Here is a 109,196-nt window from a genome sequence, read left to right on the forward strand (position 1 = left end):
AGGTCTGCAAACTCAACCTTAACCAAGAACCACGATGGCCTTCCTCTTACGCCTGACGGCGCTTCGGCTAGACCTCAGTTACACCACTTCCCGGGACACGATCCTTATACTTGCAGCGATATTCAAACCGACAGCAACATTTACAGCAGCCACTACGTAAGTTGCGACACCGATAGCGACTACAGCAATTGCAGCACCCGCCACGAACAAAAACGGTTGCGCACCCTCAATTTCCGCCTCTGGGTATCCTTTCTTACCTACCCTATTCTCTCTCTCCTGAATAGAATTTCCCTCAACGCCCTGATCACCTACAAGCAACCTCAACCTCTCCAAATAACTTGAGTAGTCTTCTTCAAGAGACGAAACAGAAAGCGATCGCACGACAAAATCTCTAAGCGCCTCACCATCTGCGTCCATCAAACGATCTACACGTTGACGCAAAGTAGGTGTTGCCATAAAAACACCCAACTCTTTCAATCTACCAAGATAAGCTGCGTAGTCTCCATCTATAGCAGCCTTGCGAATTGTCGGATCATGGCTGGCCAACAACAGCTTTTCCTCCATAGAACGAGGCTCTATAGTGCCCTCCGCAACCCCCATCTTCGCTAGGAATGACTCCCTATCAGCGTAAAATTCACCAGCAAGAGACAGATCACTACTCACGGCGGACCAAACTCTAGAAAAGTCCACAACATCTTCCCAAACCTCAACCGGAATATCCCCTTTCGACATCAACAGTCTTAATTTATTATCAGAAGCTGTATCCTTAGCAATTATCGAACCAGGCGCTCCGAACAGCCGCTCATTTGAACTTGCCACCGGAAGTGCTGAAGCCACCCCACCAAGTACAGCAGCCTTGAAAATATCTCTTCGACGCATTTTCCTTTCCCCCTAGACATTGACCATGATGGACGCTTGCGAAAAGAATTGGCGAAGGACACGCCCCATATGAGAGCTATGCTGCTCGACTATTCTTTCTCGAAGTAATCTACTTTGATGTAGAAGCGCACATGCCTGACACGGGTGAACTATTTTTCCTAGATCATCCTTATACTCGCCCCATGCCAAATTTTTAATGATCTGATATGGACCATCTACTTTCAGCCAAATCTTCAAGAAATCTTGCGCCTGAGAAATGTACTTTTCCCGAAGGGAATCTCCAGAAGCCCAGTTAATTTTCATTTCAGGGATATGTTCAAAGGTCAGACCGCAGCAACCAGAAATCTCTCGATGTGGAGTAAGGACGCAATTTTCGACAACTTGATCACACCCTTGGCAAAGCATGGACTCTCTATTACCAATCGCTGTCCGCTCGGCACTGCCCTTATGAAACGGCATCCAGCTATTTACTTGAGTGGTGAGCAAACCAGCTTTCTCCAAACTGGCCAATTCAACATCCTTCCTGACCTGGTCAATTATCCCACTATCAACCTTGTCTTGCTCTATGGTAACAACAGTAAATATCCCATGCGTTGCAGCAGCTTTTGCAGCATTTAATGCAACATCTATCGGAACCCATTCAGCATGATCAGATCCAGTACTTACATTTAGCTCATCAAGGCCACACTCGACTAGTTTAGAAGCCATTCTATTTGCAATACTGGTTGTCTTTGCCCAGAATCCGTTAGTCACACAGCGAGTAGCCAGATTATATTTCTTTGCATACCTGATCGATGCCAACAGATCATCGCCCAATAGGAAACACTCACCACCACTAAACACCACCAACCTAAGACCTGGAAATGCCTCTACAGAGCCATCGATAAACCCAACAATATCCTCAAATGACAATCTCGCAGTTAATTTAGGACTACACTCAAAGCAGCATTCTTTGCATGCAGCATTGCATTTATAAGTTGTGATAACCGTCAGGGTGTGCGGAAATTTTTCCCAATATCCTTCTGGCACCCAGGGAGTATTCATAAGCATTCCTCGTCAGAATCAAGAACGCTTATCGTTATCAACCAAACAGCGAATTCTTTCCACTCACAACATCAGCCACCTGAAGAACAAAGGAACCAAATAAGAACGAGTCTCCCCCACAATAAAACCCATTAATTTACAACCACCTATAAAAATCGTAGGAAAACTCCTACAGAGCAATCTACAGAATCACCTACCAAACCCTACCAACCAGCGCCACAACTAACTAATTTCCTACAATATAGGTATTCATCTCTTAATCATTAAAAAGAAAAATCCAAACATTTCTTAACCACAAGACAAGGTCAGTTATTAGGATTTGGGAATTTGGAGCTGCTGCTAACCCTGGATGAAACCACCTCAAAATGGATCACCTGCAGAGTTTCTATGCGTGCGGGAAGAAGAACGAATTGCGCCCATACCAAGTGTTGATGCAGTGATTGAACAAGGAAATCGACGTGACTCCCCCTTGTGATGCGCTAGCTCGCAATAGTCCTAGCGATATCTTCACTACGGCGCTGACTGCAGAAGGGGACAGAAACATTTTCCCAGCCTAGATTTGGCTGATCTCCGTGGAATCTGGCGGTGGAACTGAGCCTCGCAAATCTCCACCCCACGCAAGCTGCAAGTCGCTGTGGATAACGCTTTGTTGTTATCTACTTATCCACCAACTGCCCATCCCCAGCACCGCTACTCCCCACGGCCAATCAGCCAGTTCCGACAAACCATCAGCATTGCCCCTCCCCCGCCCCATCCATAGGCTCTGTCCCGACGCGTGAGAAAGGCCCATCAAGCTGTGGAGCAAAGAACCGTAGGATGGGTAGAGCTTGCGAAACCCATCGCATCGAGGTTGATGGGTATCGCAAGCTCGCGGAACGCCGCCCGACCATCCTACGAACCGGACTCTGGCGTTCGCAGTTCGGGGTGGCGGGCTGAATAATGGCCTTTTACCATACTCGCCATAGCCAGAAGTCAGGGATCAGCACATGGATGCGCGCGTAGAACTACCGCAGGAGCAGGAGCAGGAGCAGGAGCAGGAGCAGGAGCAGGAGCAGGAGCAGGATATTTTTGACATCTATGTCGCCAGAACCAGCGACTACGCGACACGCTACTTTCCACAACTGATCAAGTGGCTTCCCCCCTTCGTAGGCTTCTCAATCTTTCTCGCGTACTTCTTCACCAACCACTTCTACCCCAGCTTCGACCTTTTCCAGTTCTCGTCACTACTGATGTCGGCAGCCCTGATCGGCTTTGGCTTCGTTGGGCTGTTTGCTGCGGGTGTTGCAGCACCGGGCCTGCTGACAGTGCACCTGTTCGTTAACCACAAATTGATCCGGAGCAATCTGCGCCGCGTGGGCAACACCGAGGAGGAAAAGACACGCAATGCCTACTGGTTGATCGCACTGTGCTTTCTCCTCCCCCATGCCATCAATTCCCTTGTTTCCTCCAGCACTTTGCTGAGCTTAGGTTCGTCTTTCCGTAGTGCATACCTCATCCTTCCCGCATTCATAGCTCTGGCCTTCGGGATTGCAGTTCAGGTGAAATTCAAACTGCCGAAGTGGAGTTTTCTTCGCTACCTGTACTCGACCTACCTCGCCCTCCTTATCGTCAATCTGGTAACCCTCAGCGCCCTTCCCCAATCCGGTTCGGCGTTTGGCAGTCTGCTCACTGGCAAGCTTCAAACCATTGGTTTCGTTCTCGTGCCCTTCATTCTCAGCATCATCATTGCCTGTTATTGCATGGCAGCATTTGGTGGCATTAATCACGTGCTTTGTGTCTCCATTCCACTGGCACTGGCGATCGCCTTGTACAACGGCGTGCTTACCACCATGCCGGACCGGATCATGAAGGGCCTGGGTCTCGGTAACTACGAGGCGAGTGAAATCACCCTGGACAGCGGTTACTGCGAGAGGAATCCGCCTAAAACCCTGTCACTGGATCAGCAGTGCTCGCTTAGAGATGTCCAGGTGATTTGGTCGCTCGGCGAAACCCTAGTGCTACGTCTGCATGGTGAGATGGAGGCACAAATCCCCTCCCGCTACGTGAAAGCAATTCTGCGCAGGAAGAACTGAACGATCAGGAGGATCACCAACAAACTGCACATCACCGTACTCGCCAGCACAACACTGGGCTTCGCCCTTGGTCTGCTTCCCGGCTTGGGCAGCATCGATCTTCTGGCCCACCTGACACTGTCAGGTATGGGACTCGCCAGAAAGGCTAGAAAAGCAGCCGCCCTGGGGTTCAAAAAGTATAAATGGCTAGCTCTGGCAGGTTGCTGCCGACCACCAGCGACCGCTCCAGATCGACTTCTGCCGGTCACGACGGGCAGAGATCGGCCAGGAGCGGACTGATGCTACAGGTCATGCTGGGAGGGGTTGATGCCGGTCTTCACCAGAGTTAGCCTCAGCCAAGTCAACAATATGAGAACAACTCTTCATGGAAGTCATTCTGAGAAATCCAATCCCGGGCGATATTGGCTGGCTGATATCAACACATGGAAGACTATATGCAGAGCAATTTGAATTCGACTCAAACTTTGAAAAGGATATCGCCAAAAAAGTCATTGCATTTCTGGAAACTCAAAACCCGCTCAACATGCTATGGGTTGCCACTATAGATAATGAAGCCATTGGCTCCATAGCAGTATCATTAAAGACTGATCAAACCGCTTTTATAAATTTCTTGCTAGTCAAAACCGAATACCGCGGTTGCGGAGTTGCCAAAAAACTAATGAATAAGGTTATCTCACATTGCAAAGACCACGACATAGGCTTGTTGTGCCTTGAAACATACAGCTGCTTAAAATCTGCTCGAGAATTGTACAAAAAATACGATTTTACACTGTCAACCAAGAACGTAGATGTTAAAAAATATAGTCAATCCTTTGACCAAGAGTTTTGGGAAAAAAGATTATAAAAATTAATCACAACCAAGCACTGCAGCGGACTCGCTGAAGTTCTCCGCTAAACTTTTAACCAAAAACTGGACAGACTTATTTCGTCACTCTAGTCCCATCTCACATGCCACGCATCTCCATGCGCGCATGGTAAAGCTAGCGAATAAAATAAATCCACCCCCGTTTTCCCAAGGATCAATATATCAATATCATTATAAATATCTACAGGATTAGCGAATGAGCACTCGTATCGAAATGATGGCAAACCCTGGAGAAGTTGAGCGCTCGGCTATCCTCCGGCCCTTGCGAGCCCATAATTTTTCTCGAGCGGGTGATCCAAAACCAGAGACAATCGCTCTACTGGTCCGCGATGAGCAGACCAATGAAATCATTGGCGGCCTTTACGGTGAGATATTCTATCGTTGGTTATTCATCGAGTTGCTCGCCATACCTGAACAAACTAGGGGACAAGGCATAGGCTCACGCCTGATGGACATGGCGGAAGACATTGCACGTGAAAAAGGCTGCGTCGGAATCTGGCTAGATACCTTTGATTTCCAAGCACCTGCATTTTACCAAAGACATGGTTTTACCGAGTTCGGTTGTCTCGATAATTTCCCTTTGGATCATAAGCGCTTCTTTTTCCAGAAACGATTGATCTAACGTGCCGCTTTAAAGAATCTTACAGATTCGTAGGATGGGTAGAGGAACGAAACCCATCGCATCGAGGTTGATGGGTTTCGCAAGCTCTACCCATCCTACGGGCTGAAAGCAATCTTGCCGTATGGACGATGAAGAGCCCGTAGCCCAATGAATGCAATTCGGGGAACGCTTGCTAGCGCCATCCCGAATTTCATCGGGGCCACGTTTGATTTCCGCAAGGCTGTATCGATCAGGCTCACTCGCGACGGTCCTGTCGATCGAAATCCAGCCCCGGACCTAGTAAGGAACTGGCTGCCCACTATCGGCAGCGGCAGTTCTCCGCATGTATCGCAGGATGGCCGCCACCCGCTCATCCTTCGCCAGCTCCTGCCAATGCCCTGCCGCAATCAGCCGTCCGCCGTCCACCACCCATACCCGGTCAAAGCGATCCAGGCTCTTCAGGTCATGGGTGACGCAAACCAGAGACTGTCCTGCGAAGCTTCGCAACAGCAGGTCCCACACCTGCTCCGCAGTGGAGGAGTCGAGTGAAGCGGTTGGCTCGTCGAACAGGTTGAATGCGCCTGGTCTCATGAGCACTCGCAAAAGCGACAAACGCTTCACTTCTCCACCGGACAGGTTCGTCCCCTGGTTCTCCACTTCGAAACTGTCCATTTCCGCCGCGAGCTTGGGCAGACCGAGCGAATCCAGATGTTCGCAGAGCTTCTGGCGGTCGTATGGCTGGCCGAAAAGGACGGCCTCAGCGATAGGCCCACTGAGCAGGCTGGGCGACTGCGGGCAATAGCGAAGCTGGCTGAACTGCGCTGCTCCTCCGACATTTCCCAACGAAGAATCCCCAAGCTGCAGGTTGCTTCGTGACTCGACGAGAACGCCAGCCAAGGCTTCGAGCAGGGTTGTCTTGCCCGCCCCGCTACTTCCGATAATCGCCACGCTCTCCCCTCTCCTCAGGGAAAGGGCGTTGGGCAGCTCCAGCAGCTCAGCTTCCGGTCGCTGGATTCGGACCGGCCCGAGCGTCAGCCTGTTCGGCACTGCGGGATTGTCTGCGCCAGCCGAGTCGCCGGCTTTGAAATCCGGCAGGTCCAGTACCTGTTGAAACCGCTTCTGGTCTGATGCGAACTGGTCGGTGAATCGGTGAGTTTCAGCTACTGAAGCAACGCTATTGAAGAAGGCGGTGGCGATTGTGAACATCGCGACCATTTCCCCCACCGTCATGAAGGGCTGGGCCGAGAGCTGGTCCATGAAGACGAACAGCAGGATGCCCGCCGTCGACAGGCAGATAAACAGGGCCTTGGCGGAACCCAATATCGAGGCCGAGTAGCCGATCCGGATGGCTGCTGCCGCGTAGCCACGATAAGCACCATCCAATGACGCCAGCGCTGAATCTGGAGTCCCTTCGCACTTGATCGCCTTCGCAGCTCCGAAGGTCTGGGCGAAACTCGATGCAACCTCATCCTCCTGATCGTTCAGCGCATCGATATGGCTGCGCCGCCAGTGAATGATTCTGTGATTCAGGTACAGGTACCCAGCCGCCGCCAGCAGCACTGTGAAAAATACCCCCGGACTGCCATAGAACAGGAGGACACCGCCGACGATCAGCGTCTCCACCACAAGAGGCACACCGGACAACAGCATGAAGTTCAGAAGCCGTTCGTAGGCATTCACGCCTCGATCGACGGTATTGATAAGGCCGCCGATCCGCATGGAGGAGAAGACTTCGAACTCCTTCCCCATCACGCAGCGCACCCACTGCAAGGAGCTTTCGCACACGCACTCCTGCACGAGTCTCGAGAGATAAAGCGATTGGATGGGGTTAATGACGACCTGCATGACGCCTGCAACGCAGAAAACCAGGACCAGCAAGGAAATCTCTTGCGAGGCGATCCCCTGCTCCGAAGTCAGGCCATCGACTATATGGCCGAGCAGCAACGGCGCAGCTATCAGGGTCAACTTGCTGAGGGAGACAAAAGCCAATACCTGGGCGATTCGCCAAGGCCGGGAAAGAATCGCATGGGTAATACGCGGGTCAAGCGACAACATCCTGTTGCTCCGTGCTCAATAGAGGGTGTTTAGAAAGCCCTTTCTGGAGCAACCCTCTTTCCACGTGGAATCAAGTCTGACAGCCCCTGGAATGCAGGCTTGGCAGAAGAGGGCAAAGTGAAGCCCGTTGTTCGGCCCACACCTCATCGTCAAGCAAGCCTTAGTCCTTAGCTCGGCGCAGCCTGGAAGCGCCTTGCGTGCCTGCCAGCCTGCGAGGGCTTCAAACTCGACAGCCCATTGCTACGAACGGACGCCGCCAAGCCAGTCCGGCGAATCCACCAATCTCCCGTAAATCAACGGCCAGATGGTTTCCGCAGCAGCACGGGAAAACATCCTGAAATGCCCGATCTCGCTCATTCCGGTTTCCTCCGGAGAGATGCTCAGCAAGGACGAATGGGCAGCCTGGCTGTAGTAATCGGCCACTTCGGCAACTGTGTTCAGCGGAGCCATGGCGTCGTCGCTGAATGACAGGGCGGTAAGCGAGCCCCGGAACTGCCGATACCCTTCCCGATCCAGTTTCAAGTCCCCCTGGAGATACCCCGGTGTCTTCACCCATCGCCGCCAGCGCCTGATCACCTTTTGCGGGATGTTCTCGCCGGCGCCGATTTTCCGTGCGGGGAAATAGCCATAGGCGGGAACGAGCAGCGGGATCATCACGTAGACATAGATGCCGAGAAGCGCCCGGATGCGCGGGCCGAAGCCCCCCAGGTAGCCGCTCTGCGCCGATACCAGAACGATGCGGTCAACCACGGCGATGGCGGGAGAGGCGCCCAGGGTCGCGCCGCCGAAGCTGTGTCCGATGCAACACAGGGGGAGCTCTGGGTAGCCCTTGCGCAGCCACAGGAGAATTGTGCTCAGATCCCGCCCGAGCCAAGTGTCCATGTCGATCCGTTTCATTTCTGCGCGGGAAACCGCGTTGATCCCCAGCCCCCGATGGTCGAAGGTCACAACGCAACACCCTCGGCCGGCGAGCCAATGGGCGAATGCCTGGTAGAAGGAGGCGTTGATCCCCAGGCCACCGCATATCAGCACCACTTGCCTGACCGGCTGATGGAGCGGTCGGAACTGGCGAATGAAGAAAGTGCCATCACCGTAGAGATCGATGGTGTCGGTGCGCATTCGGTTGCCCTCTGCTGGCGATCCAGCCCCTTGAGCCGATGCAGGCCGGACCTGATGAAGAAAGCTGGAAGCCTCATCACTTCCAGCCGTTCCCGCACTCCGTAAGTCCGATTGCGGAGGAGTCGGAGGCGGGAATCGAGCATAGGTCGCGCAAGCCGGCTCATCGGGCCGGTCATTGAGATTCAGAACATGCCTACACCGATGGCGTACCAACGCCTGTACGAAGCGCTGCCGCAAGTGGGGAAAGAACACCCATGCAATCCGTAGGTTGATGCGGGCCACGCTGGTCCGAGCGAAGCGAGGCCCAACGACGCGCCCGGGTCACAGCCCGCATCGTTGGGTTTCGTACCTCTATCCAACCCGACTCTGTAACGACCCTCTCCCGCTGGAAAGGTACCTGGAAGGCAGCCGCACCAGCGGCTGCACGGTGGAGGAACCTATGCCCGGTTCAGGGTGAGGGTGTCAGCACCGCAACCGCCAGCTCGTCCAGATCGACGGAGGCGCGATTGAGATAAAACTCGGCACCACCGCTGCCAGCGTTACCACCGCTCGCCACCTGCTGCAGTTGCGGACGTACGAACAGATAGCTGGCCTTGACCTTCGACAACACCTCGGCATGCTCGACATGGCGCGCCAGTAACGTCTCGAAACGCTGCTCTATCGCCTGGTCGAGCTCATTTGCCTGATCTGGCGTCAGCGTCAGGCCGCCCTTCCGCGGCAGCGGGTAGAGGCGAACCTGGTAGTCCAGCAGCAGCGTGGCCAGGGCCTGGCTTTGCGCCCATAGGTCGGTGGCTACCGGATCGGGCCCCGCACTGGCATAAGCAGTGGAGGCCGCCTGCTGCAGCTGTTGCTGATGGCCGAGCATTTGCTGGATCAGCTCCGGGTAACGCTCGCGCTCGGCCGGAGACAGTCGATCGAGGGTTTCGAAAGCTTCCTTCATGGCACGCAGCGGCTGCACCAGCGCCGCGGGCTGCCCCAGCTGTACCATGTAGGTTTCCATTATGTTGAGGTGCTCGAAGGTAGCGTTCAAGCCACGCGGGTCGGGTGTGCGTTCGGCCGGATTGAAATAGACCATCGCGCTGGCACACATCAATTGGCTGCGACTGCGGATTTCACTCAACTTCCCGGCGCTTCGTCCATCCCCCCAGACCAGCGGGCAAATCAGGCACAACAGGAACAGCAGCGACTTCTTTTGCATGATCCATTTCCTCAATTCTTGTTGTTATGTCGGGTTACAGCGCAAAACCATGCAGCCCATCCGGACGGCTCCCCAAGCGTCCAGCCTCGGGCGCAACGAGGTTCATCGTGGCTCGCCAAGCCTGTAATAACGGGGCATCAAGGCTCCTGCACAGGTGAAAAGCTGGTCGGCTAGCTGGCGGATAGTAGTCGGAACCCAAACGGGGGACATACTCCAAAAGGGGGGACAGTTTGATTTTTGTTACGCCAATCTCACCTCACACGTCACGCATCTCCATGCGCCATGCGCGCAGATAAAGCCAGAGCCCAAGCGCAGCATCCAGAGCAGAGAACCAGGCTCGCCTCATGCCTCCCGCACCAACCATCCGACCACCCTCCGCGCCACCGGCGTGACCAGCAGTACCGCCGGGAAGGCGAAGAGCCAGGCCATGAGCCAGGCGCCACACCAGAGGCTGGGAAAGTCCCGCGCCAGCCCTGCGGCGCGGTAGGTGGAGATGCCGGAAACCAGCAGGGACATGAGGCCCGAGAGGATCAGGCTGAACAGCAGCGTGCCGTAGCGTTGGGGAATCATGCAGGCACCTCGATGCTCAGGCTGCGCCTGCGAGCCGGTGCAGGGTCTCGGAGAAGTGTCGGCCGAACATCCGCGCGGTCTTCACGTCGCCTGGTGCGAAGGCGTCGGCCGGGGCGGTGTGGCTGGACTGGGCCACCAGGCCCGACCAGGAGCCCAGTCGGTTGGCGGCTTCCTCGTAGGGCACGCCGGCGTGCTGCTCGGGCAGGATGGGGTTACCCACCCAGAGCATTCCGTGCTGCATGCAGAAGACGAAGAGCGACATGAGCGTCGACTGCTTGTCCCCTGCCGGCAACGACGACACGGTGAAGCCAGCCGCGAGCCGCCCCTTGAGCTGCTGGCTGCGCCACAGCCGCCCGGTGGCATCCATGAAGGTCTTGAAGGCGCCGGAAACGCCACCGAAGTAGGTCGGCGAGCCGAGGATATAGCCGTGGTAGTGCAGGAGTTGGTCCGGCGCCTTGTCGAGGTCTTCGGCCCTGAGCAGGTGAACTTCGGTGTTGGCCACGGCCTGGGCGCCTTCGCAGATCTGCCGGGCGATATGTTCGGTGTGCCCGTGGGCGCTGTGGTAGATGACAGCAAGCTTTTTCATGGCGATGGGTCCCTGTGGTTGGGGGATGTTGTTCGAGCGGGCGGCGGACTTATTGCGCAACCCAGTCGACCAGGGCGGCGGCCAGGAACAGGCCAAGGCCGAAGACGCCGTGGTTGGCCAGGCTGCGCAGGCAGTTCTTCAGGGGCGCGAGCGTCCGGGAGGCGAAGAATCCCGCGCCCATGGCCGGTTGCATCACCAGCAGCGGTGCGGCGACCGTCCCGACCCCCACCAGCACGGCGGGCAGCAGCGTCGGGCTGGCCGTCCAGCCCGTGCCTAAGAGCCCCACCAGCAAGGCCGCGAAGCCGACGCCGACGGCATAGTGGCTGAGCCAGCCCAGCGCCAGTTCTCCGGGGATGGGTTCCGCCTGGCCGATGGCGGCGTGGGTAATGCGGCCGCGAAACAGGTGCCCGATCCAGCGCCCGATGAAGGCGAAGTTGAGTGTCTGCACGCCCATTCGCTTGAGGAGGACGAGCCAGATATCCATCACGGCGGTGGCGCCGATGCCGATGAAGGTGACCTTGATGATGTCGTGCAAAAGAGTCATGTGAGCCCCTTGGTCGTTGACGGTGGGAGGTGTGGGACTCACTCTAGAAGTTGAAGTCAACTTCAAGTCAAGGGGCTGGAAATGGACATTGCAGAGGTCGCCAGACGCTCGGGCGTACCCGCTTCGACGCTGCGTTTCTACGAAAAGAAGGGGCTGATCCGCTCCCTCAGCCAGCAAGGCACCAGGCGCTGGTTCGCGCCGGGCATCCTGGATCAGTTGGCGCTGATTTCCCTGGGCCAGGCGGCCGGGCTGTCACTGGATGAGATTCGCTCGATGTTCTCGCCCGATGGCGAGCCGAACATCGACCGCCAGTTGCTGCTGGCCAAGGCCGATGAGATCGACGCCCTGGCCAAACGCCTCAAGGCCATGAGCCACGGGTTGCGGCATGCGGCGGCCTGCCCTGCCCCGAGTCATGGGGAGTGCCCGACCTTCAAGCGGCTGCTGAAGGCGGCCTCATCAGGTGCCATCGAGCGGCGCTGGAACAAGGCAGCGCCCAAGCGTCCGGCCAGATAATCCCGCAACCGAACGCCCTCGACCTGCAAGACTGCCCATTACCCCTTGGGTAGCTGCGGCATTGCCCGATGAGCGAAGGCGAGGGTTAGTCCGTGTGGACGAGGTGGAGCATTTCCGGCTGCTTGTACCTTGGGCGCTCGAATGCAAGCCGCGCCCGCATGACAAAACCAACAAGGACCACATGCATGACAGTCGACTTCTCCGCCTCACGTCCCTGCCGTATCCACCAGGTTCCCCAATGGGATCACGAGACCGATGTCCTCGTCGTCGGATTTGGTGCCGCTGGTGCAAGCGCCGCCATCGAGGCCGCCGGCGCCGGAGCGGCCGTGACGCTGCTGGAGGCCACTTCCGGAAATGGTGGTACCAGCGCCATGTCGGGGGGCGAGATCTACCTGGGGGGCAGTGGCGGCACGCCTGCCCAGCGCGAGGCTGGCTTCAGCGACGACACCGAGGATCTGTTTCGCTACCTGATGATGGCTGGCGGTGCCGACGCGGACGAGGCGAAGGTGCGCCTCTACGCGGAAAGCAGCCTTGCCCACTATGAATGGCTGGTAGCACAGGGCGTCAGGTACAAGAACACCTACCTGCCGGAAAAAATGATGGAGCCGGTGACGGATGACTGCTTGATCTGGTCCGGTAGCGAAGAGGCCTGGCCGTTCGTGGAACAGGCCAAGCCCTGCCCTCGCGGGCACACCCCGCAGTGGGTCGGCTGGGGCGGCGGGCGCATGCTCATGGATGCCCTGGCCGCTCGCGTCGAAGCGCTCGGCGTGGATGTGCGGTACGACAGCCGAGTGCTCGCACTGATTGCCGATGACGCCAACACCGTGCATGGCGTGGTCGCCCGCAGCGATGGCCAGATCCGTTTCATACGCGCCCGCAACGGCGTCGTCCTGTGTGCCGGCGGCTTTGCGATGAACCGCGACATGGTCAGGCGCTACGCGCCGCATCTGCTGCGCTCCGACGACCCCATCGGCACACCTGGCGACGACGGGACGGGCATCCTCCTGGGCAGGAGCGTGGGGGGCGCCGCCATCCATATGAACGAGGCCTTCGTCAGCCTGCCCTTCTACGCGCCGGAGTCGCTGGTGAAGGGGATCTTCGTCAATGAACGCGGCCAGCGCTTCATCAACGAGGACTGCTACCACGGGCGCATCGGCCATCACATCATGCAGCAGTCCGGTGACCGCATTTACCTGCTGGCTGACAACGCGATTTTCGAACGACCGGCGGAATTCACCCGCATCGATATCGCCGCCGTGGGCGAAACCTGGGAAGAGGTCGAGCGGGAACTCGGGCTGCCGGAAGGCGCCCTGACCGACACCGTGGAAATGTATAACCGCCATGCCGCCGACGGCCGCGACCCCCTGTTCCATAAAGCCGGGAAATGGCTCAAGCCGCTCAATGAGCCGCCCTTCGTCGCGCTGGATTGCCGCATCGGCTATGCGTTCTATCCCCATTTCACCCTCGGTGGGCTGGATACCCTGCCGACGGGCCAGGTCGTCACGGAGAAGCGCGAGCCGATCGCTGGCCTGTATGCGGCCGGACGTACCTCCTGCGGCTTGCCGCGCTGGAGTGGCGGCTACAGCTCGGGCCTGTCGCTGGCCGATGCCACTTTCTTCGGCCGCCAGGCGGGGTTGAACGCAGCCACGGCGGCATACGAGGCAAGTCTATAGAGCCGGCCTGCCGCCACCAGGGCTTGCTCCATTGCCGCGACGAGCACCCGGGTGTGAAGTCATCCGGCTGCCCTCACGGTGCTGAAGCGGTTCCAGCGCTCCAGGCCGCCATGGGCCATCAACACCCGCTCCAGCAGATCGCCGTTCTGTTCGCTCATGGCCCTGGTCCTCGTCGATGGTGAGCCGACCCGCCGGCTCGCACTTCTGGAAAGCCAAGCCCACAGCTATCCGCCGCGCCAGCGCTCAAGACATGTCGGTGGCTTTAGACGATCTGCATCGAACTCTGTACGTTCGGAACCCAAGAGAGCCAGGCCAGCGACGACACTATCTCCACGCCCGATGCATACCGCATGGGACTACAGGAGATGACTCATCAACGGCTCGAATGTCATCGGAAACTAATGGCCCCTGGTGCAAGGGGGCCTTGAATAACCACTCGGTTGTTTTCACCCAGGCTAAAAACCATCGTCTTGTGGCTACTGAATAAAGTTCGCCAGGACGACCCTTAGCCCAACTACGGGAAGCCAGATCAATGAACATCTTGAACATCACCAGCCACGGCAACGACACGCTTTCACACAACCTGTCGCTCGGCGCCATAACCACGGCGATCGGGACCTACGGCGCCTACTTTGCCCTCGCGGTCATCTACTTCTGGTTCGGCGGCATGAAGTTCACGAGCTATGAAGCGCAGGGACTGGTTCCGCTGGTGAGCAACAGCCCCTTGTTGGGATGGCTTTATGGAATCTTCAGTGTAGAGACCTTCTCCAACCTGCTCGGAGTCCTGGAAGTATCCATCGGTGTGCTAATTGCAGGCCGCCTGCTGTCGCCAAAGCTTTCATTGATTGGTGGCGTTCTTTCTGCCGGGCTGTTCTTCACCACCTTGAGCTTTATGTTCTCGACACCCGGGGTGATCGAGCCCAGCCTCGGCTTCCCGGGCATCAGCGTCGCTCCGGGCCAGTTTCTGCTCAAGGACCTGGGACTGCTTGCCGCCTCCATATTCGTGGCAGGCCATTCGCTGACCAGCATGGAAGCACCTTGAGCTGACAACTTCCCCGGGATAGGGCCTGAAGCATGCCGATGCTTCAGGCCTATTGCCCATCAGCTGGCCAGGGACTTCATCCAGTCCCGCGGGCTGCAGCCCGTCTTGCGGCGAAACGCTCGGGCAAGCGCTGAGGGGCTTTCATAACCGACCTCTTCAGCGATCAGCGTAATCGGCCGCCCTTCACGCAGGCGCTTCTGCGCCAGGCTGATCCGCCAACTCAACAGATACTCCGCCGGCGTCTGTCCTATGACGGACCGGAAATGCGCGGCATAGGCCGCACGCGACATGTTCGACTCACTCGCCAGTTCCGCGACTGACCAGGCACGCTGCGGTGCGTTGTGCATCTGCACCAGCGAACGGGCCAACCGTGGATCGGCCAGCCCGGCCATCATTCCGGTACTCAACCCCTGGTGGTCGAGGAGATGCCGGAACAGCAGGATGATGAGCAGTTCGAATAGACGATCGAGCACTGCTTCCCTGCCGCAATGGCCGCCTGCCGCCTCACTGAACAACCAGTTGAGTGTGTCGGCCAGTTGGGGCAGTTCATCGAGGGGCAGCACCAGAAGATCGGGTAACGAGGCGGACAAGGGGTTACCGGCGCCGCCATCGAAGGTCATCGACGCGCACAGCAGTTGAGCCCCCTCGGGCTCGACCGGGACCATTTCGTACCGGATCGGGCGGGGCATGAAGATCAGGCTGGGCCGGGTAAGCAGCAGGTCGGAGCCCCGGGGGCCCTGCAAGGTGAGATTGCCCGCCTGCAGCAGGTGGATATGACCGCGCTGGTCAGCACCATCGTAGGAGGCCACGCCGCACAGCTTGCCGCTGTGAAACAGGTTGGCGCGGACACCGAACTGCGACAACAGGGTAGACAGACGGTCCATGTTGGCGGCTCATGACAGGACAACGGCAAACTACTGCAACATACTCCATCGCCAGCGACTCAGCAGCCAAAGGCTGACGCACGTCGCTGATCCTGAAGGCGCATGAAGAACGCTCCCGGCTCTCCGCAAAAGAGGCTGTCCCTTTTTCCAGGCTGTTTGCACCACGCCTTCCCGATCAACCACCCAACGCGATGATCGCGAACATCAGCGCCGTACCGACCACCGCTATTGCCGCTCCGCCGCCCCAGGGATTGCCGCCCGCATGGCGAGCCAGAATCCAGCCGGAGGCAAACAGCATTACCAACGCCACAAGGTTGGAGGTGCGAATCGCCAGCCCGGTCTTGTCGGTCAGCAGAAACGGAATAACGAGGGGAAAGGTCGCCAGTACGACCAACAAGAAAATGCCGAACGCGCCCTTGAAGTCGTCAATACCGAGCCGTGCGGGAACGGGCGAACCGGAGTGCTCCAGCATGCGACGGCGCAGCATCTCCAGTCCATCGCTGCCGGCCGCCGCCGCAATGCGCGGTGGCAGTGCATCGGCGATCAACGCCTGACCTTCTTCTGGAGTTGTACCGTTGCGCAACCGGATCAACAGGTTTCGGTTACGGGCCCGACCCGTCCAGGTTTGCAGCAGATACATCACCGCATCGGCCAGGCCCCAGGCCAGATTGCAACCAAAGGCGGCGATCAACATGGTGCGAGCTTCCTCCCGACCGGCCGTGGCCACGCTCAGCGATCCCACGAAGGTCAACGCCATCAGCAACCCGAACATCACCTCGCTTACTCGGTCGACGGGGTCGAGTATTCTCCGCCGCTTTTCCTCACCCGGTAGGTGCATCACGCCTTACCCCTGTGTTTATTCGTCCTTCAGCCTCTTATCGAAGTGGTAAGCATCGGCCTCCACCTTCACACCGTGTCTGCGAACGATGAAGCAGCCTCCCGGATAACCAAGGTGAGCGGAATGACCGCCCACCATGGCGTACCTCCGAGTCAGAGGCTGAGGAAACCGCTGTACAGGCCATAGCCGGCGATCAGCGCACCGATCAGCACCACGGCGAAGATCACCTTCTCCACGGCGGTGAACACCGGTTGGCCGAGTTCACGCTTGGCCTTGGCGAACAGGATCGCACCCGGCGCATAGAGCAACGCCGACAGCAGCAGGTACTGCACGCCCGCCGCGTACACCAGCCAGATGGCATAGAGCACGGCGATCAGCGCGATCACCAGGTCCTTGGTGCGTTCGCCCGGCGCCTGCTCGTAGGTCTCTTGGCGCCAGGCCAGCAACAAGGCGTAGGCTGCGGACCAGAAGTACGGTACCAGGATCATGGAGGTCGCCAGGTACAGCAGGCTGAGGTAGGTGGAGCTGTTGAACAGGGTGATGATCAGGAACAGCTGGATCAGCCCATTGGACAGCCAGAGCGCATTGACCGGCACCTGGTTGGCGTTCTCCTTGCGCAGGAACTCCGGCATGGTGTGGTCGCGAGCACTGGCGAAGAGGATTTCCGCACACAGCAAGGTCCACGACAGCAGCGCACCGGCCAGCGAGATGATCAGCCCGACGCTGATGAGCACCGCGCCCCAGCTGCCGACCACGCTTTCTAGCACTCCGGCCATGGAGGGGTTCTTCAGACCGGACAGCGCGGCCTGGGCCATGATCCCCTGGGACAGTACGTTGACCAGCACCAGCAGCAGCAACACGCCGATGAAGCCGACCACCGTGGCCTTGCCGACATCGCTGCGCTTCTCGGCGCGGGCGGAGAAGATGCTCGCGCCTTCGATACCGATGAACACCCAGACGGTGACCAGCATCATGTTGCGCACCTGGTTCATCACCGTGCCCAGGTCGCTGTTGCCGGCACCCCAGAAATCGGAGGTGAACACATCCATCTTGAAGGCCACGGCGGCAATGACGATGAACAGCGCCAGCGGCACCATCTTGGCGATGGTGGTCAGGGTGTTGATGAAGGCGGCTTCCTTGATACCGCGCAGCACCAGGAAATGCAGGAACCACAACAGCACCGAGGCACAGATGATCGCCGGCAGCGTGTTACCTTCGCCGAACATGGGGAAGAAGAAGCCCAGGGTGCTGAACAGCAGCACCATATAGCTGACGTTGCCGATCCAGGCGCTGATCCAGTAGCCCCAGGCCGAGGAGAAACCCATGTAGTCGCCGAACCCGGCCTTGGCGTAGGCGTACACCCCGCCATCGAGCTTGGGTTTGCGATTGGCGAGGGTCTGGAACACGAACGCGAGCATCAGCATGCCGATGCCGGTGATCAGCCAGCCGACCAGGGTGGCGCCGGCGCTGGCGCTCGCGGCGACGTTCTGCGGCAGGGAAAAGATCCCCCCGCCGACCATAGACCCAACCACGAGGGCGATCAGCGCCCCCAGTTTCAACTTGTCGGTAGTTCCCGCGACCTGGGTCTCCTTGCCAGGTTCAGCCTGTTTGCCTACATGCAAATTGCTGGTTGAATCGACCATGTATCGCTCCTTGCCGAAACGGCATCGCTAAAGTAGATGGCCGGCCAACAAAGAATGGTCGCAAACACATAGCATGACCTTTCGAGTGGCCCACGCCACCGAACCGACTGCTTGTATCGCTGCTGGGAGTTGGTTCGATGCAACTCATGCCCCGCAGCCGGGCACTGCGATTCGGATCGCCAGGAACCGCGCAACATGCCGGCCCGGTGTCTTACCGTCTCCTCCACAAGAGGGCGGGAAGCGCTCACGCGTTTCTCCAGTTTGGCGGCGAAAGTCTCGGCCAAAGCCAGATCTGAAAAACTGAACGTCATGCCGCACGCATGCACCAGCCGGATGGCCTTGTCCTGTTCGGTCACCAGGCTCACCTGGCTCTCCCGATTCCCGGACAAGCATGTTCGAAACGACCTCAGTGTAGCCAACTATCCGGATGCAGCAGGACACATTGCGCATGTCCGCACGAACCGGCTTTCGCCCACACTCCAGACAGCAGCGGTCGATGCGCAGACGTGAATCGACATTCCCCCGCCCCCGCTTAGACGAGGTTCGGATAACGGGCCATCCTTGCTGGATTCCGACCTCCCGAGGAGCGCACCAGATGCTCAACTGGATGCTGGTCTTCGTTCCCATTGCGATCGTCCTGGAACTCTTTGCGCAGGAGTATCACCTGCTTGTCTTCCTGGCGGCGGCCCTGGCCATCATTCCGCTGGCGGGATGGCTGGGCCGGGCCACCGAGCAACTGGCAGAGCGCTCTGGCGAGGGTGTGGGCGGGCTGCTCAATGCCACCTTTGGCAATGCCACCGAACTGATCATCGCCCTCAGTGCATTGCGTGCCGGCTTGCACGATGTGGTGAAAGCCTCCATTGCAGGGTCCATCGTGGGAAACATTCTGCTGGTGATGGGGGCGGCCATGCTGGCGGGCGGGCTGCGTCACAAGGAGCAGCAGTACAACACCTCCGCCGCACGTTCGCAGGCCACGCTACTGACCCTGGCCACCATTGCCCTGATCCTGCCCGCCGCCTACAACGCTGTCGTGGCATCCCGCGTCCCACACGGGCTCCTGTCCCTCAGCCTGTATATCTCCCTGGTCCTGCTGCTGGTCTACGGTCTGTTCCTCGTGTACTCACTGATCACCCACAAGAGCCTGTTCGCGGGTACACCCGAGCTCCAGCACACCTCGGATCAAGGCGCCCTCTGGCCAATGGGAAAGGCGCTTCTGGTACTTGCATTGGCCACCCTGCTGATTGCCTGGATCAGCGAGATCCTGGTCGCGTCCATCGAGCCAAGCGCGCGACAACTCGGGCTCAGTAACCTGTTCGTCGGCGTCTTCGTCGTGGCCATTCTCGGTAACGCGGCCGAGCATGCGTCCGCAGTTTCCGCAGCGATGAAGAACCGCATGGACCTGTCACTTTCCATTGCCATCGGCTCCAGCGTCCAGGTGGCGCTTTTCGTTGCCCCGGTCCTCGTCCTCGCCAGCCATTTCATCGGAGCCGCCCCGATGGACCTGGCCTTCTCCGGCGGCCTGGTCCTGACCGTTCTGCTGGCGGTCCTGATCACCGGCCAGGTGGCGGGTGACGGCCGCTCGGACTGGCTCAAGGGCGTGCAACTGCTCGCCGTATACCTGATTCTGGGCCTGGCCTACTTTTTCACCCCTGACGCATCGGTCTCCTGAGTCATGCCAGGACAGGGGGCACCAGCCTGGAGAACAAGGAAACGGCCCTGACCGTGAAAGACATGACGAATCCGTCTCGGTAGGGTGCGCCGCGCGCACCAGCGGCTGGACACGGCGCGGGGGCTGATCCAGCAGTCTCTGCCCATGGCGCACCCTGCAGCGGACCTGCTGCGGGGCTCCTGCCTCGGTGGAGTACCGGTGCCATGATGCGTTGCAGGTGAATGTCGAAGTACCCGAACAGGACATCCTCGGGAACGTCATTGCCCCAGCGATTGCCCCACCCCTCGGGGAGCTGCTAAAAGCGATTCATGCCATTTGAAAGATGAATAGCGCGATGGACCAGAGTGACAAATCGAATAGCCGACTGTTCGACCTCGACCTGCTGAGAGCCATAGTCACGGTGGCCGACTGCGGCAGCTTCACCACCGCCGCGACGCGCCTGCATTCGACCCAATCCACCATCAGCCAGAAGATCCGCCGCCTGGAAGAGATGGCCGGGCATCGCCTGCTGGAGCGTGGCAACCGCGATGTGCTGCCCACCGACGCCGGCGAGACGCTGTTGGGCTATGCACGGCGCCTGCTGGCCCTGAACGATGAGATGGCCGAGGCGCTCTCCGGCGCCACCGTGGCGCTGACGGTGCGCATCGGCGTGCCGGACGACTTCGCCAGTGGCCGCACCACCGAGCAGTTGGCCGCCTTCAACCGGCGTTACCCGCAAGTGAAGCTGGAAGTCACCAGCGGCCTCAGCCGCGACCTCAGCGCCAGCTACGACCGCGGCGAACTCGACCTGGTGCTGCTCAAGCAACGCCAGAACAGCCGCGAGGCGGTGGCCTGCTGGCCGGAGAAGACGCGCTGGGTGGACAGCGCCAAGAACCCCTGCATCGACCTCGACCCGCTGCCCATCGTCACCTTCCCCCCGCGCGGGGTGTACCGTGACGAGATGATCAACGCCCTGGAGTCCATCGGTCGACGCTGGCACATCAGCTTCACCAGCTCGAGCCTGACCGGCATCCAGTCGGCCATTGCCGACGGCATGGGCATCGGCCTGCTGCCACTGCGCGCGGTGACGGCGGAGCACGCGGTCGTGTCGAAAAAAACCGGTCTACCCTCGGTGGATGTCTTCGAAGTGGCGTTGCTGCACCGCCCGGCGGCGGACCCGATGGTCAAGGCGCTCGCCCAGGTACTGTCGCGGGTGTTGGCCCAGGATACGCGCGGCTGATTCACATTTGAAAAATGAATACGGCAGATTTCAACATTTAATTTGTGCATGCAGTCGCTGCTGGATATCGTGGCTGTCAGCGACGGTTAGCGCCCCGCCCCTGGCGCGCCGATCTGCACGGTTTGTTCGCCTCGGCGCCACGCGTGCCAGGCAGCAAAACAACAATGAGGAAATGCCCCATGTCCAAATCCAGCTATTACGCGCCGCACGGCGGGCACCCGGCACAGACCGAGCTGCTCACCGACCGCGCGATGTTCACCGAAGCCTATGCCGTGATCCCCAAGGGCGTGATGCGTGACATCGTCACCAGCCACCTGCCCTTCTGGGACAACATGCGCATGTGGGTCATCGCCCGCCCGCTGTCCGGCTTCGCCGAGACCTTCTCCCAGTACATCGTCGAGCTCGCCCCCAATGGCGGCAGCGACAAGCCGGAACAGGACCCCAACGCCGAAGCGGTGCTGTTCGTGGTGGAAGGTGAACTGAGCCTGACCCTGCAAGGCCAGGTACACAGCCTCCAGCCCGGCGGCTATGCCTTCATCCCGCCGGGTGCCGACTGGAAGGTGCGCAACACCTCCGGCCAGCACGCGCGCTTCCACTGGATCCGCAAGCACTACCAGAAGGTGGATGGCGTGCCGCTGCCGGAAGCCTTCGTCACCAACGAGCAGGACATCGAACCACTGGTGATGCCGGACACCGAAGGCCGCTGGAGCACCACCCGCTTCGTCGACATGAGCGACATGCGTCATGACATGCACGTCAACATCGTCAACTTCGAGCCGGGCGGCGTGATCCCCTTCGCCGAAACCCATGTGATGGAACACGGCCTCTACGTGCTGGAAGGCAAGGCGGTGTATCGCCTCAACCAGGACTGGGTCGAGGTGGAAGCCGGCGACTTCATGTGGCTGCGCGCTTTCTGCCCGCAGGCCTGCTACTCCGGTGGCCCTGGCCGCTTCCGTTACCTGCTGTACAAGGATGTGAACCGCCACATGCGTCTGACGCTGAACCAGCCGCACTGATCCACCTCGACGGGAGCCCAAGGGCTCCCGTCGTCGTTTCCGCCTTTGACGCTCAGGCTTCTCGCAGGCTGGTGCCGAGTGCGAAGCCCAGCGATACCTTGCGCTGTCGGGCCTCGCTGCGCTCGGCACCAACCTACTCGCAATTTCAGCCGTAGGGTGGATGACGCTCTTTTCATCCACCAGCGCTGCCCAACCGGACCTCGAATGGTGGACCGATGAAGCGTGGTCCACCCTACGGTTGCGTCTTCGAGCGGGCAGCCTGCGTGGCGCAAGCATTCAAGCGGCGCTGGTGACTCGACCGCCCCTAGAACAGGTGGCTGATCACCAGGCCGCCGCCGGAATCCGGGCTGGCATCGGAATAGCCCTTGAGTGCATACAGCTGGACTTTCCAGACCGGGCTGAGCTTCTGGTTCAGGAACAGGGTGAACTCCCGGATCCCATCGCCATCGGAGGTCACTTTTTCTCGCCAGTCATAGGCCGCCCCCACGGAGGTCCGGGGCGCGACTCGGGTAACCAGGCCGAGGGAGGCAAAGATCGGATCGTGGAAGTCGGAGTCCGAAGGGTCGCCGAACTTCTTCCAGCCCAGCGTGGCGAATCCGCTGATCACGCCAAAGGCCTTGGTGAGGTCTATCTGGCCGGAGAAGTCGGTCTTGCCGGTTCCGAGGCAGTTGTCTTCATCGGCGGTCGGCAATTTGACCTTGCCGATCAGGTCGACGAACAACCCATCGCCTCGACTGCCATCCAGCAGCGCATAGTCCGCGCTGGCCACGGTGTCGCCCAGGCCCTTCTCGACGCTGCCGCAGTCTCCCGGCAAGGGTTCGCCATCCGGCCCCACTGAAGGATTGGTGATGCGCAGGTAAGGGATGGTCAACTTGTAGATCATGGGGCCGGTTTCATACTTCGCGATCACCGGGACATACCAGGTCTCGCTGGTCGTCGGCGTGCCGTATCTCCCCCGCGAGTAGTCGAGCCCCGTGGAAACCGTGAACTGCTCGGCAAGCGCCGGAATGGCCAGGGACACCAGCAGGGCCGGCAAGATCACGCGAGCGGAGCTCATGTTCACCTCGTAGCGATCCGGACATCGAAGTTCATGCCTGGCCCTGGCAGAACCTCGCCGGAGGCCGCTTACCCCCGGTTCGCCGGGCAGGCATGCAGGGGGAGCCCCCCTGCCCTGCTTAGCTTAGCCGGCTAGCGGATTTCCGCGCCCGGCGGCGATCGATTCGCCCCCTCAATGCGGCCCCGAATGGTCTTCTGGTCTGTCGACCCGCTCTACGTCTTCGACCTTTTCGGGGCGCTCGATGCGCTCGGGCTTGTCCACCCGCTCAATGCGTTCGACCCGTTCAACCCGTTCCGGCTTGTCGGCCTTGTCCGGCCGTTCGATTCGCTCGATCCGTTCGATCCGCTCCACCCGGACGCCATTTTCGAAAACCTCGATTCGCTCCCGGGTTTCTACGCGTCCATCGGATTCGCGTGTCTCGATGCGCTCGCGACGCTCCAGGTCACCGGAGGCGGACTCCACGGTTCGCTCGATTCTCTCCCGCGTCTCGCCATCGTCACTGCGTCGCTCGATGGACTCGGTTTCGTCCCGTCCGGAACCTTCGTGGTCGTTCTCGTGTTCTTGCTCCTGCAGCTCCGTTTCGCTCCCGGATGAGTCGACATGGCCGGAACCCTGCCGGATGGAGGTTGCAGGTTGCTCCCGGAAGAACTCGACTCGCGTCGCCCTGATCGCCCGGCCCTTGTCGAATACCCCGCTGACCCGGATACGTTGGCCAACCGCAACGTCGGCAGGTTTTCCACCGGCGAATGAGGTACCGCTATCCAGATGGGCAGTGAAGCCACCGAACTCGATCCGGTCGCCCTTCTGGGCGCGGACCAGGCCTTCGACCAGGGCGTTGCGTACCCGCCCGGCGAAGGGGAGCCCCGGATCGGGACGGGACTGGACCACATCCAGCTGCCTGCCGTTCCAGGTCCCGCGCACCAGCACCTCGCCACTGGGCGCCAGGGGCCTGCTCAGGGTCAATCCCTGCAGATTGCCGGCCCGCTCGATGGCACCGATGGCACTGGCCTGGGCCATGTCCGGCGCCCGATCGATGCGGCTGGCGACCACTTCGCCCCGGGCATTACGCAGTCCGCTGACCCGCACCGGCTCGCCAATGCGCAGCCCCGCGGCCACGCGAGCATCCGGCGCCAGGTGAACCGGCTGGCCCATCACCCGCAGGGTGGTGCGGCCCGCTGCCACTTCGGTGACCGGCCCTTCATAGGCATGGAGGATGGCGATGCTCCGTGCTTCCAGCCCCCGACGCGAGGGGCCGGCCTCCACCGCAACGACCTGGCCTATGGCCAGGCGCGTGCTGCTGGCAGGGACACCGTTCTCAGTGAGCGCAACCTTGCTGCCGTAGTGCACTTCCACGCCGTTGACACAGATCGAACCAAAGCCGGTGATAGTCCCGACTATGCCCGTACCGCCGATGCCACCTTCGTCATCAGCCGGTGCGCCGGTACCGCCTATACCGCCGGTGGCAACCGCCCCCGTCCCCCCGATGCCGCCCGGCTCGAGGCAGACGGGCGCCGCCTTCAGCGAGGGCGAAGCCAGCAGGAGCGGGCCGCAAATGAAGGCGAAGGCGCACAGGAGACGAGAGGCAGTGTTCATGGCGAACGGGCCGTTGTCGGAGAGGGTTCAACTGGCGGAGTGGGTTCGGTGTAGAAATAGACGCCGATGGTGATGCGCTGCCTGGAGTCGGGAGGCGGGACGTCCCGCTCTTCCAGCTGGGCGGCCAGTTGGTTGAGCCCGAGCAGTACCTGCATGCCCTCCACGCTAACCGCTTGGCGAAGCTGCTCGACAGCGGCCGGAGACAGGCTGTCGTAGTGGACGCTGCGCTCGAACAGGGGCTCGCCGCCTTCGGTCAGGTTGTGGACGGCGGCACAGGCATGATCGTGGAGGTTGTGCCGGAAGTAGGCGGTCTTCTCGTCGAATCCCCGTTGCGGAATGAATGCCATCGTCTCCAGATGGACGCAGTCCTGGTCGTCAATCCGTACCACCCCCAGGCGCAGCCACTCGTCCAGCACGACACGGGCCCGGATGTCCTTGCTGACCGTCGCCACCAAGCCGTCGAAGGAGCACTCGCCGCCATTGCTGGCCAGGCGCGCCAGGGGCAGCGGCTGGCCGGGCTTGGCACAGAATGGCGTGTTGTTCAGCCAGACACTGACCAGGTGCGCGCCGAAGGAAACGGCCTGGGGCAAACCGGTATCAGCGTCCGCTTCCCTGGCCCGCAGGCGCTTCACGTCCTTGCGATGTACGCCCGTGAGCAGGCTGATCCTGCTGTCGCTCGGTGGCTTGTCGTCAAGGCGGAATTCGCGTTCGGCGACATCCACGAAAACTTCCTTGAGCAGGTCGGCAAAGCAGGTGTAGGTGACGCCCTTTCTGAGCATGAGCCTCACCAGGGGGCGCATGACATGCAGCAGCGCCGGCAGTAAGGAGGGAGGCAAAGTGGGCAATTGCATTCGAGGCATTCCTCAACAACGGTGGCAAGCGGGAAAACACGCCTGAGCGGCCAGTCCATCCCTTCGCCTGAGATTCTCGATAATTCCACCTCCATCACCTGGCGCATCCTACCCGTCCACCCGGCCGTTCCTGCCCCGCAAGACCCGGAGTGACTCCGGGCCTTGCGTACGGTCGGACCGACCATTCAGACGCCGGAGCGGTCGTCGCCTACGTCGTGGTCGGCACCATCGTCGGCGCCATGGCCGACACCATGGGGCCCGCCGACGTCATGGTCGGCGCCATCGTCCGCGCCATGGCCGACACCGTGCGGTCCACCGACGTCATGGTCGGCGCCATCATCCGCACCATGGCCGACACCGTGCGGCCCGCCTCCCTCGTGGTCGGCATCGTTGTCATGGCCACGGCCGCTACTCGCGCTGCCGGGACCACTGTTGCCACCGTGACCGCCACCGTCGCCGCTGTGACCGGACCCGCCATGGCCACCGCCGTCGCCGCCGTGACCACCACCATGACCACTTCCGCCACCACCATGGCCACTTCCGCCACCGCCATGACCGCCGCCACCACTGCCACCGTGACCGCCTCCGCCACCACTTCCGCCACCGCCGCCGCTACCACCGCCGCCACCCCCACCACCGCCGCTTCCACCCTCCTTGGCGTACGCACTGGAGAAGCTACCGAGGTAATCGGGTACCAGGACCGTCGATGCAGACAGGACTCCGCCAATGGCCAGAGCCAGCAAACATTTCTTTAGCAGCATGATGAGCCTCCGCTTGGAGTGGCATAGTCATTTCCGTATCCAGCGCAATAACCACCGAACCCCAGCCGCCCATCGGGGCGGCCCGCCAACCAGCGCGGCCATCAAACTGCAACGACTGTGCAACTGCCCTCGGCACGATCCTTCTGAGCCAGCCAGCTTATTGTGGGAATTTTTCCCACAAAATGAGGTTAGTGCCGCCAATCGGAGTGTCAACGACCGAATATCAGGAATCAGCCCGGTAGGGTGCGCCGTGCGCACCAGGGGTTGAGCGAGGCGCAGTGGCTGCCCCCGGAATCGGTGCGCATGGCGCACCCTACGGTGGGGCAAGTGCCGGAATTGCGCTCCGGCAGATGAAGACACATCAATGGGAATCGCAGGCTCATCCTACGGAGGCGGCCGGGACGCTCACGGCGTCCCGAACAGCGCCGTCCAGTAGATGCCTGCATCGCTCTTGGGGTCCACGGCGTAGGCTGCACCCAGCTCGCGGAACTGCGGATTCATCAGGTTGGCGCAGTGGCCGGGGCTGGCCAGCCAGCCTTCCACCACCTTGCTTGCGCTATCCAGGCCGGCGGCGATGTTCTCGCCGACCAGTTGGGCGGAGTAGCCGGCCAGTTCCACACGGTCGCCGGGGGTGCGGCCGTCGCGGTCCTTGTGGTCGAAGAAGTTCTGGTTGGCCATGGCACGGGTGTGGCTCTGGGCGGCATCGGCCAGGGTGGCGTTCCAGGTCAGCGGCGCGGCGGCGGCGAAGGATTGGCTGCCGCACTGGCGAGCCCGGGTGCGGGCGGTATTGATCTGCGCCAGCAGCTTCTGCCCTTCCGCCTGCCAGTCGCCCAGGCCGCCGGCCAGCAGCGGGCGCGCCAGCACGATGCGCCAGTCCACGCCTTCGCGGCTCACACCGATATCGACGAACTGCGGGTCCAGCACCACCTGGCAGAAGCTCTCCTGTAGCGCCTTCATGGCTGCCTGCGCATCGCGCGGGCCGGACAGGTTGATGGCCTGGACGTTGACCAGCGGATAGGCCGTGCGCGTCAGTGCCGCCTGCAAGTCGCCGATGCCACCTGCCGGCAGGATCAGGCGCGGGTCCGGCTTGAGCGGCGGCAGCTCGGTCGAGGCCTGCCCCGCGCAGGGTTGTGCCTGGCTGCGGTAGGCGTTGATCGACTCGAGCAGCTGCGTCTCTTCGTTGGCCACCACTGTGCTGGCCAGCGCCAACCCCAGGGATATCCCGGCCAGACGCATGACGAAAGACGTGACGTCCATGGAAATCTCCTTCTCCAGATTGCGCCCATGATGCGCGATTCCGCCCCATTCTGCGCAATGGCCGTGACACGCGCAGTTCAGGCAGGGACGTTCGCGGACGCCGCTCCTCAGCAGAACCGCTCCACGGCTGCGGCCAGATCGGCCGCCACCCAGGCCGCCGGTGCCTGCGCCTCGTCCCCCGCGCGGTACTTGCCCGTGCGCACCAGGCAGGCCTTGAGGCCCGCGCAGAGGGCGCCCTGGATGTCCGCGACCACGTCGTCGCCGATCATCAGCGTTGCATCGGCTCGAGCGCCCAGGTCATCGAGGGCGCTGGCGAAGAAGTCGGCGGACGGTTTGCCGAGCACCAGCGCCGTGGTGCCCGCCGCGTACTCGAGGGCGCGCACGAAGGGGCCGGCATCCAGATGCAGGGCGCCCTGGCCGCGGAAGTAGCGGTTGTCGCCCATGCAGATCAGCGGCGCGCCTTCGATCAGCAACTGGAAGGCGCGGTCGAGGTGGGCATAGTCGAAGCGCATTTCCGCATCGCCGAGGACCACCGCGTCGGGCTCCGGCTGATGGAGCAGATCGGCGAACTCTTCTTCCAGGCCCGGATGGATCAGGCAGTAGGGTTTCAGCCCCCTGGCCCGTACATGGCGCAGCACGGCCTGGGGCGCGGTGAAGATCTGCTCCGCCGGCACGGCGAAGCCCATGGCCGTCAGCTGCCGGTGGATCGCCGCCCTGCCCTGGCGCGAGGTATTGGTGATCAGCCGCAGCGGGCAGCCCCTGTCCTGCAACGCGCGCACCGCCTGCAACGCACCCGCCACGGGCTGGTCGTCCACATACAGCACGCCACTGATGTCGAGCAGCACCGCCTGCAGCCTGGCCATGGTCGTCCTTCGGTTAACGATGCGGGCTAGAAGCCCCGGGCGAGGACGATGTCGAACACGCCACGGCGCAGCTCGCCGTCCTGCTCCAGGGCAATGGCGCTGGACGGCTTCTGGCTCGCCCAGGGGTCCTTGGCGATGAAGGGGTCGCCCTTGAAGTAGAGCTGCATCGTCAGCGGCACGTGCAGCGAATCAATGACCCGGAAATGGATATGCGCCGGCCGCATCAACCCCGCGTACTTCTCCAGCCCCGGCAGATTCGGCGGCACGGGGTAGCGACCCGGCATCACGGTCTCGATCCGGTATTTGCCCTGTTGGTCGGTGTAGAGCATGCCGCGCAAATGGAAGTTGCCGCTGTCGGTGAAGTTGCCGGGCTTCTCGGTGTCGTAAAGGCCGGTGCTGTTGGCCTGCCAGACTTCCACCAGGGCGCCGGGAACGGGGGTCCGGCAGTCCGAGCTGAACACGGTTCCGCTCACCACCAGGCGCTCGCCGGGCTCTTCGGGCCCCGCCAGCCGCGCCTGGAACGGCGCGCCGAAACGATAGTAGGGACCGAGGATGTCCCCCTCGGTGGGCCGGCAGCCTTGGCGGGCGGCGAAGACCGGCCCCGCCAGCAGCCCGCCGCCCAGCATGAGTGCGCTGCCGCACAGGAAGTGGCGCCGCGAGAAGCCTTGACCGGCCGCCGGGATTCGCTGCTTCTCCATCTTTGCCTCCTGCCGGGTGTTCGACCCGGTCGCAGAGCTGACGACACGCCTGGTTTCTGGCCATCGAGAAATCAGTTTAGGCAGCGGTCCCAGCGCCAGCCAGGAGGCCGCCACCTCAATACCCGGTCAGCTCCAGGTACCCCACCCCGCTGTGGCTGCCGCTGAAGCGGATGGGCCCTTCCCAGTACGGGAAACGGGTGTCCATCCAGGCGTTTTCCTGTAGCGGAGCGCTGGTGATGTCCAAGCCCTGGCCGGGGATGCGCAGGGACCAGCGGGTCGGCAGTTGGCGGCCGGCGACCCGGCTTTGCCGCAAGGGGGTCATGAGGATCTCCTGGCTGCCCAGGGTACGGGCGCGGCCGTCGGCGCCGATCCAGGTGCCGGCGCGGTAGTGCTGGCCATCAGCGTGGCGCAGCTGGAACAGCATGAGCTTTTCGCCGCTGTCCAGGTGCAGGGAGAACCAGTCCCAGCCCTGCTGGTCGGGCGCCAGGGGCTGGCTGCTCCATTCCCGGTCCAGCCAGGCTTGCCCCCTGACCTGATGGGTCTCGCCCTCCAGGCTGATCGTGCCCCGGGCCTGGAGGAAGGGCTGGCTGTAGTAGTAGGAGGCCTGCCCCTGGCCGGATTTGCGACTGAAGCCCTGGTCGCCGTGCAGCACCAGGGGGCCGCTGCCGACCAGTTGCAGGCGATAGCCGAAGCCGGCGCCGTCGGCCCGCAGTTCCAGCTCACCCAGGCCATCGGCTGCCGGCGCCCGGCTGCTGAAGCTCCACTCATCGATCCAGGCCCTGAAGGGCGAAGCCTCGACGCCAGCCTGGCCGACGCCGCCGCGGGCGAAACGCTCCGCCGAACGGTGGCCGCGGGGGCCGGTCAGTGCGGCATGGCCCATCCACAGGTTCTGGTTGCGCCAGCCCGCCTCCGTGGAGCCGGGCTGCAGGGCACTGCGGAACAGCGTCCACTGCAGGCCCCAGGCACGGCCCTGCTCGTCTTCCAGGTTGGCCGTCACGTACCACCATTCGATGCGGTAATCCGGGTGCGCACCGTGATCGGCCGGAAAGTTCAAGGCCCTGCCCGGGGTCACCCGTGCGAAGTGTTCCGAGGCGCTGCCGAGCCCGGCGAAACCTTCCGCCGCGGGCGGTTCGGCATCGCAGCCGATGAGCAAGAGGGCCGCGAGCACTGTCGCGCGCGAACTAGGGCTCATGGGTGAAAGTCCTCAGCAACTCGGCCGGGCTGGCGCGGCCGAGTTTCCACCATGGCCAGGCAGCGGCCAGCAGGGTGGCGAGCAGGGCCATGGCGGACAGGTGCAACAGTTGCCAGGGAAACACCTGCAGCGGCAGGCGCCAGCCGAATGCCCGCACGTTGATCACCGCCACCAGGCACCAGGCCAGCAGCAGCCCCAGGGGAACCGCCAGCAGCAGGGTGAGCAGGGCCAGAAACAGGGTCTGGCCGAGGCTGAGCATCGCCAGTTGCCGCCGCCCCACCCCCAGGGCCCAGAGGGGCGCCAACTGGACGAGGCGCGTCTGGCCGAGGGTCAGCAGGCTGATGAACAGCGCCACGCCGGCGACCCCCAGGGTCAGGCCGTTGAGGGCGTCGGTCGCGCTGAAGGTGCGCTCGAACACCCGCGTCGACCAGGCCTTGAGTTCGCTCTGGTCGATGAGCCGGCCACTGTCCAGGGCGAAGGTCGTCTGCAAGGCCCGCATCAGTGCGGGCACCTCGGCCTCCGGCAGATGCAGGCTGTAGCTGCGCGGCGCGAGCCCCGGCCAGTGCTGCCGCAGGGCCTCGGCATTGACCAGCAGGTGACCCTTGGGATTGCCGTAGTCGGCATAGAGGCCGACGACCTCCAGCGTCCACGTCCCCTGTGGGGTGGGCAGCGCAAGCTGCTCCCCCAGCCCCAGGTCCAGGCGGCGTGCCAGTTGCTCGCTGAGCATCACGGCCGGTTGCCGGGCCAGGCGATCCCAGGCATCGGGGCTGGCTTCGAGCAGCGGCCAGTGGGCGCGGTAGGCCGGGTGATCGAGTACGCCGCCGAGCTGCGCCGGCCAGCCCTGCAGGCGCAACTCGACCCGCCAGCTCGGCAGTACGGCGCGGATCTGCGGCTGGCGGCCCAGCCAGGCACCGATCTCTGCCGCCTGCTGCGGGTCCCGCGGGGTCAGGTAGAGCTCGGCGGCCAGGCGCTGGTCGAGCCAGTCGGCAAAGGTCTTGCGAAAACCTTCGGTCATGCTGCCGACGCCGATATTCGCCGCCAGCGCCAGCAGCAGGGCCATCAACGCCAGCGCCAGCGCGGGCAGTTGCTGCCGGCTGTCGGCGATGAACCAGTGCGCCAGCGGCCCGCGACAATGGGGCAACAGCCACTCCAGCAGCAGGTGCAGGCACAGCGGCAGGCACAGGGCGGCGCCCAGCAGCAAGGCGGCGAGCAGGACGAAGCCGGCGACCAGGCTGTCGCCGACTCCCAGGGCGATCAGCGCCAGCGCGCCGAGCACGCCGGCCAGCAGGGCCTGGCGGCGTAACCAGTTGGCCTGGGTGCGGTGCCAGGCCTCCGGTTGGGCCAGGGCCAGCAGCGGCAGCCGCGCGGCCCGGGCCAGGCTGCCGGCACCGGCGAGCAAGGCGCCCAACAGGCTGATGGCCAGGCCGCCCAGCCACCACCAGGGGCCGAGGCTGAGCTGGCCGGCCACCTCGGCGCCATACAGGCCGCGCAGGCTGGCCACCACGTCGGGCAGCAGCAGGCTGGCCAGCCCGTAGCCGCTGAGCACGCCGGCGAAGCCGCCGAGCAGGGCCAGGCCCCCCAGTTCCAGGGCCAGGGCGGCGACCAGCAGGCGCAGGCTCACCCCGCAGGCACGCAGGGTGCGCAACAGGGCGCGGCGCTGCTCCAGGGCCAGGCCGATGGCGGCATGCACGATGAAGAGTCCGACCACGAAGGCCAGCAGGCCGAGGGCGCTGAGGTTGAGGTGGAAGCTCTCGGTGAGCCGCGCCAGGTCGGCGGCCTCGCTGCGCCGATCGAGCACCAGTTGGTCGGCCAGGTGCGCCGGCAGAGGCGGTTCGCCACGGGCGAAGGCGGCGGGCAAGAGCAAGCCGGAGAGTTTTTCCGGGGCGCCGAGCAGCCGCTGGGCAACGCCGATATCCACCAGCAGCACGCCGGGCGCCACCTGCGGGCGCACCTCCAGCGGCGGCAAGGCCTGCCCGGATTCGCCGAGCGGCCGCGCACCGGCCACCAGGCCCAGGTCCGCCAGGGTGTCGGCTGCTACCCAGGTACGCCCGGGCTGGCCGAGAAAGGCCGGCAGGTCCAGGGCGTCGAGCCTCTGCCCGGCCAGTGCGGTGCCGGCCGGCAGGGTCAGGGGCTCGATGCCGATCAGTTGCAGGCGTTGCTCGCCCCGCCCTTGCAGGCGCAGCCGGCCCTGCAGGATCGGCGATACCGGCCAGCCCAACCGCCGCAGGTCGACGAAGGCCTGCTGCGGGAACAGCCCGCCATTGCGCGCAACGAGCAGGAACCGCTCCTGGCCGAACAGCTCGCCGACCCGCGCATAGCTTTCCCGCGCCTGGCTGTTCAGCGCCTGCACGGCGGTCCACAGGCTGGTGGCCAGCCACAGGCCGGCCAGCACGCTGAAGAACTGCACCGGATGCCGACGCCAGTGGCTGAGCAGGCCGTGCAGCGTCCAGCGGAAAACCTGCATGTCAGACCTCGACCCGCTCCAGCAGGCGGCCGCCGTGCAAGGTCAGGCGCCGTTCCAGGCGCGCGGCCATGCGCGGGCTGTGGGTGACCATCAGCAGGCTGGTGCCGCTGCCGTCGAGCAGCTCCAGCAGCAGCCCCAGCACCTCCTCGCTGGTGGCCTCATCCAGGCTGCCGGTGGGTTCGTCGGCCAGCAGCAGGGGCGGCCGGGCCGCCAGGGCACGGCCCAGGGCCACCCGCTGCTGCTGGCCGCAGGAAAGTTGTTCGGGATAGCGCTGGAGCAGCTCGCCAAGGCCGAGCCGGCGCACCAGCTCGGACTGCCAGCGCGGGTCGTGACGACCGGCCAGGCGCGCCTGGAACGCCAGGTTATCCGCAACGCGCAGGCTGGGGATCAGGTTGAACTGCTGGAACACCAGGCCGATGCCCGTGCGCCGCCAGGCCGCCAGCTGGCGCTCGTCAAGCCCGGCGAGGGACAGGCCGCCGATCGAGATGCTGCCGGCATCGAAACGATCGAGCCCGGCCACCAGGTGCAGCAAGGTACTCTTGCCGCTGCCGGACTCGCCCATCAGCGCCAGGCTCCGGCCTTCGTCCAGTTCCAGGTCGAGCCCGCGGAGCACCTCCAGCGGTCCCTGGGGCGTCGGGTAGCTCTTGCACAGACCCTGGATCTTCAGCATCGGCGTACGGCCTTCGAGGCGGTGACTGCGATGATTGTGGCAATGGCCCCGCTGTCGGTCGGGACGCCTCACCCGGCCGGGGTTGTCCTTCCAGATTAGAACCTGTCCCGGACTCGCCGGGTGCCAGCCGGAGGACGCGGGCGGGTGAGCGGCAATTCATCCGGCGGTTTTCCAGAGCACCGGGGCATTACCCACTATTCTTTTATGGCGTTCCCGGATACGGCCGACCTGCAAGGCATGCCGTCGCTGTTGCAGTCTGCCGTTGAACCAATCTGGTAACCACGGAGAGACGGCCATGACCTTCCGCCTGAGTTCCACCGCATTCGCCCATAACGAACCGATCCCCGAGTCGCATACCTGCGACGGCCGGGACATATCGCCGCCGCTGAACTGGACCGAACCGCCGGCCGGCACCCGCAGCCTGGTGCTGATCGTCGACGATCCGGACGCCCCCGACCCCGACGCGCCGAAGATGACCTGGACCCACTGGGCGCTCTACAACCTGCCGCCCACCGCCGGCATCCTGCCCGAGGGTGTGCCTGACAGCGACCTGCCAGCGGGCACCCTGCAGGGGCTCAACGACTGGCAGCGCACGGGCTATGGCGGCCCCTGCCCGCCGATCGGCAACCACCGCTATTTCCACAAGCTGTTCGCCCTGGACACCATGCTGGTCGACCTGCGCCACCCGACGCGGGCAATGCTGGACCAGACCATGAAAGGGCACGTCCTGGCCCAGGCGGAGCTGATCGGTCGTTATCAGCGGCATCGCTAGGGTCCACTGTTGCAAGCGTCGAGCGTCGGCTGCGCCTCGCGCAAGCGGGACATCACGCCATCGGCCGTCAGCACCGAGGTGGACGACAGGGCGATGCCGCTCGCGGCGACGGCCTCGGCAACCCAGGTGTTGCAGGTGTAGGCCAGCGAGTAGCGCCCCCGCGCCCGATAGAAGCGGCTCTCGCCGTACAGGCCGTGGCCAAGCCCTTGCAGCCCGTTTTGCGGGGTGGCGGCGAAGCTCGCAGCGAGACGGGCCAGCAGGCGCCGGTAGCCGTCTTCCCCGACCCGCAGCGTCACCGTCTCCGCCCCCGGGAAGGCAGCATCCGGTGCACCGGGCACCCAGACCACATGGAGGACGCTGCCACGGGACCCGCCCAGCGCGCGCAATGCCTGCGCCAGGCCGGCCCGCGGCGTCCGGTAGAAGTCTTCATCGCCCCAGCCGAGTTCCAGATAGCCGTGGTCGCGAAAGTCCCGGCCAAGGGCAGGCAGCACCTGCAGCAGGTCGCGGCTGGCGAGCACTATCCCGGTATGCCAGCCGTGGTTCACCACCTGGAAGGTTCGCGTCATCTGGCAAGGCGCCACGGACGGCGCCCTGACCGGTTGCGTGGCACTGCAACCCAGCAGCATGAGGAGCACCAGCAGGACGATGGACCTGGACACGGTTCGCGTGCTCGAAGGACGTTTCAATCAAACATAGATCGCTCCGCCATTTACCGGCCTGCACGGGCGCATCTGACGAGTCGGCTGGCCGCCGCCCTGGCCCGCCCAGTAGAATCGCCGGTCATCGCGAGCGCACCCAGCGCCCGCCCCCCATCCACAACCAGCGAGAGAGCCGCCATGGGCGCCCAGTGGAAAGCCAAACCGAAAGAAGCCGCCGCCAACGCCCGAGGGAAGATCTTCGGCAAACTGGTGAAGGAAATCATGATCGCCGCGCGCAACGGCGCCGATCCGGACATGAACCCCAAGCTGCGCCTCGCCATACACCAGGCCAAGAAGGCCTCCATGCCCAAGGACACCCTGGAGCGCGCCATCAAGAAGGGCTCCGGCCAGTCGGGCGAGGTGGTCAACTACGAGCGCACTCTCTATGAAGGCTTCGCGCCGCACCGCGTGCCGGTGATCGTCGAGTGCCTGACCGACAACCTGAACCGCACCGTCGCCGAAGTGCGCGTGCTGTTCCGCAAGGGCCAGCTGGGCACTTCCGGTTCGGTGTCCTGGGACTTCGACCACCTGGGCATGATCGAGGCCGAACCGGCCAGCGCCGATGCCGATGCGGAACTCGCCGCCATCGAGGCCGGCGCCCAGGACTTCGAAGCCGCGGACGAAGGCGCCACCCTGTTCTACACCGACCCCACCGACCTGGACGCCGTGTGCAAGGCGTTGCCGGAGTTCGGCTTCACCGTGCAGTCGGCCAACCTGGGCTACAAGGCGAAGAACCCGGTCAGCCTTTCCGGCGCCGAACTGGAAGAAGTGGAAGCCTTCCTCGATGCCCTGGACAACCACGACGACGTGCAGAACGTCTATGTCGGCCTGCAAGCCAACTGAACCCCGGGGCCGTCGGCAGTTCCACCAGGAGCACGCCGAGCAGGCCCGCAGCGAAGCGCTGCGCCTTCTGGCGCAGCGCGAGGCCATGGGCCCGCGCTGGCTGGCCTGGGTGGCCACCGAGCTGTACCACCTCAAGCCCTCGGAATTCGCCAACATGGTGCGCCGCGAACTGGAACGCCTGAGCACGGCGGATCGCCAGTTCGCAGGGGCGTCGAAAGAATTGCACTGAGGCCCGCGGGCTCCTGTAGGGTGGATGTCGTTTTTTACATCCACCAACAGGGCCCGGCCGTACCCCGAAAGGTGGACCGGTGAAGCGTGGTCCACCCTACGGCCAAGCGGGAATCCGTGCGTAGGTGGATAGCGCCTTTCTATCCACCAGGTCCGCGTGAAGATTGCCGGTGGAAATCCGTTACCGGGATTTCCACCCTACAGGGGACACGTCGCGAACCTACGATTGCGCCGGTGCCGTTTTGCGCAGGCTGAAGCCCCAGCCCTGCTGCATGCCCAACGCCGCGACGAGGATGGCCGCCACGCCCAGCCACTGCAGCAGGTCGAGACGGTGGCCGAAGGCGAACCAGTCGACGAAGATCGCTGCGATCGGATAGATGAAGGACAGCGCGCCGGTCATGGCCGTCGGCAACTTCTGGATCGCGCCGTAGAGCAGCACGTACATCACGCCCGTGTGCACCACCCCCAGGGTCAGCAGGATCGACCAGGCGTCGCCGCCCTGGGGCAGGCTGGAGAGGTTCGCCATGGGCGCCAGCAGCAGCACGCCGGTGCACACCTGGATCAGCGCGATCAGGTGCGGCGGTACCCCGCCCAGCCACTTGATGATCAGTGCGGCGATCGCATAGAGCAGCGCCGCCCCCAGGGCCAGGGCGATGCCCGCCAGGTAGTCGCCGCCACCCTCCCCCTGCCCGCCATGGGCGCTGACGATGGCCAGCATCCCGGCGAAGGACACCGCCAGCCAGGCGAGCTTCCGCGCGGTGATCTTCTCGCCGAGGAAGAGCGCCGCCAGCCCCACCAGCATGAACGGCTGGACGTTGTAGACCGCCGTGCCGATGGAGATGGACGCCCGCGAGTAGGAGGCGAACAGCAGCACCCAGTTGCCGACGATGGCCACGCCGCTTAGCACCGCCAGGAGGAAGGTGGTGCGGGTCAGGATGCCGGGCCGCAGGAAGCCCATCGCCGCGCAGATGACCAGCAAGGTCGCCGCGCCGAACAGGCAGCGCCAGAACACCACATCCAGCACCGGCTGCCCGGAGAGCATCACCAGAGCGCCGATGGTGCCGGAGATGAGCATGGCGGCGACCATTTCCATTGATCCGCGATGTATCGATTTGTCCATGATGGGTCTCCTCTGCATGGCGCACAGTATGACGAGCCCGATCAGGGCAACTCCATGCGAAAGCGAAGGCCGCACTCCTCATCTACCTTTACTATCAAGGCATTTTTCTTCGATTACCTAACGAGACCGCCATGACCGATGACATCGACCAGTTGCTGATCGCCGCGCTGATGGAAGACTCCCGCCGCTCCCTCAAGGCCCTGGCGCAGATCAGCGGCCTCTCCTCCCCCAGCGTCGCGGAACGCCTGCGCAAGCTGGAGGAACGCGGCGTGCTCAAGGGCTACACGGTGGACGTGGACCCGAAGGCCTTCGGCTACCAGTTCCAGGCCATCGTCCGCATCCGCCCGCTGCCCGGCCAGTTGCAGGAAGTGGAGCGGCAGATCCAGGGCATCCCGGAATTCACCGAGTGCGACAAGGTGACCGGCGACGATTGCTTCATCGCCCGCCTGTGCGTGCGCTCGATGGAACAGCTGGACACCCTGCTCGACCGCATCAATGGCTATGCCGAAACCAACACCGCCATCGTCAAGAAGACCCCGGTGAAACGACGGCTGCCACCGATGGCCTGAGGCTGCCGGTGGGCTGAAGAACGCCCCGCCAGCGCACCCATAGCTACACTCAATCATGCCAATTCGCATTTTTCATCGGGACACTGGAAATGCGGGGTTAGGCTTTCTAAGGTCACGACCGTAAGGCCGTCTCCTGCATTTTCCTCCATGAGGTGATGACATGAGCATGCTGAAAGGTTCCAGGACCGAGCAAAACCTGAAAGACGCCTTCGCCGGCGAATCCATGGCCAACCGGCGCTATCTGTACTTCGCGGGCAAGGCCGACATCGAAGGCTACAACGACGTCTCCGCCGTATTCCGTTCCACCGCCGAAGGCGAAACCGGCCATGCCCATGGCCATCTGGAATACCTCGAACAGTGTGGTGACCCGGCCACCGGCCTGCCGTTCGGCGGTACCGAACTGAACCTCAAGACCGCCATCGCCGGCGAAACCCACGAGTACACGGACATGTACCCGGGCATGGCCAAGGTCGCTCGCGAAGAAGGCTTCGACGAAGTCGCCGACTGGTTCGAAACCCTGGCCAAGGCCGAACGCTCCCACGCCAACCGCTTCCAGAAGGCCCTGGGCGAGCTGACCATGGGGAACGCCGCCTGAGGCGGGACAACCTGAATGGCCACGCCAGTGGACAACACCCGCGAGGGTAACCTCGAGGCCCCCACGCGCCATCCCCTTGGCTGGGAAGCTCCCGAGTTCTGGGACCACGCGGCCCTGGAGGCCGAAGAGGAGCGGGTGTTCCACATCTGCCACGGCTGCCGCCGCTGCGTCAGCCTGTGCCACGCCTTCCCCACCCTGTTCGACCTGGTGGATGCCTCCGAAACCATGGAGGTGGACGGCGTGGCCAAGGCCGATTTCCCCAAGGTCAGCGAGCAGTGCTATCTCTGCGACCTGTGCTACCAGATCAAATGCCCCTACACGCCACCCCATCCGTGGAACGTGGACTTCCCGCACCTGATGCTGCGCGCCAAGGCGGTGGCGTTCCGCGAGCAGGGCGCGCCGCTGTCGGCGCGAATCCTCGCCAGCACCCGTGAAGTCGGGCGGCTGGCGTCCATCCCGGTGGTCGCGCAGACGGTCAATGCCGCCAACCGTAACCCGACTGCGCGCAAGCTCCTGGAAAAGGCGCTGGACGTGGACGCCCAGGCCCGGCTGCCCACCTACCAAAGCCCCAGCGCCCGCAAGCGCCTGAAAGCCCTGGACGGCGCCGGCACGCCACAGGCCGCCGGCCGCACACGCGGCAGGGTGGCTATCTTCACCACCTGCTATTGCGACCATTCCGATCCGGGCGTGGTGGAAGACCTGGCCTGCGTGCTGGCGCACAATGCCATCCCCACGCGCCTGGTGGAGCGCGAGAGCTGCTGTGGCATGCCCAGGCTCGAACTCGGCGACCTGGACAGCGTGCGCCGCCTGAAGGTGTTCAATATCCCGGTACTGGCGGACATGGTGCGCGACGGCTGGGACCTGACGGCCGCCGTACCCTCCTGCGTGCTGATGTTCAAGCAGGAACTGCCGTTGATGTTTCCCGACGACGAGGACGTGGCGCTGGTGCGCGACCGGTTCTTCGATCCTTTCGAATACCTCTTCGAACGCCACCGCGCCGGCCTGCTGAATACCGACTTCAAGGTGTCGCTGGGCAAGGTCGCCTGGCAGGTGGCCTGCCACCAGCGGGTGCAGAAGATCGGCCCGAAGACCCGTGAGGTCCTGCAACTGGTACCGGGCACGGAAATCCTCACCCTGGAACGCTGCTCCGGGCACGACGGCACCTACGGCGTGAAACACAAGAGCTACGCCCTCTCGCGCAAGCTGGCGCGCCCCGTGGAAAAACTGGTGGCCAATGCCCAGCCCGAGCACTTCACCAGCGACTGCCCCATGGCCGGCGGCCATATCGCCCATGGCCTGGGCAATCACCCGCCGGCGGAGCACCCCCTGAGCCTGCTGCGCAAGGCCTACGGCATCTGACCAACGAGACCGAGCCCATGAAACCACTCGCCCGCGACGACCTGCTCAGCCTCGAAGGCTACGCCCAGCAGCGTGCGGCATTCCGCGCCCGCGTCATCGCCCACAAGAAGGCCCGTAGCGTGCGCCTGGGCGAGCATCTGACGCTGATCTTCGAGGACCGCCTGAGCATCCAGTACCAGGTCCAGGAAATGCTGCGCATCGAGCGCATCTTCGAAGCCGACGCCATTCAGGATGAGCTGGACGCCTACAACCCGCTGATTCCCGGCGGCGACGACCTGCGCGCCACGCTGCTGCTGGAGTTTTCCGACGAGGCGCAGCGCCGGCGCGAACTGGTGCGCCTGCGCGGGATCGAGCATGGCTTCGAACTGCGCATCGACGGCCAGCCGGCGGTAACCGCCATCGCCGATGAAGACCTGCCACGCAGCAATGAGGAAAAGACCTCCGCCGTGCACTTCCTGCGCTTTCCGCTGAGCGCCGGACATATCGAGGCCTGGCGCTCGGGGGCAGCAGTCACCCTGGCCTCCACCCTGCCCGCGCTCGCCGTGGCCGCCTCCCTCAGCGACGAACAGCGGCAGGCGCTGGCCGCCGACTTCGACTGAACGGGCATCCCATCACGAGATTCCAGCCCGCCCCGCGACTGGGGTAATGTCACCGGATATTTCCCGGACAAGGCAGGTGGGCGATGGCAGCCCTGGATAACAAGCCGGCGACGCAGGATGCGGCCGGCGACAAGAACGACGGCAGCGCGCCCGTCGCACGCAAGGCCGGTTCCCGTGGCGACGCCGCCGTGATCGCCACCTTGCTGCCCTACCTGCGGCCTTACGTGGGGCGCATCGCCCTGGCGCTGGGGCTGATCCTGGCGGCCAAGCTGGCCAACCTCTACATACCGATCGCCCTCAAGCAGATAGTCGACCAGCTCAATGTCCAGCCCAGCCTTGCGATATTGCCTGTGGCCCTGCTGCTGGCCTACGGCGCCTCGCGCATCGGCGTCACCCTCTTCACCGAATTGCGCCAGGTGGTGTTCGCCCGGGTGATGGCGCGAGCCTCCCGGCAAATCACCCTGAAGGTCTTCCAGCACCTGCACGGCCTCAGCCTGAAGTTCCACCTCAGCCGCCGCACCGGTGGCGTGGCCCGCGACGTAGAGCGCGGCGGCAGCGCCATCTCCGACCTGCTGGACTGGACCCTCTACACCATAGTGCCGACCCTGCTGGAGGTCGTGCTGGTCACCCTGGTGCTGGTCTGGGCCTATGACTGGGGCTTCGCCTTCATCACCCTCGGCACCTTGCTGGCCTATGGCGTCTGGACCTTCGCCGTGACCGAGTGGCGCACCCGCTTCTACCGCGCCTCGGTGGAGGCCGACACCCGTGCCAACGAGCGCGCGGTGGACTCGTTGCTCAACTACGAGACGGTCAAGTATTTCAACAACGAGGCCCACGAGTCGGCGCGCTACGACGAGAACCTGCGCTTCCTGGAGAACGCCCGGGTCAAGGCCACCAAGTCCCTGGCCCTGCTCAACCTGGGCCAGACGGCCGTAGTCGCCATCGGCGTCACCGCCATGATGTGGCGCGCCGCCACCGGGGTGGTGGCCGGCGAGCTCACCATCGGGGACCTGGTGCTGGTCAATACCTACCTGCTGCAGCTGTCGGCACCGCTGTTCATGCTGGGGATGATGTACCGCGAGGTGAAGCAGGCGCTGACCAACATGGAGCGGCTGTTCGGCCTGCTGGACGAACGCCAGGATGTGCAGGACGCGCCGGGTGCCATCCCGCTGCAGACCAGCCGTCCGCGGGTGCGCTTCGAGCAGGTGCACTTCGGCTACGACCCGCGCCGGGAAATCCTCCACGGCGTGGACTTCGAGATTCCGCCCGGCGGCACCGTGGCGGTGGTCGGCCATTCCGGCTCGGGCAAGTCCACCCTCGCCCGCCTGCTCTACCGCTTCTACGACATCGACTCCGGCCACATCCGCATCGACGGCCACGACCTGCGGGACCTGACCCAGGCCTCGGTGCGCGGCGCCATCGGCATAGTTCCCCAGGACACCGTGCTGTTCAACGACAGCATCTACTACAACATCAGCTACGGCCTTCCGGCGGCCAGCCGCGAAGAGGTGGAAGCCGCCGCCCGTGCCGCACACATCCATGACTTCATCCTGCGCCTGCCCGACGGCTACGAGACCCAGGTGGGCGAACGCGGGCTCAAGCTCTCCGGCGGCGAAAAGCAGCGCGTGGCCATCGCCCGCGCCCTGCTGAAGAACCCGGCCATCCTGATCTTCGACGAAGCCACCTCGGCCCTGGATTCCAAGTCGGAAAAGGCCATCCAGACCGCGCTGGACCGCATCCAGGTGGGCCGCACCACCCTGGTCATCGCCCACCGCCTGTCCACGGTGATGGACGCCGACCAGATCCTCGTCCTCGACGCCGGCCGCGTGATCGAACAAGGCACCCACCGGCAACTGCTGGAGGCCGGCGGCAGCTACGCGCAGATGTGGCTGCTGCAGCAGCAGGAACCGGAAGCGACCGGCTCGCCCATTCCGAGTGTGAAGGGTTGACCGAGCGCTGGTGGAAATCCACTTCGTGGATTTTCCACCCTACGTCGGACACGCGCCACGGCTGTTTCATCCTGCTCCGATGCCCGCCTCCTGTAGGGGGATAGCGCTTTTCCATCCACCGCTTTTCAGGACTCAAGGAGCGCGTGATGTCCAACTACCGCCGGGCGCATGCACCGGGAGGCACCTGGTTCTTCACCGTCAACCTGCACAATCGCCGAGATGACCTGCTGATCCGTGAAATCGAACTGCTGCGCAGGGTCGTAAGGAAGACCATGCTCAACCACCCCTTTCGCATCGATGCCTGGGTGGTGCTTCCCGAACACATGCACTGCCTCTGGACCCTGCCACCCGATGATGGGGATTTCGCCTTGCGCTGGAAGTCCATAAAACTCGGCTTTTCCAGGCGTATCCCGCCCGATGAACGGCGCACGACCACTCAACGGAAGCGGGGCGAGCGCGGCATCTGGCAGCGTCGCTACTGGGAGCACCTGATCCGGGACCAGACCGATTACCAGCGGCACTTCGACTACATTCACTTCAACCCGGTGAAACATGGCCATGTACGGCAAGTGCGGGACTGGCCGTATTCGAGCTTTCATCTTGCGGTACGAGAAGGCATCTACCCCGAGGATTGGGCAGGTTCGGGCGCCCCGGACGAGCGAGGGCGCTGGGGCGAGTGACGCTGGTGGAAATCCACTTCGTGGATTTCCACCCTACATCCGCTCGGACTCCCACCCGCTGTAGGGAGATAGCGCTTTTCTATCCACCATCCTCCAAGCGCAAGTGGTGGAAATCCACCTCGTGGATTTCCACCCTACATCCGCTCCGACTCCCGCCCGCTGTAGGGGGATAGCGCTTTTCTATCCACCATTTCGGAGGTAGTTCCCACTCTACTCACCGCCCTCCAGCACATCCCCGGCCCAGCTCAGGGCGGCGACCACGGTGGGGAAGCCGATGGTGCTGGTCAGCGCCAGCAGGGCGTGCTGGATGTGCTCGGGGCTGGCGCCGGCCTCCAGGGCGCGGCGGGTGTGGCTGTGGACGGCTCCCTCGGAATGGATGGCCGCCGCGGCGGCGAGCTGGATCAGCTGCAGGCTGAGCTCATCCAGCGGGCCGGCCTGGCGCACCACGGCGCCGAGCGTCTCCACTGCCTGGAAGTAGGCCGGGTGCTGTTTCTTGAAGCGTTTGTAGGTTTCGAGACCGTGCTTGCGTTCCATGGGGCCACCTCGCTGGGGTATGCCCTTTCAGCTTAGAAAAACCCTCGGCGAAGGCACGATCTATGGTTAAGGGACCCAACCACAGGGAAGCCGGCAATCATGCTCGAGACCAGCCACGGCAGCCGCCACCTCCGACGCCATGGCCCGTAGCCTGATCGGCGTCATCCTGCTGGGCATCGCGCTCTACCTGGGGCTGGGCGTGCTGCTCTTCGCCTTCCAGCGCTCACTGATCTACTTCCCGCAACCCCGCGCCGTCGACGGACCCGACCAGCTGCTGATGCTGCCGGTGACGGACCAGCGGATCGCCGTCACCGTGCGTCCGCTGGCCAGCGCCAAGGCGCTGATCTATTTCGGCGGCAATGCCGAGGATGTGTCCCGCAGCCTGCCCGACTTCGCCGCAGCCTTTCCCGATCATGCCCTCTACCTGCTGCACTACCGAGGCTTCGGCGGCAGCACCGGCAAGCCCACGGAGGCGGACATCCAGCACGACGCCCTGGCGCTGTTCGACAAGGTCCACGCCCTGCACGCCGAAGTGGCCCTGGTCGGGCGCAGCCTGGGCAGCGGCGTGGCCATCCGCCTGGCGAGCCAGCGCCCGGCGGCGCGGCTGGTGCTGGTCACGCCCTACAACAGCATCCTCGAACTGGCCCAGCGGCAGTTCCCCATCTTCCCGGTGCGCTGGATGCTCGAGGACAAGTACGAGTCCTGGCGCTACGCCCCGAGCATCAGCGTGCCCACCCTGGTGATAGTGGCGGAGCATGACGAGGTGATCCCGCGCTGGAGCAGCGAGAAGCTCTTCGCCCGGTTCCGTTCCGGCGTGGCGCGACGGGAGGTGATACCCGGCGCCGGGCACAACGATATCGGCGCGCGCCCGGAGTACCTGCGGCTGATTCGCAGCGGTCTTTAGACAGGGGCGGACGGGGAGCTGAGCATCTCGATCTCGCGGACCTCGAAGTCCCGGCGCAGGTAGTCCATGCGCTGCTCGTGGAAACGCCGCATGTGCGGCAGCGCGCTGTGCGCATCCAGGTGGGCGCGGCTCTGCCAGACCTCATAGAAGATGAACAGGGTCGGGTCCCGGGCATCGCGCAGCATGTGGTACTCGATGCAGCCCTCCTCCGCCCGGCTGGGTTCGACATAGGCGCGGAACAGCGCCTCGAATTCGTCGGCTTTCTCGGGCCTGGTGTGGGCGTGAAGGATGAAGCCGTAGGCCTGGGTCATGGTGCTTTGCCTCGCGTGGAAACCTTTATCAACCTTATCGCAAGGCAAATACCTCCACTCATGACTTTCCAGCAATGATCAATTGCGCCCCCACCGGTTTTTCCGCGAGAACCTGGCCGGTAGTCTGCCGCCACATCAACTTGCGGAGGCACCTGCCATGAAAAAGATCCTGTTGCTCAACGGCGGCAAGAAGTTCGCCCACTCCGATGGCCGCTATAACGCCACCTTGCACGACACTGCACTGGCCTTCCTCGACCGTGCCGGCTTCGACGTCAGGGAAACCTTCATCGACGCCGGCTACGACGCCGCCGAAGAGGTGCAGAAGATCCTCTGGGCCGATGTGATGATCTACCAGATGCCCGGCTGGTGGATGGGCGCGCCCTGGACGGTGAAGCGCTACCTGGACGAGGTGTTCACCGCCGGACACGGCAGCCTCTACGCCAACGACGGCCGCACCCGCTCCGATGCCTCGCAGAAGTACGGCGGCGGCGGCCTGATCCACGGCAAGCAGTACATGCTGTCGCTGACCTGGAACGCGCCGCAGCAGGCCTTCGACGACCCCACCGACTTCTTCGAGGCCAAGGGCGTGGACGCGGTGTACTTCCCCTTCCACAAGGCCAACCAGTTCCTCGGCATGAGCGCCCTGCCCACCTACCTCTGCGTGGACGTGATGAAGCGGCCGAACATCGAGGCGGATGTGAAGCGCTACGAGGAGCACCTGGCGCAGGTGTTCGGGATTCAGCGGTAGTCGGTCGCTGCCGCTGGTGGATAGAAGAGCGCTATCCACCGGCGCGGCCACGCCCGCCACCGATGGTGGATCGGTGAAGCGTGATCCACCCTACAAGGCTGCTGCACCGCGCGGCCGCCACGTCAGGCGTAGGGTGGAAATCCACGAAGTGGATTTCCACCAGTGTCCTAAAGCATCGCCGTCCCCGCGAACGCCGCCGCGACGGCAACACCCAGCACCAGCAACCCGATCAGCAGTCTGTTCGGCGACTGCCGCGCCGCCTCGGCCGGCTCGGCGCCCTGCTGCACCGCGGCCCGCAGCGGATTGGCCACCTGCTGGCGGCCGCCGGGGCGAGGGATCGCGGCTTTGGGTACCTGGACCACGGGCATGAACAGCGTCGCGTCCTCGTCCACCGCCTGGGGCGTCGCGACCTTGGGGCCGATCACCAGGAGGGTCACCGAGCCCATGCGCACCTGGTCGCCGGGCTGCAGCACGGCGGTGCTCACCCTCTGCTGGTTGACGAAGACGCCGTTGGCGGAGGCCAGGTCCTTGACCTCCAGCACATCGTCCTTGAGAAAGAACTCGCAATGCCGGCGCGACAGTTCCAGGTCGCTGAAGCACAGCTCGCATTTCACCGAGCGGCCGAAGGTCATGGAGCTGGTGATGTGGAACTTCTGCCCCTCCTGCTCGCCCTTGAGCACCTGCAGGAACCAGCGCGCCGCGGCCGCAGCCTTGGGTCGGGACCTGGCCGGGTCCACCAGCAGCAGTTCGATGCCGCCGATGCGCACGCGGTCGTCGGAACGCAACTGGAAGCGCGTACCGATACGTTCGCCGTTGACGAAGGTGCCGCCGGGCGTGCCGCAGTCGCTCAGGTAGTACTGGCCATGGTCCTGGCGGATTTCCGCATGGAACAGGCTGATCTCCGGCTCCGGCAGGACCAGGCTGTTGCGGCTGTCCTGGCCGATGGTGAACCGTTCGTCCACCAGCCAGATGGGCGCCTGGCGATTATCCGCGAAGTGAATCCTGAGCATGTCGGGTCCTAGGAGGCAGGGCACCAGGCTATGGTAGCCATGTGCCTCCAGGCACGACGTTGCTGCAGTTGGCAGTTAATTGAAGAGGCGGTTCCAGAACTTCTTGATCGGGTTGTCCTGTTCCTGCTGACGGCTCTGCACCTTCGCCGGCCGGCTCGTCGCCACCCGCGCGGTCTTCGCCTTTTGCACGCGCTGTTCATGTTCAGCCTGGAGCTTGAGCAGCGCCTCGTTCTCCGGCGCCACGTGCAGGCCGGCTTCGATGTACTCCAGTGCGAGGCCGTACTCACGGCTGCGGTAGGCCTCCTCGCTGTGGTCGATGAAGCGCTGCGCCACCTGCTCCAGTCCCGCCAGGGCCTGCTCGTTGCCCGGCGCCCAGCCCAGGACCTGCTGATAGTAGAACACCGCGTTGTCCTGTTCCGGCGCCAGCAGGCGGTCCTCGCCCAGGCGCTGGTCAGCCAGGGCCAGCGTATTGGCGATGCGTGCGGCGAGCACGCGCTGCAGGCCGTCGCCGGCCTTGGCGTTGCCCGCGTCCAGGCGCAGCACCTCGTTGAAGTAGAAATCGGCGTTGTCCCCTGCCGGCTCCACCAGCCGGCCTTCGACCAGGCGCTGTTCAGCGCGTTCCAGCAGGGTCGCGATCTTCAGCTGCAGCACCGCGTAATAACCACCGCCAGCCGACACCAGGGTCAGCAGCACGCCGGCCAGCCCCCAGAGCAGACGACGGTAGCGGCGGCGAGCCGCCGGCTGCTGCGCCGGCTGCTGCGCCGGCTGTCTGGCCTGCTGCTTCGCCGACGGCTGCGCCGTTCGGGGCATGGGCACGGCCGGCGCGATGCGGGTGAAATCCAGGTCGAGCTCGATCAGCTCGGTCAGGCTCTCCACCAGCACGTGGCAATCGGCGAAGCGCTCGTCCGGGTCCTTGGCCAGCATGCGGTCGATCAGGTGCTGGTAGTCGGCCAGGCCCCGCCGCAGCTTTGGCGGGTCCATCTGCACGTGGTTGAGCACGGTTTCGGCGTAGCTGGCGCCGCGATAGGGGTTTTCGCCGGTCAGCAGCTCCAGCAGGATCACGCCCAGGCCGTAGATGTCGCTGCGCGCGTCCAGCGGCTGGCACTGGGCCTGCTCCGGGCTGCTGTAGGCCGGGCTGCCGACGGCGACGTTGAACTGGGTCAGTTCGCTGTCCAGCGCCAGGTCCTTGGCGATGCCGAAATCGGTGAGCACCGCGGTGCCGTCGTCGCGGAAGAGGATGTTGGCCGGCTTGATGTCGCGGTGCACCAGGCCCTTGTCGTGGACCACGGCAAGGGCGCCGGCGATCTGCCGGACGATGGGCAACGCTTCCTGCGGCTCCAGGGTCTGCCCCTTGTAGCGGCCGAGGTCGCCGCCGGAGAGGAATTCCATGGCCAGGTAGTGGCGGCCATCGGGCAGGCGGTCGATGTCGTGAATGGTGACGATGGAGGGGTGGTGCAGAGAGGCGACCATGCGCGCTTCCCTGATGAAGCGGCTGGTGAAGGCTTCGTCATCCAGCCTGTCCAGCACCTTCACCGCCACCTTGCGATTGAGGGACTCCTGGGTGGCGAGGTAGACCTCGGCCATCCCACCCTTGCCCAGGCGGCCGTGCACAAGATAGCCGGGTATATCTAGCAGATTGTCGTTCATGGGATTCAGGATCTTCGGGATTTGAGCAACCGACTCAGGAATGAGTTGGACCTCTTTGCCACCGCGATGGTTTCCGGCAATGCCCGGCCAAGCACGATACAGGAGATGTTGTCCCGACCGCCGGCATCGCAGGCCAGTTCCAGCAACTTCGTCACCAGCGCCTCCAGGGTGTCCGTGCTGGCGCAATGGACCTGGATCAGGTCGTCTTCCAGTTCGCCGGTGAGCCCGTCGCTGCACAGCAGCAGCAGCTCGCCGGGGGCCAGGGTGCCTTCCAGGTAGCCAACTTCGAGGGCCTGGTGCGTCTGGCCCAGGCACTGGGTCACGACATTGCGCCGGGGATGGCGGCGAGCCTCTTGCGGGCTCAGCTCCCCCGCGTCCACCAGGGCCTGCACCAGGCTGTGGTCGTGGCTGAGTTGGGTAATGCTGTCGGCGTCCACCCGGTAGGCGCGGCTGTCGCCGGCCCAGGCCAGGTCGAACGCGGCACCGGTGAACTTCACCGCCACCAGGGTGGTGCCCATGCCGGAGCCGGACGCCTGAGCCACAACGGCGCATTGGGCTGCCTGCACCGCTTCCTCAAGTGGCAGGCCGGCGGCAACGGCGTCCCGCAAGGCGCCTACCGCAACGGCGCTGGCCACTTCACCGCGCTGGTGGCCGCCCATGCCGTCGGCCACCGCCCAGAGCCCCAGCTCGGGGGCGCAGAGCAGCGCGTCTTCATTGTGTTTGCGCACGCGGCCGGTGATGGACTGCGCGGCATATCCCAGGAACTCGGGCATGGGGCTCCCTGTTGGTGTCCAGTGGTGATCCCGAATGATGCGGCCGTCGCCGGGCGCTGTCACCGTCTGGCGCATGAAGTGTTAAGCAATCGAGGATTTGCCCGCCCGTGCAACGGCTTGCAGCGCGGCTATGCTTTGTTCATCGGTTTCGCAAACGAGAGGCTCGTGCAGCCCAGGAGGTGGTGATGGCCAAAGAGCGCTTCAAGGCAGGGATGCGCTGAACCTTTCACCCTCCAACAGAGGTCACGGTCATGAGCAAAGGTCTCGATGCAAAACGCACGACGAAGAAAAAGGCCCAGAAGACTCTTCTGGAAAAACGCTCGGCCAAGCGCGCCAAGAAATCCGGCGGTGGGATCCTCGGCAGCCACGCACCGAATCCCTGAAGTCCGCTAGCCAACGAAAACGCCCTCCCACACGGAGGGCGTTGTCTTTCCGGCCTGCCTTCAGGCGGCGCGATGGTCGCCGGGCACGGCTTCTTCCAGGGACAGGGCACCGGGCTTGATCACCAGCAAGTCACCCTCCAGTCGATCGAGCACGGCTTCCGCGGTATTGCCGACCAGCGTCCCCATCACCCCCTGGCGCGCGACGGTTCCCAGCACGGTGAGCACCGCCTCGAACTCATGGGCGATCCGGGGGATCAGCGCCCTGGCCGGCCCTTCGCCGATGTGCAGGCGATGCTCGGGCAGCTCGTACTCCTCCATGAACCACCGGCACTGGTCATGGCAATGGCTGGCGACGGCCTGGCCAATGCTCTGGTTGGGGTCGGCCTGGGGCAGCAGGGTCGGCGAATAGGCGCTGACCACGTGCAGGGCGGCGTCGAACAGTTCGCACAGGAAGCTGGCATGTTCCATCACGTTGCCCTGCAAGGCGATGTGTTCCACATCCTGGTGCTCGACGTCCATGCCGGCCAGGATGGTGCCGCCCTCCCAGGACCGGCCGCTGCGGATCAGGAACAGCGGCGTCGGCACCTGGCGCAGCAGTTGCCAGTCGTCGGGCGTCATCAGCAGGTGGCTGAGGAGCCCCGAGGGCCGGTGCTGCTTGATCACCAGGCCGAAATCCTGGTCGCGGCATGCCGCCAGCACGGCGTGGCTGGCATGGTCGATAGCCACCGGCGCGACCTCGCCACGGGCGTGTACCCCCGCCCGCAACAGGCTGACCAGGTGCCGGTCGAGATGTTTGTCCGGGTCCTGCTTCGGATCGCAGAGCAGCACGTCGAGGCTGGCGCCGAGCCGCCTGGCAAGCTGCACGCCACGCTCGAGGGCAGTGCTTTCGGCGGTCGCCGGGATGACAACCAGGATCTTCTTTATCGAGCGCATGGCAATCGTCCTCCTGTTCATGAAACGCGTAAGCGCTCGCGGGCCACGGCGCCATGTCCGCCGAAGGGGCGTTCGCTCCACCCTCTCCCGCGGACCACGGCCGCTCTGGCCCAACGTGCCGTTAAAGGAACATGCCTCCCGAGGCCTCCACCCGCTGACCGTTGATCCAGCGTCCGGCGTCGGAAAGCAGCATGGCCACCGCGGCGCCTATATCCTCCGGCAGGCCGACCCGGCCGAGGGCGGTATTGCCGGCGATGAAGGCATTGATCTGGGCGTTGTCACGCACCACGCCACCACCGAAGTCGGTCTCGATGGCGCCGGGGGCCAGCACGTTCACCGAGATGCCGCGCGCGCCCAGTTCCTTGGCCTGGTAGCGGGTCAGTACTTCGATGCCGCCCTTCATCGCCGCGTAGGCGGCATAGCCAGGCAGGGTGAAACGGGCGAGACCGGTGGAGATATTGAGGATGCGCCCGCCGTCGGCGATCAGCGGCAGCAGCTTCTGGGTCAGGAAGAAGGGCCCCTTGAGCTGGACATTCACCAGTTGGTCGAACTGCTCTTCGGTGGTTTCGGCAAAGCTGGCGTGGATGCCGATGCCGGCGTTGTTCACCAGGAAGTCGAAGTCGTCGCGGCCGAATTCGCTTTTCAGCAGGCGGCCCATGCTGGCGACGAAGGCGTCGAAGGTGGCGCTCTTGCTCACGTCCAGCTGGAGCATCGCCGCGTGACCGCCGAGGTCCATGATCTCGCGGCTGAGGGACTCGGCGTCCTCCAGCTTGCTGTGGTAGGTGCCGATGATGTCTATGCCCTGGGCCGCCAGGTGCTGCGCCATGCTTTTGCCGAGGCCGCGACTGGCGCCGGTGATGAGTGCGATCTTGCGGTTCATTGCAGTGCTCCTGGTTGCAGGTGGTGGGGAGTGGTGAGGAGCTTATTGTCCGGTTCGTGACCGATAGACATGCTGATCGCGGAACAACTGATCGGCTCGATCGGACAATCCGGAGAGAGGCGCCACACGGATGAACAAGCTGGAGCTACTGAAACCTTCGTACGGGCCAGCGAACTGTCAAGTTTCACCCAGGCCGCCGACAGCCTTGGCCTGGGGCTGATCCAGGTCCCTCTGCACGGCGTGTGCGACCATCTGGCAAGTGGCGAACTGGTGGCCTTTCCATGCGCCGATCTGACGATTGGCGAATAAAAGGTTAGGCATTCCTCGAAAGCACAGGTATTGTGTCGGACGCTGTGATGCATGTGTCACCGGGAAAAACGGTCTGTACCTTAGCGGTCCCCCTCTTCATCGGTTGCCGACTCTCTGCACTCAGTGACAGGCTGGAAGGTTCCAGCCCAGCAATAACCCAGTTTCTAGGAGACATCCCAATGTCCGAGCGTCAAACCGGCACCGTTAAGTGGTTCAACGATGAAAAGGGCTACGGCTTCATTACCACCGATAACGGCCCGGACCTGTTCGTTCACTACCGTTCCATCCAGAGCGCCGGCTTCAAGAGCCTGAAGGAAGGCCAGAAGGTCTCCTTCATCGCCGTGCAGGGCCAGAAAGGCATGCAGGCCGACGAAGTGCAAGTGATCTGATCACACGCCGATACAAAGAACCGGCCTTCGGGCCGGTTTTTTTTTTCAGCAGCTTTGATTGGCCCGCCCAGGGCCAGCCCGGATGGAGAAAACGACATGCGCATCAAGACCTCCCACAGCAGCACCCCCAAGGCCCCGGCAGCCACCACCACCAGCGAAGCCCTGGAAGCCCAGATTGCCGCCTTCCTCAAGCAGGGTGGCGAGATCCAGGAAATCGCCAAGGGCGTCAGCGCCCAGGTGGCACCGAGCCGCCATATCCGCATCGGCAACAAGTAAGAGCTGCCAGGCGCCTGCCGCGCGGCCGGGTGCAAGACCCGCCGCCGGGCGCCGCCGCCCTGCCAATGGGCAGCTGCCGCTTGCATCGCGATTCGCCGGACTAAACTCCACCCAGGCCCGCAGCGGCCGGAATCAGGGGGTGACGGCCGCAGGGGGTCGGCGACAGCGAGATGGGAGGTGTCCCATGCAGCGGCATTACTACATCAGCGATAACCTCAACGACCTGGAAAAGGTCGAAAGCGAGCTCGAGGCCCAGGGCATCGACCACGAGCAGATCCACGTCCTCAGCGAACGCGATGCCGACGTCGAGCGCCACCAGCTGCACGACGTGTCCTCCGTGATGAAACGCGACCTGGTGCACTCCGGCCTGATAGGTGTCGGCATCGGCCTTGGCCTGGCGGCCCTGGTGATGCTGGTAGCCTGGTTCAGCGGCTGGACCGGCACGGCGGCGGGCTGGATTCCGTTCATCTTCCTGGCCATCGCGCTGTTCGGTTTCAGCGTCTGGGAGGGCAGCCTGTTCGGCATTCAGACGCCGAACTCGGTGGTGAAACGCTTCCAGCGCACCCTGGACGAAGGCAAGCACGTGTTCTTCGTCGACGTGAAGCCGGCCCAGGAACCCATCCTCGCCCACGTCGTCAGCCATCATCCGCTGCTCAAGGTAGCCGGCACCGGCCAGGCCGCGCCGGACTGGGCCGAAGGCCTGCACCACCGGCTGCACCAGTTGCGCAAGATGATGTAGCGCCCCTTGCGGCGGCGGATGCAACGCCCAGCGTCATCCGCCGCTTCGACTCGCCACCCTATTCCGACTCGGAATCGCTGCTGGCACGAGCCTCGGCCAGCAACCAGTCGATGAGCCGGCGCACCTTCTCCGCCGGGGGCGATCTGCGGCTCCAGGCCAGGCGGTAGGCCCAGGGCGTGGACAGGCGGCAACCTTCGCCGAAAGGCAGCACCAGGCGGCCATTGGCAATATCGTCGAAAGCCAGGGCGGTGGAACCGAGGGCGAACCCCTGGCCGCTCACCGCACCCTGGATGGCGTGACCGATCAGGCCAAAGCGCATCCCTCCCCTCACCGGCCCCGGCTCGCCCACGTAAGTGGCGAACCAGTCCTCCCAGCTCGGCAGGTGCAGGTTGGCGGTATTTCTCCAATGGGTGTGGATCAGCCGCGCCCCCAGCATGTCCCGTGGCTCGCGTACCGGGCCGAACTGCTCCAGGTAGGCCGGACTGCACACCGGGAAGAACTCCTCGCGAAACAGCAGTTCGCTGGCGGGTACCAGCGCATCGGTGGTGGTGAAGCGTATGGCCAGGGTCGCCTCGCCGCGCTCCAGGTCCACCAGTTGCTCGGTGGCTTCTAGGCTGAGGGTGATGTCCGGGTTGGACGCGGCGAACTGGTTGAGCCGACGCATCAGCCAATGGCTGGCGATGGATGGGGCGCAGGTGATGTGGATGGGTGCCTCGTCCTGGCCACGCAACTCGTCTGCGCCCCGGCTCAGCAATTCGAAGGCCTGGGTCACGGTGGCGGCCAGTCGACGGCCGTTGTCGTTGAGGCTCACGGTATTGCGGGTGCGGTCGAACAGGCTCACTCCCAGTTCGCTCTCCAGCAGGCGGATCTGCCGGCTGACCGCCCCCGGGGTCACGGAAAGCTCCTGGGCGGCTTCGGTGAAGTTGCGGCTGCGCGCTGCCACCTCGAAGGTGCGCAGGGCGATGAGTGAAGGGAGACGCATGGCGGCTTCGCTTTGAGTTCAAGTCAAAGCATGATGACAAATCATCGTTTGAATGCAAGGCGGCAGAAGACCGATCCTGCCACCCATTGGCGGCCTCTGCCGCGCCCTTCTGCCTTGCGAGTTCAACGATGAAAACCTCCCGCCTTCCCCTGGACTGGTTCGCCTGCGGCCTGATGTTCGTCCTCTGTATCTGCTGGGGCTTCCAGCAGGTGGCGATCAAGCTGACCCTGGACGACGTGCCCTCCATCCTGCAACTGGGCATCCGCTCCGGCGGCGCGGCCCTGGTGCTGGGCGCCCTGGTGCTGTGGAAGGAGGGCCGCGGCGCCTTCGCCGACGGCACCCTGCTGCCGGGCATCACGGTGGGGGCGCTGTTCGGCCTGGAGTTCCTGTTCATCGGCGAGGCACTGACCCACACCAGCGCCTCCCACGTCTCGGTGTTTCTCTACACCGCCCCGATCTTCGCCGCCCTGGGCCTGCACCTGATGCTGTCCGAGGAGCGCCTCTCGCCCCTGCAATGGCTAGGGGTGCTGGTGGCCTTCGGCGGCATCGTGGCGGCCTTCCTCGGCAAGGGCGCAAGCCCGGCCGGCAACATGCTGCTGGGGGACAGCTACGCCCTGCTCGGTGCCCTGGCCTGGGGTGCCACCACCCTGGTGATCCGGGGCTCTTCGCTGTCCGACGCCAACCCGGTGAAAACCCTCTTCTACCAGCTGTTCGGCGCCGCATTGCTGCTGGCCGTGGCCGCCTTCATCACCGGCCGGACCGAGATGCAGTTGACCCAGCGCGCCATCGTCAGCCTGGGCTTCCAGACCATCGTCATCGCCCTGGTGAGCTACCTGGGCTGGTTCTGGCTGCTGCGCCGCTACCTGGCCTCGCGTCTGTCGGTGCTGTCCTTCATGACCCCGATGTTCGGCGTCACCTTCGGCGTGCTGGTGCTGGGGGAGCAGATCCACCTGTCCTTCGCCATCGGCGCCGTCCTGGTGGTAGGCGGCATCCTGCTGGTCAGCGGCGCCGAGATGCTGCGCGGCCGCCAGCAACGCAAGGCCCTCGCCCCTTCCGAGGCCTGATCGCGTTCCGCCCGCCTCGGCTGCCCCCGGGACACCGGCCAGCCCCGGATCAGCGCCGGCGGATGCGATCCACCAGCACCCGCCCATCCTGGCTCCAGCGCCCGCGCACCTCGACGTAATCGCCAATCCCTGGCGCCTTGTCCATGCGCGTGCCGGGACCGACCACCAATTGCACCGAATCCAGGGTCCAGCCCGCTCCCAGCACGCCCTGCAGCCGCACCCGCGAGCCCACCGGGCTGGGCGCGGGCCGACCCTCGGCGTCGCGCGCCCCCTGGTCGATCCAGTCAACGATCAACTGGATCTCCTCGTCACTGAGAAAGGGCGGGCCGTCGTACGGCATCTGCGGTTGCGATTGGCCACGGATACGCCGCACCAGCTCACTGGCGCCGGAAGCGCCGGGCACCACGCGCACCCGCTCGTCACGCTCGAGGATGGCGGCATAGGAATTGAGCAGCAGGCCCTCCGGGACCGACCCCATCAGGCCGTAGGCGGAATGGCACTTGACGCAACGGCTGGCGAAGATCGGCGCCACATGGCTGTAGGTCACCGGCTGGCCCGCCGCCGGGCGCTGCAGCGGCGCCGCTTCGGCGGTGGCGCCCGCCGGCCGACTTCCGGGCTGGAGGCCGCCGGCTATCCAGCCCTCGAACAGGGCGATTTCGGCATCGCTGAGAAAGGGCGGCCCGGTCATCGGCATGCGCGGCTGGCTCAGGCCCTTCAGGCGCCGGATCAACTCGCTGCCGGCGGGGTCCCCACTCTTGACCACCTGGCGGCTGGCGCTGCCCTTGAGCAGCTCATCGAGGCTGGTCAGGCGCAGCCCGAGCGGCGCCGCCTCGCCGGCGTGGCACATGACGCAGCGGGCCTGGAGGATGGGCCGGATGTCGTCGAAGCTCACCGGCTGCGCCGGGGCGCGCCCGACCGCCAGGAGCAGCGAACAGAGTACCAGCAGCCCCTTGGTCATATCGCTTCCGCCTCCCGCACTGGTTGCCCCGTAAGACTAGTGAAACAACCCGTATTGCGCAGGCGCAGGGAACCCTGCCCCGATCCGCCGGTCAGTCTATTCGAGGCTGGCGGACGCCGGCCCCAAGCCCCGGGCTCTTTTCAGTCGCCGCTGTGGACCCCGGGGCTTTCTCGTGCGCAGGAAACCGGAAACCTCCGTATACAGAATCACCGAACTATCTGTTTCCTCGGAGCCTGCCGTAGGCAATGATGGCCCCCGCGTATTGCATCACTGGAGAATCACTGCATGAAACCTGCCCCCCGCCTCACCGCCCTGCTGCTCGGCGCCGGCCTGCTGGCCAGCCTCGCCGGCTGCGACCTGGCCGAGGAGTCGGCCAACAAGCTGGCGGAAAAAGCCGAGGCGGCCGCCCAGGAGATCGCCCGGGAAGCCATCGGCGAAGCGGTCAACGAATTGAACAAGAAGGTGGACGAAGTCCAGGCATCGGCCAAGGACCTGCTGGGAGAAAAGCACAGGGAAGAGGCCCGCGAAGAGTCGCCACGCACGCCGTCGAGCAAGGAAAAGGGCAAGGAAGAGGACACCATGCTGCCTCCTTCCGGGGTAGAAACCTGAGTGGTTGAAACACCGGCCGCGACGTCCTGTCGCGGCCACCTTCGGAGCTAGGCGCGCAGATAGCGCGGCAGGGGCTTGCGGTGCAGTACCTTCAGCGACTCCACCGGCGGTACTTCACCATGCTCCAGCGCCAGATCGCGCTTGAGCGTACTCACCAGCCAATCCAGCTGAGCCGTGACTGCCACCACGCGCTGGAAGAATTTCCCCTCGCGCTCCAGCGTCAGCACGAAGCCACCGTCCGGCCGAGGCTTGGTGCTCAGCTCGTATTCCGGAAAGGCGCTGATCAGCTTGTCCAGATCCAGATCCATGTCTTCTCTCCCAGAAATTGGATTGCTCCTGCAGCCGTTGCAGCATGCATGCCTGCGCTATGACAACGGAAACGCCAAATAAATCAGTCGGTTGCAAAATTTTTGCACAAGTTTTTCCGTGCATTGCGCACGATCCGGCCTTTTGACGGCGTGCAATTTGCAAGCCCGATGCAATGCAAAGCCCCCGTCCGCAACCGCCAGCGGGACCGGGGCCTTGTGCTCGAGGCCGCGGGAACCGCGGCCTGCGGGGAAACTCAGAGGAGTTCGATACGGTCGTCTTCGATACGGATCAGCCCCTGCTTGTAGAGGCCGCCGATCGCCTTCTTGAAGTTGCCCTTGCTGGCCCCGAAGCGCTGGCTGATCAGTTCCGGCGGACTCTTGTCGGACAACTTCAGCACGCCGCCTTCGGCACGCAACGCCGCTATGATCTGTTCGCCCAGGCCGCTGACAGCCTCCACACCCACCGGCTGCAGGCTCAGGCTGATCTTGCCGTCGGCACGGATCTCCTTGATGTAGCCCTTTTCGCGCATGCCACTGCGTACGAACTTGAACAGTTCGTTCTTGTGGATGAGGCCCCAGTGCTGGCCTTCGATGATGGCCTTGAAGCCGAGGTCGGTCTTCTCCGCCACCAGCAGGTCCACTTCCTGACCCGTCCGGTAGCGCGGCGGGGTGTTGTCCAGGTAGCGGTCCAGGCGGGCGGTCGCGGTGATCCGGCGGGTGCGCTTGTCGAGGTAGACATGTACCACGCAGTAGTCCCCCACCTGCAGCGGGCGCTTCTCTTCGGAGTGGGGCAGCAGCAGGTCCTTGGGCAGGCCCCAGTCGAGGAACAGACCGATGCGATTGATTTCCACCACCTTGAGGCTGGCGAACCCGCCGACCTGCACCTTGGGCCTGAGGGTGGTGGCCACCGGCCGGTCCTCGCTATCCAGATAGAGGAAGACGTTCAGCCAGTCGCCCACTTCGCTGGGCTGGTCCTTCGGCACGTAGCGCTTGGGCAGGAGGATTTCGCCGTCCGGGCCGCCGTCCAGGTACAGGCCGAAGTCGGTGTGCTTGGCCACCTGAAGTGAATTGAAACGCCCGATAAGTGCCATCTTCGCTACCTCTTTGAGTCGAGGCGGCATTCTACTCGCTGGCCGGGACACTGGGTGAACCGCTGGCATGCCTGATTCACCCGGCGGAGCGCCGCCTTTCGTCGGCGCGCGAATCTCCGGAACCGTCCTGAATTTTCATTCTGCAAAACTGTCTACTGGTCGCTAGCACATCGATGTTTCAGAATCGTGTCGTCACCACTGTGACCCCCATGTATTCCGGCATCACCCGACGGATTCTCACTGTCCCATCTCAGGAGTTCCTGTGCGCCCACTCAGCCGCTGGCTGTCGCAATTCGCATCGCTCGCAACGCTTGGCGTGCTTTTCCTGGTGATTCCCCTCGCCAGCCGCTTCTGGCTGGGCTGGTCCAATCCCTTCGGTTACCTCTCCGACCTCGTCTTCGGCAGCTTCCTGATGCTGCTGCTCTACGGCCGTTCGCTGTTGCTGGCGTTGCCGCTGATGCTGCTCTGGAGCCTGATGATTCTCGGCAATGCCGAACTGATCGGCGCCGTCGGCCGGATGCCGGAACCGAGCGACCTCAAATACCTGCTCGACCCGCAGTTCGTCAGCCACTCCACCCAGGGCGGCGGCATCGCCCACCCGTATCTGGGCCTGGCGTTGGGCGCCAGCCTGCTGGCCTGCCTGTTGTTCTGGCGACGCCGGCATCGTCCGCTGTCCTGGAAATGGCTCGCCGCACCGGCCACGCTGCTGCTGGGACACGTCGCCCTGCAGTACGTGCAGCCCAGCGATGCCGACCAGTGGAAGCTGTTCAACCTGCCCCACAAGCTGATGGCCAGCGCCGTGAATAGCGGCCAGCTGGCGGTCGAGGACTGGCTCGATGGCGACCAGCCGGAGAACCCGCCGGATATCGCCGGCCTGGCGCGCCTGGATCTCGAGGGTACGCCCCTGCTCGCCGGTCCCGGCCGTGCGCGCAACGTGCTGGTGATCACCCTGGAAGGCATCCCCGGCGCCTATATCGCCGCCAACCGTGCGGCGATCAACAGCAGCTACCAGGATTCGCTGATGCCCAAGCTCAGCGCCTGGGCCGAACGCGCCATGACCACGCCGGACTACGTGCTGCACAGCCACCAGACCATCCGCGGCCTGTACGCCATGCTTTGCGGCGACTACAGCAAGCTGGACTCGGGCACTCCCAAGGGGCTGGAGCTGCTGAACAACCCGGCCCGCGCGAAGGCCTGCCTGCCCGCGCAGATGCACCAGCACGGTTTCAGCACCCATTTCCTGCAGGGCGCCGGGCTGCGCTTCATGGCCAAGGACAAGATCATGCCGCAGATGGGCTTCGACAAGACCCGGGGGCGCGACTGGTTCCGCAACAAGGCCTACCTGGAATTCCCCTGGGGCATGGATGACAAGGCGTTTTTCGAGGGCGCCCTGACCTATGTGAAACAACTGCGCCAGCAGAAGAAGCCCTGGATGCTCACCCTGCTCACCGTCGGCACTCACCAGCCGTACTCGGCCCCGACCGAATACCTGATGCGTTATCCGGATTCGAAGAAGGCCGCCATCGCCTACCTGGATGACGCGGTGGACGCCTTCCTGGCCGGCCTGGAAAAACAGGGCGTGCTGAAGGACACCCTGGTCATCGTCACCTCGGACGAGTCCCACGGCATCGAGAACGTCCGCCTCGCCTCGGCCTGGGGCTTCAACCTGGTGCTGGCGCCGGAGCAGGCCGCGCTGCCGCCGATCAAGGGCGGCGTCTACGGCCACGTCGACCTGACCACCTCCATCCTCGACTACTTCGGTTACCGGGTACCGCAGAACCTTTCCGGCCGCTCGCTGTTCCGTGACTACGCCACGGGCCGCGAGATGATGTCCTACACCAACGGCAAGCTGCGCTTCCACGATGGCAAGGACACCTTCACCGAGTGCGACTTCCGCCAGGTCTGCCGGCGCTACCAGAGCGAGGGGTTCATTGCCGACGAAGCACGCTACCTGGGCGGCTACAGCGGCAAGAAAGCCCGCGTGATCGCCCAGCGCGCCGCGCTGCTGGACCAGTCGCTCATGGGCGGCACCCTCGGCCAGGAATACCAGTTCGCCACCCGCGAGCGCATCCGCCTGAAGGAGAAGGCCAGGGATGACTGGGCCGACAACCTGATCGGCGCGCAGTACATGGAGCTGCCGAAGAACAGCCGCACCAGTGTGCAAATGACCATCAAGGTGCTGCGCATGGACCGCCAGGGCGCCCAACTGCGGCTGAAGGCCAAGGAGTTCGAGCGCGACGTGGCCCTGCCGATTCCCGAGTTGCCGCTGCTGAAAAAGGGCAAGCCGCTGAAGATCGACTTCGCCTTCGACAACCCCGAAGCACGCAAGGCCTTCTCCTTCCACCTGCTGGCCGAGGGCCGCGGCGTGATCGAGATCAGCGACTTCCGGGTGACCACCGAACTCCTGCCGGCACCGGCCGTCGCCGCCGAGAGCGCCGGCCAGGTCGCGCAGAAGCGGCCGCTGCACCCCATCACCACCCTCTTCGGCCTGCTGGCGCGCCAGCAGGACGCCCTGGAGAGCGAGCTGGAGAATCCGGGTGAAGAGCGCGCCGTGCTGCCGGAAAGCACCGAGCTGCGCCTGCAGCAGTATCACTGAACCCTGTCGACAGGGCGTAGGATGGAAATCCATTTCCACCAGCGGTGTGTTGCACAGCCTCGCTGGGGGATAGAAAAACGCTATCCCCCCTACGCACGAATTCCCGCCCGGCCGTAGGGTGGACCACGCTTCACCGGTCCACCTTTCGGGATTCGGCCGGGCCCTGTTGGTGGATGTAAAGAGCGACATCCACCCGCACTGAGCCCTGCCAACCCGGCCCAGGGCGTAGGGTGGAAATCCATTTCCACCAGCGGTGTGTTGCACAGCCTTGCTGGTGGATAGAAGAGCGCTATCCCCCTACATGGGAGGGTGGGACGCCGGATCTTCCTCGTCGCGTGCCAGTTCCATCAGGATGCGTGCGCAACACAGCTCCTCCATCTCCAGCAACCAGCCCTCCACCTGCCGGGTGGACAACTGCGCCGTCAGACCGTAGCGACGCCCGCCCCAGACCGCGACAAAGAGCGCATCGATGCTTTCCGGGCGGGGCTGGCGGGGCAGGTCCGCACAGGCGGCCACGGCCTGGCGCCACTTGCCTGCCAGTTGCTGGTAGACCCGCTGATGGTGCCAGGGCTCGGCGATGGCGCGCTCCAGCTCCATCAGCTCGGCATCGAAGAATGGCCGGGGCTGTTCCTCTGCCTGCCCGCAGCAAAGGCGCACCAGGCGCCGCACGCGCGTCTGCCAGTCGAGGCCGGTGGCCAGCACCACCTCGCGTTCCAGGCGCTGCAGCAGCAGGTCCAGCTGATGGCGGACATAGCTGGAGAGCAGCGCCTCCTTGCTGGGGAAAGCGTCGTAAAGGGTGCTCACCGCCACACCGGTTTCCAGGGCGACGGCGCGGGTGGTCAAAGCGCTCCAGCCGCGTTGTCGAAGGACGCGGACAAAGGCTTCGTAGATGGCTTCGTCCGTGGGGCGGGCGCGGGCCTGGGTCGGCCGCTTGGGTGGTTTGTTGCGGGGTATCGTGGACTCCATGGGGACCTCTGGCGGTTTCCGAACCCGTGCGGGGCCCTTGCCGGCCGCTTCCGCCCCCTGTAGCAGCGGGGAGCGGGGTTGGCCGGATCGCAGCACAGTAGCATGCCTGCTCACCCGCAAGGGTGCCCTCGGACAGAGCCTGGCTGCCGACCAGGACCAGATGCTCCGCCCCCGGCCCCGGCTAGGGCAAGGTCGCGCGTACGGCGTTGCGGCTGTGGCTGCCGAAGTGCCGGATCAGCCGCACCAACGCCTGATCCAGCATGACGTCGTCGGGCAGCGGCGCCAGCCGGTTGCCCTGGCTGAAACCCGCCAGCCCCTGGCCACCAGCCAGCCAGTGGGCGATGCGCGCGTCGAAGTCGTCGGCGGTATCGTAGGCCTCCTGGGATACCACCTGGCGCAATGACTCGCCGTCGAAGGGGGGATACTCGTCATCCGCCCGGCTGTCGGCGTAGGCACGCAACAGCGGGCTGTCATTGCGCCCTTCCCGCAGCAGCTTGCGCAGCCAGTCGGCCTGGTATTGCTCCACTTCGACATGGCGGCTGGCCACCTCCTCGATGGCCGCCAGCTTGTCGCTGTCCATGCCGACCGAGGCCTTGAGTGCGATCCACACCAGCCGGGAGGTGCCGTGCCCCGGCAAGGCCTTGGCGTGGTAGGGCTGGGTCAGGTCCTGGATGTAGTGCAGGCCCCAGCCGAGAAAGCGGTAGCCCCAGTAGGGATGGCCGCTCTCGAAAGCGAAGCGCGCCAGGCCGAGGAACTGGTACACCCGCACCTCGGGATAGGCCCGCGACAGATAGGGCGCGGCGCGGTAGATGAGTTCGTCCTCGTGGTAATAGCCGATATGGAAGGGGGCCTGGGACGAATACTCGAAGCGGGCATCGCCGAAGGGCTGCTTGCCGAAGTTGTAGCGGCTTCCCACTTCGCCGGGGTTGTCGCTGAACAGGTTGATGTCGTGGCCGTAATCCGGTTCGTCGGCGGCGCTGGCCACCACCGCCAGCGCCGGCAGCTTCTCGCCGGGCCGGACCCGATAGAAACGCCATTCGTGCCATGGACTGAGCTTGTGGAACACCATCACGTCGGCGGCGTCCAGGGGCGTCCGGCCACTCCAGTCCATGTCCGGCAGGGCCTGGACGAAGTAGGCCAGTCTGATCTCGGGGTTCACCCGCAGCGCCATCAGGAAAACCCGACGATGGTCGCCACCGTGGGTGGGAATCCAGCGCAGGTCGTCAGGCCGGGCCGGATAGTCCGGCAGATTTTCGCGGAAGAACTCCTCCTGCTCGTCCAGGAACTGCTCCAGGGCAACACCTTCCTCCTCCAGGAAGGACTCCAGGGTTTCCACCTCCACCGGCGGCGCTTCCTTGACCTGGGGCAGGCCGGCCAGCGCCAGGGCGGTGCCCGGGGCGTGGTTGGACCAGGCCAGGGCCGCAGATGGCAGGCCGGCCAGGCACAGGCTGAGGGCAAGCGCCAGGTACTTCATCGATCACTCCATGACAGGGTCCGAGCAGGGCCCGCAAGGTACCAGCCAGGATGCGCGGCTTCACTGTCCGGCCGAGACAGCCGGACTCACCGATCGGGCCGACAGGAATCACTCTAGTGCAAAGCAGAGCGGCCGCCCTTGGGGCGGCCGCTTGCAGCACTGGTCCGCGCGTTACTGGATCTGTTCGGGCGTCACCACCACCCAGTTCTTGTCCGCCGTCACCGGCAGGCCCTGCCTGGCCTGGGCCTCGGCATTCTTCTTCTGCATGGCGGTGATCTGGTCCATGTACTTGGCCTTGCGGTTGATCCAGAGGTTGATGCCGCCTTTGCCGACATCGGTGCCATGGAACATCATGTAGCCGTCGCTGATGGGGGTATCGCCCGCCACCAGGATCGGCTTCTTCCATTCATCGATGTAGGTGAGCACCGCCGCATGCTTGCCGGACATCCAGGTGGCCGGGGTCCAGAGATAGGGGGTCAGCTCCAGGTCGAGGTTGGCCTGCTGGTCATACCGGCCATCGGTGATCTGCTTGCGGCTGGTGGTCACGGCGCCGCTCTTGCGGTCCTTCAGCAGGGTGGTGACGCCGATGACGTTCTCCGGCTTCACGTTGTAGCCATACTTCGGGTCCGAAGCGACCATGCGCACCAGCTCCTCCAGGGCCGCGGTCATGATGTAGACCTCGATGCCGTTCTCGCTGAGCTTGTTCATCAGCTCCTTCTGTCCGCTGAAGACCTTCGGCGGGTTGATCTCGATGGTTTTCACCTCGTCACCTTCGTAATAGGTGGCGGGGACCGGCTTGCCGTAGGCCATCAGCTCGTCGACGTAGCCCTTCAGCTCGCGCAGGGTGAAGCCGGAGAACACCTGGGCGACCCAGGGGTAGCAGACCAGGTCGTCCACCTCGCAGAGCCGGTAGTAGTAGCTGTTGAGGCTTTCCTTGTGACCCTTCACGTCCTTGAAGGGGATCAGCTTGAGCGAGGAGTCGAGCTTCTCGCGGGTGAGCACGCCCTTCATCTCCAGGAAAGGCAGCAGGGACTCCTCCAGGTCGTAGCGGTAGCTGGTGTTGTCCATGTCGAATACGGCGAAGTTGCCCTGGTTGGCGTGCTTGGCGATCAGCGCGTCCAACTGCTTGGCTGCGGGTTCCGGCCAGTGCTTCAGCTCGGTGGCGGCCTGGGCGGCGCCGGCCAGGCCCAGGCTGAGTACGGCGGACATCAGTGTCTTGGCGATCTTCATTCTTCTTATTCCTTTATATGTGACGGGAGGAAGCCCTGCTCCAGCTTCGCCGCCGAACCTAGCAAAGGTTCCGCCCCGGACCGGCTCCAGAGCGACCTCCAGCATCCATATCGCGCCATGCCATCAACGCCGCAAATGCCGGGGGATTCAGCGCCTCGCGCGCGCCAGCGGCTAGACTCAGGCTCCCCCCAGAGCCGCCAGGAGAAGCGTCATGCTCAAAGCCGAATACAAGACCCGTGGCCCCGTGCCCCAGGACGTGATCGAGGCAGTGGAATTCGAGTTGCCGCCGGTGGCCGCCGGCCAGGCGCTGGTGAAGGTGCTGGCGGCCCCCATCAACCCCTCCGATGTACTCACCCTGACCGGCGAATACGGCATGCTGCCGCCGCTGCCCGCCGTCGGCGGCAACGAGGGCGTGGGCGAGGTGCTGGAAGTCGCCGCCGACGTCGCCAACCTCAAACCGGGCCAGACCGTGCTGCTGCCGGTGGGTTGCGGCACCTGGCGCACCCACCTGATCGCCGACGCGAAGCAGTTGATTGCCCTGCCCGGCGCCGACCCGCAGCAATTGGCGATGCTCACCGTCAACCCACCCACGGCCTACCTGATGCTGCGCGACTTCGTCGACCTGCAGCCGGGCGACTGGGTGATCCAGAACGCCGCCAACTCGGGCGTGGGCAGCTACCTGATCCAGCTGGCGAAGATCCGTGGCCTGAAGACGATCAATGTGGTGCGCCGCGATTCGGCAGTGGCGGCCGTGCAGGCCGAAGGCGGCGATCTGGTGCTGGTGGACGGCCCCGACCTGCCCGGGCGTGTGCGCGAGGCCACCGGCGGCGCGCCGGTGAAACTGGGCATCGACGCCGTGGGCGGCGCCGCCACCGACCACCTGGCCGCCAGCCTGGCCGAAGGCGGCGTGCTGGTGAACTATGGCCGCATGAGCGGCGAGCCCTGCCAGGTCAACCCCGGTTCCTTCGTGTTCCGCGACGTGACCCTGAAGGGCTTCTGGCTTGCCCGCTGGTTCCGCCAGGCCACCCCACAGCAGCAGATGCAGCTGTTCGGCGAGCTGATCCAGCTGATCGCCAGCGGCAAGCTCAAGGCGCGCATCGCCGCCACCTACGACATCAGCCGGATCAAGGAAGCCGTGGCCGCCGCGGCCGGTGGCGAGCGGGACGGGAAGATAGTGTTGGTGCCCTGAAGGTTGACGAGGACACCTTCGTAGGAGCGAGCTCTGCTCGCGAAATACTCGGTGCCTGGATTCGCGAGCAGAGCTCGCTCCTACAGCCCTACTCCAGCTAGCAGGCTAGGCCGTGGTGCGTTTCCTGTAGGGGCGAATTCATTCGCCAAGTGGACCGCAGGTCCACCCCGGCTCATCCCAGCAGCCAATACCCCAGCGCTCCCAGGTGCATCGCCACGATCAGCCAGAACTTCACCTGGTAGGCCGGCTTGCGGTTCTTGTGGCGGATCAGCCGCTGGGCCAGCAGGCCGCCCGGCCAGCCACCGAAGAGTTCCAGCAGGTGCAGGCGGGCCTCGGGAATCCGCCGCTGGCCAACGACGGCCAGGCGCTTGTCACGCCAGTAGGCGACGAAGCACAACAGGCTCATCAGCAGGTAGACCAGCAACAGCGCCTGGACGGGCCAGGCGAGTTCCAGTGACAAGACTTACTCCGCCGCCGGCTTCTTGCGCTTGAGCGGCGCCATGCCATCGCCGCTGACCACGCGGGACTCCTCGCGCGGCTTGCTCGGCTTGCGCTTGGGCGCGGCGGCCTTGGCGGGAGCCTTCTTGTCGCCCTTCTTCTCGGTCTTTTTCTTCTTGGTGCCGGCGGCCTTGCCGGACGCCTTGACCTTCTTCGGGCCGCTGTAGGTGCCCTTGAGTTCCTTGATGACGCGGCGCTCGAAGCTCTGCTTGAGGTAGCGCTCGACGCTCGACATCAGGTTCCAGTCGTTATGGCAGATCAGCGAGATCGCCAGGCCCTCGCCGCCGGCACGGCCGGTGCGGCCGACACGGTGTACGTACTCGTCGCCGGAGCGCGGCATGTCGAAGTTGATCACCAGGTCCAGGCCTTCGATATCCAGGCCGCGTGCGGCGACATCGGTGGCCACCAGCACCTTGGTGCCGCCCTGCTTCACCCGCTCGATGGCCAGCTTGCGGTCCTTCTGGTCCTTGTCGCCGTGGAGCACGAAGGCCTTGTAGCCGCCGGCCACCAGGTGGCCGTAGAGACGGTCGGCCTGGGCTCGGGTGTTGGTGAAGATGATCGCCTTCTGGTAGGTCTCGTTGGCCAGCAGCCAGCGCGCCAGCTGTTCCTTGTGCTCGGGGTGGTCGGCCGTGATGATCTGCTGGCGGGTGTTCTCGTTGAGCTGGTCGACGCTGTTCAGGCGCAGGTGCAGCGGGTCGCGCAGCACCTTGGCGGTCACTTCGCGCAGGGCGTTGCCGCCGGTGGTGGCGGAGAACAGCAGGGTCTGCTCACGGTTGGCACAGAGCTCGGTGATGCGCTGCATGTCCTCGGCGAAGCCCATGTCGAGCATGCGGTCGGCCTCGTCGAGCACCAGCACTTCCACTTCGCGCAGGTCGAGGTTGCCGGCATCGAGGTGCTCCACCAGTCGCCCCGGGGTGGCGATCAGCACGTCGGGCAGCTTGCGCAGCATGGCCGCCTGCTCCTTGAAGCCTTCGCCGCCGGTGACGATGCCGGACTTGATGAAGGTGAACTGGGAGAAGCGCTCGACTTCCTTCAGGGTCTGCTGGGCCAGCTCGCGGGTCGGCAGCAGGATCAGCGAACGGATGCGCACCCGCGGCTTGGCTTCGCCGATCAGGCGATTGAGCAACGGCAGGACGAAGGCGGCGGTCTTGCCGCTGCCGGTCTGGGCAGTCACCCGCAGGTCGCGCCCTTCCAGGGCCGGCGGGATGGCCGCCACCTGCACCGGGGTCGGCTCGACGAATTTGAGTTCGGCAACGGCCTTGAGCAGACGTTCGTGCAGGGCGAATTGGGAGAACACTGGGTTACCTCGGTCGAAAGCGTAAATAGCTGCATAGGTTACCCGGAGTCGCGGCCGAACGCCCGATTTCCGAGCGAACGGGCGACAGAAAACCTGCCGCGCAATATGCTCTGCGCACCTTGCCCCCACCGGCGTGGTGCAGTTGCACCCGCCCGCCAAGCTCGAGACGCCATGACCACACTGAATATCGCCGCCGCCTGCCTGCTGGACCCCCACGACCGCCTGCTGCTGGTACGCAAGCGCGGCACCCACGCACTGATGCTGCCCGGCGGCAAGCGCGAGCCCGGCGAAAGCCCGGTCCAAGCCCTGCAACGTGAACTCTGGGAGGAGCTCCGGCTGCGCCTGGAGACATCGGCCCTGACGCCCCTGGGCCGCTTCCATGCGCCGGCAGCCAATGAAGCGAACACCTGGATCGATGCCGAAATCTTCGTCGCCCGCCTGCCCCACGCGGTGGACGTGGCCGCCGAACTGGAAGAGCTGGCCTGGCTGGAGCCCGGCGAGCCACATCCGGAGAATCTGGCCCCGCTGCTGCGGGACCATGTGCTGGAGGCCCTGGCGGGCCGTTGAACGGCCCTGCTCAGAAACCTTTCCGGGCCTGCCTGCGCAACAGCACGGCGCTGTCCCAGCCGATCAGCAGCACCGCCAGCCAGATCGGCAGGTAGGTCCAGAGCTGCGCCGGGTCGAAGGCCTCGCCGAGGAAGGTCACCGCCACCGCGAACAGCAGTACCGGTTCCACGTAGCCGAGGATCCCGAACAGCCCCATGGGCAGCAGGCGGCTGGAGGCCATCATGGCGGCGAAGGCCAAGGTGCCCAGCAGCCCCAGGCCGGGAATCAGCCACCAGAGCTGCGGTGCCTGGCTGAAGGCGCCCGGCGGCGAGAAACTCATGATCAGCCAGATGGCCAGGGGCGCCAGCACCGCCATTTCCAGGATGAAGCCGGACAAGGCATCCAGCCGCATCCAGCGGCGCAGCATGAAGTACGGCGGGTAGCCCAGGGCGGTGACCAGGGTCAGCCAGGAGAAGGCGCGGGTCAGCCAGAGTTCATGGAGCACTCCCAGCACCGCGCAACCCACCGCCAGCAGCTGCAAGGGACGCAGGCGCTCGGCATAGAACACCCGGCCGGCCACGACCATCGCCAGGGGCAGCAGGAAGTAGCCAAGGGACACTTCCAGCATCCGCCCCTGCAGCGGTGCCCAGAGGAACAACCCCCATTGCAGGCCGATCAGCAGGGCCGACAGCGGCAGCGCGGCCAGCAGCAGGGGCTCGCGCCGCAGGCGCCCGAGCACCGCCACGAAGGCCGGCCACTGACGGGTGAACAGCAGCAGGAGCAGCACCGCGGGAATCGACCAGAGAACCCGCTGGGCGAACACCTGCACGCCGTCCAGCGGCGCCAGTTCGCGCACGTAGCCGGGCATCAGGGCGAACAGCACGGACGCCGTCAGCGACAGCGCGACGCCACGACCGGACAACCTCATGGCCGCCTCGGCACGCGGGAAAGGGAATGGAGTGAAATCATTTCGGGCCTCGCAAAGCGGCCGGCGAACATACGCCTTCCTTGCCGCGAGGAAAAGCTTATCAATCGGGAAAGCTGACCATCCGGGCAGACCCGGCTTCGGCATTGTTGAAAACGGCATCCTTCTTCTGTTGTAGGAGCGAATTCATTCGCGAACGCCCCGTACTTGTTCTGTCCACCCTCTCCCCCGCCCTCTCCCTGAAGGGAGAGGGCGCTGTCTGTGCCGAGCCGGAAATCTGGTGCGCGACTGGAAAACTTGTAGGGGCGAATTCATTCGCCAAGCGGGCCGCAGGCCTGCCCTTGCGGACTCGGAAACAAAAAAACCCGGCCTGCTTCCAGGCCGGGTTGGACGGGTGCGCATGGCGCACCAGGAGGAGCAGCAGTGGATGCGAGAGGATCAAGCCACCTGGGCCAGTTGGGCCTTGGCCGCGGCCAGGCCTTTTTCCTGGAACTCGCTGCCCAGGTTCAGGCCCTCGGCATGGACGAAGGTCACGTCGTGGATGCCGATGAAGCTCATGGCCTGGCGCAGGTAGGGTTCCTGGTGGTCCATCGGGCTGCCGGAGTAGATGCCGCCGCGCGCGGTGAGGACGATGGTGCGCTTGCCGGTGAGCAGGCCTTTCGGGCCGGTCTCGGTGTACTTGAAGGTGACGCCGGCGCGCAGCACATGGTCGAGCCAGGACTTCAGGGTGCTGGGGATGGCGAAGTTGTACATGGGGGCGGCCATGACCAGCACGTCGGCGGCCAGCAGTTCCTCGGTCAGCAGGTTGGAGCGCTGCAGGGCGGCCTTCTCGCTTTCGCTCTGCTGGTCGGCGGGCTTCATCCAGCCACCCAGCAGGTCGGCATCGAGGTGCGGCACCTGGTCGACGGCGAGATCGCGAACCTTGATCTCATCGGCCGGATGGGCAGCCTGCCACTGGGCGATGAAGTCCTGGGTGAGCTGGCGGGAAACGGAACCTTGCTGGCGGGCGCTGCTTTCGATGACGAGTACGCGGGACATTTGGGCTACCTCCATCGGGGGTTGAGTGCGTCGATGGAGCGCAGATTAGGCAGTCACGAATCGATAAAAAAGCGTAAATATCCGCCTAAAAATATCAAGAAAGTTGATTTATGGCAGGAGGGGCACTAGGCTGCATTTCTGTGCCCAACACCTTGTTCGTCACTTGGGATTGCAGGTCAGCCTGATCCGCAGCTTGATCACCGAGCGTTGGAAATTGGCGGTCAGGTAGGCGCTCTTGCCGCTCTCGATGACGGCCTTGCGCACCTTGGGGGTTTCCGGGCCGTTGACGAACACCGCCTTGCACTCGGCCGTGGTTCCGCCGACGTTCTGGATATTGATGGCGGCCAGGTTGTGGTCGATGTCCGTGGTGTCGTAGACGATCTCCGCGCCGTTGTACTGCTTCTCCACCTCGATGGGGTAGGCGAAGGCCAGGGTTGGCAGCAGGGCGAACAAGGCACAGCACAGCTTTTTCATGGGCGATCTCCAGTGCAGAGGGCGCCAGCTTAACAGAGCGCCGCAAGCGGAATCAGCGCCATGGGCGCGCGCGATCCGCCGGTATAAGCAGCTAGAGGAGCAGCACAGCATGAAAGCCCCGCGCGTAACCCTGGACCAGTGGCGAACCCTGCAGGCGGTGGTGGACCACGGCGGTTTCGCCCAGGCCGCCGAAGCCACCCACCGCTCGCAATCCTCGGTCAGCTACACGGTTGCGCGCATGCAGGAACAGCTGGGCGTCCCGCTATTGCGTATCGAAGGCCGCAAGGCGGTGCTGACCGAGGCCGGAGAAGTGCTGTTGCGCCGCTCGCGGCAACTGGTCAAGCAGGCCAGCCAACTGGAAGAGCTGGCCCATCACATGGAACAGGGCTGGGAAGCCGAGGTACGCCTGGTGGTGGACGCGGCCTACCCCAACGCCCGCCTGGTGCGCGCCCTCTCCGCCTTCATGCCGCAGAGCCGCGGCTGCCGCGTACGCCTGCGCGAAGAGGTGCTCTCCGGCGTCGAGGAGGTACTGCTGGAGGGCTCGGCGGACCTGGCCATCACCACCCTGGACATCCAGGGCTACCTGGGCGCCGGCCTTTGCTCGGTGGAATTCATCGCGGTCGCGCACCCCGACCATCCCCTGCACCGGCTGCAACGGCAGCTGAGTTTCCAGGACCTGGAAAGCCAGCTGCAAGTGGTGATCCGCGACACGGGCCGCACGCAACCGCGCAACGTCGGCTGGCTGGGCGCCGAACAGCGCTGGACGGTGGGCAGCCTGTCCACCGCCACCAACTTCGTCAGCAGCGGCCTGGGCTTCGCCTGGCTGCCGCGCCACCTGATCGAGCGTGAGCTGAAGGAAGGCCAGCTCAAGCCGCTGCCCCTGGAACAGGGCGGCAGCCGTCATCCCTCGTTCTATCTCTACGCCAACAAGGACAAGGCCCTCGGCCCGGCGTCGCAGATCCTGGTCGAGCTGATCAAGAACTTCGACTCGGCCCCGCTGGACGCCCCCTTTGCGGCCCCGGTTTCCAGCGTCTGACAGGAGGTCGCGCATGTCCTACTTCGACAACGACGGCTGCCAGTTGCACTACGAGGACTATGGTCACGGCATGCCGGTCCTGCTTATCCACGGCCTGGGTTCCAGTACCCGCGACTGGGAATACCAGATTCCCGTCCTCGCCGAGCATTACCGGGTCATCGCCCTGGACATGCGCGGACACGGCCGCTCCGACAAGCCCCGGGAGCGCTACCGCATCGCCACCTTCGCCGCGGACGTGGCTGCGCTGATCGAGCACCTGGGGTTGATCGACGTGCATCTGGTGGGCATCAGCATGGGCGGCATGATCGGTTTCCAGCTGGGCGTCGACCAGCCCGCACTGCTGCGCAGCCTGACCATAGTCAACAGCGGTCCCGAGGTGAAACCCCGTTCGCCGAAGGACTGCCTCGAGATCGCCAAGCGCTGGACACTCTCGCGCCTGCTCAGCCTGGAGACGATCGCCCGGGCCCTGGGCCAACTGCTGTTCCCGCTCCCCGAACAGGCAGAGCTGCGACGCAAGATCGAGGAACGCTGGCCGCAGAACGACAAGCGCGCCTACCTCGCGTCCCTCGACGCCATCATCGGCTGGGGCGTACGCGACCGCCTGGAGCGCATCCGCTGCCCGACCCTGGTGATCACCGCCGACCGCGACTACACACCGGTCTCCCAGAAGGAGGCCTACGTGCGGGAGATGCCGAATGCCCGCCTGGTGGTCATCGAAAACTCCCGCCACGCCACGCCGCTGGACCAACCCGAACGTTTCAACGCCACCCTGCTCGACTTCATCAACGAAGTGGAACGCAACAAGGACCAAAACCCATGCTGAAGAAACTCATCCTGGGCGCCTGCGCCCTGCTGGTCTCCGTCAACCTGCTGGCCGCCGACAAGCCCCACGTGCTGCTGACCACCAGCGCCGGGGAAATCGAGGTGGAGCTGGACGCCGATAAGGCGCCGGTGAGCGTGAAGAACTTCCTCGACTACGTGGACGCCGGCTTCTACAACGGCACCGTGTTCCACCGCGTCATCCCCGGCTTCATGATCCAGGGCGGCGGCTTCGATGCCGAACTCAACCAGAAGGACACCAGCGAGCCCATCAAGAACGAGGCCGACAACGGCCTGCGCAATGTCCGCGGTACCCTGGCCATGGCCCGCACCCAGGCAGTCGACTCGGCCACCAGCCAGTTCTTCATCAACCACAAGGACAACGCCTTCCTCGACCACGGCAGCCGCGACTTCGGCTACGCCGTGTTCGGCAAGGTGGTGCGCGGCATGGACGTGGTCGATCAGATCGCCAGCGTGCCCACCGGCAATCGCGGCATGTACCAGAACGTCCCGCTGCAGCCGGTGGTGATACTCTCCGCCAAGCGGCTCTGATCCCGCTCGGCCCGGGCAGGACGCCCGGGCCGACTGCTCCCCTTCGGATGGACTCGCCATGCTCTTTCAACGCTTCGAGCGCCTGATCGACGTCTTCCGCCAGGCGCCAGACGAGATGCCCCCGCGCAACGTGCTGCGTTTCTACGTCCACTACCTGCGCCAGGTCTGGCCGGTCTTCAGCGCCCTGCTGCTGGTAGGCCTGATCGTGGCCCTGATCGAAGTGGCGCTGTTCAGCTTCCTCGGCCGCATCGTCGACCTGGTGCAGGCCACTCCCGGCGGCGAACTCTTCGCCCGGCACGGTCCCGAGCTGCTGTGGATGGCCGTGGTCGCCCTGATCCTGCGGCCGCTGTTCAACAGCCTGCACGACCTGCTGGTGCACCAGGCCATCAACCCCAGCCTGACCAACCTGATCCGCTGGCAGAGCCACCGCTATGTGCTCAAGCAGAGCCTGGGCTTCTTCCAGAACGACTTCGCCGGACGTATCGCCCAGCGCATCATGCAGACCGGCAACTCCCTGCGCGACTCGGCGGTGCAGGCGGTGGACGCCCTCTGGCACGTGCTGATCTACGCCCTCAGTTCCCTGGTGCTGTTCGCCGAGGCCGACTGGCGCCTGATGCTGCCCCTGCTGGTCTGGATCGCCGGCTACATCGGCGCGATCTTCTACTTCGTCCCACGGGTCAAGCAGCGCTCGGTGGAATCCTCCGACGCGCGCTCGCGGCTGATGGGGCGCATCGTCGACGGCTATACCAACATCGCCACCCTCAAGCTCTTCGCCCACACCCGCAAGGAAGAGGACTACGCCCGCGAAGCCATCGACGAGCAGACCCGCAAGACCCAGGCGATGGCGCGGGTGATCACCAGCATGGACGCCACCATCACCGGCATGGGCGGCCTGCTGATCGTCACCACCTGCGGCCTGGCCCTCTGGCTGTGGAACCAGGGGCTGATCAGCGTCGGCGCCATCGCCCTGGCCACCGGGCTGGTGATCCGCATCATCAACATGTCCGGCTGGATCATGTGGGTGGTCACCGGCATCTTCGACAACATCGGCCAGGTGCAGGACGGCATGCAGACCATCTCGGTGCCGCGCCAGGTGACCGATCGCCCGGATGCCAAGCCTCTGGCGGTACGCCAGGGCGAGGTGCGCTTCGAGCACGTCGACTTCCACTACGGCAAGGGCAGTGGCGTGATCGAGAACCTCGACCTGCGCGTGCGACCCGGCGAGAAGATCGGCCTGGTGGGGCCTTCGGGCGCCGGCAAGTCGACCCTGGTCAACCTGCTGCTGCGGCTCTACGACCTCGAAGGCGGGCGCATCCTCATCGACGGCCAGGACATCGCCCAGGTGACCCAGGAAAGCCTGCGCGCGCAGATCGGCATGGTCACCCAGGACACCTCGCTGCTGCACCGCTCCATCCGCGACAACCTGCTCTACGGCCGCCCCGGCGCCAGTGACGCCGATTTGCGCGAGGCGGTGCGCAAGGCCCGCGCCGACGAGTTCGTACCGCTGCTTTCCGATTCAGCCGGACGCCGCGGTTTCGACGCCCATGTGGGCGAACGGGGGGTGAAGCTCTCCGGCGGACAGCGCCAACGCATCGCCATCGCCCGCGTGCTGCTCAAGGACGCGCCCATCCTGATCCTCGACGAAGCCACCTCGGCCCTGGACTCGGAAGTGGAAGCGGCCATCCAGGAAAGCCTGGAAACCCTGATGCACGGCAAGACGGTGATCGCCATCGCCCACCGCCTGTCCACCATTGCCCGCATGGACCGCCTGGTGGTGCTGGACAAGGGTCGGGTAGTGGAAAGCGGCAGCCATGCCGAACTGCTGGAACACAGCGGCCTCTACGCACGCCTCTGGCAGCACCAGACCGGCGGTTTCGTCGGCGTGGAATGAGGCGGGCCGGAGTCCCACTATCGACACGGCTGATCTGCACTACAAGGAGCGATGATTTCTGCTGGACGCCCGCGGCTGGTCATATGGGCCCCGTATCCGGTTCCCCCCGGAACCGCCAACGGACCCCAGAGAGGATCAGCCCATGAAGATCGCATCCGCCGTCAGCGCAGTACTCGCCAGCCTCGCCCCCAGCGTGTTCGCCCAGGATTTCCATCGGGAACCGGGCGCGGGCATCCCCGCAGTCGACTACCACTACGGCATGGAACTGGACGTGCAGCGCGTCCTGTACCGCACCGACGCCTCCCAGCGCAGCGGCGTGGTGCCGGTCACCCTGGTCTACGAGGACAGCAAGGGCGAACTGCACAAGGTCCGCTTCCTCGAGTGGGGCAGCCACGCCAGTAACAGCTGATCTATCCAGCTTCTGCCAGGCGATTTCACCAGACAAACGGTTTAACCGGGGCGAAATCCACGCCCCGACAGACCAGAAACGAAAAAAATTCACTCCCCGCGACAAACGGTCGCAGCGCCTCAAGCACGGGCGATTGCGACTGGTCAAAAAACGCTCAAATCCAGAATCGCCGAAGACGACGGTTGAACTAAAAGTTCTAAGCGGGTCAGATGAAGTCCCTCGTAAGCGAAACCCAACAGAGGAATACAAGCCTTATGAAAATGGCCTCGGTTGTCAGCGCCCTGCTCTCTAGCCTCGCGCCCAGCGTATTCGCCCAGGATGGCATTCAGAACCAGAACCACGGTGCCGCCCTGCCGGCCGTGGACTACCACTATGGAATGGAAGTCGATATCCAGAAGGTGCTGCACCGCACCGACACGTCCGACAAGACGGGCGTAGTCCCGGTGACCCTTGTCTACGAAGACAGCGAGGGTGAAGTGCGCAAGCTCCGCTTCCTCGAATGGGGCGGCACCACCGCTGACGGCACCATCGCCAGCCAGGTCGACCTCGCCGCCGCTGACGTTACCCTTTCCAGCCAAGTCGACGTCGCCCCCGACAACAACCAGATCGGCTGATCAATCCCGCCGATATGGCAGCAGGCCACGCGCCTCCTCGGCGTAGGCCAGCACCCCGCCCCGCTCCTGCACCAGGAAATCGTCCACCGCGGCTCGCAAGCCCGGATGGGCCAGCCAGTGCCAGGAGCGGGTGATCACCGGCTCGAATCCCCGAATCAACTTGTGCTCGCCCTGGGCGCCGGCGTCGAAACGCTGCAGGCCGGCGGTGATTGCGTGCTCCATGCCCTGGTAGAAACAGGTTTCGAAATGCAGCCGGTCGAACTCCGCCAGGCAGCCCCAGTACCTGCCATACAGGGTATCCCCGCCCAGCAGTGAAAAAGCCATGGCCACCGGCCTGCCGGCCTGCAACGCCAGCACTACCCGAATCGACTCCGGCATCCGCTCGGCCAGCAGGCTGAAGAATGTCCGCGTGAGGTAGGGCGCCTGGCCACGCACCCGGTAGGTATTGGCATAGCAGGCATAGACGAAATCCCAATCCGCCTCGTGCAATTCATGGCCCGCGCGCCACTGGAAGTCGATCCCCTGCCCCGCCACCTGCTCGCGCTCCTTGCGGATCTGCTTGCGCTTGCGCGAACTCAGCGCATCGAGAAAGTCCTGGAAGTCCCGATAGCCGTGGTTGCGCCAGTGGAACTGGCAACCCAGGCGCTCCAGCCAACCCTCGCGGCCGCGCAGGTGATGGTCAGCGAAGGCATCGGTGAAGTTGATATGCAGCCCGGACAGGCCGTCAGCGGCCACATCGGCCACTACCGCGTCGAGCAGTTCGCTGGCCGCCGCGTCATCCACCGCCAGCAACCGCGCTCCACCCACCGGGGTGAAGGGCACTGCCGCCAGCAGCTTGGGATAGTAGCGGATGCCGGCGCGCTGGCAGGCATCGGCCCAGGCCCAGTCGAACACGTACTCGCCGTAGGAATGACTCTTCAGGTAGGCGGGCAGCGCAGCGCGCAGTTCGCCACCCTCCCCTCGCAGGACATGGTGCGCCGGGTGCCATCCGCTGCGGCCGCCCACGCTGCCGCTGTCTTCCAGGGTGGAGAGAAAGACATGGCGCAGAAAGGGTTGGGCGTCCGGCAGCAGGGCGTCCCATTGCTGCGGGTCGATTTCGTTGAGGCGGGAGAGGGTCTGGATCGGCATGGCGCCAGTCTGGCGCGGGCCGCGATGGAAGAAAAGCGGGAACAAAAAAATGGGCGACCGAAGTCGCCCGAGGTGCCTTGCGTGCCTGTAAACCCGGATGACTCAACGCGGCTTGCGTTTGTGCGAGTCCTTCCAGATGAAGTAACCGACGCCTGCGAAGAAGGCGACCATGAGACCGACGGTGCCTATACCGGCGAGAACCACTGTATCGACAAACATCATCTGCCTCCTGCGTCTGGCGTTGTTGCTTCGATGGGCTCAAGGTACCCGCGCTGCAGGGAGGAAAAATTGACCTGGATCAATAGCCGTAGGCGGCCCGGGACAAGGCTCGCGAGATGCTGATCCAGGTCAATTTTCGGAGGAGGGAGCGAGGCGGAGATACGTAGGAGTGGCCGTGGGATGTAGGGTGGAAAGCGCTTTCCTTTCCACCTTGCGCGGCAAGGCGCGGCGCCAATGGTGGACCGGTGAAGCGTGGTCCACCCGGGAAAGGCCGAGTGAGGGTTCAGCGCTTCTTCGGCTTCTTGCCTTTCTTGCCCTTTGTCAGCGGCATGGCCTGCTCGAAGGCCTTGCGCATGTCGTTCAGGCGTTTTTCGTGGACGTCGTGGATGCGTTTTTCGCGTTCGGCGCCGAAGTCGATCAGGTTTTCGTCGTTGCTCATCAGCGGATCCAGCGGAAGGTGAGATTGAGCCGGGGGGCGCAAGGGGTACGCGTCTTCGCCACCTGGTGCTGCCAATGATGCTGCGTCGGCCCGCTCATGACCAGTAGCGCGCCATGGCCCAGTTCCAGTGAGTGTTCGATGCGGGCGGCACCCTTGCGGCGCAGGTCGAAGCGGCGAGTGCCACCCAGATTGAGGGAAGCCACCAGCGGATTGCGGCCCAGCTCGGGCTCGTCGTCGCTGTGCCAGCCCATGGAGTCCTGGCCGTCGCGGTAATAGTTGAGCAGCACGCCATTGAGCGTCTGCCCCACCGCGTCCTGCACCCGCTCGCGAATTCCTGCCAGCAGCGGCGTCCAGGGCAAGGGTTCATGGGTCAACCCGGAATAGCGGTAGCTCGCCTCGGGGTCGCCATACCAGGCCACCAACCGCGGCACCGGGTAATACCGACCGTGCAGGTAGACCTGGGGCTGCTCCCAGGGCGTTTCGGCCACCAGTCGCGCCAGCCAGTCACTGGCCTCCTCCGGGGAGAGGAAGTGCGGCTCGTAGCGCAATTCGGCGTCAGGCAACTGGAGCGGGATATCGTCGAACAGGTCCACCGGGGTCCGCTCAGGCAAGAAGAACTTCCATTCTGCGCGTCTCAGACTTCCACATCCACCCACAGGCCTTGCCGCGGCAGCTCGCGCAACTCGGCCTGGTCTTCCTCGGCCACTTCCCCCGTCGCCAGTTCCTCGGGCGTGTAACCACGACGCTGACGCCGCCGCCGCTCTTCACGGAGCAGTTCCTCGGTCTCCTGCGGGTGGCGCCTGTCCAGGCCGATCGCGCTTTCCCGGGCACTCTCCTGCAGGGGGGTGACCGGCGGGATATCCGGACGCGGTTTGACCGCATCCTGCTGGGCGGAGACAGGGACCAGGCCCTGGGGAATGGGCGGCAACATGGGATGGCCCTCCTTTGGTCAGGCTGTCGGCCATCGCAGGCACTTCTTTATAAGCGCTCGCTACACTTTTGCGGACATATGGCCCGCTGCCGGCGTCGCCCTGCGCCCTGGGTTCCGTTAACATAGCCGGCTTTTTTCACCACAGGGAGACACGCATGGCGCAGCAGTATCAACCGGGGCAACGCTGGATCAGTGACAGCGAAGCGGAGCTGGGGCTCGGAACCATCCTGACATCGGATGGCCGCCTGCTCACCGTGCTCTACCCGGCCACTGGCGACACCCGCCAGTACGCGCTGCGCAATGCGCCGCTCACCCGCGTTCGCTTCGCCCCGGGCGACGAGATCACCCACTTCGACGGCTGGAAGCTCAATGTCCAGGAAGTGGAGGACATCGACGGCCTGCTGGTCTACCACGGCATCACCGCGCAGAACGAGCCGCGCACCCTGCCGGAAACCCAGCTGAACAACTTCATCCAGTTCCGCCTGGCCAACGATCGCCTGTTCGCCGGGCAGATCGACCCGCACAAGTGGTTCGCCCTGCGCTACCACAGCCTGGAACACCGCTCGCGCCTGCTGCAATCCCCGCTCTGGGGCCTGTCCGGCGCCCGCGCCCAACCCATCGCCCACCAGTTGCACATCGCCCGTGAAGTGGCCGATCGCGTTGCGCCGCGCGTCCTGCTGGCCGACGAAGTGGGCCTGGGCAAGACCATCGAAGCGGGTCTGGTGATCCACCGCCAGCTGATCTCCGGCCGCGCCAGCCGGGTGCTGATCCTGGTGCCGGAAAACCTCCAGCACCAGTGGCTGGTGGAAATGCGCCGCCGCTTCAACCTGCAGGTGGCCCTGTTCGACGCCGAGCGTTTCGCCGAGAGCGACGCCAGCAACCCCTTCGAGGACAGCCAGCTGGCCCTGGTGTCCCTGGAATGGCTGAAAGGGAGCGAGCGCGCCCAGGACGCCGCCTTCGCCGCCGGCTGGGACCTCTTGGTAGTGGACGAAGCCCACCACCTGGTCTGGCACCCGGAACAGGCCAGTGCCGAATACCGCCTGGTGGAACAGTTGGCCGAGGTCATCCCCGGCGTGCTGCTGCTCACCGCGACGCCGGAACAGCTCGGCCTGGAAAGCCACTTCGCGCGCCTGCGCCTGCTGGACCCGAGCCGCTTCCACGACCTGGAAGCCTTCCGCGCCGAAAGCGTCAACTATCGCCCCGTAGCCGAGGCGGTGCAGGAGCTGCTCGACCAGGGCCGCCTGAGCGCCAAGGCCGAGGCCACCATCAAGGGCTTCCTCGGCGAGGAAGGCGAAAACCTGCTCCAGGCCCTGGCCGCCGGCGACTCAGAGGCCTCGCCGCGCCTGGTGCGCGAACTGCTGGACCGCCACGGCACCGGCCGCGTGCTGTTCCGCAACACCCGCGCCGCCGTGCAGGGCTTCCCCGAACGCAAGCTGCACCCCTATCCGCTGCCCAACCCGGTGGAGTACATGGAGCTGCCCATCGGCGAGCATCCGGACCTCTACCCGGAAGTCAGCTTCCAGCACCAGCAGGACGGCAGCGACGAAGCCGAGCGCTGGTGGCGCTTCGATCCGCGCGTCGAGTGGCTGATCGACACCCTGAAGATGCTGAAGAAGTTCAAGGTGCTGGTGATCTGCGCCCACGCCGAGACCGCCCTCGACCTGGAAGACGCCCTGCGCGTGCGCTCCGGCATCCCCGCCACCGTGTTCCACGAAGGCATGAGCATCCTCGAGCGCGACCGCGCCGCCGCCTACTTCGCGGACGAGGAGTTCGGCGCCCAGGTGCTGATCTGCTCGGAAATCGGCTCCGAGGGCCGCAACTTCCAGTTCGCCCACCACCTGGTGCTGTTCGACCTGCCGGCCCACCCGGACCTTTTGGAGCAGCGCATCGGCCGCCTCGACCGGATCGGCCAGAAGCACACCATCCAGCTGCATGTGCCCTACCTGGAAACCAGCCCCCAGGAACGCCTGTTCCAGTGGTACCACCAGGCGCTGAACGCCTTCCTCGCCACCTGTCCCACCGGCAACGCCATCCAGCAGCAGTTCGGCCCGCGCCTGCTGCCGTTGCTCGAAGACGGCGACGACAAGGCCTGGGAGGCCCTGGTGAAAGAAGCCGAGGCCGAGCGCAAGCGCCTGGAAGGCGAGATGCACAACGGCCGCGACCGCCTGCTGGAGCTCAACTCCGGTGGCGCCGGTGAAGGCGAGCGCCTGGTGGAAGACATCTTCGAGGTGGATGACCAGTTCGCCCTGCCCATCTATATGGAGTCGCTGTTCGAAGCCTTCGGCATCGACAGCGAGGACCACTCCGAGAACGCCCTGGTGCTCAAGCCCGGCGAGAAGATGCTCGACGCCGGCTTCCCCCTGGGCGACGACGAGGGCGTGACCGTCACCTATGACCGCAACCAGGCCCTGTCCCGCGAGGACATGCAATTCCTCACCTGGGAACACCCCATGGTGCAGGGCGGCATGGACCTGGTGCTCTCCGGCTCCATGGGCAATACCGCCGTGGCTCTGATCAAGAACAAGGCGCTCAAGCCCGGCACCGTGCTGCTCGAGCTGCTCTATGTGAGCGAAGTGGTGGCGCCGCGCGCCCTGCAGCTCAGCCGCTTCCTGCCGCCCAAGGCCCTGCGTTGCCTGCTGGACGCCAACGGCAACGACCTGGCGCCCAAGGTGGCCTTCGACACCCTCAACGACCAGCTGGAAAGCGTGCCCCGCGGTAGCGCCAACAAGTTCGTCCAGGCCCAGCGCGACGTGCTCGCCGCGCAGATCAACGCCGCCGAAGCCAAGATCGCCCCGCGCCATGCCGAGCGCGTGGCCGAAGCGCAGCACCGCCTGAAGGCCGAACTGGACGAGGAACTGGCGCGCCTCACCGCGCTCCAGGCGGTCAACCCCAACGTGCGCGACAGCGAGCTGGAAGCCGTGCGTCACCAGCGCGACGAGGGCCTGCTGCTGCTGGACAAGGCGGCGCTGCGACTGGAATCGATCCGGGTACTCGTCGCGGGGTAATCAGCTGGTCCACGGACCTTGTGGGGGCGAATTCATTCGCCAAGCCCGGTAGGGTGGATAGCGCTTTTCTATCCACCAGCGAGGACAGGCCTGACACCGATGGTGGAAATCCCGGAAGGGATTTCCACCCTACAGGTTCGGCGAACGATCAGGCCGCAGCCGCCACCATCCCCTCGCGCATGTTCGAGGCATCGCGCACGAAGCAGCGCGCGGCCTGGGCCAGCGCCAGCATGGTCAGGGTCAGCGCCGCCGGGATCAGGTACATGGCATTGTGCAGCCCCACGGCCTTGAAGGTCTCGTTCATCTGGCTGGCGCCCGCCGCGGCCATCGCCGCCTGGGAGAAGTGGTCCGACAGCAATCCCACCACCACCGGGCCGAGGCCGCCGCCCAGCAGGTAGAGGCCGGCGAAGAACAGGGCCATGGCGGTGGCCCGCAGGCGCGGCTCCACCACGTCCTGGATGGCGGTATAGACGCAGGTGTAGAAGTTGTAGGCGAACAGCCAACCCAGGCTGAACACGCCGACGAACAGGCCGATCTCGATACGTCCGGCGAGCAGCGCGTAACCGGTGCATGCCGCTGCAACCGCCATGCTGAACGCCGCCAGCAACAGCCGGCCACGCTCGGATTTCTGGTGCACCCTGTCGGCCACCCAGCCGCCCAGGGTCAGGCCCACCAGCCCGGTGAGACCGGTGATGATGCCGGTGGCGACGGCCGCCTGTTCCAGGGGCATCAGGAAGTAGCGCTGGAGCATCGGCACCATGAAGGAGTTGGTGGCATAGGTGGCGAAGTTGTAAGTCAGGCCCGCCAGGGTCAGCCACCAGAAGGTGCGGATCGCCAGCACCCGGCGCAGCGGCTTGTCCAGGGGCCTGGCGGCCACCTGCACGGACTCGGCGGCGCCCCGGGCCGGCTCCTTGATGAAGAACATGAAGATCGCCAGGACCAGCCCCGGCACGGCGGCGATGAAGAAGGGCGCGCGCCAGCTGTCGAAGGCCTTGACCATGGCACCAATGGTGAAGAAGGCCAGCACCAGCCCCAGGGGCAGGCCGAGCATGAAAATGCCCATGGCACGGGCGCGCTTGTGGGCGGGGAAAAGGTCACCGATCAGCGAGTTGGCCGCCGGCGCGTAGCTGGCCTCGCCGATACCGACGCCCATGCGTACCAGCAGGAAACTCCAGAAGTTCCAGGCCAGGCCGTTCACCGCGGTCAGCCCGCTCCACACCGCCAGGCCCCAGCCCATGATCTTCCTGCGCGCCCCGGTATCGGCCATGCGCCCCAGCGGCACGCCAGCGACGGCATAGACCAGGGTGAAGGCCGTGCCGATCAGACCCAGCTGGAAGTCGCTCAGGCTCCATTCGTGGCGCACCGGCTCGATGATGATGGCCGGGATGGTGCGGTCGAAGAAGTTGAACAGGTTGGCCAGGAACAGCAGGAAGAGCACGCGCCAGGCATTGGCCGCTTGAGGAGATTGCTGCATGAGTCGGTCTCGTTGTTGTTGTCAGGCGCCCCGGGTAACCGCAGGCCGGGCTCGATGCTGCAATCTAGAGCCTCCTGCCGGCCACTGTCTGCGACAATTCGTGGCATTTATGTAACCCGATGCTGCACCGCCCCATGCCGGCTATCCTTCCCTGAAGACCGCCCAGCGCCCGGGTACGATCGTCCTAGATGTACGGCCCTGGCCAGCTATAATGATCGCATTGTGCCAGCAACACCCTTCCCGAAGTCGAACCCTCCGTATGGGAACTCCTCTATGGACTGGCTGGGCCTGCGTTTCGCTACTGAGCTTCCCGCAGACGGTCAGGTGCTGTTGGCCTGTACCCATGACAGCTGGCTGGTGTTGCTGGCCTTTCTGGTCGCCTCGGGCGCCGGCTACTGCGCCTTCGCCATGGCCGAACGGGTGACCCATGCCCAGCAGGCGGAAACCCGAAGACGCTGGTGCTGGTTGGGCGCCTGCTGCCTGGGCGGCGGCATCTGGGCGATGCACTTCATCGCCATGCTGGCCTTCGAAGCGCCGGTCCCCATCGAGTACGACATCCCCACCACCGTCCTGTCCCTGCTGGTCGTGGTCGCCGCCTCGCTGGTGGGCATGTACACCCTGGGCCGACAGAGCATCGAACCCCGCCACTACATGGTGGCGGCCCTGGCCGTGGGCCTCGGCATCGCCTTCATGCACTACTGCGGCATGGCCGCCATCCGCTCCGTGGCGACCCAGTACTACCATCCGGTCATGGTGGCCATTTCAGTCGGCGTCGCCATAGCCGCCAGCCTGGCCGCCATGCTCCTGTCGACCTTCTTCCGCGAACGCAGCGAAAGCCACCAGTTGCTGAAGATTCCCGCCAGCCTGGCCATGGGCGGGGCCATCTGCAGCCTGCATTTCACCGGCATGCTGGCGCTCCAGCTGACGGCGCCAGCCGACACCGAACTGCATCTGGATCGCGCCGACAACGCCATGCAGCTCGGCCTCAGCCTGGGGCTGATCGCGGGCATGGTGCTGCTCTGCGCCCTGGGCGTGGCCTGGGCCGACAAGAAGCTGCAGCGCAAGGAACTCGACCTGCTGCACATGAACGACCTGTTGCGTGAACTGGAGCAGGTGAAGGTGAAGCTGCAGAACGTCGCCCACTACGACCCCCTCACCAACCTGCCCAACCGCCGGGCCTTCAACGAAAGCTTCGCCGAGAAGCTGCAGGCCCACATCCAGCACAAGCAGCCACTGGCGGTGATGTTCCTCGACATCGACCACTTCAAGCGGGTCAACGACAGCCTCGGCCACGATGCCGGCGACGAGCTGCTCAAGGTCGTCGCCGAACGGGTGCGCAGCGTGCTGCGCCGCGAGGATGTGATCGCGCGCCTCGGGGGCGATGAGTTCTGCGTGCTCGCCAGCCTGGGCAACCTCACGGAGGCCAAGAACCTTTCCCAGCGCATCATGCAGCGCATGAAGGAGCCGATCACCCTGGCCGGCCGCCGCGTGACCATGACCACCAGCATCGGCATCAGCCTCTACCCGGACGACGGCCAATCCTGCGAGGAACTGCTCAAGCATGCGGACCTGGCGCTCTACCAGGCCAAGAGCAGCGGACGCAACAACCTGCATTTCTTCAGCCGCCACCTGAAGAACAAGGCCACCTTCGAGCTGCAGCTGGAGGAGGAATTGCGCCTGGCGCTGGCCAGGGACGAGGGCCTGTTCCTCTGCTACCAGCCCATTCTCGACTTGCACAGCGGCCAGATCACCAAGCTGGAAGCCCTGGTGCGCTGGCAGCATCCGCAATTGGGCCTGCTGATGCCGGACCGTTTCATCGGCGTCGCCGAAGCCAATGGCTTCATCGCCGAACTGGATGCCTGGGTACTGCGCCGCGCCTGCCGCGACCTGGTCGTCCTCGCCGCCCAGGACGTCCACGACCTGCGCGTGGCGGTGAACTGCTCGGCGCTCAACCTCAGCCGCGAGGATCTGGCGGACGAGGTGCAGCGCACGCTGCACGACACCGGCCTGCGCCCGCAACGCCTGGAGCTGGAAGTCACCGAGAACGCCCTGATGAGCAACGTCAACCAGGCCCTGCGCCTGCTGGAACGCATCCGCAACCTGGGGGTGAGCGTGTCCATCGACGACTTCGGCACCGGCTATTCATCCCTGGCCTACCTGAAGCGTCTGCCCCTGGACACCCTGAAGATCGACCGGTCCTTCGTCATGGACATCCCTGAGAGCCACGCCGACATGGAAATCGTCCAGGCCATAGTCGGCATGGCCCATACCCTGCACCTGCAGGTGGTGGCCGAAGGGGTGGAGACCCGCGAGCAACTGGAGTTCCTGCGCAGCCACGGCTGCGACTTCATCCAGGGCTACCTGCTCAGCAAGCCGCAACCGCTGGCGGCGATAGCCGAGTTCCTGCGCCATCCCCATGGGTGGTGCAGCAGCAATGTGCTGCCGTTGCGGCCGGTGGATTCGAATCCGGCTTGAGGGGCCAATCCGCACCCATACGGGGACTGCCCCTTTCCTGTAGGGGCGAATTCATTCGCCAGGCAGCCCGAAGGGCTGCCCATCCCCTCACCCACTACCGCTGTCGCAGATACTCCAGCACCGCCGCCTGCTCCCCGGCGAACTCGATGCGCGATGCCTTGCTCTCCCGCTGGTAGGCATACATCGGGTCGTAGTACTCGCGCAGCAGCCCCTCGATCCAGCCCCGGTGCAGGTCCACCTTGCCGGTGGCCGCCTGCTCGGCCAGGGCCTGGTCCATCAGCGCCGACATGCGCTGGTGGCGCTCGCCGCCCAGGCGCCGGACGATGTTGTCCAGGCTCTGGCGCAGGCGCTCGGCGAAGCGCGGGAAGCCGTGCTCGTCGCCGTGGGTGGCGATGAACTCGGCACAGAGGTTGATCACGTAGTCGCGCAGGATGCGTTCCACGCGGTCCTCGAAACTGTCATCGAGCCAGACCAGCGGGTACTCCTGCATGCCGTGGTAGAGCTCCAGCGGCACAGAGCAACTGCCGACGATACGGCCCTCGTCCTCCAGCACGAACTGTCGATGGCCGGCGGCGCGCTTCTTGAGGATGTCGATGGCGAGTGCATTCTCGAAATCGATCTGCGCCGGCTGCGGCGTGGCGCGCTTGCCGAAACTGGAGCCGCGATGGTTGGCATGGCCCTCCAGGTCCAGGCTGTTGGCCAGCTGGGCAATCACCTCGGTCTTGCCGGTGCCGGTAAGGCCGCCCACCAGGACGAAGTCGCACCGGGCCACGGCGTCCTGGGTGGTCTCCAGGAGGAAGGTCCGCATCGCCTTGTAGCCGCCGATCACCCGGGGGTAATCGATGCCGGCCTCGTCCTTCAGCCACTGCTGGACCAGTTGCGAACGCAGGCCACCACGGAAGCAGTAGAGGTAGCCCTCGGGATTGGCCCGGGCGAAGGCCGCCCAGGCTTCGATGCGCTCGGCCTTGAGGGCGCCGCCGACCAGTTGGTGACCCATTGCGATGGCCGCCTGCTGGCCATGCTGCTTGTAGCAGGTGCCCACCTTCTGCCGTTCGATATCGCTCATCAGCGGCAGGTTGACGGTATGCGGGAAGGCGCCCTTGACGAACTCCACCGGGGCGCGGGCATCCATCATCGGCAGGTCGTTGAGAAAGATTTCGCGGTAGTTCGAGGTATCCGGGCGCATCAGAACACCTCGACCGCGAGGCTCTGTCGCTCGTGCATCTGGCCGATGGGGGCGAGTTGCAGGTCGAGCTCCTCGGCCACGGCGAGGAATTCCGCCTCCCCGTCCGGGGCCACCGCCACCAGCAGGCCGCCGCTGGTCTGCGGGTCGCAGAGCAGCAGCCTCTGCACCTCCGCCAACGGTGCCAGGCGATGGCCGTAACTGTCGAAGTTGCGCAGGGTGCCGCCGGGCACGCAGCCCTGTTCCAGGTAGTACTCCACCCCCGGCAGGCTGGGCACCTTGGCGTAATCGATGCGGGCGGTCAGGCCGCTGCCGTCGGCCATTTCCACCAGGTGGCCGAGCAGGCCGAAGCCGGTGACATCGGTCATCGCCTTGACGCCCGCCAGCTTGCCGAAGCGGCTGCCGGACTTGTTCAGGGTGCACATCCAGTCCCGGGCCAGCCCCACATCGGCCGCGCGCAATTTGCCCTTCTTCTCCGCGGTGGTGAGGATGCCGATGCCCAGCGGCTTGGTCAGGTAGAGCTTGCAGCCGGCGGTGGCGGTGTCGTTGCGCTTCATGTTGCGCTTGTCCACCACACCGGTGACCGCCAGGCCGAAGATCGGCTCAGGCGCATCGATGGAGTGTCCACCGGCCAGGGGAATGCCCGCCTCGTCGCACACGGAGCGGCCGCCGCGCACCACTTCGCGGGCCACTTCCGGAGGCAAGAGGTTCACCGGCCAGCCGAGGATGGCGATGGCCACCAGCGGGTCGCCGCCCATGGCGTAGATGTCGCTGATGGCGTTGGTAGCGGCGATGCGGCCGAAATCGTAGGGGTCGTCCACGATCGGCATGAAGAAGTCGGTGGTGGATACCACACCGCGCTCTTCGTCCAGGGCGTATACCGCCGCGTCATCCTTGGAGGCGTTGCCCACCCAGAGCTTCGGGTCGAGGTTCTGCGCGCCGCTACCGGCGAGGATCACCTCCAGCACCTTGGGGGATATCTTGCAGCCACAGCCGGCACCGTGGCTGTACTGGGTGAGGCGGATGGGGTCGGTCATGGTTCTCTCTGCATCAAGCGGATTGTTCTGCTGTAGGGGCGAATTCATTCGCCAAGCAGGCCAACGGCCTGCCCTGGGAGTCCGCCGGGGTCGCTGCGCGCCCCTTGGCGAATGAATTCGCCCCTACAAGTTCATGTTCGTGGCGTCAGGCCAACCTGGCCTTCCACTCCGGCAGCCAGCCGAGGGTGTCGGCCGTCACGCCGGTGGGCTTGTACTCGGCGCCCAGCCAGCCGGGGTAATCATCTTCCCGCAGGGCACGCAGGGCCGGTTCGAAATCGGTGCTGCCGCTTCCCGGCTCGCCGCGGCCGGGGCAGTCGGCGAACTGCACGTGGCCGATGCGCCCCGCCAGCAGGCGAATGCCCGCCGCCGCGTCCACGCCCTGGCGGGCCATATGGTAGAGGTCATACTGGGCGCTGAGGTTGGGATGGTCGACATCGCGCAACAGTTCATCCAGTTGCTCCGGAGTGTTGATCAGGAAGCCGGGCATATCCAGCGGATTGACCGCCTCGCAGACCACGCCTATGTGCAGCACGGCGAAGGCCTCGGCGGTCTTGCGCAGGTTGGCCGCCAGGCAGGCCAGGGCACGCTCGCGGCTGAGGCCTTCGGCCTTGCGTCCGGCCAGCACGTTGACGAAACGCGGCCGGGTCATGGCGGCGTAGCTCAGCGCCTGCTCCAGGGCATCGTCGAACTGCTCCTGGCGCTCAGGTACGGCGGCCAGGCCCGGGCCACCCTCCATCAGGTCGCCGGCCGGGAGGTTGAAGAGGACCAGCGGCAGGCCCGCGGCCTCCAGCACTTCCTTCATGCGGATCGCCGGCAACTCGTAGGGAAACTGCACTTCCACGCCGTCGAAACCGGAGACGCGGGCGGCGATGACCCGCTCGATCAACGGGCGGTCGGTGAACAGCAGGGACAGGTTGGCGGCGATCTTCATCAGTGATTCTCCCGGTACATTTCCACCAGCGTAGCCGGATCGCGCTCCAGGTTGCCCTGGCTGCCGTGCAGGCGCATCAGTTGCGCCGCCAGGCCGCTGAGCGGCGTGGCGGAATCATGCTCGCGGGACAGGCGCACGGCGGTGTCCAGGTCCTTGAGCAGGGTGCGTACGTGCCACTTGATGGGCTCGAAACGGCTCTCGGCCATCTGCGGCCCGAGGATCTGCAGCGGCTTGGAGTCGGCGAAGCCGCCGGCCAGGGCCGGGGCGATCAGGCTGGCGTCCACCCCGGCCTTCTCCGCCAGGGCCACCACTTCGGCGATCACCAGGGCGTTGCAGGCGACGATCATCTGGTTGCACACCTTGGTCACCTGGCCGGCGCCCACGCCGCCCATGCGGGTCAGGCGCTGGCCCAGGTGGGCAAGGATGGGCCGCACCCGCTCCACGTCGTCCTCATGACCGCCGGCCATGATCGCCAGGGTGCCAGCCTCGGCACCGAGGGTGCCGCCGGACACCGGCGCATCCATCCAGCGCATGCCGGTACGGGCCTCCAGTTCGGCAGCCATCTCGCGGGTGGCGGCCGGTTCCAGGCTGGAGAAATCCACCAGCAGCTGGCCGGGCCTGGCGCCTTCGACTATGCCGCCCTCGCCGAACACCACCTTGCGCACCACGCGGGTATCGGCCAGGCAGAGCATGATGATATCCGCTTCGGCGCAGAGTTCGGCCGGCGTCTTCACCCGGCGGGCGCCCTGCTCCAGCAGCGGCGCACACTTTTCCGGGGAACGGTTCCAGACGATCAGCGGAAAGCCGGCAGCCAGCAGGCGGCGGGTCATGGGCAGGCCCATCAGGCCGATGCCGGCGAAGGCGAGGGAAGGCTGGGGAGCGGTCATGCCAAAACTCCATGCAGTTGGCGAAACGCACATCTTAACTGCCTGGTCAGCCACGTGAAGCTGCCAAGCAGCCGCCTGATCACTATAATCCGCCTGCCTTTTCCGCTATTGAACCGGAGAATCCCATGTTCAAACGCTCTCTCGCCCTTGTGGCCGGCATTGCGCTGTCCGTTTCCGCCGTTGTTTCCCAGGCCGCCGAGGTACTCAAGGTCTCGGCCATTCCCGACGAAGCCCCCACCGAACTGCTGCGCAAGTTCAAGCCCCTGGGCGCCTACCTCGAAAAAGAGCTGGGCATGAAAGTCGAGTTCGTGCCCGTGGCCGATTACGCCGCAGTGGTCGAATCCCTGGCGGCCGACCGCCTGGACATGGCCTGGCTCGGCGGCTTCACCTTCGTCCAGACGCGCCTGAAGACCGGCAATGCCATCCCTCTGGTCCAGCGTGAACAGGACGAGAAGTTCACCAGCAAGTTCATCAGCGCCGACCCCGCGGTGAAGTCCCTGCAGGATCTCAAGGGCAAGACCTTCGCCTTCGGTTCGGTATCGTCCACCTCCGGCAGCCTGATGCCGCGCTACTTCATGCAGAAGGACGGCATAGTACCCGAGCAGTTCTTCTCCCGCGTCGCCTACTCCGGCGCCCACGACGCCACAGTGGCCTGGGTCCAGGCCGGCAAGGTGGACGGCGGCGTGCTCAACGCCAGCGTCTGGCAGAAACTGGTGGATGCCGGCAAGGTGGACACCGCCAAGGTCAAGGTCTTCGCCACCACCCCGACCTACTACGACTACAACTGGACCGTGCGCGGCACCCTCGACCCGGCCCTGGCCGAGAAGATCAAGCAGGCCTTCCTCGCCCTCGACCCGGCCAACCCGGAGCACAAGGCGATCCTCGACCTGCAGGCCGCCAGCCGCTTCATCCCGACCAAGCCGGAGAACTACGCCGGCATCGAGGAAGCCGCACGCTCGGCCGGCCTGTTGAAGTGAGCCTGTCGCTGCATGGCGTGGACCTGGTCCACGCCAACGGCCAGCCCGCACTGCGGGGTATCGACCTGGTCGTCGGCAACGGCGAGAGGGTGGCCATCATCGGCCCCTCCGGCGCCGGCAAGACCAGCCTGCTGCGCCTGCTGGCCACCAGCCTGAAACCCGCCGCCGGGCAGCTCGAGCTGCTCGGCGCCGCGCCCTGGTCGCTGTCCGCCACCGCGCGCCAGCGCCTGCGCGCACGCATCGGCCTGGTCCACCAGGCCCCGCCCCTGCCGCCCCGGCAGCGGGTGGTTACCGCCGTGCTCGCCGGCAAGCTCGGCCAGTGGCCGCTGGCCAAGGGGCTGCTGAACCTGCTGCACCCGCTGGACAGCGCCGGCGCGGCCGCGGCCCTGGCCCGGCTGGATCTCTCCGACAAGCTCTTCGAGCGCTGCGACCAGCTGTCCGGCGGCCAGTTGCAACGCGTCGGCATCGCCCGCGTGCTCTACCAGGCACCGGAGCTGATCCTCGCCGACGAGCCCGTCTCCGCCATGGACCCGGTGCTGGCCGACCACACCCTCGGCGTGCTCTGCGCCGAAGCCAGCCGTCGTCGCGTCACCCTGCTGGCCAGCCTGCACGCAGTGGAGCTGGCCCTGGCGCACTTCCCGCGCATCGTCGGCGTGCGCGATGGCCGCATCGCCTTCGACCGGCCCCGTGAAGCGGTGAGCCAGGCCGATCTCGACGCCCTTTACGTCAACGAACAACTGCAAGGCGACCTGCCTTACTCGTCGCCCGTGCCGACGCCCGCACTGCATATCCCGCGATGCTGAAAACCGCCCCCCGCGACCCCGCGGCCCTGCCCCGCCTGCTCCTCACTGTCCTGGCCCTGGCCCTGCTGTGGCCGGGGCTGGAGTTGAGCGAACTGAACCCGGCGGTGCTGCTGGATGAGGGCAACGCCCGCACCATGGGCCAGTTCCTCTCCGCCTTCTGGCCGCCCGAGCATGGCGAGGAGTTCCTGCTTCTATTGGGCCGCGCCACCCTCGAGACCCTGGCCATCGCCACCGCCGGCATGAGCCTGGCGCTGCTGATCGCCCTGCCCGCCTCGCTCTGGGCCAGTCGCGTGCTGTCGCTTTCCGCCCTGCCCCGCGGCGGCCGCCCGGCATGGTGGGCCCTGGCCCTGCGCTGGCCGGTGCGCGGGCTGCTGATCTTCCTGCGCAGCGTGCCGGAAATCGTCTGGGCCCTGCTCTTCGTCCGCGCCGTGGGCCTGGGCCCCACCGCCGGGGTGCTGGCCATCGCCATCACCTACAGCGGCATGCTCGGCAAGGTCTACGCCGAAGTCTTCGAATCGGTCGACCCGCGCCCCGCCCGCGCCCTGCTCGCCTCCGGCAGTCCGCGCCTGGCGGCCTTCGCCTATGGCGTACTGCCCGTTGCTGCGGCGGAAGTGATCTCCTACAGCGTCTACCGCTGGGAGTGCGCGGTGCGCGCCTCGGTGGTGATGGGCTTCGTCGGCGCCGGCGGCCTGGGCCAGCAGATGGACCTGTCGATGCGCATGTTCGCCGGCGGCGAAGTGGCCAGCATGCTGCTGACCTTCCTCGCCCTGGTACTGCTGGCCGACCAGCTCAGCCGCTTCCTGCGCGGGCGGTTCGCATGAGGGCGGGCAACATCCTGGTGCTCCTTGTCCTGCTGGCGGTGGCCGGCGCGTCCTTCATCTGGCTGGGCATCGACCTGGGCGCCCTGTTCGGCGGCGACTCCCTGCAGCAGATGGGCGGCTACGCGGCGCGCTTCCTCGAACCCGACCTGTCCGCCCCGCATCTGGCGGCCATCGGCCGGGGGGCCGTGGAAACCCTCGCCATGTCGGCCCTCGGCACCCTGCTGGCGGCACTGCTCGGCCTGGTGCTCGCCCTGCCCGCCGCCGGCCGCTTCGGCAGCCTCGCCCAAGGTGGCGCGCGGCTGCTGCTGAACGCCCTGCGCGCAGTGCCGGAACTGGTCTGGGCCGCGCTGATGGTGCTGGCCGCCGGGCTCGGCCCGAACGCCGGGACCCTGGCCCTGGCGCTGCACACCGCTGGCGTGCTGGGTCGCCTGTTCGCCGAAGCCCTGGAAAACACCCCGCCGGAACCGGCCGAGGCCATCCGCCTGAATGGCGGCGGACGCGTCGCCGCCTTCTGCTACGGCACCCTGCCCAGCGTCTGGCCGCAGCTGGTGGCCTACATGCTCTATCGCTGGGAGAACAATATCCGCATGGCCAGCGTGCTCGGCTTCGTCGGCGCCGGCGGCCTCGGGCAGATGCTCTACCTGAGCCTGTCGCTGTTCCAGGAAGCCCAGGCAGCCAGCGTGATCCTCGCCATGCTGGTCCTGGTACTGGCCGTGGATGCCCTGAGCGGCTGGATGCGCCAGCGCTGGGTCAGCGCTTGAGGGAAATGGCGGGGAGGGTACCCTGTGGGGGCGATTTCAATCGCCGAGCAGGCCGAAGGGCTGCCCATCGGACGTCCCGGGGGCAGCGTTGCTGCCCTCAGCGAATGAATTCGCCCCCACAGGTCAGAAGCGGTCCTTCTCCAGATGGTCGAAGTTCACCGCTTCGCCCGGTTTGGCGCCGAGTACCCGGCGGATGTCCTCGAAGATCAGGTCGTATTCCTTGTGATTGCGCATGATCAGGGTCTGGTTGGGATTGAGCCCGTTCTTCGCGGCAACCTTGGAAACCACGGCGGCGAAGTTGAACGCCGTGTCGCGGTGCATCTCGAACTCCTCCTCGAAATGCTTGCCTTCGATCTCGCCCACCATGCGGAAGTGCAGCATGGTGCCCTCCTTGGCATCGGGGCGCGCCTGGTAATAGAGGTCGATGGAGAATTCCTGCTGTCCCGGGATTCCGGGCACATTGGCCCGATGTACATGGCCTGGCTCGAACATGGTGACGCTCCCTGTTGCTGATCAAAGTGGGGAAGGTGGATTCAGTCTAGCTCGCTCCACCGGCTTTGCCCCTGTCCCAGATCAGTGCAACGTCGGGCCGGCGGCCCGTTCCCGGATCAGCGCCCTGCTGCCCGGGAGCGCCGCGTTCAGTGCCGGGTCGGTGCCTCGTCGCGCTCCTGGATCAGCACCCAGGGCGCCACCACCACCGCCCAGAGCTTCGGGTCGCGCGCCAGCAGGTCCTGGGCACGGCTCTCCTCCACCTTGCTGAGCTTGCCGGCGGCCAGCAGGGCCGCGATCCGGGCCTTGTCGTCCTCGGCCACCGCCAGGGCGACGCCCACCAGGTCTTCCGCCCCGTCCACCCAGAGCAGCGCGCCACGGGCGAAGAAGGGCTGCAGCTCTTCCCAGGAAATCGCGGCGGTTTCGCCGAGCAGCTTGGCATAAAGGGTGCTAGCGTTGTCGTTCATGGCTTGCTTTGAGTTGGTTGGTTACGGATGGATTGGGGGGCGCAATGATAGCGCCGGTCAACATTCAGACAAGTCCAGCCTGACGACTCCTACCACGCTCGAGACACGCCGTATTTCTGTACGTTTGTTTCGATTAAGCGACACAAGATCATTCCGTCATCAAAACCCGACTTTTCAAGCCGTAAATCGGCAATCTACACTGTTCCGGTACAGTTGCCGGGGTATGTTGGCGGGGTGCAATACCTTGTCCCGTAGCTTCGGCAAACAGGACAACAACAATGAAAAACACAAGAGTGGAGCACTATGAATAAGGCTACCAAGCAGATTTCCAAACTGTTCGCCGCCATGGCTCTGGCCGGTGTCGCCAGCTACTCCGTAGCAGCCGATACCATCAAGATCGCCCTGGCTGGCCCGGTGACCGGTGCGGTTGCCCAGTACGGCGAGATGCAGTTCATTGGCGCCAAGATGGCAATCGAGCAGATCAACAAGGCCGGCGGGGTGAACGGCGCTCAGCTCGAAGGCGTGGTCTACGACGACGCATGCGACCCGAAACAGGCCGTTGCCGTAGCCAACAAGATCGTCAACGACGGTATTCACTACGTGGTTGGCCACCTCTGCTCCAGCTCCACCCAGCCCGCGTCCGACATCTATGAAGACGAAGGCATCCTGATGATCACCGCGGCTTCCACCAGCCCGGACATCACCTCCCGCGGCTACCAGCTGGTGTTCCGCACCATCGGCCTGGACAGCCTGCAAGGCCCGACCGCCGGCAACTTCATCGCCGACCACATCAAGCCCAAGGCCGTCGCCGTCATCCACGACAAGCAGCAGTACGGCGAAGGCATCGCCACTGCCGTGAAGCAGACCCTGGAGTCCAAGGGCGTCAAGGTGCCGCTGTTCGAAGGCATCAACGCCGGCGACAAGGACTTCTCCACCATCGTCGCCAAGCTGAAGCAGGCGGGCGTGGACTTCGTCTACTACGGCGGCTACCACCCGGAACTCGGCCTGCTGCTGCGCCAGTCGGCTGAAAAAGGCCTGAAGGTCCGCTTCATGGGTCCGGAAGGCGTGGGCAACAAGGAACTCTCCGCCATCGCCGGCCCGGCTTCCGAAGGCCTGCTGGTGACCCTGCCGAAGTCCTTCGACCAGGATCCGAAGAACCAGGCCCTGGTAGAGGCCTTCAAGGCCAAGAACGAAGACCCGAGCGGTCCGTTCGTGTTCCCGGCCTACGCCGCTGTGCAGGTCATCGCCGAAGGCATCAAGAAAGCCGGCGACGACGACACCACCAAGGTCGCGGCCGCCCTGCGCGCCAACTCGTTCGAAACCCCGACCGGTACCCTGGCCTTCGATCAGAAGGGCGATCTGAAGGATTTCAGCTTCGTGGTGTACGAGTGGCACAAGGACGGCACCAAGACCGAAGCTAAGTAAGCTTCCCGCCTGAACGCAAAGCCCACTGCTACGGCAGTGGGCTTTGTCTATCCGTGTTTTACGGGCTCCGCCGCGCCACAAGCGCCGCTTTACGTGATGCCCGAGGAGTTAGGGAATGCCTGATCTCTACCACTATCTGCAACAGCTGGTTAACGGGCTCACCGTTGGCAGCACCTATGCCCTGATCGCCATCGGCTACACCATGGTCTACGGCATCATCGGCATGATCAACTTCGCCCACGGCGAGGTTTACATGATCGGCTCGTACGTAGCCTTCATCGTGATTGCCGGGCTTACCATGCTCGGTCTGGACAGCCTTCCGATCGTCATCGTCGCGGCCTTCGCCGCGAGCATCATCGTTGCAAGCGCTTACGGTTACAGCATCGAACGGGTCGCCTACCGCCCGCTTCGCGGCAGCAACCGGCTGATCCCGCTGATCTCCGCGATCGGCATGTCGATCTTCCTCCAGAACGAAGTACTGCTGACCCAGGACTCCAAGGACAAGGCCATCCCCAACCTGATTCCGGGGAACTTCATCCTGGGTGAAAGCAGCATGAACGGCGTCGTGATCTCCTACATGCAGATCCTGATCTTCGTCGTCACCTTCCTGGTCATGTACGGCCTCACCCTGTTCATCTCCCGCTCGCGCCTGGGCCGTGCCTGCCGCGCCTGCGCCGAAGACATCAGGATGGCCAACCTGCTGGGCATCAACACCAACAACATCATCGCCCTGACCTTCGTCATCGGCGCCACCCTGGCTGCGGTCGCCGCGGTACTGCTGGGCATGCAGTACGGCGTGATCAATCCGCACATCGGCTTCCTCGCCGGTATCAAGGCCTTCACCGCGGCGGTACTCGGCGGCATCGGCAGCATTCCGGGCGCCATGCTCGGCGGCCTGGTGCTGGGCGTGGCCGAAGCCTTTGGCGCCGATATCTTCGGCGACCAGTACAAGGACGTCGTGGCCTTCAGCCTGCTGGTCCTGGTCCTGTTGTTCCGGCCCACCGGCATCCTTGGCCGTCCGGAGGTGGAGAAGGTATGAATACTCGATTCAAAACGGCGTTCTTCAGCGCCCTTCTGGTGCTGGCCGTCGCCTATCCGGTGCTCGGCCTGAAACTCAGCGTGGTCGGCGTCGGCCTGGTGGTCACCGGTGCGGACACCCCCACCCTGCTCACCATCGCCGGCGGCGCCCTGCTCATGTTCGTCTGGCAGCTGTTCCGCGACCAGGTCAGCAGCATCCTGGCCGGCGCGCCCAAGATGCCGGGCATGTCGAAGAAGACCAGCAACTTCCTCACCCTGCCCTCCACCCAGCGCTGGGCGGTGCTCGGCCTGATCGTGGTCGCCCTGGTGTGGCCCTTCTTCGGCTCGCGCGGCGCGGTGGACATCGCCACGCTGATCCTGATCTACGTGCTGCTGGGCCTGGGCCTGAACATCGTGGTCGGCCTGGCGGGCCTGCTGGACCTGGGTTACGTCGGCTTCTACGCCGTCGGCGCCTACAGCTATGCCCTGCTCTCGCACTACTACGGCCTGGGTTTCTGGGTGTGCCTGCCGATCGCCGGCCTGATGGCGGCCTTCTTCGGCTTCATCCTCGGCTTCCCGGTGCTGCGCCTGCGCGGTGACTACCTGGCCATCGTGACCCTGGGCTTCGGCGAGATCATCCGCATCCTCCTGCGCAACCTGACCTGGCTGACCGGCGGCCCCAACGGCATCAGCAACATCGACAAGCCGACCCTGTTCGGCCTGACGTTCGAGCGCCGCGCCGAAGAGGGCCTGCAGACCTTCCACGAGTATTTCGGCATCGCCTACAACTCGGTGAACAAGGTGGTCTTCCTCTACCTGGTCGCCCTGCTGCTGGCCCTGCTCGCCCTGTTCGTGATCAACCGCCTGCTGCGCATGCCGCTGGGCCGGGCCTGGGAAGCCCTGCGCGAAGACGAGATCGCCTGCCGCGCCCTGGGCCTGAACCCCACGGTGATCAAGCTCTCGGCCTTCACCCTGGGCGCCTGCTTCGCCGGTTTCGCCGGCAGCTTCTTCGCCGCGCGCCAGGGCCTGGTGACCCCCGAGTCCTTCACCTTCATCGAGTCGGCGACCATCCTCGCCATCGTCGTGCTGGGTGGCCTGGGCTCCCAGTTGGGCGTGATCCTCGCAGCCGTGGTGATGATCCTGCTGCCCGAACTCATGCGTGAGTTCAGCGAGTACCGCATGCTGATGTTCGGCGCCCTGATGGTGCTGATGATGATCTGGCGTCCGCAGGGCCTGATGCCGATGCAACGTCCCCACCTGGAGCTGAAACAATGAGCCGCCCGATTCTCGAGGTAAGCGGTCTCACCATGCGCTTCGGCGGCCTGCTGGCCGTCAACGGGGTGGGCCTGACCGTGAACGAAAAACAAGTGGTCTCCATGATCGGCCCGAACGGCGCCGGCAAGACCACGGTGTTCAACTGCCTGACCGGCTTCTACCAGCCGACCTCCGGCAGCATCCGCCTGGACGGCGAGCAGATCGAGGCCCTGCCGGGTCACAAGATCGCCCACCGTGGCGTGGTGCGGACCTTCCAGAACGTCCGCCTGTTCAAGGAAATGACCGCGGTGGAAAACCTGCTGGTCGCCCAGCACCGCCACCTCAACACCAACTTCCTCGCCGGCCTCTTGAAGACCCCGGGCTTTCGCAAGAGCGAGCGCGAGGCCATGGCCTACGCGGCCCACTGGCTGGAAAAGGTGAATCTGACCGAGGTCGCCAACCGTCCCGCCGGCACCCTGGCCTATGGTCAGCAGCGCCGCCTGGAGATCGCCCGCTGCATGATGACGCGCCCGCGCATCCTCATGCTCGACGAGCCGGCCGCCGGCCTCAACCCGCGCGAGACCGAGGACCTCAAGGCGCTGATCGCCATGCTGCGCAACGAGCACAACGTGACCGTGCTGCTGATCGAGCACGACATGAAGCTGGTGATGAGCATTTCCGACCACATCTATGTGATCAACCAGGGCACCCCCCTGGCCGACGGCACGCCGGAGCAGATCCGCAGCAACCCCGACGTGATCAAAGCCTATCTGGGGGAGGCCTGACATGCTTACGTTCGACAAGGTTTCCACCTTCTACGGCAAGATCCAGGCGCTGCACGGCGTCAGCGTGGATGTGAAGAAAGGCGAGATCGTCACCCTGATCGGCGCCAACGGCGCCGGCAAGTCGACCCTGCTGATGACCCTCTGCGGCTCGCCACGGGCGGCCGGCGGCAGCATCCGCTACGAGGGCGAGGAACTGGTGGGCAAGGAGTCCTACGACATCATGCGCAAGAGCATCGCCGTCGTGCCGGAAGGCCGCCGCGTGTTCGCCCGCCTGACCGTCGAAGAGAACCTGGCCATGGGCGGCTTCTTCACCGCCAAGGGCGACTTCCAGGAGCAGATGGACAAGGTGCTGCACCTGTTCCCGCGCCTGAAGGAGCGCTTCGAGCAACGCGCCGGCACCATGTCCGGCGGCGAACAGCAGATGCTCGCCATCGGCCGCGCGCTGATGAGCAAGCCCAAGCTGCTGCTGCTCGACGAGCCGTCCCTCGGTCTCGCGCCGATCATCATCCAGCAGATCTTCGACATCATCGAACAGCTGCGCCGCGACGGCGTGACCATCTTCCTGGTGGAACAGAACGCCAACCAGGCGCTCAAGCTGGCCGACCGCGGCTATGTGCTGGAAAACGGACGCATCGTCATGCAGGGCAGCGGCGACGACCTGCTCAACGACCCCAAGGTGCGCGACGCCTACCTCGGCGGCTAAGCGCCCCGCTCCACCGAAAACGGCCCCTCGCGGGCCGTTTTCTTTTGCAGGAGCGAAGAACGTAGGAGCGAGCTCTGCTCGCGAAAAATGCGCGGTGCCCGGATTCGCGAGCAGAGCTCGCTCCTACACTCAAACTTCCATTTGTAGGGGCGAATTCATTCGCCAAAGGGACGCGAAGCGCCCCCCTGCACGATGAGGCCTGGTCCTACGCCTCGCCCTTGAGCCATCGCAAGGCAATTCCCGCTCATTGCACTACTCTGTGCCGGTACCTGCAAACAAGGAGTCCGCATGAGCCTTTCGCTGCTGAGCCGCTACGCCTTCTTCGCCTTCTGCGTGCTGTTCACTCTCTTCAGCCTTCCGTTCACCGACCATGACTGGGTCTGGCCCTTCACCCTGCTCACCGGAGCGCTGAGCCTGCTGGGTGTCTTCGACCTGCTGCAGGCGCCCCACGCGGTGCGGCGCAACTACCCGATCCTCGGCAATATCCGCTACCTGGTGGAAGGCATCCGCCCGGAAATCCGCCAGTACCTGCTGGAAGCCGACGACGACCGCCTGCCCTTCTCCCGGGCCCAGCGCTCGCTGGTCTACGCGCGGGCCAAGAACGAGGGCGGCGACAAGCCCTTCGGCACCCTGATCGACGTCTACCGCGCCGGCTACGAATTCATCGGCCACTCCATGCGCCCGGCCCCGCTTTCCGACCCCTCCAGCTTCCGCGTGGTGGTGGGCGGCCCGCAGTGCAGCCACCCCTACTCGGCCTCGGTGTTCAACATCTCGGCCATGAGCTTCGGCTCCCTCAGCGCCAACGCCATCCGCGCACTGAACCGTGGCGCCAAGCTGGGCAACTTCTATCACGACACCGGCGAAGGCAGCATCAGCCCCTACCACCGCGAAAACGGCGGCGACCTGGTCTGGGAGCTGGGCAGCGGTTACTTCGGCTGCCGCACCAGCGACGGCCAGTTCGATCCGGAGCGCTTCGCCACCCAGGCGCGCAGCCCGCAGGTGCGGATGATCGAAATCAAGGTTTCTCAGGGCGCCAAGCCGGGGCACGGCGGCATCCTGCCCAAGCACAAGGTCACCGAGGAAATCTCCCTCACCCGCGGCGTGCCCATGGGCGAGGACTGCATCTCCCCGTCCCGCCACAGCGCCTTCTCCACTCCCATCGAGATGATGCATTTCATTGCGAAGCTGCGGGAGCTGTCCGGCGGCAAGCCGGTGGGCTTCAAGTTCTGTCTCGGCCACCCCTGGGAATTCATGGGCATCGCCAAGGCCATGCTGGAAACCGGCATCCTCCCCGATTTCATTGTCGTCGACGGCAAGGAAGGCGGCACCGGCGCGGCGCCCCTGGAATTCACCGACCATATCGGCGTACCGCTGCGTGAAGGCCTGCTGTTCGTGCACAACACCCTGGTCGGCCTGAACCTGCGGGACAAGATCAAGCTCGGCGCCAGCGGCAAGATCATCAGCGCCTTCGACATCGCCAGCGTGCTGGCCATAGGCGCCGACTGGGCCAATTCGGCGCGCGGCTTCATGTTCGCCATCGGCTGCATCCAGTCGCAGTCCTGCCACACCAACAAGTGCCCCACCGGCGTCGCCACCCAGGACAAGCTGCGCCAGCGCGCCCTGGTGGTGCCGGACAAGGCCCAGCGGGTGCAGATGTTCCACCGCAACACCCTGAAGGCCCTGGCGGAAATGCTCGCCGCCGCCGGCCTCGAGCATCCCAACCAGCTGGAGCCCCGGCACGTGGTGCGGCGCGTCTCGGACAAGGAAATCCGCCTGTTCTCGCAGATCCACGTCTTCCTAAAGCCGGGGGACCTGCTCAAGGACAAGATCGAGGCGGACTTCTACGAGCGCATGTGGGCGATGGCGCGGGCGGACAGCTTCGAGCCATCGTGCGGATGGTGAACCCTCTGGGGCCGCTGCGCGGCCATTAGCGAATAAATTCGCCCCCACAGGAGCAGCACGAACCGCTCTTGTGGGGGCGAATTCATTCGCGAAGCAGCCCGCAGGGCTGCCCTGACAGACTCACCCCTTGAGCACCCCACCATCCACCGGAATCAGCGCCCCGGTGACATAGCTGGCCAGCGGACTGGCCAGGAAGGCCGCCACCGCGCCGAACTCCTCGGTCGCGCCATAGCGCCCCACCGGGATCGCCGCCTGTTCCTTGGCCATCAGGCTCGCCACCGACGTGCCGCTGCGTTCGGCGGCGCGCAACGTCAGGGTCTCGGTGCGCTCGGTCCAGAACGAGCCCGGCATCAGGGTATTCACCGTCACCCCATCGGCCGCCACTTCGGACGAGAGCGTCTTGGCCCAGTTGGCCAGGGCGGCACGCAGGGCACTGGAGAGCACCAGGCCGGGAATCGGTTCCACCACGCTGGTGGAGGAGATCATCAGGATGCGCCCGAAGCGTCGCTGGCGCATGCCGGGCAGGAAGGCGTTCACCAGCGCCATGCTGCTCAACAGCATGGCATCCAGCTGGCGGTGCCAGAGTTGCGGGTCGAAGTCCACAGCGTTGATCGGCGGCGGTCCACCGTTGTTGGCGACCAGAATGTCCGGCGCGCCGATGGCGGCGACCACCTGCTCGATGGCCATGTCCACCGCCCCCAGGTCGCTCAGGTCCACCGCCACCGCCTGGGCCTCGCCGCCCTCGCGACGAATGCGCTCCACCGCCAGGTCCAGCTTCGACAGGTTGCGCGCCAGCAGGCAGACCCGCACGCCTTCCCTGGCCAGGGCCTCGGCCACGCCGAAGCCCAACCCGGAGCTGCCGCCGCACACCAGGGCGCTGCGGTTTTCAAGTTGAAGGTCCATGATCAGCACTCCATTTCCAGGTTCACCCGCCAGTGTGCGCCTTCAACCGCCAGGCACAATCCCTGTGGGGGCGAATTCATTCGCCAAGGGCAGCGTAGCTGCCCCGTAGGGTGGATAGCGCTCTTCCATCCACCATTCGGCGCTCGACCTGACCCCGATGGTGGACCGATAAAGCGTGGCCCACCCTACACAAGGCGGACGAACTCAGACCGCCCTTACCACATGCTTCAGCTCCTGGAACGAAGCCAGGCCCCAGGGGCCGAGTTCGCGGCCGATGCTGCTCTGCTTGTAACCACCCCAGGCGGTCTGCGGGAAGATCACCTGGGGCGAATTGATCCACACCATGCCCGCCTGCAGGGCGTTGGCCACGCGCTCGGCGGCTTCCAGGTCGGCGCTCACCACGCTGGCCACCAGGCCGAACTCGCTGTCATTGGCCAGTTCGATGGCCTCTTCCTCCGTGGCGAAGCTGCGCACGCAGAGCACCGGGCCGAAGATCTCCTCGTTCCACAGGGCACTGTCCTTCGGCACATCGGTGAACACGGTCGGCTTGAGGAAGTAACCACGCTGCAGCTCCGCCGGACGCTCACCACCGCAGACCAGACGCGCGCCGGCAGCAATGCCGCGCTCGACATGGCCACGCACCCGTTGGTACTGCGCCGCGTTCACCAGGGCGCCCATTTCCACGCCTTCGCTGAAGGGATCGCCCACCCTGGTGGCCTCGGCACGGGCCTGCACCCGGGCGAGGAAATCCGCCGCCAGGGGTTCGGCGACCAGCACGCGGCTGGTGGCGGAGCACATCTGCCCGGCGTTGAAGAAGGCGCCGCCGCAGGCCAGCTCCACGGCCAGATCCAGGTCGGCCCGCTCCAGTACCAGCAGCGACGACTTGCCACCCAGTTCCAGGCTGATGCCTTTCACGGTTTCCGCCGCGCGCTGCATCACCTGAATGCCCACGGCGTTGCTGCCGGTGAAGGACACCTTGGCCACCTTCGGGTGCGACGACAGCGGCGCACCCACTGCCAGGCCGGTGCCGCAGACGACGTTGAGCACGCCCGTCGGCAGGCCGGCCTCGTGAATGATGCGCGCCAGTTCCAGCTCCGGCAGCGGCGTCACCTCGGAAGGCTTGAGCACCACGGCGCATCCGGCAGCCAGGGCCGGGGCGAGCTTCCAGGCGGTGGTCACCATCGGGAAGTTCCAGGGCACGATCAGCCCCACCACACCCACGGGCTCGCGGCGCAGGCGGGCGGCGAAGTCCTCGCTGGGCAGCTCCACCGGACAGTCCTGCCGGGCATCCAGGCCCTCGGCCAGGCCGGCGTAGTACTCGAAGGTGCCGATCACGTCGTCGACATCGATGGCCGCCTCGAACAGCGGCTTGCCGTTGTTGAGCGACTGCAACCGGATCAGGGTTTCCCGACGCTGGCGCACCCCCTCGGCGATGCGGCGCAGCACCGCACCACGCTCGGCGCCGCTGCTCCGCGCCCAGGCCGGGAAGGCACGGCTGGCCGCCTGCACGGCCTGGTCGACGCTCGCCGCATCGCCGGTGCCGACACTGGCCAGTCGCTCTTCGGTGGAAGGGTTCACCACGTCCAGGGGCGCGGCAGCGGGCAGCCATTGGCCGTTGATGTACACACCGGACAGGGTTTCGGTGAAGGTCGGGATGGCATTCGACATTGCAGGGGCTCCAGGAACAGAACTGGGAACAGCCGCTCCCTGCACGAGAGGCTGGAGGGCCATGATTGGCGCCCATTGAGCCGCCAGGAGGTGAGACTGACAAGGCAAAAATCGTCATACTAGCCATGCATCCACGTCATGGCTCATCCAATGAAGCGCCTGCCTCCCCTGCCCGCCCTGCACACCTTCCTGGTCACCGCCCAGTGCTGCAACTTCACTCGTGCAGCCGAGCTGCTGCACATCACCCAGGGCGCCGTCAGCCGGCAGATCGCCGGGCTGGAAAGCCACCTCGGCTACCCCCTGTTCCTGCGCCAGGCACGGGGTCTGGCCCTGACCGACCAGGGCCGCGACCTCTACCCGCGCATCCAGCAGGTCTTCGCCCTGATCGATGAAGCCGTGGAAGAAGTCAGTGCCAGGCGCAAGGCCCTGCAGCTCAAGGCTCCCACCTGTGCGATGCGCTGGCTGCTGCCGCGCCTGATGAAATGGCAGGCCGAGCGCCCGGATGTGCCGGTGGAACTGACCACCACCATCGCCTACGGCGTGGACTTCCGCCGCGACCAGTTCGATGCGGCCATCATCTATGGCACCGCGCCGGGCAGTAACGTCGCCGCGCACCATCTGTTCAACGAGCAACTGACGCCGGTCTGCACCCGGCAACTGCTGGAGCGCTCGCCGCCCCTGAAAACGCCGGCCGACCTCGAGCGCCATGTGCTGCTGCACCCGGGCCGCGACAAGCACGACTGGGAAGACTGGCTGCGCGCCGCCGGCCATGCCCCCGGCCCCCTCAGCGGCGGGCACCACTTCGACACCATGGACCTGGCGCTGTCCGTCGCCGCCCAGGGCGCCGGCATCGCCCTGGGCGACTGGTCGCTGATCGGCGAAGACCTCGCCAACGGCCACCTGGTGGCCCCCTTCGACATCAGAGTGCCCACCGGAGGCGCCTATTTCCTCGTCTATCCGGAGCGGCCCGGGCCCAGCCCGCAACTGCGCGAACTGGCGGGCTGGCTGGTCGCGGAGGCCCACGACATCAGCCAGCGCATCGAACTCGCCGCGCCCCGACCAGCCACGACGACACCGGCTCCGACCCGGTGAGCCACTTCAGCGTCGGCCGTTCATAGCCAGGCATGTGGCCAGTGGCCTCGTAGGGTGGATGGCGCTCTTCCATCCACCAGCATCGCCATGCCGAACCCCGATGGTGGATCGGTGAAGCGTGATCCACCCTACGACTGTTCATCGCCCAGCCTGGTCTGTTCCCTGTAGGGGCGAATTCATTCGCCAACCGACCCGCAGGATCGGCCAGCCAGGGCCCAATCGACCAACCACCTTGAATCACCCGCCAATTCCGCTAGGCTCTGCCCCTCAACAGACAAGGAGTACCCCACCATGGCACGCGCCACTGCCCGCCACATCCTGGTTGCCAGCGAAGAGAAGTGCAACGAACTGAAAGCCGCCATCGAAGCCGGTGCCGACTTCGCCGAAATCGCCAAGCAGCACTCCACCTGCCCCTCCAGCCGCGACGGCGGCAACCTCGGCTCCTTCGGCCGCGGCCAGATGGTCAAGGAATTCGACGCCGTCGTCTTCAGTGCCCCGCTGAACGTCGTGCAGGGCCCGGTGAAAACCCAGTTCGGCTACCACCTGCTGGAAGTCACCAGCCGCCAGGACTGATGTTCCCCCGGCGCCGCCGCCCGGCGGCGCCTGCTTCCCTTCAACCACTGCTAGAGACTCAATATCTCCCCAGGTCCGTCCCGATGAATATCCCCAGCCTCGGGTCGTAGTACTGGATCACCACCCGCGGGCCACCGTAGCGCGGATAGTAATAGGGGTGCGCGTAACCACCGTAGTAGCGGGGTGCGTAGATGACGCGCGGGCCGTGGTTGTAGTAGCCACGGTGATGCCTGAAGTGCTTGTGCCCGTAGAAATGCTTGTGGTGGTGCTTGTGGAAGTGGCGTCCACCGTGGCCGCCGCCGTTCCAGGCGAGCAGGGTTTCGCCGGAATTGCTGGTGGTGCCGGGCCAGGGTTGCTGGGCGAGGGCTTGGCCGCCGACGGCGCAGGCGAGGAGGAGTATCAACAGCTTGAGGATGCGCATGGCGAGCCCTCCTGAATGGTCCCCCCAAGTTTCACCCCCGCATTTGCAGTATAGTTTTTGACTACTTTCACCCCTGTCACAGCGCAGCCTTATGTCGGCAATCGGGGCTGCGGCGACGTACGGCGGGGGGGCTATTTCCTACAGATGTTTCTGTCCTCCAACCCCGTACGCCTACAGAGAAATTTCCTACGAGTCTTTAGCCTTGAGCGCCTACAAGCGCACTGGCTAGAGTCCGGCCTGTCACGGTCAATCCCGTGATCGGGCGTAGGAAACCCGGATAGACGACCAAGGCGCGGTAGCGGCATAGCCACTGGAGCAGATGTTTTCTGCCTGTATCTCCAGTGCGTATATGGCGGGCCGTGCGAGGAGGCCTCCTGGCCTGCCGGTTCTTGGTTGCCGGTTTTCCTACCCTTGCACGGCCCTGCCACCCAACCCGTAGGAAGGTTGGAGGCAGGCAATAAAGGCCCAACCAAGGTGCTTGCAATGGATAGCAACTTCCCGCCTTTTACCCACGCGCACCGCCGCACCATCCCCAGCGTTTCCGCCCCGGAGGTGCGCCATGTTTGAGTTCAAGCCCCTGCCCTCCCAACCCTACGACGACGTGATGTTCTTCAATCCCCGTGCATGCGCGGATCATCTCTTCGAAACCGCGCAGCAGCGCATGCATGCCGTGCTGGACCTGGTGCAGATGATCGAGCAGAGCGAGAGCCCGGGCATGGTGCGGCGGGAGGCTGCACGCCTGTCCTTCGTCATCGGTTTGTTGCTGGACGATGCCCGCTCGCTCTATGAGGCAGCCCATGAGCGAGCCATGGAATTGCAGAGGCAGGGAAGTTCGGCATGAGGCATATGGCGCGTTTCCCCAGGCTGTCGAAAACCGCGTAGGGTGCGCTGCGCGCACCGAAACGTCCGCGCGGAATTGCCGGTGCGCACGGCGCACCCTACGGGGCTTCCATGCAGCCCTTCGCGAATGTGCCGGCGGATGTCCCTGCGTACGCGAGAGAGCAACGGATTATCGAGATGCCCGTTGCCCCTTCGCTGCGAACTCGAGCCAGCTCAGGATTCCTTTGCGGTAGCCCGTCGAATCCAGCAACTCCCCAGCAGCGACCCAGCCGTCATCGTGTTCCTGCTGCCACTGCTCACCCCAGCTGTTCTTTATCCGCAGGGCGTCGTAGCACTCGACCTCATCGCCGGCACACATGCGGCGATAACCGTAGATGACCACCGAGTGGCCATTCTCATCGCCCTTGAAGCAACTCTCACCCTCTTCCTTGACGCAGACATTCTGCAGCAGCACAGGATTGTTCGCCCTGAGGGACTTCTTTATGGCAGCCATTACCGACGCATAGTTTCGCTGCTTCTCTGCCCTCGGGTAGAAGTTGAAAACCATGGAGTCCTTGAACTCGAAACGGGCCCTGCCTTCGGTTTCGCTGCAGGGTTCGGGAAAAATGGCTCGCTCCAGGAAGGCTCCGAACGAAGCCTCGCCAAGCGCTCGATACAGTTGCTCCGCGCTGGGCTGCGCGTTGCTCAGCTGGCTGAATTCCAGAACCGGATCGGCATCGTCCAGAGAACAGTCGGCACAAGGCGGAACGATACCCCGGTAGGCCTCATAGAACTCTTTCAGGCGTTCGAGATTGTTCCGCTGCATGAGCAGTTCATCCCGGGTAAGCGTCTGGTCGGTAGCGACCATGTCTTTGTACAGGGTCTGCGAGGGGAAGCAGGCTTCGCTGGCGACCGTGCCGACGAGGACAGTCGAAATATGCAAGGCCAGCGCTCCTGAGCCGCCCTCATCGATTCTGCTGTATGAAGACGGATAGTCCGGCTCGCCATCGGGCATGGAACCGAAACGGGTCATATCGAGGGTCGATGCCAGCTGGTCCGTGGGCGCACTTGGGCAATCGATCCCCTGGGACCTGCATGCGTAGAAATTGAAGATCATGGCCGCAGAATGGGCGAAGCAATTGCCGAAACCCTGTTGGTTCGTGGTCCTGGGCATGTTTTCAATCTGTATCTCGCTGCCCTCCTGAACGTGGAAATCTTCGTCGAACACCAGGAACGGCCATGGCGTAGCTTGTGCGGAGCTCGGCAGCAATGTGCCGACAGCGCAAGCACAGATCGCACACAGGAGCGCCTTCATCATTGCTGCTTCCTTTCCTGGGCTGACTGCCCGGCTCAGGTGCATGCGCTGCCACAGCACTAATGGCAAAACGCGACTACCCAACACTTTAGATGCCCCTGAACCGGTTCCCCAGGCAGGGATCTCCCTCTCGTCGGGCAGCGATTACCAATCGGCAGCCAAGGGGGTTGGCTGACCAACCGGAACCATTGGAAGGCTATCTACACGGGCGTTGGGGGGCTCGTGAGGGTGCCCCTGCGGGGCACTTCGCGAATGAATTCACTCTTACAGGAGAAGCAAGGGCAGCTCTGTAATTGGATGGAGTCGGGCGGCGTTCCGCGAGCTTGCGAAACCCATCGATCCGACTCCGCTCTACCCATCCTACGGGGCTGGCCCTTGCCACGTTGCAGGAGGCCGAATTCAGATGACTTTCGTGGTCTGGGTCATCAGGGGAACCTTCATCGCCACATGTATATCGATGGCAAACCAGCCACTCAATGACTGATTTGCCAGCTCGCGATGCCCGAAATTTTCGGGGCTGCCTGGAAGGGGTGGGGCCTTCAGGAAACCACCGGTTTAGAGGCTATCCCACACCTTTTGCAGGGCTGTTATAACCATCGGATGCACTGCCGCTCGTCGGACTTTTGATCATTTTTTGATCAAAATCCGCAAGTTGCGATTACTATGCCCCGGCGATCAGGTCGTGCCGCGGCATCCGCATCGTCGGTGCGACCCCCATTTGTATCCACCCCCGGAACGACTCCGCATGCACAAGTTCATGTGCAGGGGATTGTTCGTTTCGAAAAAAGGCATGGCAGATGTACGTCCGCGACCCGGGTGTCGCATCTCCCGAACAGGCCTTTTCGTTCGCGGTAATTGGCGAACGTTAGAACCCATTTGTTCAATGCCGCTGTTGCATTAGTACAGCCGCTCAAATTGCTAGAAAAGAGGTAAACCATGGAGCTTTTTCACCTTGTTGCTTCCGTGCTTCAACAGCCGGCAACCATGGAGCTGACCCGGATGGGTGTGGTCTACGCCCACCTTATCGCTTGCTGCGTGGCCATCGGCCTGGTCCTGACCAGCGATATCGCCATGATCAAGCAACTGTTCCAGGGCGGCAACGCGACCGCTGCCGACAAGGAACATCTGCACATGCTGAAGAAGACCGTGCTGATCGCGCTGGCCGCACTCTGGGTGACCGGGATCGGCATCCTGGCGCTGGACTACTCGGTGAAAGGCGCGATGTATTTCCTCAACCCCAAGCTGCAGGCCAAGATCCTGGTCGTGGTGCTCCTGACGCTGAACGGCTGGGTGCTGCACAGCGTGGTGATGCCTGCACTGGACAAGGCTGGCAACCTGCTCAAGCTTGACGTCAATGCCCGTAGCATCGCGCTGTTCTCGGGCGTCGTTTCCGGGGTGTCCTGGTTCTACGGGGCGATGCTGGGTATTGCCCGCCCGCTGAGCTGGAAGTACTCCCTGGGCGAAATCATGGTCGCCTACCCGGTGCTCATCTGCCTCGGCTTCGTCGCGATGACCCTGCTGGTCAAGTGGGCCGCCAACCGGGCTGAAGCCAAGGCTCCTGCCCGCATGAATCCCGCGCTCGCCTCCTGGTAAGCGTGGGCGGGCAAGGATGCCCGACCTTATACAAAAGCCGCAGGGTGCCGATGGCACCCTGCGGCTTTTTCGTTGAAGCCCTGCCGACCATCCTACGTGGCTATGAGCCCGGCTCATCCTGGGTCTTGATTTCATCCCAGCTGCTGTCGGGGTCGAAGCGGGTCATGGCCTTGGCGAGCTTTTCGCTTTCGGGGCCGAGATCCTTCTGAAAGATCTGGCCTTCGTGGCTGATCATGAAACTCATCACACCGCTGTCGCCGTATTGCGCCGGCCAGGCGACCAGGGCGAAGCCACGGCTCATGGCCTTGCCGAGCATGTAGTCATAGGCGCCGCCGGGAGCCGAAGGGCCCTGGGCGGAGAGAATGCGGAAGTGGTAGCCGTGCCAGTCGTCGCCCTTGGTCTGGCCACCGAACAGGGGGCCGAGGGGGCTCTCTTCCATGCCGTCTTCG

The 109,196-nt window shown here is 64.6% G+C and carries 111 protein-coding genes and 1 pseudogene (1 of these 112 running past the window's edge); 53 read left to right on the forward strand and 59 right to left on the reverse strand.

Features of this window, described 5'->3' with window-relative positions:
• Window positions 1–78: 78 nt before the first annotated feature.
• Window positions 79–879 carry a hypothetical protein gene (locus tag ACFPU0_RS06530; RefSeq protein ID WP_377692009.1) on the reverse strand — a complete coding sequence of 267 codons (801 nt, stop codon included), beginning with the start codon at window positions 877–879 and terminating at the stop codon, window positions 79–81.
• Between the two features lie 12 nt (window positions 880–891).
• A complete protein-coding gene (locus ACFPU0_RS06535) occupies window positions 892–1,923 on the reverse strand; it encodes a radical SAM protein (protein WP_377692010.1) in 1,032 nt (343 codons plus the stop codon).
• A gap of 986 nt (window positions 1,924–2,909) precedes the next feature.
• Here ACFPU0_RS06535 and ACFPU0_RS06540 point away from each other — a divergent pair.
• From ACFPU0_RS06540 to ACFPU0_RS06550, 3 genes are all read left to right on the forward strand, one after another.
• The gene (locus tag ACFPU0_RS06540) at window positions 2,910–3,995 is read left to right on the forward strand and encodes a hypothetical protein (RefSeq protein WP_377692011.1); all 1,086 of its coding nucleotides are present in this window, start codon (window positions 2,910–2,912) and stop codon (window positions 3,993–3,995) included.
• Between the two features lie 364 nt (window positions 3,996–4,359).
• A complete protein-coding gene (locus ACFPU0_RS06545) occupies window positions 4,360–4,839 on the forward strand; it encodes a GNAT family N-acetyltransferase (RefSeq protein WP_377692012.1) in 480 nt (159 codons plus the stop codon).
• Between the two features lie 217 nt (window positions 4,840–5,056).
• On the forward strand, window positions 5,057–5,482 hold the full coding sequence (locus tag ACFPU0_RS06550) for a GNAT family N-acetyltransferase (RefSeq protein ID WP_377692013.1): 426 nt from the start codon (window positions 5,057–5,059) through the stop codon (window positions 5,480–5,482).
• Between the two features lie 276 nt (window positions 5,483–5,758).
• Here ACFPU0_RS06550 and ACFPU0_RS06555 read toward each other — a convergent pair whose 3' ends face one another.
• From ACFPU0_RS06555 to ACFPU0_RS06580, 6 genes are all read right to left on the reverse strand, one after another.
• Complete coding sequence (locus tag ACFPU0_RS06555; RefSeq protein ID WP_377692014.1) at window positions 5,759–7,516, reverse strand: ATP-binding cassette domain-containing protein; 1,758 nt, start codon at window positions 7,514–7,516, stop codon at window positions 5,759–5,761.
• A 240-nt stretch (window positions 7,517–7,756) separates the two neighbouring features.
• On the reverse strand, window positions 7,757–8,635 hold the full coding sequence (locus ACFPU0_RS06560; RefSeq protein ID WP_377692015.1) for an alpha/beta fold hydrolase: 879 nt from the start codon (window positions 8,633–8,635) through the stop codon (window positions 7,757–7,759).
• Window positions 8,636–9,083: 448 nt separating this feature from the next.
• Window positions 9,084–9,833 (reverse strand): hypothetical protein, encoded by a 750-nt coding sequence (locus tag ACFPU0_RS06565; RefSeq protein ID WP_377692016.1) that lies wholly within the window; start codon window positions 9,831–9,833, stop codon window positions 9,084–9,086.
• A 342-nt stretch (window positions 9,834–10,175) separates the two neighbouring features.
• Complete coding sequence (locus ACFPU0_RS06570) at window positions 10,176–10,403, reverse strand: DUF2798 domain-containing protein (protein ID WP_377692017.1); 228 nt, start codon at window positions 10,401–10,403, stop codon at window positions 10,176–10,178.
• Between the two features lie 16 nt (window positions 10,404–10,419).
• Window positions 10,420–10,989 carry a flavodoxin family protein gene (locus tag ACFPU0_RS06575; RefSeq protein WP_377692018.1) on the reverse strand — a complete coding sequence of 190 codons (570 nt, stop codon included), beginning with the start codon at window positions 10,987–10,989 and terminating at the stop codon, window positions 10,420–10,422.
• A gap of 49 nt (window positions 10,990–11,038) precedes the next feature.
• A complete protein-coding gene (locus tag ACFPU0_RS06580) occupies window positions 11,039–11,533 on the reverse strand; it encodes a DUF2938 domain-containing protein (protein WP_377692019.1) in 495 nt (164 codons plus the stop codon).
• 81 nt (window positions 11,534–11,614) lie between these two features.
• Here ACFPU0_RS06580 and ACFPU0_RS06585 point away from each other — a divergent pair, with 81 nt between their 5' ends.
• The 3 genes from ACFPU0_RS06585 (at window position 11,615) to ACFPU0_RS06595 (ending at window position 14,761) form a co-directional block, all read left to right on the forward strand.
• Window positions 11,615–12,046, forward strand: a complete 432-nt coding sequence (locus ACFPU0_RS06585) for a helix-turn-helix domain-containing protein (protein WP_377692020.1) — start codon at window positions 11,615–11,617, stop codon at window positions 12,044–12,046.
• Window positions 12,047–12,231: 185 nt separating this feature from the next.
• Complete coding sequence (locus ACFPU0_RS06590) at window positions 12,232–13,719, forward strand: FAD-dependent oxidoreductase (RefSeq protein ID WP_377692021.1); 1,488 nt, start codon at window positions 12,232–12,234, stop codon at window positions 13,717–13,719.
• A 532-nt stretch (window positions 13,720–14,251) separates the two neighbouring features.
• Entirely contained in the window at window positions 14,252–14,761 is a 510-nt protein-coding gene (locus ACFPU0_RS06595; protein WP_377692022.1) for a YkgB family protein, read from the forward strand.
• A gap of 59 nt (window positions 14,762–14,820) precedes the next feature.
• On the opposite strand, the gene ACFPU0_RS06600 is transcribed toward ACFPU0_RS06595, so the two are convergent.
• The 4 genes from ACFPU0_RS06600 to ACFPU0_RS06615 form a co-directional block, all read right to left on the reverse strand.
• Complete coding sequence (locus ACFPU0_RS06600) at window positions 14,821–15,645, reverse strand: cupin domain-containing protein (protein WP_377692023.1); 825 nt, start codon at window positions 15,643–15,645, stop codon at window positions 14,821–14,823.
• A gap of 175 nt (window positions 15,646–15,820) precedes the next feature.
• Window positions 15,821–16,483, reverse strand: a complete 663-nt coding sequence (locus ACFPU0_RS06605; RefSeq protein ID WP_377692443.1) for a hypothetical protein — start codon at window positions 16,481–16,483, stop codon at window positions 15,821–15,823.
• 152 nt (window positions 16,484–16,635) lie between these two features.
• Window positions 16,636–18,126, reverse strand: coding sequence for an arginine-ornithine antiporter (arcD, locus tag ACFPU0_RS06610; RefSeq protein WP_377692024.1), 1,491 nt, complete (start codon window positions 18,124–18,126; stop codon window positions 16,636–16,638).
• Window positions 18,096–18,491 (reverse strand): hypothetical protein, encoded by a 396-nt coding sequence (locus tag ACFPU0_RS06615; RefSeq protein ID WP_377692025.1) that lies wholly within the window; start codon window positions 18,489–18,491, stop codon window positions 18,096–18,098. The genes arcD and ACFPU0_RS06615 overlap by 31 nt, the downstream gene beginning before the upstream one ends.
• Window positions 18,492–18,721: 230 nt before the next feature.
• On the opposite strand from ACFPU0_RS06615, the gene cax reads away from it, so the two are divergent.
• The 3 genes from cax (at window position 18,722) to ACFPU0_RS06630 (ending at window position 22,030) form a co-directional block, all read left to right on the forward strand.
• Window positions 18,722–19,795, forward strand: a complete 1,074-nt coding sequence (gene cax / locus ACFPU0_RS06620; protein ID WP_377692027.1) for a calcium/proton exchanger — start codon at window positions 18,722–18,724, stop codon at window positions 19,793–19,795.
• Window positions 19,796–20,129: 334 nt separating this feature from the next.
• Entirely contained in the window at window positions 20,130–21,014 is an 885-nt protein-coding gene (locus ACFPU0_RS06625) for a LysR family transcriptional regulator (RefSeq protein ID WP_377692028.1), read from the forward strand.
• Window positions 21,015–21,193: 179 nt separating this feature from the next.
• Window positions 21,194–22,030 carry a bifunctional allantoicase/(S)-ureidoglycine aminohydrolase gene (locus tag ACFPU0_RS06630; protein ID WP_377692029.1) on the forward strand — a complete coding sequence of 279 codons (837 nt, stop codon included), beginning with the start codon at window positions 21,194–21,196 and terminating at the stop codon, window positions 22,028–22,030.
• 304 nt (window positions 22,031–22,334) lie between these two features.
• Here ACFPU0_RS06630 and ACFPU0_RS06635 read toward each other — a convergent pair whose 3' ends face one another.
• The 3 genes from ACFPU0_RS06635 to ACFPU0_RS06645 form a co-directional block, all read right to left on the reverse strand.
• Window positions 22,335–23,087, reverse strand: coding sequence for a hypothetical protein (locus ACFPU0_RS06635; protein ID WP_377692030.1), 753 nt, complete (start codon window positions 23,085–23,087; stop codon window positions 22,335–22,337).
• A 171-nt stretch (window positions 23,088–23,258) separates the two neighbouring features.
• On the reverse strand, window positions 23,259–24,680 hold the full coding sequence (locus ACFPU0_RS06640; RefSeq protein ID WP_377692032.1) for a DUF5666 domain-containing protein: 1,422 nt from the start codon (window positions 24,678–24,680) through the stop codon (window positions 23,259–23,261).
• Window positions 24,677–25,531: a DUF6502 family protein gene (locus ACFPU0_RS06645; RefSeq protein ID WP_377692033.1), complete on the reverse strand. Its 855-nt coding sequence runs from the start codon at window positions 25,529–25,531 to the stop codon at window positions 24,677–24,679. The genes ACFPU0_RS06640 and ACFPU0_RS06645 overlap by 4 nt, the downstream gene beginning before the upstream one ends.
• Before the next feature lie 215 nt (window positions 25,532–25,746).
• Between ACFPU0_RS06645 and ACFPU0_RS06650 the strand changes: the two genes are divergently transcribed.
• Window positions 25,747–26,286 (forward strand): hypothetical protein, encoded by a 540-nt coding sequence (locus ACFPU0_RS06650; protein ID WP_377692034.1) that lies wholly within the window; start codon window positions 25,747–25,749, stop codon window positions 26,284–26,286.
• A 411-nt stretch (window positions 26,287–26,697) separates the two neighbouring features.
• Here ACFPU0_RS06650 and ACFPU0_RS06655 read toward each other — a convergent pair whose 3' ends face one another.
• From ACFPU0_RS06655 to ACFPU0_RS06680, 6 genes are all read right to left on the reverse strand, one after another.
• Window positions 26,698–27,549: a CAP domain-containing protein gene (locus tag ACFPU0_RS06655; RefSeq protein WP_377692035.1), complete on the reverse strand. Its 852-nt coding sequence runs from the start codon at window positions 27,547–27,549 to the stop codon at window positions 26,698–26,700.
• A 107-nt stretch (window positions 27,550–27,656) separates the two neighbouring features.
• Complete coding sequence (locus ACFPU0_RS06660; RefSeq protein ID WP_377692036.1) at window positions 27,657–28,412, reverse strand: TIGR01458 family HAD-type hydrolase; 756 nt, start codon at window positions 28,410–28,412, stop codon at window positions 27,657–27,659.
• A gap of 26 nt (window positions 28,413–28,438) precedes the next feature.
• Window positions 28,439–29,110 carry a twin-arginine translocation pathway signal protein gene (locus tag ACFPU0_RS06665; protein WP_377692037.1) on the reverse strand — a complete coding sequence of 224 codons (672 nt, stop codon included), beginning with the start codon at window positions 29,108–29,110 and terminating at the stop codon, window positions 28,439–28,441.
• A 115-nt stretch (window positions 29,111–29,225) separates the two neighbouring features.
• Complete coding sequence (locus ACFPU0_RS06670; RefSeq protein WP_377692038.1) at window positions 29,226–30,302, reverse strand: lipocalin-like domain-containing protein; 1,077 nt, start codon at window positions 30,300–30,302, stop codon at window positions 29,226–29,228.
• Entirely contained in the window at window positions 30,292–32,766 is a 2,475-nt protein-coding gene (locus ACFPU0_RS06675; protein ID WP_377692039.1) for an FtsX-like permease family protein, read from the reverse strand. Before ACFPU0_RS06675 ends, ACFPU0_RS06670 begins: the two co-directional genes overlap by 11 nt.
• A 1-nt stretch (window position 32,767) precedes the next feature.
• Entirely contained in the window at window positions 32,768–33,436 is a 669-nt protein-coding gene (locus tag ACFPU0_RS06680; protein WP_377692040.1) for an ABC transporter ATP-binding protein, read from the reverse strand.
• A 295-nt stretch (window positions 33,437–33,731) separates the two neighbouring features.
• Here ACFPU0_RS06680 and ACFPU0_RS06685 point away from each other — a divergent pair, with 295 nt between their 5' ends.
• Window positions 33,732–34,208, forward strand: a complete 477-nt coding sequence (locus ACFPU0_RS06685) for a YbhB/YbcL family Raf kinase inhibitor-like protein (RefSeq protein ID WP_377692041.1) — start codon at window positions 33,732–33,734, stop codon at window positions 34,206–34,208.
• On the opposite strand, the gene ACFPU0_RS06690 is transcribed toward ACFPU0_RS06685, so the two are convergent.
• The gene (locus ACFPU0_RS06690) at window positions 34,205–34,867 is read right to left on the reverse strand and encodes a DUF2459 domain-containing protein (protein WP_377692042.1); all 663 of its coding nucleotides are present in this window, start codon (window positions 34,865–34,867) and stop codon (window positions 34,205–34,207) included. The genes ACFPU0_RS06685 and ACFPU0_RS06690 overlap by 4 nt on opposite strands.
• A 177-nt stretch (window positions 34,868–35,044) precedes the next feature.
• Here ACFPU0_RS06690 and ACFPU0_RS06695 point away from each other — a divergent pair, with 177 nt between their 5' ends.
• Together ACFPU0_RS06695 and ACFPU0_RS06700 are read left to right on the forward strand one after the other, a co-directional pair.
• Window positions 35,045–35,749: a YebC/PmpR family DNA-binding transcriptional regulator gene (locus tag ACFPU0_RS06695; protein ID WP_377692044.1), complete on the forward strand. Its 705-nt coding sequence runs from the start codon at window positions 35,045–35,047 to the stop codon at window positions 35,747–35,749.
• The gene (locus tag ACFPU0_RS06700; protein ID WP_377692045.1) at window positions 35,727–35,978 is read left to right on the forward strand and encodes a hypothetical protein; all 252 of its coding nucleotides are present in this window, start codon (window positions 35,727–35,729) and stop codon (window positions 35,976–35,978) included. The genes ACFPU0_RS06695 and ACFPU0_RS06700 overlap by 23 nt, the downstream gene beginning before the upstream one ends.
• A gap of 219 nt (window positions 35,979–36,197) precedes the next feature.
• On the opposite strand, the gene ACFPU0_RS06705 is transcribed toward ACFPU0_RS06700, so the two are convergent.
• The gene (locus tag ACFPU0_RS06705; RefSeq protein ID WP_377692047.1) at window positions 36,198–37,097 is read right to left on the reverse strand and encodes a DMT family transporter; all 900 of its coding nucleotides are present in this window, start codon (window positions 37,095–37,097) and stop codon (window positions 36,198–36,200) included.
• Window positions 37,098–37,228: 131 nt separating this feature from the next.
• Here ACFPU0_RS06705 and ACFPU0_RS06710 point away from each other — a divergent pair, with 131 nt between their 5' ends.
• From ACFPU0_RS06710 to ACFPU0_RS06735, 6 genes are all read left to right on the forward strand, one after another.
• A complete protein-coding gene (locus ACFPU0_RS06710) occupies window positions 37,229–37,666 on the forward strand; it encodes an Lrp/AsnC family transcriptional regulator (protein WP_377692048.1) in 438 nt (145 codons plus the stop codon).
• 160 nt (window positions 37,667–37,826) lie between these two features.
• Window positions 37,827–38,261, forward strand: coding sequence for a rubrerythrin family protein (locus ACFPU0_RS06715; RefSeq protein WP_377692049.1), 435 nt, complete (start codon window positions 37,827–37,829; stop codon window positions 38,259–38,261).
• A 15-nt stretch (window positions 38,262–38,276) separates the two neighbouring features.
• Entirely contained in the window at window positions 38,277–39,620 is a 1,344-nt protein-coding gene (locus ACFPU0_RS06720; RefSeq protein WP_377692051.1) for a heterodisulfide reductase-related iron-sulfur binding cluster, read from the forward strand.
• Between the two features lie 17 nt (window positions 39,621–39,637).
• Window positions 39,638–40,219, forward strand: a complete 582-nt coding sequence (locus tag ACFPU0_RS06725; protein WP_377692052.1) for a DUF3501 family protein — start codon at window positions 39,638–39,640, stop codon at window positions 40,217–40,219.
• Between the two features lie 83 nt (window positions 40,220–40,302).
• Window positions 40,303–42,168, forward strand: a complete 1,866-nt coding sequence (locus ACFPU0_RS06730; protein WP_377692053.1) for an ABCB family ABC transporter ATP-binding protein/permease — start codon at window positions 40,303–40,305, stop codon at window positions 42,166–42,168.
• 146 nt (window positions 42,169–42,314) lie between these two features.
• Complete coding sequence (locus ACFPU0_RS06735) at window positions 42,315–42,848, forward strand: REP-associated tyrosine transposase (protein ID WP_377692054.1); 534 nt, start codon at window positions 42,315–42,317, stop codon at window positions 42,846–42,848.
• A gap of 210 nt (window positions 42,849–43,058) precedes the next feature.
• Here ACFPU0_RS06735 and ACFPU0_RS06740 read toward each other — a convergent pair whose 3' ends face one another.
• On the reverse strand, window positions 43,059–43,382 hold the full coding sequence (locus ACFPU0_RS06740; RefSeq protein WP_377692055.1) for a carboxymuconolactone decarboxylase family protein: 324 nt from the start codon (window positions 43,380–43,382) through the stop codon (window positions 43,059–43,061).
• Between the two features lie 139 nt (window positions 43,383–43,521).
• Between ACFPU0_RS06740 and ACFPU0_RS06745 the strand changes: the two genes are divergently transcribed.
• Complete coding sequence (locus ACFPU0_RS06745) at window positions 43,522–44,286, forward strand: alpha/beta hydrolase (RefSeq protein WP_377692056.1); 765 nt, start codon at window positions 43,522–43,524, stop codon at window positions 44,284–44,286.
• Here the strand turns inward: ACFPU0_RS06745 and ACFPU0_RS06750 are convergent.
• Window positions 44,283–44,597, reverse strand: coding sequence for a putative quinol monooxygenase (locus ACFPU0_RS06750; RefSeq protein ID WP_377692057.1), 315 nt, complete (start codon window positions 44,595–44,597; stop codon window positions 44,283–44,285). The genes ACFPU0_RS06745 and ACFPU0_RS06750 overlap by 4 nt on opposite strands.
• Before the next feature lie 157 nt (window positions 44,598–44,754).
• Between ACFPU0_RS06750 and ACFPU0_RS06755 the strand changes: the two genes are divergently transcribed.
• A complete protein-coding gene (locus ACFPU0_RS06755; protein WP_377692059.1) occupies window positions 44,755–45,345 on the forward strand; it encodes an NAD(P)H-dependent oxidoreductase in 591 nt (196 codons plus the stop codon).
• A 167-nt stretch (window positions 45,346–45,512) separates the two neighbouring features.
• On the opposite strand, the gene ACFPU0_RS06760 is transcribed toward ACFPU0_RS06755, so the two are convergent.
• From ACFPU0_RS06760 to ACFPU0_RS06770, 3 genes are all read right to left on the reverse strand, one after another.
• Window positions 45,513–46,355 carry an FHA domain-containing protein gene (locus ACFPU0_RS06760; protein ID WP_377692060.1) on the reverse strand — a complete coding sequence of 281 codons (843 nt, stop codon included), beginning with the start codon at window positions 46,353–46,355 and terminating at the stop codon, window positions 45,513–45,515.
• Between the two features lie 75 nt (window positions 46,356–46,430).
• Window positions 46,431–48,002 carry a serine/threonine-protein kinase gene (locus ACFPU0_RS06765; RefSeq protein ID WP_377692062.1) on the reverse strand — a complete coding sequence of 524 codons (1,572 nt, stop codon included), beginning with the start codon at window positions 48,000–48,002 and terminating at the stop codon, window positions 46,431–46,433.
• A 5-nt stretch (window positions 48,003–48,007) separates the two neighbouring features.
• Window positions 48,008–48,775, reverse strand: coding sequence for a PP2C family protein-serine/threonine phosphatase (locus ACFPU0_RS06770; protein ID WP_377692063.1), 768 nt, complete (start codon window positions 48,773–48,775; stop codon window positions 48,008–48,010).
• Between the two features lie 251 nt (window positions 48,776–49,026).
• Between ACFPU0_RS06770 and ACFPU0_RS06775 the strand changes: the two genes are divergently transcribed.
• Window positions 49,027–49,158, forward strand: a complete 132-nt coding sequence (locus tag ACFPU0_RS06775) for a hypothetical protein (protein WP_377692065.1) — start codon at window positions 49,027–49,029, stop codon at window positions 49,156–49,158.
• A 60-nt stretch (window positions 49,159–49,218) separates the two neighbouring features.
• On the opposite strand, the gene ACFPU0_RS06780 is transcribed toward ACFPU0_RS06775, so the two are convergent.
• Window positions 49,219–50,091: a universal stress protein gene (locus ACFPU0_RS06780; protein WP_377692066.1), complete on the reverse strand. Its 873-nt coding sequence runs from the start codon at window positions 50,089–50,091 to the stop codon at window positions 49,219–49,221.
• Window positions 50,092–50,212: 121 nt separating this feature from the next.
• Window positions 50,213–50,971, reverse strand: coding sequence for an SDR family NAD(P)-dependent oxidoreductase (locus ACFPU0_RS06785; protein WP_377692067.1), 759 nt, complete (start codon window positions 50,969–50,971; stop codon window positions 50,213–50,215).
• A gap of 69 nt (window positions 50,972–51,040) precedes the next feature.
• On the opposite strand from ACFPU0_RS06785, the gene ACFPU0_RS06790 reads away from it, so the two are divergent.
• From ACFPU0_RS06790 to ACFPU0_RS06805, 4 genes are all read left to right on the forward strand, one after another.
• Window positions 51,041–51,280, forward strand: coding sequence for a hypothetical protein (locus tag ACFPU0_RS06790; protein WP_377692068.1), 240 nt, complete (start codon window positions 51,041–51,043; stop codon window positions 51,278–51,280).
• Window positions 51,281–51,459: 179 nt separating this feature from the next.
• Entirely contained in the window at window positions 51,460–51,669 is a 210-nt protein-coding gene (locus ACFPU0_RS06795) for a cold-shock protein (protein ID WP_044871522.1), read from the forward strand.
• Window positions 51,670–51,765: 96 nt separating this feature from the next.
• Window positions 51,766–51,945, forward strand: coding sequence for a hypothetical protein (locus ACFPU0_RS06800; protein WP_377692069.1), 180 nt, complete (start codon window positions 51,766–51,768; stop codon window positions 51,943–51,945).
• A gap of 184 nt (window positions 51,946–52,129) precedes the next feature.
• Complete coding sequence (locus ACFPU0_RS06805; RefSeq protein WP_377692070.1) at window positions 52,130–52,684, forward strand: magnesium transporter; 555 nt, start codon at window positions 52,130–52,132, stop codon at window positions 52,682–52,684.
• Between the two features lie 58 nt (window positions 52,685–52,742).
• Here ACFPU0_RS06805 and ACFPU0_RS06810 read toward each other — a convergent pair whose 3' ends face one another.
• The gene (locus ACFPU0_RS06810; protein ID WP_377692071.1) at window positions 52,743–53,666 is read right to left on the reverse strand and encodes a LysR substrate-binding domain-containing protein; all 924 of its coding nucleotides are present in this window, start codon (window positions 53,664–53,666) and stop codon (window positions 52,743–52,745) included.
• Window positions 53,667–53,794: 128 nt separating this feature from the next.
• Here ACFPU0_RS06810 and ACFPU0_RS06815 point away from each other — a divergent pair, with 128 nt between their 5' ends.
• Complete coding sequence (locus ACFPU0_RS06815) at window positions 53,795–54,730, forward strand: DMT family transporter (RefSeq protein ID WP_377692072.1); 936 nt, start codon at window positions 53,795–53,797, stop codon at window positions 54,728–54,730.
• Between the two features lie 49 nt (window positions 54,731–54,779).
• On the opposite strand, the gene ACFPU0_RS06820 is transcribed toward ACFPU0_RS06815, so the two are convergent.
• On the reverse strand, window positions 54,780–55,688 hold the full coding sequence (locus tag ACFPU0_RS06820) for a c-type cytochrome domain-containing protein (RefSeq protein ID WP_377692073.1): 909 nt from the start codon (window positions 55,686–55,688) through the stop codon (window positions 54,780–54,782).
• 285 nt (window positions 55,689–55,973) lie between these two features.
• Between ACFPU0_RS06820 and ACFPU0_RS06825 the strand changes: the two genes are divergently transcribed.
• A complete protein-coding gene (locus ACFPU0_RS06825; RefSeq protein WP_377692074.1) occupies window positions 55,974–56,297 on the forward strand; it encodes a hypothetical protein in 324 nt (107 codons plus the stop codon).
• A gap of 47 nt (window positions 56,298–56,344) precedes the next feature.
• Here ACFPU0_RS06825 and ACFPU0_RS06830 read toward each other — a convergent pair whose 3' ends face one another.
• Together ACFPU0_RS06830 and ACFPU0_RS06835 are read right to left on the reverse strand one after the other, a co-directional pair.
• Window positions 56,345–56,605 (reverse strand): DUF3509 domain-containing protein, encoded by a 261-nt coding sequence (locus tag ACFPU0_RS06830; RefSeq protein WP_377692076.1) that lies wholly within the window; start codon window positions 56,603–56,605, stop codon window positions 56,345–56,347.
• Between the two features lie 254 nt (window positions 56,606–56,859).
• The gene (locus ACFPU0_RS06835; RefSeq protein WP_377692077.1) at window positions 56,860–57,696 is read right to left on the reverse strand and encodes a S1 RNA-binding domain-containing protein; all 837 of its coding nucleotides are present in this window, start codon (window positions 57,694–57,696) and stop codon (window positions 56,860–56,862) included.
• A gap of 262 nt (window positions 57,697–57,958) precedes the next feature.
• Between ACFPU0_RS06835 and ACFPU0_RS06840 the strand changes: the two genes are divergently transcribed.
• Complete coding sequence (locus ACFPU0_RS06840; RefSeq protein ID WP_377692078.1) at window positions 57,959–60,292, forward strand: LTA synthase family protein; 2,334 nt, start codon at window positions 57,959–57,961, stop codon at window positions 60,290–60,292.
• A gap of 297 nt (window positions 60,293–60,589) precedes the next feature.
• Here ACFPU0_RS06840 and ACFPU0_RS06845 read toward each other — a convergent pair whose 3' ends face one another.
• From ACFPU0_RS06845 to ACFPU0_RS06855, 3 genes are all read right to left on the reverse strand, one after another.
• The gene (locus ACFPU0_RS06845; RefSeq protein ID WP_377692079.1) at window positions 60,590–61,258 is read right to left on the reverse strand and encodes a TetR/AcrR family transcriptional regulator; all 669 of its coding nucleotides are present in this window, start codon (window positions 61,256–61,258) and stop codon (window positions 60,590–60,592) included.
• 181 nt (window positions 61,259–61,439) lie between these two features.
• Entirely contained in the window at window positions 61,440–62,732 is a 1,293-nt protein-coding gene (locus ACFPU0_RS06850; protein WP_377692080.1) for a phospholipase, read from the reverse strand.
• A 171-nt stretch (window positions 62,733–62,903) separates the two neighbouring features.
• Complete coding sequence (locus ACFPU0_RS06855) at window positions 62,904–63,941, reverse strand: haloacid dehalogenase-like hydrolase (RefSeq protein WP_377692444.1); 1,038 nt, start codon at window positions 63,939–63,941, stop codon at window positions 62,904–62,906.
• A gap of 232 nt (window positions 63,942–64,173) precedes the next feature.
• Between ACFPU0_RS06855 and ACFPU0_RS06860 the strand changes: the two genes are divergently transcribed.
• Complete coding sequence (locus ACFPU0_RS06860) at window positions 64,174–65,151, forward strand: zinc-dependent alcohol dehydrogenase family protein (protein WP_377692081.1); 978 nt, start codon at window positions 64,174–64,176, stop codon at window positions 65,149–65,151.
• Between the two features lie 172 nt (window positions 65,152–65,323).
• Here the strand turns inward: ACFPU0_RS06860 and ACFPU0_RS06865 are convergent, their stop codons facing one another.
• Together ACFPU0_RS06865 and ACFPU0_RS06870 are read right to left on the reverse strand one after the other, a co-directional pair.
• On the reverse strand, window positions 65,324–65,611 hold the full coding sequence (locus ACFPU0_RS06865; protein ID WP_377692082.1) for a DUF1294 domain-containing protein: 288 nt from the start codon (window positions 65,609–65,611) through the stop codon (window positions 65,324–65,326).
• Between the two features lie 3 nt (window positions 65,612–65,614).
• On the reverse strand, window positions 65,615–66,946 hold the full coding sequence (locus ACFPU0_RS06870) for a DEAD/DEAH box helicase (protein WP_377692083.1): 1,332 nt from the start codon (window positions 66,944–66,946) through the stop codon (window positions 65,615–65,617).
• 171 nt (window positions 66,947–67,117) lie between these two features.
• Between ACFPU0_RS06870 and ACFPU0_RS06875 the strand changes: the two genes are divergently transcribed.
• Entirely contained in the window at window positions 67,118–67,513 is a 396-nt protein-coding gene (locus ACFPU0_RS06875; protein ID WP_377692084.1) for an NUDIX hydrolase, read from the forward strand.
• Between the two features lie 10 nt (window positions 67,514–67,523).
• Here the strand turns inward: ACFPU0_RS06875 and rarD are convergent, their stop codons facing one another.
• The 3 genes from rarD to ACFPU0_RS06890 form a co-directional block, all read right to left on the reverse strand.
• The gene (gene rarD / locus ACFPU0_RS06880; RefSeq protein WP_377692085.1) at window positions 67,524–68,420 is read right to left on the reverse strand and encodes an EamA family transporter RarD; all 897 of its coding nucleotides are present in this window, start codon (window positions 68,418–68,420) and stop codon (window positions 67,524–67,526) included.
• Between the two features lie 435 nt (window positions 68,421–68,855).
• On the reverse strand, window positions 68,856–69,455 hold the full coding sequence (locus tag ACFPU0_RS06885; RefSeq protein WP_377692087.1) for an FMN-dependent NADH-azoreductase: 600 nt from the start codon (window positions 69,453–69,455) through the stop codon (window positions 68,856–68,858).
• Window positions 69,456–69,614: 159 nt separating this feature from the next.
• Window positions 69,615–69,929 (reverse strand): 3-phosphoglycerate kinase, encoded by a 315-nt coding sequence (locus ACFPU0_RS06890; protein ID WP_377692088.1) that lies wholly within the window; start codon window positions 69,927–69,929, stop codon window positions 69,615–69,617.
• Between the two features lie 109 nt (window positions 69,930–70,038).
• Between ACFPU0_RS06890 and ACFPU0_RS06895 the strand changes: the two genes are divergently transcribed.
• From ACFPU0_RS06895 to ACFPU0_RS06920, 6 genes and pseudogenes are all read left to right on the forward strand, one after another.
• Window positions 70,039–70,965 (forward strand): LysR family transcriptional regulator, encoded by a 927-nt coding sequence (locus tag ACFPU0_RS06895; protein WP_377692089.1) that lies wholly within the window; start codon window positions 70,039–70,041, stop codon window positions 70,963–70,965.
• A gap of 13 nt (window positions 70,966–70,978) precedes the next feature.
• Entirely contained in the window at window positions 70,979–71,788 is an 810-nt protein-coding gene (locus ACFPU0_RS06900) for an alpha/beta fold hydrolase (RefSeq protein ID WP_377692090.1), read from the forward strand.
• A complete protein-coding gene (locus tag ACFPU0_RS06905) occupies window positions 71,782–72,336 on the forward strand; it encodes a peptidylprolyl isomerase (protein WP_377692091.1) in 555 nt (184 codons plus the stop codon). Before ACFPU0_RS06900 ends, ACFPU0_RS06905 begins: the two co-directional genes overlap by 7 nt.
• 58 nt (window positions 72,337–72,394) lie before the next feature.
• Window positions 72,395–74,227, forward strand: a complete 1,833-nt coding sequence (locus ACFPU0_RS06910; protein ID WP_377692092.1) for an ABC transporter ATP-binding protein — start codon at window positions 72,395–72,397, stop codon at window positions 74,225–74,227.
• 142 nt (window positions 74,228–74,369) lie between these two features.
• Window positions 74,370–74,636: a DUF2790 domain-containing protein gene (locus ACFPU0_RS06915; RefSeq protein ID WP_377692093.1), complete on the forward strand. Its 267-nt coding sequence runs from the start codon at window positions 74,370–74,372 to the stop codon at window positions 74,634–74,636.
• 254 nt (window positions 74,637–74,890) lie between these two features.
• A pseudogene (locus tag ACFPU0_RS06920) lies at window positions 74,891–75,163 on the forward strand (DUF2790 domain-containing protein); the annotation flags it as partial.
• A gap of 87 nt (window positions 75,164–75,250) precedes the next feature.
• Here the strand turns inward: ACFPU0_RS06920 and ACFPU0_RS06925 are convergent.
• The 5 genes from ACFPU0_RS06925 to ACFPU0_RS06945 form a co-directional block, all read right to left on the reverse strand.
• Complete coding sequence (locus tag ACFPU0_RS06925; RefSeq protein ID WP_377692094.1) at window positions 75,251–76,378, reverse strand: GNAT family N-acetyltransferase; 1,128 nt, start codon at window positions 76,376–76,378, stop codon at window positions 75,251–75,253.
• Window positions 76,379–76,480: 102 nt separating this feature from the next.
• The gene (gene ccoM, locus ACFPU0_RS06930; protein WP_280359762.1) at window positions 76,481–76,597 is read right to left on the reverse strand and encodes a cytochrome c oxidase subunit CcoM; all 117 of its coding nucleotides are present in this window, start codon (window positions 76,595–76,597) and stop codon (window positions 76,481–76,483) included.
• 283 nt (window positions 76,598–76,880) lie between these two features.
• Complete coding sequence (locus ACFPU0_RS06935) at window positions 76,881–77,036, reverse strand: hypothetical protein (protein WP_377692095.1); 156 nt, start codon at window positions 77,034–77,036, stop codon at window positions 76,881–76,883.
• Window positions 77,036–77,629 carry an alpha-ketoglutarate-dependent dioxygenase AlkB family protein gene (locus tag ACFPU0_RS06940; RefSeq protein ID WP_377692445.1) on the reverse strand — a complete coding sequence of 198 codons (594 nt, stop codon included), beginning with the start codon at window positions 77,627–77,629 and terminating at the stop codon, window positions 77,036–77,038. The genes ACFPU0_RS06935 and ACFPU0_RS06940 overlap by 1 nt, the downstream gene beginning before the upstream one ends.
• A 41-nt stretch (window positions 77,630–77,670) precedes the next feature.
• Complete coding sequence (locus tag ACFPU0_RS06945) at window positions 77,671–77,967, reverse strand: aspartate-semialdehyde dehydrogenase (RefSeq protein WP_377692096.1); 297 nt, start codon at window positions 77,965–77,967, stop codon at window positions 77,671–77,673.
• Between the two features lie 155 nt (window positions 77,968–78,122).
• Here ACFPU0_RS06945 and rapA point away from each other — a divergent pair, with 155 nt between their 5' ends.
• Window positions 78,123–80,972, forward strand: a complete 2,850-nt coding sequence (gene rapA, locus ACFPU0_RS06950; protein ID WP_377692097.1) for an RNA polymerase-associated protein RapA — start codon at window positions 78,123–78,125, stop codon at window positions 80,970–80,972.
• Window positions 80,973–81,120: 148 nt separating this feature from the next.
• Here rapA and ACFPU0_RS06955 read toward each other — a convergent pair whose 3' ends face one another.
• Window positions 81,121–82,446 (reverse strand): spinster family MFS transporter, encoded by a 1,326-nt coding sequence (locus ACFPU0_RS06955; protein WP_377692099.1) that lies wholly within the window; start codon window positions 82,444–82,446, stop codon window positions 81,121–81,123.
• A gap of 273 nt (window positions 82,447–82,719) precedes the next feature.
• Between ACFPU0_RS06955 and ACFPU0_RS06960 the strand changes: the two genes are divergently transcribed.
• Complete coding sequence (locus ACFPU0_RS06960; protein WP_377692100.1) at window positions 82,720–84,921, forward strand: putative bifunctional diguanylate cyclase/phosphodiesterase; 2,202 nt, start codon at window positions 82,720–82,722, stop codon at window positions 84,919–84,921.
• A 94-nt stretch (window positions 84,922–85,015) separates the two neighbouring features.
• Here the strand turns inward: ACFPU0_RS06960 and mnmH are convergent, their stop codons facing one another.
• The 4 genes from mnmH to ACFPU0_RS06980 form a co-directional block, all read right to left on the reverse strand.
• Window positions 85,016–86,107 carry a tRNA 2-selenouridine(34) synthase MnmH gene (gene mnmH / locus ACFPU0_RS06965; protein WP_377692101.1) on the reverse strand — a complete coding sequence of 364 codons (1,092 nt, stop codon included), beginning with the start codon at window positions 86,105–86,107 and terminating at the stop codon, window positions 85,016–85,018.
• On the reverse strand, window positions 86,107–87,141 hold the full coding sequence (gene selD / locus ACFPU0_RS06970) for a selenide, water dikinase SelD (protein WP_377692102.1): 1,035 nt from the start codon (window positions 87,139–87,141) through the stop codon (window positions 86,107–86,109). The genes mnmH and selD overlap by 1 nt, the downstream gene beginning before the upstream one ends.
• A gap of 145 nt (window positions 87,142–87,286) precedes the next feature.
• Window positions 87,287–88,072, reverse strand: coding sequence for a hydroxypyruvate isomerase family protein (locus tag ACFPU0_RS06975; protein ID WP_377692103.1), 786 nt, complete (start codon window positions 88,070–88,072; stop codon window positions 87,287–87,289).
• Complete coding sequence (locus ACFPU0_RS06980; RefSeq protein WP_377692105.1) at window positions 88,072–88,959, reverse strand: NAD(P)-dependent oxidoreductase; 888 nt, start codon at window positions 88,957–88,959, stop codon at window positions 88,072–88,074. Before ACFPU0_RS06980 ends, ACFPU0_RS06975 begins: the two co-directional genes overlap by 1 nt.
• Before the next feature lie 125 nt (window positions 88,960–89,084).
• Between ACFPU0_RS06980 and ACFPU0_RS06985 the strand changes: the two genes are divergently transcribed.
• The 4 genes from ACFPU0_RS06985 to phnE are packed head-to-tail and all read left to right on the forward strand — an operon-like array spanning window position 89,085 to window position 92,321.
• Window positions 89,085–89,936, forward strand: coding sequence for a putative selenate ABC transporter substrate-binding protein (locus ACFPU0_RS06985; RefSeq protein WP_377692106.1), 852 nt, complete (start codon window positions 89,085–89,087; stop codon window positions 89,934–89,936).
• Window positions 89,933–90,739, forward strand: a complete 807-nt coding sequence (locus ACFPU0_RS06990; protein WP_377692107.1) for a phosphonate ABC transporter ATP-binding protein — start codon at window positions 89,933–89,935, stop codon at window positions 90,737–90,739. The genes ACFPU0_RS06985 and ACFPU0_RS06990 overlap by 4 nt, the downstream gene beginning before the upstream one ends.
• Window positions 90,733–91,560 (forward strand): PhnE/PtxC family ABC transporter permease, encoded by an 828-nt coding sequence (locus ACFPU0_RS06995; RefSeq protein WP_377692109.1) that lies wholly within the window; start codon window positions 90,733–90,735, stop codon window positions 91,558–91,560. Before ACFPU0_RS06990 ends, ACFPU0_RS06995 begins: the two co-directional genes overlap by 7 nt.
• Window positions 91,557–92,321, forward strand: a complete 765-nt coding sequence (gene phnE, locus ACFPU0_RS07000; protein WP_377692111.1) for a phosphonate ABC transporter, permease protein PhnE — start codon at window positions 91,557–91,559, stop codon at window positions 92,319–92,321. The genes ACFPU0_RS06995 and phnE overlap by 4 nt, the downstream gene beginning before the upstream one ends.
• Window positions 92,322–92,444: 123 nt before the next feature.
• Here the strand turns inward: phnE and ACFPU0_RS07005 are convergent, their stop codons facing one another.
• Complete coding sequence (locus ACFPU0_RS07005; protein WP_377692113.1) at window positions 92,445–92,813, reverse strand: DUF5064 family protein; 369 nt, start codon at window positions 92,811–92,813, stop codon at window positions 92,445–92,447.
• 146 nt (window positions 92,814–92,959) lie between these two features.
• On the reverse strand, window positions 92,960–93,277 hold the full coding sequence (locus tag ACFPU0_RS07010) for a DUF2288 domain-containing protein (protein WP_377692114.1): 318 nt from the start codon (window positions 93,275–93,277) through the stop codon (window positions 92,960–92,962).
• A gap of 303 nt (window positions 93,278–93,580) precedes the next feature.
• Here ACFPU0_RS07010 and ACFPU0_RS07015 point away from each other — a divergent pair, with 303 nt between their 5' ends.
• The 6 genes from ACFPU0_RS07015 (at window position 93,581) to ACFPU0_RS07040 (ending at window position 100,363) form a co-directional block, all read left to right on the forward strand.
• The gene (locus ACFPU0_RS07015) at window positions 93,581–94,702 is read left to right on the forward strand and encodes a branched-chain amino acid ABC transporter substrate-binding protein (RefSeq protein WP_377692115.1); all 1,122 of its coding nucleotides are present in this window, start codon (window positions 93,581–93,583) and stop codon (window positions 94,700–94,702) included.
• Between the two features lie 115 nt (window positions 94,703–94,817).
• On the forward strand, window positions 94,818–95,741 hold the full coding sequence (livH, locus tag ACFPU0_RS07020; protein ID WP_377692116.1) for a high-affinity branched-chain amino acid ABC transporter permease LivH: 924 nt from the start codon (window positions 94,818–94,820) through the stop codon (window positions 95,739–95,741).
• Window positions 95,738–96,994 carry a high-affinity branched-chain amino acid ABC transporter permease LivM gene (locus tag ACFPU0_RS07025; RefSeq protein ID WP_377692117.1) on the forward strand — a complete coding sequence of 419 codons (1,257 nt, stop codon included), beginning with the start codon at window positions 95,738–95,740 and terminating at the stop codon, window positions 96,992–96,994. The genes livH and ACFPU0_RS07025 overlap by 4 nt, the downstream gene beginning before the upstream one ends.
• Window positions 96,991–97,758, forward strand: a complete 768-nt coding sequence (gene livG, locus ACFPU0_RS07030; RefSeq protein ID WP_377692119.1) for a high-affinity branched-chain amino acid ABC transporter ATP-binding protein LivG — start codon at window positions 96,991–96,993, stop codon at window positions 97,756–97,758. The genes ACFPU0_RS07025 and livG overlap by 4 nt, the downstream gene beginning before the upstream one ends.
• Before the next feature lies 1 nt (window position 97,759).
• Window positions 97,760–98,461, forward strand: coding sequence for an ABC transporter ATP-binding protein (locus ACFPU0_RS07035; RefSeq protein ID WP_377692120.1), 702 nt, complete (start codon window positions 97,760–97,762; stop codon window positions 98,459–98,461).
• Between the two features lie 288 nt (window positions 98,462–98,749).
• Window positions 98,750–100,363, forward strand: coding sequence for an FMN-binding glutamate synthase family protein (locus tag ACFPU0_RS07040; RefSeq protein ID WP_377692121.1), 1,614 nt, complete (start codon window positions 98,750–98,752; stop codon window positions 100,361–100,363).
• Between the two features lie 120 nt (window positions 100,364–100,483).
• Here ACFPU0_RS07040 and ACFPU0_RS07045 read toward each other — a convergent pair whose 3' ends face one another.
• Both ACFPU0_RS07045 and ACFPU0_RS07050 read right to left on the reverse strand, forming a co-directional pair.
• Window positions 100,484–101,266, reverse strand: a complete 783-nt coding sequence (locus ACFPU0_RS07045; protein WP_377692122.1) for an SDR family oxidoreductase — start codon at window positions 101,264–101,266, stop codon at window positions 100,484–100,486.
• Between the two features lie 204 nt (window positions 101,267–101,470).
• Window positions 101,471–102,934 (reverse strand): aldehyde dehydrogenase family protein, encoded by a 1,464-nt coding sequence (locus tag ACFPU0_RS07050; protein ID WP_377692124.1) that lies wholly within the window; start codon window positions 102,932–102,934, stop codon window positions 101,471–101,473.
• 150 nt (window positions 102,935–103,084) lie between these two features.
• On the opposite strand from ACFPU0_RS07050, the gene ACFPU0_RS07055 reads away from it, so the two are divergent.
• The gene (locus ACFPU0_RS07055; protein WP_377692125.1) at window positions 103,085–104,026 is read left to right on the forward strand and encodes a LysR substrate-binding domain-containing protein; all 942 of its coding nucleotides are present in this window, start codon (window positions 103,085–103,087) and stop codon (window positions 104,024–104,026) included.
• A gap of 291 nt (window positions 104,027–104,317) precedes the next feature.
• Window positions 104,318–104,599: a peptidylprolyl isomerase gene (locus tag ACFPU0_RS07060; protein ID WP_377692126.1), complete on the forward strand. Its 282-nt coding sequence runs from the start codon at window positions 104,318–104,320 to the stop codon at window positions 104,597–104,599.
• A gap of 58 nt (window positions 104,600–104,657) precedes the next feature.
• On the opposite strand, the gene ACFPU0_RS07065 is transcribed toward ACFPU0_RS07060, so the two are convergent.
• A complete protein-coding gene (locus tag ACFPU0_RS07065; protein ID WP_377692127.1) occupies window positions 104,658–105,020 on the reverse strand; it encodes a hypothetical protein in 363 nt (120 codons plus the stop codon).
• Between the two features lie 559 nt (window positions 105,021–105,579).
• Here ACFPU0_RS07065 and ACFPU0_RS07070 point away from each other — a divergent pair.
• Window positions 105,580–105,861, forward strand: coding sequence for a hypothetical protein (locus ACFPU0_RS07070; protein WP_377692128.1), 282 nt, complete (start codon window positions 105,580–105,582; stop codon window positions 105,859–105,861).
• Window positions 105,862–106,029: 168 nt separating this feature from the next.
• Here the strand turns inward: ACFPU0_RS07070 and ACFPU0_RS07075 are convergent, their stop codons facing one another.
• A complete protein-coding gene (locus ACFPU0_RS07075; RefSeq protein ID WP_377692129.1) occupies window positions 106,030–107,157 on the reverse strand; it encodes a hypothetical protein in 1,128 nt (375 codons plus the stop codon).
• A 933-nt stretch (window positions 107,158–108,090) separates the two neighbouring features.
• Here ACFPU0_RS07075 and ACFPU0_RS07080 point away from each other — a divergent pair.
• On the forward strand, window positions 108,091–108,747 hold the full coding sequence (locus ACFPU0_RS07080; protein WP_377692130.1) for a hypothetical protein: 657 nt from the start codon (window positions 108,091–108,093) through the stop codon (window positions 108,745–108,747).
• A 100-nt stretch (window positions 108,748–108,847) separates the two neighbouring features.
• Here ACFPU0_RS07080 and ACFPU0_RS07085 read toward each other — a convergent pair whose 3' ends face one another.
• Window positions 108,848–109,196, reverse strand: the 3' portion of a protein-coding gene (locus ACFPU0_RS07085) for a DUF2950 domain-containing protein (RefSeq protein ID WP_377692131.1). The gene runs 548 nt beyond the window's last position; only the last 349 of its 897 coding nucleotides appear in the window; its start codon lies off the right edge, out of view; the stop codon is at window positions 108,848–108,850.

This window comes from Pseudomonas sp. GCM10022186, from assembly GCF_042656385.1.
GTDB lineage: Bacteria > Pseudomonadota > Gammaproteobacteria > Pseudomonadales > Pseudomonadaceae > Metapseudomonas.

Excerpts from the sequence above, each read along its gene's own strand:
- ACFPU0_RS06655 (WP_377692035.1), bottom strand. The coding sequence starts at position 27,549 with ATGGACGTCACGTCTTTCGTCATGCGTCTGGCCGGGATATCCCTGGGG.
- mnmH (WP_377692101.1), bottom strand. The coding sequence starts at position 86,107 with ATGCGCCCGGATACCTCGAACTACCGCGAAATCTTTCTCAACGACCTG.
- ACFPU0_RS06700 (WP_377692045.1), top strand. The coding sequence starts at position 35,727 with ATGTCGGCCTGCAAGCCAACTGAACCCCGGGGCCGTCGGCAGTTCCAC.
- ACFPU0_RS06765 (WP_377692062.1), bottom strand. The coding sequence starts at position 48,002 with ATGAACGACAATCTGCTAGATATACCCGGCTATCTTGTGCACGGCCGC.
- rapA (WP_377692097.1), top strand. The coding sequence starts at position 78,123 with ATGGCGCAGCAGTATCAACCGGGGCAACGCTGGATCAGTGACAGCGAA.
- ACFPU0_RS06640 (WP_377692032.1), bottom strand. The coding sequence starts at position 24,680 with ATGAACACTGCCTCTCGTCTCCTGTGCGCCTTCGCCTTCATTTGCGGC.
- ACFPU0_RS07060 (WP_377692126.1), top strand. The coding sequence starts at position 104,318 with ATGGCACGCGCCACTGCCCGCCACATCCTGGTTGCCAGCGAAGAGAAG.
- ACFPU0_RS06730 (WP_377692053.1), top strand. The coding sequence starts at position 40,303 with ATGGCAGCCCTGGATAACAAGCCGGCGACGCAGGATGCGGCCGGCGAC.
- ACFPU0_RS06535 (WP_377692010.1), bottom strand. The coding sequence starts at position 1,923 with ATGAATACTCCCTGGGTGCCAGAAGGATATTGGGAAAAATTTCCGCAC.
- ACFPU0_RS07080 (WP_377692130.1), top strand. The coding sequence starts at position 108,091 with ATGGAGCTTTTTCACCTTGTTGCTTCCGTGCTTCAACAGCCGGCAACC.
- ACFPU0_RS07050 (WP_377692124.1), bottom strand. The coding sequence starts at position 102,934 with ATGTCGAATGCCATCCCGACCTTCACCGAAACCCTGTCCGGTGTGTAC.
- ACFPU0_RS06540 (WP_377692011.1), top strand. The coding sequence starts at position 2,910 with ATGGATGCGCGCGTAGAACTACCGCAGGAGCAGGAGCAGGAGCAGGAG.
- ACFPU0_RS06885 (WP_377692087.1), bottom strand. The coding sequence starts at position 69,455 with ATGTCCCGCGTACTCGTCATCGAAAGCAGCGCCCGCCAGCAAGGTTCC.
- ACFPU0_RS06770 (WP_377692063.1), bottom strand. The coding sequence starts at position 48,775 with ATGCCCGAGTTCCTGGGATATGCCGCGCAGTCCATCACCGGCCGCGTG.
- ACFPU0_RS06850 (WP_377692080.1), bottom strand. The coding sequence starts at position 62,732 with ATGAAGTACCTGGCGCTTGCCCTCAGCCTGTGCCTGGCCGGCCTGCCA.
- ACFPU0_RS07015 (WP_377692115.1), top strand. The coding sequence starts at position 93,581 with ATGAATAAGGCTACCAAGCAGATTTCCAAACTGTTCGCCGCCATGGCT.
- cax (WP_377692027.1), top strand. The coding sequence starts at position 18,722 with ATGCTCAACTGGATGCTGGTCTTCGTTCCCATTGCGATCGTCCTGGAA.
- ACFPU0_RS06895 (WP_377692089.1), top strand. The coding sequence starts at position 70,039 with ATGAAAGCCCCGCGCGTAACCCTGGACCAGTGGCGAACCCTGCAGGCG.
- ACFPU0_RS06845 (WP_377692079.1), bottom strand. The coding sequence starts at position 61,258 with ATGGAGTCCACGATACCCCGCAACAAACCACCCAAGCGGCCGACCCAG.
- ACFPU0_RS06835 (WP_377692077.1), bottom strand. The coding sequence starts at position 57,696 with ATGGCACTTATCGGGCGTTTCAATTCACTTCAGGTGGCCAAGCACACC.
- ACFPU0_RS06560 (WP_377692015.1), bottom strand. The coding sequence starts at position 8,635 with ATGCGCACCGACACCATCGATCTCTACGGTGATGGCACTTTCTTCATT.
- ACFPU0_RS06550 (WP_377692013.1), top strand. The coding sequence starts at position 5,057 with ATGAGCACTCGTATCGAAATGATGGCAAACCCTGGAGAAGTTGAGCGC.
- ACFPU0_RS06750 (WP_377692057.1), bottom strand. The coding sequence starts at position 44,597 with ATGACCCAGGCCTACGGCTTCATCCTTCACGCCCACACCAGGCCCGAG.
- ACFPU0_RS06605 (WP_377692443.1), bottom strand. The coding sequence starts at position 16,483 with ATGCACCTACCGGGTGAGGAAAAGCGGCGGAGAATACTCGACCCCGTC.
- ACFPU0_RS06745 (WP_377692056.1), top strand. The coding sequence starts at position 43,522 with ATGGCCCGTAGCCTGATCGGCGTCATCCTGCTGGGCATCGCGCTCTAC.
- ACFPU0_RS06680 (WP_377692040.1), bottom strand. The coding sequence starts at position 33,436 with ATGCTGAAGATCCAGGGTCTGTGCAAGAGCTACCCGACGCCCCAGGGA.
- ACFPU0_RS06705 (WP_377692047.1), bottom strand. The coding sequence starts at position 37,097 with ATGGACAAATCGATACATCGCGGATCAATGGAAATGGTCGCCGCCATG.
- ACFPU0_RS06815 (WP_377692072.1), top strand. The coding sequence starts at position 53,795 with ATGAAAACCTCCCGCCTTCCCCTGGACTGGTTCGCCTGCGGCCTGATG.
- ACFPU0_RS06905 (WP_377692091.1), top strand. The coding sequence starts at position 71,782 with ATGCTGAAGAAACTCATCCTGGGCGCCTGCGCCCTGCTGGTCTCCGTC.
- ACFPU0_RS06780 (WP_377692066.1), bottom strand. The coding sequence starts at position 50,091 with ATGCGCTCGATAAAGAAGATCCTGGTTGTCATCCCGGCGACCGCCGAA.
- ACFPU0_RS06995 (WP_377692109.1), top strand. The coding sequence starts at position 90,733 with ATGCTGAAAACCGCCCCCCGCGACCCCGCGGCCCTGCCCCGCCTGCTC.
- arcD (WP_377692024.1), bottom strand. The coding sequence starts at position 18,126 with ATGGTCGATTCAACCAGCAATTTGCATGTAGGCAAACAGGCTGAACCT.
- ACFPU0_RS06575 (WP_377692018.1), bottom strand. The coding sequence starts at position 10,989 with ATGAAAAAGCTTGCTGTCATCTACCACAGCGCCCACGGGCACACCGAA.
- ACFPU0_RS06735 (WP_377692054.1), top strand. The coding sequence starts at position 42,315 with ATGTCCAACTACCGCCGGGCGCATGCACCGGGAGGCACCTGGTTCTTC.
- ACFPU0_RS06715 (WP_377692049.1), top strand. The coding sequence starts at position 37,827 with ATGAGCATGCTGAAAGGTTCCAGGACCGAGCAAAACCTGAAAGACGCC.
- ACFPU0_RS07040 (WP_377692121.1), top strand. The coding sequence starts at position 98,750 with ATGAGCCTTTCGCTGCTGAGCCGCTACGCCTTCTTCGCCTTCTGCGTG.
- ACFPU0_RS06725 (WP_377692052.1), top strand. The coding sequence starts at position 39,638 with ATGAAACCACTCGCCCGCGACGACCTGCTCAGCCTCGAAGGCTACGCC.
- ACFPU0_RS06740 (WP_377692055.1), bottom strand. The coding sequence starts at position 43,382 with ATGGAACGCAAGCACGGTCTCGAAACCTACAAACGCTTCAAGAAACAG.
- ACFPU0_RS07005 (WP_377692113.1), bottom strand. The coding sequence starts at position 92,813 with ATGTTCGAGCCAGGCCATGTACATCGGGCCAATGTGCCCGGAATCCCG.
- ACFPU0_RS06790 (WP_377692068.1), top strand. The coding sequence starts at position 51,041 with ATGCTGATCGCGGAACAACTGATCGGCTCGATCGGACAATCCGGAGAG.
- ACFPU0_RS06935 (WP_377692095.1), bottom strand. The coding sequence starts at position 77,036 with ATGAGCAACGACGAAAACCTGATCGACTTCGGCGCCGAACGCGAAAAA.
- ACFPU0_RS07045 (WP_377692122.1), bottom strand. The coding sequence starts at position 101,266 with ATGGACCTTCAACTTGAAAACCGCAGCGCCCTGGTGTGCGGCGGCAGC.
- ACFPU0_RS06635 (WP_377692030.1), bottom strand. The coding sequence starts at position 23,087 with ATGAGCTCCGCTCGCGTGATCTTGCCGGCCCTGCTGGTGTCCCTGGCC.
- selD (WP_377692102.1), bottom strand. The coding sequence starts at position 87,141 with ATGACCGACCCCATCCGCCTCACCCAGTACAGCCACGGTGCCGGCTGT.
- ACFPU0_RS06590 (WP_377692021.1), top strand. The coding sequence starts at position 12,232 with ATGACAGTCGACTTCTCCGCCTCACGTCCCTGCCGTATCCACCAGGTT.
- ACFPU0_RS06900 (WP_377692090.1), top strand. The coding sequence starts at position 70,979 with ATGTCCTACTTCGACAACGACGGCTGCCAGTTGCACTACGAGGACTAT.
- ACFPU0_RS06820 (WP_377692073.1), bottom strand. The coding sequence starts at position 55,688 with ATGACCAAGGGGCTGCTGGTACTCTGTTCGCTGCTCCTGGCGGTCGGG.
- ACFPU0_RS06710 (WP_377692048.1), top strand. The coding sequence starts at position 37,229 with ATGACCGATGACATCGACCAGTTGCTGATCGCCGCGCTGATGGAAGAC.
- ACFPU0_RS06625 (WP_377692028.1), top strand. The coding sequence starts at position 20,130 with ATGGACCAGAGTGACAAATCGAATAGCCGACTGTTCGACCTCGACCTG.
- ACFPU0_RS06595 (WP_377692022.1), top strand. The coding sequence starts at position 14,252 with ATGAACATCTTGAACATCACCAGCCACGGCAACGACACGCTTTCACAC.
- ACFPU0_RS06585 (WP_377692020.1), top strand. The coding sequence starts at position 11,615 with ATGGACATTGCAGAGGTCGCCAGACGCTCGGGCGTACCCGCTTCGACG.
- ACFPU0_RS06600 (WP_377692023.1), bottom strand. The coding sequence starts at position 15,645 with ATGGACCGTCTGTCTACCCTGTTGTCGCAGTTCGGTGTCCGCGCCAAC.
- ACFPU0_RS06890 (WP_377692088.1), bottom strand. The coding sequence starts at position 69,929 with ATGAAAAAGCTGTGCTGTGCCTTGTTCGCCCTGCTGCCAACCCTGGCC.
- ACFPU0_RS06565 (WP_377692016.1), bottom strand. The coding sequence starts at position 9,833 with ATGCAAAAGAAGTCGCTGCTGTTCCTGTTGTGCCTGATTTGCCCGCTG.
- ACFPU0_RS06545 (WP_377692012.1), top strand. The coding sequence starts at position 4,360 with ATGGAAGTCATTCTGAGAAATCCAATCCCGGGCGATATTGGCTGGCTG.
- ACFPU0_RS06580 (WP_377692019.1), bottom strand. The coding sequence starts at position 11,533 with ATGACTCTTTTGCACGACATCATCAAGGTCACCTTCATCGGCATCGGC.
- ACFPU0_RS06685 (WP_377692041.1), top strand. The coding sequence starts at position 33,732 with ATGACCTTCCGCCTGAGTTCCACCGCATTCGCCCATAACGAACCGATC.
- ACFPU0_RS07035 (WP_377692120.1), top strand. The coding sequence starts at position 97,760 with ATGCTTACGTTCGACAAGGTTTCCACCTTCTACGGCAAGATCCAGGCG.
- ACFPU0_RS06925 (WP_377692094.1), bottom strand. The coding sequence starts at position 76,378 with ATGCCGATCCAGACCCTCTCCCGCCTCAACGAAATCGACCCGCAGCAA.
- ACFPU0_RS06645 (WP_377692033.1), bottom strand. The coding sequence starts at position 25,531 with ATGCAATTGCCCACTTTGCCTCCCTCCTTACTGCCGGCGCTGCTGCAT.
- ACFPU0_RS06630 (WP_377692029.1), top strand. The coding sequence starts at position 21,194 with ATGTCCAAATCCAGCTATTACGCGCCGCACGGCGGGCACCCGGCACAG.
- ACFPU0_RS06980 (WP_377692105.1), bottom strand. The coding sequence starts at position 88,959 with ATGACCGCTCCCCAGCCTTCCCTCGCCTTCGCCGGCATCGGCCTGATG.
- ACFPU0_RS06660 (WP_377692036.1), bottom strand. The coding sequence starts at position 28,412 with ATGGCCAGGCTGCAGGCGGTGCTGCTCGACATCAGTGGCGTGCTGTAT.
- ACFPU0_RS06855 (WP_377692444.1), bottom strand. The coding sequence starts at position 63,941 with ATGTCCGCCGTACTCAGCCTGGGCCTGGCCGGCGCCGCCCAGGCCGCC.
- livG (WP_377692119.1), top strand. The coding sequence starts at position 96,991 with ATGAGCCGCCCGATTCTCGAGGTAAGCGGTCTCACCATGCGCTTCGGC.
- ACFPU0_RS07010 (WP_377692114.1), bottom strand. The coding sequence starts at position 93,277 with ATGAACGACAACGCTAGCACCCTTTATGCCAAGCTGCTCGGCGAAACC.
- ACFPU0_RS07055 (WP_377692125.1), top strand. The coding sequence starts at position 103,085 with ATGAAGCGCCTGCCTCCCCTGCCCGCCCTGCACACCTTCCTGGTCACC.
- ACFPU0_RS06810 (WP_377692071.1), bottom strand. The coding sequence starts at position 53,666 with ATGCGTCTCCCTTCACTCATCGCCCTGCGCACCTTCGAGGTGGCAGCG.
- ACFPU0_RS06795 (WP_044871522.1), top strand. The coding sequence starts at position 51,460 with ATGTCCGAGCGTCAAACCGGCACCGTTAAGTGGTTCAACGATGAAAAG.
- ACFPU0_RS07025 (WP_377692117.1), top strand. The coding sequence starts at position 95,738 with ATGAATACTCGATTCAAAACGGCGTTCTTCAGCGCCCTTCTGGTGCTG.
- rarD (WP_377692085.1), bottom strand. The coding sequence starts at position 68,420 with ATGAGGTTGTCCGGTCGTGGCGTCGCGCTGTCGCTGACGGCGTCCGTG.
- ACFPU0_RS06570 (WP_377692017.1), bottom strand. The coding sequence starts at position 10,403 with ATGATTCCCCAACGCTACGGCACGCTGCTGTTCAGCCTGATCCTCTCG.
- ACFPU0_RS06775 (WP_377692065.1), top strand. The coding sequence starts at position 49,027 with ATGAGCAAAGGTCTCGATGCAAAACGCACGACGAAGAAAAAGGCCCAG.
- ACFPU0_RS06760 (WP_377692060.1), bottom strand. The coding sequence starts at position 46,355 with ATGCTCAGGATTCACTTCGCGGATAATCGCCAGGCGCCCATCTGGCTG.
- livH (WP_377692116.1), top strand. The coding sequence starts at position 94,818 with ATGCCTGATCTCTACCACTATCTGCAACAGCTGGTTAACGGGCTCACC.
- ACFPU0_RS06785 (WP_377692067.1), bottom strand. The coding sequence starts at position 50,971 with ATGAACCGCAAGATCGCACTCATCACCGGCGCCAGTCGCGGCCTCGGC.
- ACFPU0_RS06945 (WP_377692096.1), bottom strand. The coding sequence starts at position 77,967 with ATGTTGCCGCCCATTCCCCAGGGCCTGGTCCCTGTCTCCGCCCAGCAG.
- ACFPU0_RS06985 (WP_377692106.1), top strand. The coding sequence starts at position 89,085 with ATGTTCAAACGCTCTCTCGCCCTTGTGGCCGGCATTGCGCTGTCCGTT.
- ACFPU0_RS06755 (WP_377692059.1), top strand. The coding sequence starts at position 44,755 with ATGAAAAAGATCCTGTTGCTCAACGGCGGCAAGAAGTTCGCCCACTCC.
- ACFPU0_RS06860 (WP_377692081.1), top strand. The coding sequence starts at position 64,174 with ATGCTCAAAGCCGAATACAAGACCCGTGGCCCCGTGCCCCAGGACGTG.
- ACFPU0_RS06675 (WP_377692039.1), bottom strand. The coding sequence starts at position 32,766 with ATGCAGGTTTTCCGCTGGACGCTGCACGGCCTGCTCAGCCACTGGCGT.
- ACFPU0_RS06960 (WP_377692100.1), top strand. The coding sequence starts at position 82,720 with ATGGACTGGCTGGGCCTGCGTTTCGCTACTGAGCTTCCCGCAGACGGT.
- ACFPU0_RS06830 (WP_377692076.1), bottom strand. The coding sequence starts at position 56,605 with ATGGATCTGGATCTGGACAAGCTGATCAGCGCCTTTCCGGAATACGAG.
- ACFPU0_RS06555 (WP_377692014.1), bottom strand. The coding sequence starts at position 7,516 with ATGTTGTCGCTTGACCCGCGTATTACCCATGCGATTCTTTCCCGGCCT.
- ACFPU0_RS06975 (WP_377692103.1), bottom strand. The coding sequence starts at position 88,072 with ATGAAGATCGCCGCCAACCTGTCCCTGCTGTTCACCGACCGCCCGTTG.
- ACFPU0_RS06695 (WP_377692044.1), top strand. The coding sequence starts at position 35,045 with ATGGGCGCCCAGTGGAAAGCCAAACCGAAAGAAGCCGCCGCCAACGCC.
- ACFPU0_RS06670 (WP_377692038.1), bottom strand. The coding sequence starts at position 30,302 with ATGAGCCCTAGTTCGCGCGCGACAGTGCTCGCGGCCCTCTTGCTCATC.
- ccoM (WP_280359762.1), bottom strand. The coding sequence starts at position 76,597 with ATGTTTGTCGATACAGTGGTTCTCGCCGGTATAGGCACCGTCGGTCTC.
- ACFPU0_RS06825 (WP_377692074.1), top strand. The coding sequence starts at position 55,974 with ATGAAACCTGCCCCCCGCCTCACCGCCCTGCTGCTCGGCGCCGGCCTG.
- ACFPU0_RS06530 (WP_377692009.1), bottom strand. The coding sequence starts at position 879 with ATGCGTCGAAGAGATATTTTCAAGGCTGCTGTACTTGGTGGGGTGGCT.
- ACFPU0_RS07065 (WP_377692127.1), bottom strand. The coding sequence starts at position 105,020 with ATGCGCATCCTCAAGCTGTTGATACTCCTCCTCGCCTGCGCCGTCGGC.
- ACFPU0_RS06875 (WP_377692084.1), top strand. The coding sequence starts at position 67,118 with ATGACCACACTGAATATCGCCGCCGCCTGCCTGCTGGACCCCCACGAC.
- ACFPU0_RS06805 (WP_377692070.1), top strand. The coding sequence starts at position 52,130 with ATGCAGCGGCATTACTACATCAGCGATAACCTCAACGACCTGGAAAAG.
- ACFPU0_RS06910 (WP_377692092.1), top strand. The coding sequence starts at position 72,395 with ATGCTCTTTCAACGCTTCGAGCGCCTGATCGACGTCTTCCGCCAGGCG.
- phnE (WP_377692111.1), top strand. The coding sequence starts at position 91,557 with ATGAGGGCGGGCAACATCCTGGTGCTCCTTGTCCTGCTGGCGGTGGCC.
- ACFPU0_RS06915 (WP_377692093.1), top strand. The coding sequence starts at position 74,370 with ATGAAGATCGCATCCGCCGTCAGCGCAGTACTCGCCAGCCTCGCCCCC.
- ACFPU0_RS07070 (WP_377692128.1), top strand. The coding sequence starts at position 105,580 with ATGTTTGAGTTCAAGCCCCTGCCCTCCCAACCCTACGACGACGTGATG.
- ACFPU0_RS07075 (WP_377692129.1), bottom strand. The coding sequence starts at position 107,157 with ATGATGAAGGCGCTCCTGTGTGCGATCTGTGCTTGCGCTGTCGGCACA.
- ACFPU0_RS06665 (WP_377692037.1), bottom strand. The coding sequence starts at position 29,110 with ATGGAGAAGCAGCGAATCCCGGCGGCCGGTCAAGGCTTCTCGCGGCGC.
- ACFPU0_RS06720 (WP_377692051.1), top strand. The coding sequence starts at position 38,277 with ATGGCCACGCCAGTGGACAACACCCGCGAGGGTAACCTCGAGGCCCCC.
- ACFPU0_RS06800 (WP_377692069.1), top strand. The coding sequence starts at position 51,766 with ATGCGCATCAAGACCTCCCACAGCAGCACCCCCAAGGCCCCGGCAGCC.
- ACFPU0_RS06955 (WP_377692099.1), bottom strand. The coding sequence starts at position 82,446 with ATGCAGCAATCTCCTCAAGCGGCCAATGCCTGGCGCGTGCTCTTCCTG.